104 protein-coding genes, 2 tRNA genes, 3 rRNA genes, 1 pseudogene and 1 riboswitch (2 of these 111 running past the window's edge) are annotated in these 115,343 nt (G+C 43.1%); of the genes and pseudogenes, 74 read left to right on the top strand and 36 right to left on the bottom strand.

Annotated features, from left to right (window positions below; all coding sequences use genetic code 11):
• The 4 genes from moaB to AC0L46_RS12980 all read right to left on the bottom strand — a co-directional run.
• A protein-coding gene (moaB, locus tag AC0L46_RS12965; RefSeq protein ID WP_473504132.1) for a molybdenum cofactor biosynthesis protein B crosses the window boundary here: on the bottom strand, positions 1-74 show its beginning. 466 nt of this gene lie to the left of the window's left edge; only the first 74 of its 540 coding nucleotides appear in the window; its start codon is at positions 72-74; its stop codon lies off the left edge, out of view.
• 12 nt (positions 75-86) lie between these two features.
• Positions 87-1,097 carry a GTP 3',8-cyclase MoaA gene (gene moaA / locus AC0L46_RS12970; protein WP_473504134.1) on the bottom strand — a complete coding sequence of 337 codons (1,011 nt, stop codon included), beginning with the start codon at positions 1,095-1,097 and terminating at the stop codon, positions 87-89.
• 102 nt (positions 1,098-1,199) lie between these two features.
• On the bottom strand, positions 1,200-2,279 hold the full coding sequence (gene queG, locus AC0L46_RS12975; RefSeq protein ID WP_473504136.1) for a tRNA epoxyqueuosine(34) reductase QueG: 1,080 nt from the start codon (positions 2,277-2,279) through the stop codon (positions 1,200-1,202).
• A gap of 59 nt (positions 2,280-2,338) precedes the next feature.
• Positions 2,339-2,599 (bottom strand): hypothetical protein, encoded by a 261-nt coding sequence (locus tag AC0L46_RS12980; RefSeq protein WP_024025190.1) that lies wholly within the window; start codon positions 2,597-2,599, stop codon positions 2,339-2,341.
• Between the two features lie 428 nt (positions 2,600-3,027).
• On the opposite strand from AC0L46_RS12980, the gene AC0L46_RS12985 reads away from it, so the two are divergent.
• Together AC0L46_RS12985 and ilvN are read left to right on the top strand one after the other, a co-directional pair.
• Positions 3,028-4,740: an acetolactate synthase 3 large subunit gene (locus tag AC0L46_RS12985; RefSeq protein ID WP_414680777.1), complete on the top strand. Its 1,713-nt coding sequence runs from the start codon at positions 3,028-3,030 to the stop codon at positions 4,738-4,740.
• Position 4,741: 1 nt separating this feature from the next.
• The gene (gene ilvN, locus AC0L46_RS12990; protein ID WP_414680332.1) at positions 4,742-5,233 is read left to right on the top strand and encodes an acetolactate synthase small subunit; all 492 of its coding nucleotides are present in this window, start codon (positions 4,742-4,744) and stop codon (positions 5,231-5,233) included.
• An 86-nt stretch (positions 5,234-5,319) separates the two neighbouring features.
• On the opposite strand, the gene AC0L46_RS12995 is transcribed toward ilvN, so the two are convergent.
• Positions 5,320-6,522, bottom strand: a complete 1,203-nt coding sequence (locus tag AC0L46_RS12995; RefSeq protein WP_473504138.1) for a bifunctional alpha/beta hydrolase/OsmC family protein — start codon at positions 6,520-6,522, stop codon at positions 5,320-5,322.
• A gap of 791 nt (positions 6,523-7,313) precedes the next feature.
• On the opposite strand from AC0L46_RS12995, the gene AC0L46_RS13000 reads away from it, so the two are divergent.
• Positions 7,314-8,414 carry a hypothetical protein gene (locus tag AC0L46_RS13000; protein ID WP_473504140.1) on the top strand — a complete coding sequence of 367 codons (1,101 nt, stop codon included), beginning with the start codon at positions 7,314-7,316 and terminating at the stop codon, positions 8,412-8,414.
• 655 nt (positions 8,415-9,069) lie between these two features.
• Positions 9,070-9,384: an antibiotic biosynthesis monooxygenase gene (locus AC0L46_RS13005; protein WP_473504142.1), complete on the top strand. Its 315-nt coding sequence runs from the start codon at positions 9,070-9,072 to the stop codon at positions 9,382-9,384.
• 163 nt (positions 9,385-9,547) lie between these two features.
• Here AC0L46_RS13005 and AC0L46_RS13010 read toward each other — a convergent pair whose 3' ends face one another.
• A complete protein-coding gene (locus AC0L46_RS13010) occupies positions 9,548-10,969 on the bottom strand; it encodes an aldehyde dehydrogenase family protein (protein ID WP_473504144.1) in 1,422 nt (473 codons plus the stop codon).
• Between the two features lie 125 nt (positions 10,970-11,094).
• Complete coding sequence (locus tag AC0L46_RS13015) at positions 11,095-12,231, bottom strand: MFS transporter (protein ID WP_473504146.1); 1,137 nt, start codon at positions 12,229-12,231, stop codon at positions 11,095-11,097.
• 111 nt (positions 12,232-12,342) lie between these two features.
• Between AC0L46_RS13015 and AC0L46_RS13020 the strand changes: the two genes are divergently transcribed.
• A complete protein-coding gene (locus AC0L46_RS13020; RefSeq protein ID WP_473504148.1) occupies positions 12,343-13,269 on the top strand; it encodes a LysR family transcriptional regulator in 927 nt (308 codons plus the stop codon).
• On the opposite strand, the gene AC0L46_RS13025 is transcribed toward AC0L46_RS13020, so the two are convergent.
• From AC0L46_RS13025 to yjeH, 5 genes are all read right to left on the bottom strand, one after another.
• Positions 13,266-14,966: a SulP family inorganic anion transporter gene (locus AC0L46_RS13025; RefSeq protein WP_473504150.1), complete on the bottom strand. Its 1,701-nt coding sequence runs from the start codon at positions 14,964-14,966 to the stop codon at positions 13,266-13,268. The two genes, AC0L46_RS13020 and AC0L46_RS13025, sit on opposite strands and share 4 nt — an antisense overlap.
• A gap of 48 nt (positions 14,967-15,014) precedes the next feature.
• Positions 15,015-15,893: an MBL fold metallo-hydrolase gene (locus tag AC0L46_RS13030; protein WP_473504152.1), complete on the bottom strand. Its 879-nt coding sequence runs from the start codon at positions 15,891-15,893 to the stop codon at positions 15,015-15,017.
• Between the two features lie 222 nt (positions 15,894-16,115).
• Positions 16,116-16,628: an S-ribosylhomocysteine lyase gene (gene luxS, locus AC0L46_RS13035; RefSeq protein ID WP_473504154.1), complete on the bottom strand. Its 513-nt coding sequence runs from the start codon at positions 16,626-16,628 to the stop codon at positions 16,116-16,118.
• A 173-nt stretch (positions 16,629-16,801) separates the two neighbouring features.
• Entirely contained in the window at positions 16,802-18,976 is a 2,175-nt protein-coding gene (locus AC0L46_RS13040; RefSeq protein ID WP_473504156.1) for an esterase-like activity of phytase family protein, read from the bottom strand.
• A 173-nt stretch (positions 18,977-19,149) separates the two neighbouring features.
• Positions 19,150-20,424 carry an L-methionine/branched-chain amino acid transporter gene (yjeH, locus tag AC0L46_RS13045; RefSeq protein WP_473504158.1) on the bottom strand — a complete coding sequence of 425 codons (1,275 nt, stop codon included), beginning with the start codon at positions 20,422-20,424 and terminating at the stop codon, positions 19,150-19,152.
• Positions 20,425-20,597: 173 nt separating this feature from the next.
• On the opposite strand from yjeH, the gene AC0L46_RS13050 reads away from it, so the two are divergent.
• Positions 20,598-21,026 carry an Lrp/AsnC family transcriptional regulator gene (locus AC0L46_RS13050; protein WP_317002965.1) on the top strand — a complete coding sequence of 143 codons (429 nt, stop codon included), beginning with the start codon at positions 20,598-20,600 and terminating at the stop codon, positions 21,024-21,026.
• 105 nt (positions 21,027-21,131) lie between these two features.
• Here the strand turns inward: AC0L46_RS13050 and argC are convergent, their stop codons facing one another.
• A complete protein-coding gene (argC, locus tag AC0L46_RS13055) occupies positions 21,132-22,163 on the bottom strand; it encodes an N-acetyl-gamma-glutamyl-phosphate reductase (RefSeq protein ID WP_473504160.1) in 1,032 nt (343 codons plus the stop codon).
• Positions 22,164-22,284: 121 nt separating this feature from the next.
• Between argC and AC0L46_RS13060 the strand changes: the two genes are divergently transcribed.
• From AC0L46_RS13060 to rrf, 10 genes are all read left to right on the top strand, one after another.
• Complete coding sequence (locus AC0L46_RS13060) at positions 22,285-23,997, top strand: chloride channel protein (RefSeq protein WP_473504162.1); 1,713 nt, start codon at positions 22,285-22,287, stop codon at positions 23,995-23,997.
• An 85-nt stretch (positions 23,998-24,082) separates the two neighbouring features.
• Positions 24,083-25,366 (top strand): glutamate-1-semialdehyde 2,1-aminomutase, encoded by a 1,284-nt coding sequence (gene hemL / locus AC0L46_RS13065; protein WP_473504164.1) that lies wholly within the window; start codon positions 24,083-24,085, stop codon positions 25,364-25,366.
• A gap of 24 nt (positions 25,367-25,390) precedes the next feature.
• Positions 25,391-26,161, top strand: a complete 771-nt coding sequence (gene pssA / locus AC0L46_RS13070; RefSeq protein WP_473504166.1) for a CDP-diacylglycerol--serine O-phosphatidyltransferase — start codon at positions 25,391-25,393, stop codon at positions 26,159-26,161.
• 99 nt (positions 26,162-26,260) lie between these two features.
• On the top strand, positions 26,261-27,253 hold the full coding sequence (msrP, locus tag AC0L46_RS13075; RefSeq protein ID WP_473504168.1) for a protein-methionine-sulfoxide reductase catalytic subunit MsrP: 993 nt from the start codon (positions 26,261-26,263) through the stop codon (positions 27,251-27,253).
• 40 nt (positions 27,254-27,293) lie between these two features.
• Positions 27,294-27,863, top strand: coding sequence for a protein-methionine-sulfoxide reductase heme-binding subunit MsrQ (locus AC0L46_RS13080; RefSeq protein WP_473504170.1), 570 nt, complete (start codon positions 27,294-27,296; stop codon positions 27,861-27,863).
• A gap of 293 nt (positions 27,864-28,156) precedes the next feature.
• Positions 28,157-29,695, top strand: a 16S ribosomal RNA gene (locus tag AC0L46_RS13085).
• A 77-nt stretch (positions 29,696-29,772) separates the two neighbouring features.
• Positions 29,773-29,849 (top strand) — tRNA-Ile (locus AC0L46_RS13090).
• A 20-nt stretch (positions 29,850-29,869) separates the two neighbouring features.
• Positions 29,870-29,945 (top strand) — tRNA-Ala (locus AC0L46_RS13095).
• A 277-nt stretch (positions 29,946-30,222) separates the two neighbouring features.
• Positions 30,223-33,106: ribosomal RNA gene (locus AC0L46_RS13100) — 23S ribosomal RNA — on the top strand.
• A 175-nt stretch (positions 33,107-33,281) separates the two neighbouring features.
• A 5S ribosomal RNA gene (gene rrf / locus AC0L46_RS13105) occupies positions 33,282-33,396 on the top strand.
• Together the 16S, 23S and 5S rRNA genes with 2 tRNA genes alongside form the textbook arrangement of a ribosomal RNA operon.
• A 642-nt stretch (positions 33,397-34,038) precedes the next feature.
• Here the strand turns inward: rrf and AC0L46_RS13110 are convergent.
• On the bottom strand, positions 34,039-34,971 hold the full coding sequence (locus AC0L46_RS13110) for a LysR substrate-binding domain-containing protein (RefSeq protein WP_473504172.1): 933 nt from the start codon (positions 34,969-34,971) through the stop codon (positions 34,039-34,041).
• 105 nt (positions 34,972-35,076) lie between these two features.
• Between AC0L46_RS13110 and AC0L46_RS13115 the strand changes: the two genes are divergently transcribed.
• On the top strand, positions 35,077-35,985 hold the full coding sequence (locus AC0L46_RS13115; RefSeq protein ID WP_473504174.1) for a DMT family transporter: 909 nt from the start codon (positions 35,077-35,079) through the stop codon (positions 35,983-35,985).
• Here AC0L46_RS13115 and AC0L46_RS13120 read toward each other — a convergent pair.
• On the bottom strand, positions 35,971-36,582 hold the full coding sequence (locus tag AC0L46_RS13120) for a TetR/AcrR family transcriptional regulator (RefSeq protein WP_473504176.1): 612 nt from the start codon (positions 36,580-36,582) through the stop codon (positions 35,971-35,973). The two genes, AC0L46_RS13115 and AC0L46_RS13120, sit on opposite strands and share 15 nt — an antisense overlap.
• A 97-nt stretch (positions 36,583-36,679) precedes the next feature.
• On the opposite strand from AC0L46_RS13120, the gene AC0L46_RS13125 reads away from it, so the two are divergent.
• Positions 36,680-38,701, top strand: a complete 2,022-nt coding sequence (locus tag AC0L46_RS13125; RefSeq protein WP_473504178.1) for an oxidoreductase — start codon at positions 36,680-36,682, stop codon at positions 38,699-38,701.
• A gap of 92 nt (positions 38,702-38,793) precedes the next feature.
• Here AC0L46_RS13125 and AC0L46_RS13130 read toward each other — a convergent pair whose 3' ends face one another.
• Entirely contained in the window at positions 38,794-39,285 is a 492-nt protein-coding gene (locus AC0L46_RS13130) for a hypothetical protein (RefSeq protein WP_414681128.1), read from the bottom strand.
• A 293-nt stretch (positions 39,286-39,578) separates the two neighbouring features.
• On the opposite strand from AC0L46_RS13130, the gene iscR reads away from it, so the two are divergent.
• From iscR to AC0L46_RS13225, 19 genes are all read left to right on the top strand, one after another.
• Entirely contained in the window at positions 39,579-40,067 is a 489-nt protein-coding gene (iscR, locus tag AC0L46_RS13135; protein ID WP_414681127.1) for a Fe-S cluster assembly transcriptional regulator IscR, read from the top strand.
• 74 nt (positions 40,068-40,141) lie between these two features.
• A complete protein-coding gene (gene sufB, locus AC0L46_RS13140) occupies positions 40,142-41,578 on the top strand; it encodes a Fe-S cluster assembly protein SufB (protein WP_473504181.1) in 1,437 nt (478 codons plus the stop codon).
• Between the two features lie 13 nt (positions 41,579-41,591).
• Positions 41,592-42,377 carry a Fe-S cluster assembly ATPase SufC gene (gene sufC, locus AC0L46_RS13145; RefSeq protein ID WP_414681125.1) on the top strand — a complete coding sequence of 262 codons (786 nt, stop codon included), beginning with the start codon at positions 41,592-41,594 and terminating at the stop codon, positions 42,375-42,377.
• 3 nt (positions 42,378-42,380) lie between these two features.
• A complete protein-coding gene (gene sufD / locus AC0L46_RS13150) occupies positions 42,381-43,640 on the top strand; it encodes a Fe-S cluster assembly protein SufD (protein ID WP_473504183.1) in 1,260 nt (419 codons plus the stop codon).
• 11 nt (positions 43,641-43,651) lie between these two features.
• The gene (locus AC0L46_RS13155; RefSeq protein WP_473504185.1) at positions 43,652-44,869 is read left to right on the top strand and encodes an aminotransferase class V-fold PLP-dependent enzyme; all 1,218 of its coding nucleotides are present in this window, start codon (positions 43,652-43,654) and stop codon (positions 44,867-44,869) included.
• A 9-nt stretch (positions 44,870-44,878) separates the two neighbouring features.
• Positions 44,879-45,229 carry a HesB/IscA family protein gene (locus AC0L46_RS13160; RefSeq protein WP_414681121.1) on the top strand — a complete coding sequence of 117 codons (351 nt, stop codon included), beginning with the start codon at positions 44,879-44,881 and terminating at the stop codon, positions 45,227-45,229.
• A gap of 6 nt (positions 45,230-45,235) precedes the next feature.
• Positions 45,236-45,766 (top strand): putative Fe-S cluster assembly protein SufT, encoded by a 531-nt coding sequence (gene sufT / locus AC0L46_RS13165; RefSeq protein WP_414681120.1) that lies wholly within the window; start codon positions 45,236-45,238, stop codon positions 45,764-45,766.
• Positions 45,767-45,884: 118 nt separating this feature from the next.
• A complete protein-coding gene (locus tag AC0L46_RS13170) occupies positions 45,885-46,310 on the top strand; it encodes a SufE family protein (protein ID WP_473504188.1) in 426 nt (141 codons plus the stop codon).
• A 64-nt stretch (positions 46,311-46,374) separates the two neighbouring features.
• Positions 46,375-47,529: an IscS subfamily cysteine desulfurase gene (locus tag AC0L46_RS13175; RefSeq protein WP_473504190.1), complete on the top strand. Its 1,155-nt coding sequence runs from the start codon at positions 46,375-46,377 to the stop codon at positions 47,527-47,529.
• Positions 47,530-47,705: 176 nt separating this feature from the next.
• Positions 47,706-48,113, top strand: coding sequence for a nucleoside-diphosphate kinase (gene ndk / locus AC0L46_RS13180; RefSeq protein WP_414681117.1), 408 nt, complete (start codon positions 47,706-47,708; stop codon positions 48,111-48,113).
• Positions 48,114-48,258: 145 nt separating this feature from the next.
• The gene (gene rlmN / locus AC0L46_RS13185) at positions 48,259-49,374 is read left to right on the top strand and encodes a dual-specificity RNA methyltransferase RlmN (protein WP_473504192.1); all 1,116 of its coding nucleotides are present in this window, start codon (positions 48,259-48,261) and stop codon (positions 49,372-49,374) included.
• A gap of 42 nt (positions 49,375-49,416) precedes the next feature.
• A complete protein-coding gene (locus AC0L46_RS13190; RefSeq protein ID WP_414681115.1) occupies positions 49,417-50,142 on the top strand; it encodes a tetratricopeptide repeat protein in 726 nt (241 codons plus the stop codon).
• A gap of 1 nt (position 50,143) precedes the next feature.
• Positions 50,144-51,262, top strand: coding sequence for a RodZ domain-containing protein (locus AC0L46_RS13195; protein WP_473504193.1), 1,119 nt, complete (start codon positions 50,144-50,146; stop codon positions 51,260-51,262).
• An 8-nt stretch (positions 51,263-51,270) separates the two neighbouring features.
• Positions 51,271-52,383: a flavodoxin-dependent (E)-4-hydroxy-3-methylbut-2-enyl-diphosphate synthase gene (gene ispG, locus AC0L46_RS13200; protein ID WP_473504195.1), complete on the top strand. Its 1,113-nt coding sequence runs from the start codon at positions 51,271-51,273 to the stop codon at positions 52,381-52,383.
• Positions 52,384-52,392: 9 nt separating this feature from the next.
• Positions 52,393-53,667, top strand: coding sequence for a histidine--tRNA ligase (gene hisS / locus AC0L46_RS13205; protein WP_473504197.1), 1,275 nt, complete (start codon positions 52,393-52,395; stop codon positions 53,665-53,667).
• 59 nt (positions 53,668-53,726) lie between these two features.
• The gene (locus AC0L46_RS13210) at positions 53,727-54,368 is read left to right on the top strand and encodes a YfgM family protein (protein ID WP_473504199.1); all 642 of its coding nucleotides are present in this window, start codon (positions 53,727-53,729) and stop codon (positions 54,366-54,368) included.
• 2 nt (positions 54,369-54,370) lie between these two features.
• Complete coding sequence (gene bamB / locus AC0L46_RS13215) at positions 54,371-55,504, top strand: outer membrane protein assembly factor BamB (protein ID WP_473504200.1); 1,134 nt, start codon at positions 54,371-54,373, stop codon at positions 55,502-55,504.
• A gap of 87 nt (positions 55,505-55,591) precedes the next feature.
• Positions 55,592-56,929: a ribosome biogenesis GTPase Der gene (der, locus tag AC0L46_RS13220; protein WP_414681109.1), complete on the top strand. Its 1,338-nt coding sequence runs from the start codon at positions 55,592-55,594 to the stop codon at positions 56,927-56,929.
• A gap of 267 nt (positions 56,930-57,196) precedes the next feature.
• Positions 57,197-57,853 (top strand): hypothetical protein, encoded by a 657-nt coding sequence (locus tag AC0L46_RS13225; RefSeq protein WP_473504203.1) that lies wholly within the window; start codon positions 57,197-57,199, stop codon positions 57,851-57,853.
• A gap of 34 nt (positions 57,854-57,887) precedes the next feature.
• On the opposite strand, the gene AC0L46_RS13230 is transcribed toward AC0L46_RS13225, so the two are convergent.
• The gene (locus AC0L46_RS13230; RefSeq protein WP_473507150.1) at positions 57,888-60,152 is read right to left on the bottom strand and encodes a YgiQ family radical SAM protein; all 2,265 of its coding nucleotides are present in this window, start codon (positions 60,150-60,152) and stop codon (positions 57,888-57,890) included.
• Positions 60,153-60,274: 122 nt separating this feature from the next.
• A complete protein-coding gene (locus AC0L46_RS13235) occupies positions 60,275-60,913 on the bottom strand; it encodes a class I SAM-dependent methyltransferase (protein ID WP_473504205.1) in 639 nt (212 codons plus the stop codon).
• Positions 60,914-61,055: 142 nt separating this feature from the next.
• On the opposite strand from AC0L46_RS13235, the gene AC0L46_RS13240 reads away from it, so the two are divergent.
• The gene (locus AC0L46_RS13240; RefSeq protein ID WP_414681106.1) at positions 61,056-61,211 is read left to right on the top strand and encodes a DUF2496 domain-containing protein; all 156 of its coding nucleotides are present in this window, start codon (positions 61,056-61,058) and stop codon (positions 61,209-61,211) included.
• Positions 61,212-61,268: 57 nt separating this feature from the next.
• Here the strand turns inward: AC0L46_RS13240 and AC0L46_RS13245 are convergent, their stop codons facing one another.
• Complete coding sequence (locus AC0L46_RS13245) at positions 61,269-62,765, bottom strand: methyl-accepting chemotaxis protein (RefSeq protein ID WP_473504207.1); 1,497 nt, start codon at positions 62,763-62,765, stop codon at positions 61,269-61,271.
• A 359-nt stretch (positions 62,766-63,124) separates the two neighbouring features.
• Between AC0L46_RS13245 and AC0L46_RS13250 the strand changes: the two genes are divergently transcribed.
• The gene (locus tag AC0L46_RS13250) at positions 63,125-64,366 is read left to right on the top strand and encodes a leucine-rich repeat domain-containing protein (RefSeq protein ID WP_473504209.1); all 1,242 of its coding nucleotides are present in this window, start codon (positions 63,125-63,127) and stop codon (positions 64,364-64,366) included.
• Between the two features lie 154 nt (positions 64,367-64,520).
• Here the strand turns inward: AC0L46_RS13250 and AC0L46_RS13255 are convergent, their stop codons facing one another.
• Positions 64,521-66,014 carry a methyl-accepting chemotaxis protein gene (locus tag AC0L46_RS13255; RefSeq protein ID WP_473504211.1) on the bottom strand — a complete coding sequence of 498 codons (1,494 nt, stop codon included), beginning with the start codon at positions 66,012-66,014 and terminating at the stop codon, positions 64,521-64,523.
• 316 nt (positions 66,015-66,330) lie between these two features.
• Complete coding sequence (locus tag AC0L46_RS13260; RefSeq protein WP_473504213.1) at positions 66,331-66,822, bottom strand: 6,7-dimethyl-8-ribityllumazine synthase; 492 nt, start codon at positions 66,820-66,822, stop codon at positions 66,331-66,333.
• 117 nt (positions 66,823-66,939) lie between these two features.
• Positions 66,940-67,112: riboswitch (FMN riboswitch) on the bottom strand.
• Positions 67,113-67,360: 248 nt separating this feature from the next.
• Between AC0L46_RS13260 and AC0L46_RS13265 the strand changes: the two genes are divergently transcribed.
• The 10 genes from AC0L46_RS13265 to AC0L46_RS13310 all read left to right on the top strand — a co-directional run bounded on the left by AC0L46_RS13265 (position 67,361) and on the right by AC0L46_RS13310 (position 79,516).
• Positions 67,361-67,726: an MliC family protein gene (locus tag AC0L46_RS13265; protein WP_473504215.1), complete on the top strand. Its 366-nt coding sequence runs from the start codon at positions 67,361-67,363 to the stop codon at positions 67,724-67,726.
• Positions 67,727-67,845: 119 nt separating this feature from the next.
• Positions 67,846-68,622, top strand: coding sequence for a precorrin-3B C(17)-methyltransferase (gene cobJ, locus AC0L46_RS13270; RefSeq protein ID WP_473504217.1), 777 nt, complete (start codon positions 67,846-67,848; stop codon positions 68,620-68,622).
• A gap of 33 nt (positions 68,623-68,655) precedes the next feature.
• Positions 68,656-69,447, top strand: coding sequence for a precorrin-4 C(11)-methyltransferase (cobM, locus tag AC0L46_RS13275; protein ID WP_473504219.1), 792 nt, complete (start codon positions 68,656-68,658; stop codon positions 69,445-69,447).
• 2 nt (positions 69,448-69,449) lie between these two features.
• Positions 69,450-70,529: a cobalamin biosynthesis protein CobW gene (gene cobW, locus AC0L46_RS13280; protein WP_414681097.1), complete on the top strand. Its 1,080-nt coding sequence runs from the start codon at positions 69,450-69,452 to the stop codon at positions 70,527-70,529.
• A 14-nt stretch (positions 70,530-70,543) separates the two neighbouring features.
• Positions 70,544-74,416, top strand: a complete 3,873-nt coding sequence (gene cobN, locus AC0L46_RS13285) for a cobaltochelatase subunit CobN (protein WP_473504221.1) — start codon at positions 70,544-70,546, stop codon at positions 74,414-74,416.
• Positions 74,417-74,494: 78 nt separating this feature from the next.
• Entirely contained in the window at positions 74,495-75,709 is a 1,215-nt protein-coding gene (locus tag AC0L46_RS13290; protein ID WP_473504223.1) for a sirohydrochlorin chelatase, read from the top strand.
• Positions 75,710-76,085: 376 nt separating this feature from the next.
• Entirely contained in the window at positions 76,086-77,120 is a 1,035-nt protein-coding gene (gene metN, locus AC0L46_RS13295; protein WP_414681094.1) for a methionine ABC transporter ATP-binding protein MetN, read from the top strand.
• A complete protein-coding gene (locus AC0L46_RS13300) occupies positions 77,110-77,796 on the top strand; it encodes a methionine ABC transporter permease (protein ID WP_414681093.1) in 687 nt (228 codons plus the stop codon). Before metN ends, AC0L46_RS13300 begins: the two co-directional genes overlap by 11 nt.
• A gap of 54 nt (positions 77,797-77,850) precedes the next feature.
• Positions 77,851-78,666 carry a methionine ABC transporter substrate-binding lipoprotein MetQ gene (gene metQ / locus AC0L46_RS13305; protein ID WP_473504226.1) on the top strand — a complete coding sequence of 272 codons (816 nt, stop codon included), beginning with the start codon at positions 77,851-77,853 and terminating at the stop codon, positions 78,664-78,666.
• Positions 78,667-78,715: 49 nt separating this feature from the next.
• A complete protein-coding gene (locus tag AC0L46_RS13310; RefSeq protein WP_473504228.1) occupies positions 78,716-79,516 on the top strand; it encodes a MetQ/NlpA family ABC transporter substrate-binding protein in 801 nt (266 codons plus the stop codon).
• A gap of 70 nt (positions 79,517-79,586) precedes the next feature.
• On the opposite strand, the gene AC0L46_RS13315 is transcribed toward AC0L46_RS13310, so the two are convergent.
• The 4 genes from AC0L46_RS13315 to AC0L46_RS13330 all read right to left on the bottom strand — a co-directional run bounded on the left by AC0L46_RS13315 (position 79,587) and on the right by AC0L46_RS13330 (position 82,608).
• Positions 79,587-80,240, bottom strand: a complete 654-nt coding sequence (locus AC0L46_RS13315) for a DedA family protein (protein WP_473504230.1) — start codon at positions 80,238-80,240, stop codon at positions 79,587-79,589.
• Positions 80,237-80,590, bottom strand: a complete 354-nt coding sequence (locus tag AC0L46_RS13320) for a hypothetical protein (RefSeq protein ID WP_473504232.1) — start codon at positions 80,588-80,590, stop codon at positions 80,237-80,239. Before AC0L46_RS13320 ends, AC0L46_RS13315 begins: the two co-directional genes overlap by 4 nt.
• A 2-nt stretch (positions 80,591-80,592) precedes the next feature.
• Positions 80,593-81,954 (bottom strand): multicopper oxidase family protein, encoded by a 1,362-nt coding sequence (locus AC0L46_RS13325; RefSeq protein WP_473504234.1) that lies wholly within the window; start codon positions 81,952-81,954, stop codon positions 80,593-80,595.
• 129 nt (positions 81,955-82,083) lie between these two features.
• On the bottom strand, positions 82,084-82,608 hold the full coding sequence (locus AC0L46_RS13330) for a ricin-type beta-trefoil lectin domain protein (protein ID WP_473504236.1): 525 nt from the start codon (positions 82,606-82,608) through the stop codon (positions 82,084-82,086).
• Between the two features lie 205 nt (positions 82,609-82,813).
• Between AC0L46_RS13330 and AC0L46_RS13335 the strand changes: the two genes are divergently transcribed.
• The 11 genes and pseudogenes from AC0L46_RS13335 (at position 82,814) to AC0L46_RS13385 (ending at position 93,500) form a co-directional block, all read left to right on the top strand.
• Positions 82,814-83,311 (top strand): P-loop nucleotide/nucleoside kinase family protein, encoded by a 498-nt coding sequence (locus AC0L46_RS13335; protein WP_473504238.1) that lies wholly within the window; start codon positions 82,814-82,816, stop codon positions 83,309-83,311.
• 74 nt (positions 83,312-83,385) lie between these two features.
• Positions 83,386-83,925, top strand: coding sequence for a hypothetical protein (locus tag AC0L46_RS13340; protein ID WP_414681081.1), 540 nt, complete (start codon positions 83,386-83,388; stop codon positions 83,923-83,925).
• A gap of 13 nt (positions 83,926-83,938) precedes the next feature.
• A complete protein-coding gene (locus AC0L46_RS13345; protein WP_473504240.1) occupies positions 83,939-85,405 on the top strand; it encodes an FAD-dependent oxidoreductase in 1,467 nt (488 codons plus the stop codon).
• 68 nt (positions 85,406-85,473) lie between these two features.
• Entirely contained in the window at positions 85,474-86,370 is an 897-nt protein-coding gene (locus AC0L46_RS13350; protein ID WP_473504242.1) for a DMT family transporter, read from the top strand.
• Between the two features lie 240 nt (positions 86,371-86,610).
• Positions 86,611-87,647, top strand: a pseudogene (rluF, locus tag AC0L46_RS13355) (23S rRNA pseudouridine(2604) synthase RluF).
• A gap of 138 nt (positions 87,648-87,785) precedes the next feature.
• Positions 87,786-87,926, top strand: coding sequence for a hypothetical protein (locus AC0L46_RS13360; RefSeq protein WP_473504244.1), 141 nt, complete (start codon positions 87,786-87,788; stop codon positions 87,924-87,926).
• A 74-nt stretch (positions 87,927-88,000) separates the two neighbouring features.
• On the top strand, positions 88,001-89,002 hold the full coding sequence (locus tag AC0L46_RS13365; RefSeq protein ID WP_473504246.1) for a hypothetical protein: 1,002 nt from the start codon (positions 88,001-88,003) through the stop codon (positions 89,000-89,002).
• A gap of 34 nt (positions 89,003-89,036) precedes the next feature.
• Positions 89,037-89,900, top strand: coding sequence for an LEA/WHy family protein (locus tag AC0L46_RS13370; protein ID WP_473504248.1), 864 nt, complete (start codon positions 89,037-89,039; stop codon positions 89,898-89,900).
• A gap of 69 nt (positions 89,901-89,969) precedes the next feature.
• A complete protein-coding gene (locus AC0L46_RS13375) occupies positions 89,970-91,244 on the top strand; it encodes a PqiA/YebS family transporter subunit (RefSeq protein ID WP_473504250.1) in 1,275 nt (424 codons plus the stop codon).
• On the top strand, positions 91,241-92,887 hold the full coding sequence (gene pqiB / locus AC0L46_RS13380; protein WP_473504252.1) for an intermembrane transport protein PqiB: 1,647 nt from the start codon (positions 91,241-91,243) through the stop codon (positions 92,885-92,887). The genes AC0L46_RS13375 and pqiB overlap by 4 nt, the downstream gene beginning before the upstream one ends.
• Before the next feature lie 16 nt (positions 92,888-92,903).
• Positions 92,904-93,500, top strand: a complete 597-nt coding sequence (locus AC0L46_RS13385; protein ID WP_473504254.1) for a PqiC family protein — start codon at positions 92,904-92,906, stop codon at positions 93,498-93,500.
• Positions 93,501-93,626: 126 nt separating this feature from the next.
• On the opposite strand, the gene AC0L46_RS13390 is transcribed toward AC0L46_RS13385, so the two are convergent.
• The 3 genes from AC0L46_RS13390 to AC0L46_RS13400 all read right to left on the bottom strand — a co-directional run bounded on the left by AC0L46_RS13390 (position 93,627) and on the right by AC0L46_RS13400 (position 98,126).
• Positions 93,627-94,865: a saccharopine dehydrogenase family protein gene (locus tag AC0L46_RS13390; protein ID WP_473504256.1), complete on the bottom strand. Its 1,239-nt coding sequence runs from the start codon at positions 94,863-94,865 to the stop codon at positions 93,627-93,629.
• Positions 94,866-94,898: 33 nt separating this feature from the next.
• Positions 94,899-95,996, bottom strand: a complete 1,098-nt coding sequence (gene nspC, locus AC0L46_RS13395; RefSeq protein ID WP_414681071.1) for a carboxynorspermidine decarboxylase — start codon at positions 95,994-95,996, stop codon at positions 94,899-94,901.
• Positions 95,997-96,233: 237 nt separating this feature from the next.
• Positions 96,234-98,126, bottom strand: a complete 1,893-nt coding sequence (locus AC0L46_RS13400) for a methyl-accepting chemotaxis protein (protein ID WP_473504259.1) — start codon at positions 98,124-98,126, stop codon at positions 96,234-96,236.
• Positions 98,127-98,841: 715 nt separating this feature from the next.
• Between AC0L46_RS13400 and AC0L46_RS13405 the strand changes: the two genes are divergently transcribed.
• The 7 genes from AC0L46_RS13405 to alaE all read left to right on the top strand — a co-directional run bounded on the left by AC0L46_RS13405 (position 98,842) and on the right by alaE (position 102,478).
• On the top strand, positions 98,842-99,966 hold the full coding sequence (locus AC0L46_RS13405) for an HNH endonuclease signature motif containing protein (RefSeq protein ID WP_473504261.1): 1,125 nt from the start codon (positions 98,842-98,844) through the stop codon (positions 99,964-99,966).
• Positions 99,967-100,121: 155 nt separating this feature from the next.
• Positions 100,122-100,376 (top strand): type II toxin-antitoxin system Phd/YefM family antitoxin, encoded by a 255-nt coding sequence (locus tag AC0L46_RS13410; protein WP_473504263.1) that lies wholly within the window; start codon positions 100,122-100,124, stop codon positions 100,374-100,376.
• Positions 100,369-100,638, top strand: coding sequence for a Txe/YoeB family addiction module toxin (locus tag AC0L46_RS13415; RefSeq protein WP_473504265.1), 270 nt, complete (start codon positions 100,369-100,371; stop codon positions 100,636-100,638). Before AC0L46_RS13410 ends, AC0L46_RS13415 begins: the two co-directional genes overlap by 8 nt.
• A gap of 71 nt (positions 100,639-100,709) precedes the next feature.
• On the top strand, positions 100,710-101,243 hold the full coding sequence (locus AC0L46_RS13420; protein WP_473504267.1) for a DinB family protein: 534 nt from the start codon (positions 100,710-100,712) through the stop codon (positions 101,241-101,243).
• Positions 101,244-101,311: 68 nt separating this feature from the next.
• Positions 101,312-101,605, top strand: coding sequence for a HigA family addiction module antitoxin (locus AC0L46_RS13425; RefSeq protein ID WP_473504269.1), 294 nt, complete (start codon positions 101,312-101,314; stop codon positions 101,603-101,605).
• Between the two features lie 37 nt (positions 101,606-101,642).
• Positions 101,643-102,008, top strand: coding sequence for a nuclear transport factor 2 family protein (locus tag AC0L46_RS13430; protein ID WP_473504271.1), 366 nt, complete (start codon positions 101,643-101,645; stop codon positions 102,006-102,008).
• A gap of 56 nt (positions 102,009-102,064) precedes the next feature.
• Positions 102,065-102,478: an L-alanine exporter AlaE gene (gene alaE / locus AC0L46_RS13435; RefSeq protein WP_473504273.1), complete on the top strand. Its 414-nt coding sequence runs from the start codon at positions 102,065-102,067 to the stop codon at positions 102,476-102,478.
• 15 nt (positions 102,479-102,493) lie between these two features.
• Here the strand turns inward: alaE and AC0L46_RS13440 are convergent, their stop codons facing one another.
• Positions 102,494-103,387, bottom strand: a complete 894-nt coding sequence (locus tag AC0L46_RS13440; RefSeq protein ID WP_473504275.1) for an AraC family transcriptional regulator — start codon at positions 103,385-103,387, stop codon at positions 102,494-102,496.
• Between the two features lie 161 nt (positions 103,388-103,548).
• Between AC0L46_RS13440 and AC0L46_RS13445 the strand changes: the two genes are divergently transcribed.
• From AC0L46_RS13445 to AC0L46_RS13455, 3 genes are read left to right on the top strand one after another with little or no spacing between them, the layout of a single operon-like run.
• Complete coding sequence (locus AC0L46_RS13445) at positions 103,549-104,499, top strand: SDR family oxidoreductase (protein WP_473504277.1); 951 nt, start codon at positions 103,549-103,551, stop codon at positions 104,497-104,499.
• Between the two features lie 42 nt (positions 104,500-104,541).
• Positions 104,542-105,249, top strand: coding sequence for a fibrobacter succinogenes major paralogous domain-containing protein (locus tag AC0L46_RS13450; RefSeq protein ID WP_317003244.1), 708 nt, complete (start codon positions 104,542-104,544; stop codon positions 105,247-105,249).
• Complete coding sequence (locus tag AC0L46_RS13455) at positions 105,242-105,982, top strand: alpha/beta fold hydrolase (RefSeq protein WP_473504279.1); 741 nt, start codon at positions 105,242-105,244, stop codon at positions 105,980-105,982. The genes AC0L46_RS13450 and AC0L46_RS13455 overlap by 8 nt, the downstream gene beginning before the upstream one ends.
• A gap of 74 nt (positions 105,983-106,056) precedes the next feature.
• Here the strand turns inward: AC0L46_RS13455 and AC0L46_RS13460 are convergent, their stop codons facing one another.
• Together AC0L46_RS13460 and AC0L46_RS13465 are read right to left on the bottom strand one after the other, a co-directional pair.
• Positions 106,057-106,860: a DODA-type extradiol aromatic ring-opening family dioxygenase gene (locus AC0L46_RS13460; RefSeq protein WP_473504281.1), complete on the bottom strand. Its 804-nt coding sequence runs from the start codon at positions 106,858-106,860 to the stop codon at positions 106,057-106,059.
• 64 nt (positions 106,861-106,924) lie between these two features.
• On the bottom strand, positions 106,925-107,362 hold the full coding sequence (locus AC0L46_RS13465) for a DoxX family protein (protein ID WP_473504283.1): 438 nt from the start codon (positions 107,360-107,362) through the stop codon (positions 106,925-106,927).
• 190 nt (positions 107,363-107,552) lie between these two features.
• On the opposite strand from AC0L46_RS13465, the gene AC0L46_RS13470 reads away from it, so the two are divergent.
• A complete protein-coding gene (locus AC0L46_RS13470; RefSeq protein WP_473504285.1) occupies positions 107,553-108,464 on the top strand; it encodes a LysR family transcriptional regulator in 912 nt (303 codons plus the stop codon).
• Between the two features lie 106 nt (positions 108,465-108,570).
• Here the strand turns inward: AC0L46_RS13470 and AC0L46_RS13475 are convergent, their stop codons facing one another.
• The 4 genes from AC0L46_RS13475 to AC0L46_RS13490 all read right to left on the bottom strand — a co-directional run bounded on the left by AC0L46_RS13475 (position 108,571) and on the right by AC0L46_RS13490 (position 112,348).
• Positions 108,571-109,407, bottom strand: coding sequence for an aspartate dehydrogenase (locus AC0L46_RS13475; RefSeq protein WP_414681063.1), 837 nt, complete (start codon positions 109,405-109,407; stop codon positions 108,571-108,573).
• A 68-nt stretch (positions 109,408-109,475) separates the two neighbouring features.
• Positions 109,476-110,750: a TRAP transporter large permease gene (locus tag AC0L46_RS13480; RefSeq protein ID WP_414681062.1), complete on the bottom strand. Its 1,275-nt coding sequence runs from the start codon at positions 110,748-110,750 to the stop codon at positions 109,476-109,478.
• A 38-nt stretch (positions 110,751-110,788) separates the two neighbouring features.
• On the bottom strand, positions 110,789-111,286 hold the full coding sequence (locus tag AC0L46_RS13485; RefSeq protein ID WP_347982487.1) for a TRAP transporter small permease: 498 nt from the start codon (positions 111,284-111,286) through the stop codon (positions 110,789-110,791).
• Between the two features lie 81 nt (positions 111,287-111,367).
• On the bottom strand, positions 111,368-112,348 hold the full coding sequence (locus AC0L46_RS13490) for a TRAP transporter substrate-binding protein (RefSeq protein ID WP_414681060.1): 981 nt from the start codon (positions 112,346-112,348) through the stop codon (positions 111,368-111,370).
• A gap of 414 nt (positions 112,349-112,762) precedes the next feature.
• On the opposite strand from AC0L46_RS13490, the gene AC0L46_RS13495 reads away from it, so the two are divergent.
• The 3 genes from AC0L46_RS13495 (at position 112,763) to AC0L46_RS13505 (ending at position 114,818) form a co-directional block, all read left to right on the top strand.
• Entirely contained in the window at positions 112,763-113,692 is a 930-nt protein-coding gene (locus AC0L46_RS13495) for a LysR family transcriptional regulator (RefSeq protein WP_473504288.1), read from the top strand.
• A gap of 165 nt (positions 113,693-113,857) precedes the next feature.
• On the top strand, positions 113,858-114,436 hold the full coding sequence (locus AC0L46_RS13500; protein WP_473504290.1) for an NnrU family protein: 579 nt from the start codon (positions 113,858-113,860) through the stop codon (positions 114,434-114,436).
• 46 nt (positions 114,437-114,482) lie between these two features.
• On the top strand, positions 114,483-114,818 hold the full coding sequence (locus AC0L46_RS13505) for a zinc ribbon domain-containing protein YjdM (protein WP_414681057.1): 336 nt from the start codon (positions 114,483-114,485) through the stop codon (positions 114,816-114,818).
• A gap of 76 nt (positions 114,819-114,894) precedes the next feature.
• On the opposite strand, the gene AC0L46_RS13510 is transcribed toward AC0L46_RS13505, so the two are convergent.
• Positions 114,895-115,343, bottom strand: partial view of a 3'-5' exonuclease gene (locus AC0L46_RS13510; protein WP_414681056.1) — the 3' portion only. 268 nt of this gene lie beyond the right edge of the window; only the last 449 of its 717 coding nucleotides appear in the window; its start codon lies beyond the right edge, outside the window; the stop codon is at positions 114,895-114,897.

Below are 115,343 nucleotides of genomic sequence, written 5' to 3' on the forward strand. Positions count from 1 at the left end.
GCAATGGTTCGAGTGTCAGATACGGTTAACACGCTGATGTTTAACGGACGAAATGGAGTGGGTGTCTTAGCCATGAGATTCCTTCTTTAGCCTCCTGTTGCGCTCATAAAACGCAATATTTGAGGGGCTTCATCTAGATTAAAATGATGTTGTTGGGGTTTGAGCGCCAATGCTTCAATAATGGCGTTCTCTAATTCTTTTGAGCTGTCTAATGCGTCATTTTGCATGCTGCTGCGAATGACGCTTTTTAAATCTTTTGAATGTTCGTTGCCTAAGCAAAGTAATAAACGGCCTTCAACAGTGAGTCGAACGCGATTACAGGTATCGCAGAAGTTATGACTGTGAGGTGAAATTACGCCGACTTTGTGGCTTGATCCAGCAACGTGATAGTAGCGAGTAGGGCCGCCTGTTTTGATATCGCTTGGCGTTAATCTGTAATGCTTGCTTAATGCGTCGATAACATCATCACTGGATAAATAGGTTTCGGCACGATTGTGATCAGTAATAACACCAAGCGGCATTTCTTCAATGAAGCTGATGTCCATGTTGTGGTCTAGTGCAAACTTGGTGAGATCATACAGCTCATCATCATTATGATTCTTCATCATGACGCTGTTGATTTTTAACCGTTTAAAAGGGAGTTTGCTGGCCGCTTCGATTCCTTTGATAACCTGTTGGAATTTGTCTTTTCTGGTTAAGGCGAAAAAGCGGTCTGCTTTTAAGGTATCCAAACTAATATTGATACGGGAAATGCCAATGTCGTAAAGGCTCTGCGCCATTTTATAAAGCTGAGAGCCGTTGGTTGTGATGGTTAGCTCTTCGAGACCTTCGGTGTTGGCAATTTGTTCTAACGCCCAAAGTACATTCTTACGAACTAAAGGTTCACCGCCAGTAATACGAATGTGTTTGGTGCCCATACGAATAAAGGTTTTCGCCACATGCACGATTTCTTCCAAAGATAAAACCTGTTCTCTAGAGAGAAAAGTCACGTCTTCGTCCATGCAGTAGGTACAGCGAAAATCACATTTATCGGTGACCGAAATGCGTAAGTAATCGATTTTTCGACCAAAGGGATCGATAAGGGCGTCCGTTATCAAAAAAATACCTCACAATATAAGCCTCTATCAAAGCAAAAAACGGCTAATTAAGCAAAGCAGTAGAAGGATATAGGCGTTATTTTTTGTCGTTATTTCAAAAGATTAAAGCGAGTTTTGATGTTGCTGAAGTGCCCAGATGACATGCTCTTTTACCAGTTCAGATGAAGTGGAAAGAGCGTTTTGTAATGTAGTAATCGTTAGCTCGCTGGTGGGCGCATTGCCTAAAGCAACGGCGATATTGCGTCGCCAGTTTTCATAACCCGTGCGTCGAATAGGAGAGCCTTCAGTATTCTTTAGAAAAGTTGCTTCGTCCCACTCAAATAAAGTAACAAGATCCGCTGAGTCCAAATCGTGTCTTGGCTGAAAGTCGTCTTCTTCTGTGTATTTGGCGAATTTCGTCCAAGGGCAAACCAGTTGGCAATCATCACAGCCGAAAATACGATTCCCCATTTTGCTGCGTAAGTCTTCAGGAATCGGACCTTTGTGTTCAATGGTTAAATAGGAAATGCATTTGCCAGCATCTAAAACCCAAGGTTCAACAAAAGCATCGGTAGGGCACTGAGTTAAGCAAGCAGTGCAACTTCCGCAATGTCGATCTTTTGTTGGCTTATCAACAGGAAGAGGGAGGTTGGTAAAAATCTCACCTAATAAAAACCAGCTGCCTGCTTTTGGTGTTAACAACAATGTGTTTTTGCCAATCCAACCCATTCCCGCTTGCTCGGCAATTTGTCTTTCCAAAACGGGAGCGCTGTCAACAAAAGCACGGTAACCATGATCGCCTACTTGTTGTTCAATCTTTTTCGCTAATTGAGTGAGGCGCTTGCGTATCAGCTTATGGTAATCACGACCTAAGGCGTATCGAGCAATATAGGCTTTGTCTTTGGTTTTTAAACGGCTTACAGTTTCTACGGACTGAGGCAAGTAATGCATGCGTAGGGAAATAATACGTCTTGTACCGGGGTGAAGTTGTTCAGGGTAGAAGCGCATATCACCATGATTGGCGAGATAATCCATTCCGGCGTGATATTCTTGATCGAGCCATTGCTTGAATTCGTCTTTATACTGGGCGAGGTCAGGTTCGACAATGCGAGCTTCCGCAAAGCCAAATTCTATTGCCCATGATTTAATATCATCAGCAAGAGTTTGTAGTTCTTCTGGGCTGGATAAAAACGAAGGAAGCAAGTGAATACCGAAATAACTGACACTAGGCCGGAAACGAGCCTAGTGTGAAAGAGCAAAAATTAGTAAAGCAAAGAGTCACCTTTAACAACGTCCATCAACAATTTGATAAACATACGATCCGCTTCTGTATGATCTTCTTGGATCTTCAAAGTCGTCTGATTAGAGACTTCTTCAGCGATGCGTTGGTAAGCATTTGGCTCGTTGATGTTTTCCTTAGCGATACGGACTAATTCACCAGCAAGTTCTGGATCCATCAACATTTTACGAAAACAGCGTAAAAATTCATCAATAACTCGTTGTTTGTTGAGCTCATTAGCCATGGTAAAACTCCTAATAAAATAATCTCGCTATGACACCACGAAGTGCCTGTTAGAGCAAGTTTTTCTGCGCGTTTTACTTGCTTTGTGTTGACAAAAAATAGACGCGAAGCCAGAATAGAGCCCATATAATTCGACGACACCCAGTCGATGTTTTTCTTTTTGGGCCACTAGCCTATCTCAGTCAGATTCGTTCTGATAAGCACAAGTATAATTTGGCGCAATACTGTCATTTTGTACTTCTCCTCGCGAAAAGACGCGGGCAGTGTAAAAACTGCGATTTCTTGCGTTTGAGTACTTCTATTTTAGTCGTTACCTCAGTTAGTTTTGCAAACTTCGTTCTATCAACTTTAATCTGCTTGTCTTATGCGGTTACAATAGCCGCACTTAAAAAAATTAAAAGACAGATGAATACTATAGAGGGTAACAAGGTGGAGTTATTATCCGGTGGTGAAATGATCGCCCGCTTCCTCAAAGATGAGGGAGTAGAATACATTTATGGCTACCCAGGTGGTGCCGCACTTCATATTTACGATGCTTTACATCGTCAATCTGATGTAAAGCATGTTCTGGTTAGACATGAGCAAGCAGCAACGCACATGGCAGATGGTTATGCGCGAGCTACGGGTAAAGCAGGTACCGTTCTAGTTACCTCTGGCCCAGGTGCAACCAATACGGTAACAGGCATCGCGACGGCTTATATGGATTCTATCCCTATGGTTGTAATCTGCGGTCAGGTAATGAGTTATCTGATTGGTGAAGACGCGTTCCAAGAAACCGATATGGTAGGTGTTTCCCGTCCTATCGTGAAACACAGCTTTACCGTCAAGCATGCATCAGAAATTCCAATGATCTTGAAAAAGGCATATCACATTGCAAGCACTGGCCGACCAGGTCCTGTGGTTGTCGATGTACCAAAAGATATGACCATGCCAAGTGAAAAGTTTGAATACAAATACCCAGAGTCTGTTTCACTGCGCTCTTATACACCTCCAACCAAAGGCCACAGCGGTCAAATTAAGAAAGCGGTTGATTTGTTGTTAGCGGCAAAGCGTCCAATTATCTACGCTGGCGGTGGTGTTATCATGGGCGGCGCTTCTGATTTGCTGGTTAAACTAGCGAAATCATTGAACGTACCGGTAACGAATACCTTGATGGGCTTAGGCGGATTCCCTGGAACGGATAAGCAATTCGTTGGCATGTTAGGCATGCACGGCAGTTACGAAGCAAACATGACCATGCATCATAGTGATGTCATTTTGGCGGTTGGCGCACGTTTCGATGACCGCGTAACAAACGACCCAGATAAATTCTGCCCAGGCGCGAAGATCGTTCATATCGATATCGACCCAGCGGCGATTTCTAAAACGATTCGTGCAGATGTGCCAATTGTTGGCCCTGTGACGCAAGTTTTAGAAGAAATGTTGTCTTTGATCGAAGGTCAAACGTCTAACACTGAAGCCTTGGTTAACTGGTGGAAGCAAATTAATGAATGGCGTGCTGTCCACGGCGGTCGCTACGACACAACGAGCGAAAAGATCAAGCCTCAAGCTGCAATCGAAGCTTGTTGGAGAGCAACCAAAGGGGATGCCTTTGTTGCCTCTGATGTTGGTCAGCACCAAATGTTTGCTGCTCAATACTACAAATTCGATAAACCAAATCGCTGGGTAAACTCTGGTGGTTTAGGAACAATGGGTTTTGGTTTACCTGCTGCCATGGGCGTTAAAATGAGTTTCCCTGAGGAAACCGTTGTTTGTGTAACAGGTGAAGGCAGTATTCAAATGAATATCCAAGAGCTTTCAACCTGTTTGCAGTATGGTTTGCCAGTCAAAATCCTATGTTTGAATAACGGTTACTTGGGCATGGTTCGCCAGTGGCAAGACATGAACTACGAAGGTCGTTACTCGAATTCGTATTTGGATTCACTGCCAGACTTCAAAGTATTGATGGACGCATACCGTCACAAATACGTTGAGATCAGAAGCAAAGACGAACTTGATGCCAAGATGGAAGAAGCGTTTGCCATGACAGACCAACTTGTTTTCATCAACTGTTATGTAGATCCAGAAGAGCATGTATATCCAATGCAAGTACCTCGTGGTGCGATGCGCGATATGTTCTTGAGCAAGACGGAGCGAACCTAATATGCGACACATTATTTCTGTATTAATGGAAAACGAGCCTGGTGCTTTGTCGCGCGTTGTTGGTTTGTTTTCTCAGCGTAACTTTAACATCGAGTCATTGAACGTAGCGGCAACAGACGATGCAACCTTGTCTCGTTTAACACTGACAACCTACGGTTCTGACCAAGTCGTCGAGCAAATTACGAAACAGCTAAATAAGCTGATTGATGTTATTAAGCTGGTGGACTTAACTGAAGGTCAGCACATCGAACGTGAGATGATGTTAGTAAAAGTACGTGCTACGGGCGCTCAACGAGCAGAAGTGAAACGTACGGTAGACATCTTCCGTGGCAACATTGTTGATATGACACCGTCAATCTACACGGTTCAAATCGTTGGTGAATCAGACAAACTAGATGGCTTCCTACAAGCTTTAGGTGGTGCACATCTGCTTGAAGTGGTTCGTACTGGTGTTTCTGGTATCGCACGCGGTGAAAAGACACTGTCTTTATAATCACTTTGTTACGATAATTGATATTAAAAAGCCGCTCACATGAGCGGCTTTTTTTGTTTCGAGTCTTTATTTAAACCGTATTCTGTTTAGACAACAAGTTTGCTGATCACGGCAACTTGACTGTGGAGCGTTTTATGAACCGGGCATTTATCGGCGATTTCTAAAAAACGAGCCGCTTGTTGTTCGTCTAAATCACCTTTAAAACTGATGTTTCTCACAATAGCTTCAATGCCGTTTTGTTCTTCGCAATTATCACAATCCTCCTTGTAGTTTCGGGTATGAGTCAGTTCTACCTTTATGTGCTCGACAGGTAATTTTTTTCGCTCTGCGTACATTCTGAGTGTCATTGCAGTGCAAGCACCCAAGCCAGCTAAAACATGTTCGTAAGGATCTGGTCCGGAGTTTTTACCACCCACCTTGACTGGCTCATCCGCTATCCAATAATGGCTTGACGTACTCACATGTTGAGCGAACTTGTGATCTTTTTCTTCCACCAGTACATGACCTTTTGTCACCTTGCTTTGATAAGTTGTTTCTTCGCTTGGAACGTATCGACTTGCCCAAGCGGCGATCACATCAGCGGCGTATTCCGAATCCTTTTTGTCACTGAGCAAATGGTCTGCATTATCTAAACTGACAAAGCTCTTTGGATGCAAAGCGGCTTGGTATATTTTCTCCGCTTCGGTGATGTTCACTATGCTGTCGATAGGGGAATGCATGACCAACAAGGCTTTTTTCAACTTACTGATATGCTGATTGCCATAGCTATTAATGTCATCTAAAAACTGCTTTTGAATCTTAAAATGACGACCAGCAAGGCTCACTTCCGCCTCGCCATGGACTTCTATATCGTCAAGGTGAGCGGAAAAATTATGGGCGACATGAGCTGCGTCTGACGGCGAACCAATGGTGACCAGCGCCATGGACTCTGGCACTTTTTGCGCCACGCCTAATACCGCAGCGCCACCAAGACTGTGACCAATTAACAGTTTGGGTGCGGCGTATTCATCACGTAGAAAATCCGCTGCCGCTACCAAATCTTGAACATTCGACGAAAAGTTAGTATTAGAAAAGTCGCCGTCACTGTTGCCTAACCCTGTAAAGTCAAAGCGCAATACCGCAATGCCTTTTTCCATTAACGCACGACTGATCCGAGAAGCCGCTGCCACATCTTTACCGCACGTAAAGCAATGAGCGAAGAGGGCGTAAAACTTGATATCGGATTCAGGTGTTTCTAACAAGCCACTGAGCCTGTTATCACCACTGGTAAATTCTACTTTCTGACGCATTAAGACATTCCTTCAACCAAAAAATAAATAGAGAGCACACAGTCATGCTCAAAGTTACTCCCAGTATGGCTGAAAAGCGGAAAGACAACTTAAGAAACTGAGCAAGAAAATAGACATCTACAAGGAAGGTTAATTAGCACGTCAAACTTAAAGCAACCACACGTAGGTCGAACTTTAGTTCGACACTCACGACTAAATCAACACCTTAAGGGTCGAACCCCTTTTCTATCTGCAAAACGTTTAATGAATAAAGAGCCAATTGAAAAGGGCTTTTACCCTGACTATTTTTACCAAGCCGCCATTTGAAAATGACATTCCTCCTCGAAGCTTTCCTCAATAAAAGAGCCGCCTACCTCGATGGAATGTCATCTTTCAAACGCCTCACAACGTAGGTCACGATGAGGGAAGAACGACCGTAATCTGATACTGAAAACGCAGTTTTCATTTTCCACAATATCTCAAAGTCGAACTCCTTTGCTACAAAAGGGTTTTAACCCCACTTATCAAAATGCATACTGGAAATCCTAATTCACTCGCGCTACATTAATGCCATAATGGAGTAGAAAAACAGTGACTAGCGGATGGTTAACCCTCGTAAAATTCCTCTTTTTTCTTCCTTGAAACACAGCGCGCATGCTCACTTTACCAGTTTTAATTTTGTGAATAGCTTTATAAAACACTGAATATTCAGTTAGCTGTAGAGATATTTAGAGCGTTTTTAAAATGTGTAAACGCGCATGCGCACTATTAAAAATGTTATGTACACGAAAATATTCAAAAAAGGAGTTTATATGAATGAAACTTATATTATTGGAGCTGGCTTTTCAAAAGAAGTAAATGTTAAATATCCAATACTTTCTGAATTAACAGCTCAAGTTTTTACAATATTTCAGGATAAATATTCAAATTCTTCAATCTTAAAGCATTATAATACTTTGCCAGATGAATGCAAGTCTGATATAGAAAAACTATTATCATTTTTAAGTGTTAATTGGCCATGGAAAACGGAAATAGATAAGTATCTTGATTTAGCCTTATATAAAGCAATTGAGGAATTATTGATAATTGTTATTAGTAATGTAAAAAACGAAGATATTGATGAAGAATATATAGATTTTATCAAGCAAATTTCTTATGAGAAATGTAATATAATCACTTTAAATTACGATACCCTAATAGAGGAAATTGCTGGAAATAACAATCAAGATAAAATTCTTGAATATTGTGGGTATGAAATATATATTGAGGACAAAAATGATAAAAATAAAATTCTCGAAAAAAATGAAAATATTATAAAAGTTAAAATCCCTACTAAAGTTATCGGTAACAGAAAAATTGATGAGCAAATCCGTGTTCGGAGAAGTTTTTATGATGATTCAGATGAAAAAATAGTTAACAACGCGTTTGAAGAATTAATTGGTCACCCATGGACATATACTTCTCCAAAAGATCACTATAAAAAAATAAAAAATTCTAAAAAAAATAGAATTCCAAAAGTGATTAAACTACATGGTTCAATAAATAATGAATATTCAGAATCAAGTGGTAAAATCATTCCTCCAACACTAGATAAATCCGTTTACTATTCAAATGAACAAGTTCGTATGGGGTGGACGCTGGCATTAGACCAGCTATCTTCATCTAATAAGGTAATTATTGTTGGTTTTTCATTTCCTCAAACAGATCTTTCAATGATTTATTTGCTTCAAACAGCCATTCAGAATAATAAAGGATTGGAAATACAAGTAATTAATATTGAAGAAAAGGAAAAAGTTTTAGAAAAGTATAAAACGATGATCAACGATATAGAAAATAGAATAAATGTAGAATATTGTGGTATTGAATATCCTTTAAAGAAATATATTAAAGATAACATTTGTAGTGAGACTTAATAGTCTTAGTTACCAAGACACCCACTTTAGGGAGATAGTTTGGCTGATTCGGCTAAGACTAAATCAGGACAGGCATCTTAAGAACCCAGTTTTTTCAAGGTTTCCAGTTTTTCTTGACCATATCAAAAAAGACCAATTAGGACACAGAGGCGTTAAGTGCTATATGAATATTAAACTACAAACCAATACCGAAGATCCAAGATTAGAATACTCTCAATATTGAGAAGTATGATGATGAATCTGGTTTTGGAGTAACGATTAATGTCGTGTCGAATAGTTTCGCTGCCAAAGTATTTTTTACTTTTGGGGAGTGGTCCATGCAAGAATTTATTAACCAGCTTCAAAGCTGTAATTAAACTCTTTTAGGGTAAGCCAAATTAAAACCTGAGTGGGATAATTGGTTTACTACATTTACTGTCAAGCACAGTGGGCAAGTAACAGTAAGTGGTATGCTTTACACGCTAGACCAAGAGTTGAAACTTTAGTTCTCTACCGACCAGACATATTTAGGCACGCTTATTAAAGACTTGAATGCATGGAAAAAGAGGTAAAGCACTTAACAAAAGTATCTTGAGTGACCTTTTTTGCGCCGCTTGAAAAAGACTAAGCAACACAAAAAAGGCGCCAAATACTGGCGTTACCCCCAGAGAAATATATGTACCACAGAGAATGGAAGTGTCGCTGCCCCAAAGAAACTGCTGATGGTTTTGTTGGATACCTAGCAGAAACGGGGATTAAAGATACTCAGAGCATAGAAGGCTGTACTGGATATCAAGTGTTAAAAAGAGAAGTCGGAGATGAGATAGAAATAACTTTTGTCTCCTTCTGGCAAGAGTTTGAATTGATGAAGGAATACGCTGGAGACAATCTTTATAAAGCTGTGCTTTACCCAGAGGATCACAAATATCGAATTGTTCCTGATACTGAAGTAAAGGTGTATGAAGTGATTGAGGCTTTAACTGCTAACTAAAGCCTCAATTAGCCTCTGATTGAGGCGCTAAATATTAAAATATCTAAATCAGTAAAAATGATATATAGATTGATTCTCTGGAATGAAAAAAAAGGCCATCTTAGTTTCCTAAGATGGCCTTTTTAATGAGCTAAATTTTTACGAGTTCAACCCAGTGATGGATTTAACAAATAATCGCTTTGGTTTCTATGTATTCGTGCAGTGCTTCTTCGCCCCATTCGCGGCCGTTGCCGGATTGTTTCACTCCGCCGAAGGGTGCGTACATGCTGAAGTAGCTGCCTTGGATGTAGCATTGGCCCGCTTCTAAGCGTGCGGCGATTGGAAGCGCTGCGGCTTTGTCTTTGGCGTAAACACCAGAAGAGAGGCCGTATTCGCTGTCGTTGGCGATGTCGATGGCTTGTTCAATGTCGTCGTATTCCATGATGCATAGAACAGGGCCGAAAATCTCTTCTTTGGCGATGCGCATGTCACGGGTTACTTTGGTGAAAACAGTCGGTTTGACGTAAAACCCTTTGTTGACAGATTCTGGTTTTTCCCCATCGCCGATGAGCAGTTCTGCGCCTTCTTGTAGCCCGATCTCAATGTATTCTTTTACTTTTTTATACTGTTGTTCTGACGCCAATGGCCCCATGGTCACGTCTTCACGGGTTGGGTCGCCAACGACTTGTTCTTGAGCAACGGCTTTGGCTACCTTGATGATGTCTTCATAGCGGCTTTTTGGTACCAGCATACGAGTAAGTGCGTTGCAGGTTTGGCCTGTATTGCCCATGACATCTTCGATACCGTAACGAACGGCGGCGTCTATGTCAGCGTCTTCTGTGATGATGTAAGCGGATTTTCCACCTAGCTCTTGGCACACACGTTTTACGGTGGACGCGGCGTTTTTCGCCACTTCGATTCCGGCGTGGGTGGAGCCTGTGAAGGAGATCATGTTCACTTTCGGGTGTTCGGCCATTATTGGGCCAATCTCATAACCTTGTCCGAAAACCAGGTTGAACACGCCCGCAGGTAAGCCAACTTTGTGAATGATTTCCGCCATGATGTAATCCGCCAATGGTGTTTGTTCAGCGGGTTTTTCAATCACGGTACAGCCAGAAGCTAAGGCGGGAGCGAGTTTCCCGACAAGCTGATGAAGTGGGTAGTTCCAAGGGTTGATTAGAGCACAAACACCAATCGGTTGTTTGGTCAGTAAAATGTTGTCTCTTTCTTCTACCTTGTCCATGCTGGCAATCGCCAGTTCGCCATAATAACGCATGGCGTCAATGGCGCAGTCCACATGGAAAGCACCCGCGATGCTAACAGGGCAACCCATGCTGATAACGTGTGCTTGAACTAGGTCGTCGTAGCGAGCTTGCATTTCGTCGGCAATGGCATTGAGGTATTTTGCTCGTTCCGCAACCGGTGTGTTTGACCAGATTGGGAAGGCTTTTTTGGCCGCATCGACAGCGAGATTAACGTCTTCAGCAGTCGCCATTGTGACTTCGGCGGCGCATTCTTCTGTCGCTGGGTTGATCACTGAAAAGCGCTCTTGGCCCTTTGTCAGTGTCCAATCACCATTGATGTAGGCGTGAGTTATCTGTTTCATAACGATAAATTCCTTAACGAAATAGATGTATTGATTAACTCAGACTAATACGCGATGAGTGATTGGACAATTGATTTTTTTCTCCTTAATTGGTAAATAAAATTAACCAAATAATGTGTTTTACGCTAAGCGTTCGATTTCCCTTTAAAGAGCGTCACGATATAGAGAAAGTAGATTCCAGCCGCCACAGAAACAAAGGCGAACACAGCTTGAGCGCTTCCCGGAATAAATTCCATAAAGGAGGTGAGAAATTGCCCTAGAAATACGGCCATGGCGAAATAGGATAGGTTTTTTCCTCTTTGGCTAGGGAGACTTCTTTCGACAGTAATATGGTTCAGTAAGGGAATGGATAAGCCAAATCCTACGCCTGAAAAAATGCCGCCAAGAATAAGTATGTAAGGGTTTTCGCCAAAGTAATAGGCCGCGTGAGATAGGGCGTAAAAACAAAAAGCAAAACTCAGTGACCCCTTGTCTTTAAAGCGTGTGTATATTTTCGGCAAAAAGTGCGCTGTGATGACGGCCATCAAGGATACAAAGGCTAGGAATAAGCCGATTTTGTCTTCTGTGTACCCTGAATGTTCCATGGTAATTGGCAGTACCACAAAACCAGAAAAGAAGAAGGTCATCGCAATACAGGAAGTAATGAAAATTGGCTTTAAAGAGGCTTGTTTGGTGTTTGCTGATTCGTGGGTATCTGTGTCTGGATCAGCAGGGTATGTATTCGGCACTAATAACAGCATCATGCCTAAGAAAATCCACGCCATAGCATACAACAAGAAAGGCTGGTTCCAGCTGTTAAGGGCGAGTAAACCACCGATGAACAAAAACACCACGCCACCGAGCTCTATTGCCATGCCTTGTTTTGCCATCATGGCGAGGCGCTTATGACCAAAATAGAATTGGGAAATTAAAGTCGTACTGCCCGCCATGGTTAAGGCGGTGACGGCACCCAATAAAATACGATTGACGAATACGCTTTCTGGGCCGTACAACCATTGTCCTGAAAGACCCAATGCGCCATATAGAAATAACGCGATGGCGGTGCAGTAATAAGCCCCATATTTGTCGATCAGTCGTCCTGCGAAGGGAGCAAAAAGCACGACGCCTAAAGACGGTAGCGTGATGAGTAAGCTGGCGTAATCTTCCATGCCGAGATTTTGAGCAATGCTGGGTAACGCAGGTGCAACGATAGAGCCAACCATAATGGTCAGGCTGGAAATGCACAGTAAAGTGAGGCTTCCTAATCTGGAAAGGTAACTCATGATGACTCCTAATAATCTGGTCTTTGGGTAAGTTGGGGCTATTTTAAGTGGCTGGCTTTTATATTAAAAATGATTTAATTTGATAGAATCTATACATTCTTGGTATGAGTTATGGACGTTAAATCGTTAAAAAGCTTTGTGGCAGTGGCCACATTAAGAAGCTTCTCCGCTGCAGCACGAGAATTGCATACGGTTCAGCCTGCCATTAGTCGACATATTGCAGGCCTTGAAGAAGAGTTAGGCACGAGTTTGTTTATTCGCAATACCCGTGAGGTGCAAATCACCGCGGCTGGCTTGCAACTATTGAGTGATGCTAAAGCGCTATTAAAGCAATTTGATGAGGCGAAGAGCCGAACTCAAAAAGCCGCGAAAGGTGAGTTAGGGCATTTACGAGTTGGGTATTTGCCGTCGGCTTGTTTGACCTTGATTCCTTATTTGGTGAAGCGCTTTCATACGGCATTTCCTCATGTAGACATTAGTCTGTATGAAATGACAGCGGCAGAACAACTGACTGCCTTTAAGAATGAGGACATTGATGTGGGCGTGTCTCGCCCATTGCCAGCCGATGGGATTGCTGGGTTAAACAGCGCGCTTTTATACCGAGATCATCTGTGTGTTATCGTCCCAGAAGAACATGTGATGGCAGACAATGACAAAATTAAGCTCAATGATTTACAGGAAGAAAATATCATTTTGTTTCATCGGGAAGAAGCGGTGGGCTTGTTCGATACCATTATCCATTTGTGTCAGGTAAACGGTTTTTCACCAAATTTATCGGCTCAGCCAAAGCATATGCAGACGTTATTGACTATGGTTGCGTCTGGTTTGGGCGTGGCGATTGCCCCTTATTGTGTCGCCAAACTCTATACGAAAGGGTGTCGCTTTATTCGCATAGAAAAGGACGAGACTGAAATACTGACGCAAATTCATTATCAAGAAAAAGGTCTAACGCCAACGGCCAAGGCTTTTGTCGAATTGGCAAAAACCTCGGCTGGTGTGATCCAAGAGCAAATGAAAGTTCTATCATTTGACGCTTAAGATAAGGCCTCAAAAGCTTGATAATGGGAAAGGTAAACTTTTCCAGATAAGTGCGTCATAAAATCACTCGCTTTTAATTGGTCCATAACTGGGCCTTTTACTTCAGATAACGAAAGCTTGATGCCTTTATCCAAAAGCTGCCTGTTGAGGGATTCCAGCATTTCAAGTGCACTAAAATCAATCTCACTGATCGAGTTACATTGAATAATAATGTGCTCGATTTCCGCTCTGTTCTGAATCATGTTTAATATGGTTTCTTCGAGAAAGGCTGAGTTGGCAAAGAACATACTTTCATCCAATCGCAGGCTTAATAAATGCGGTAGGGTTTTTACGTCATGTCTTTGTATGTTTCTAAAATGTTCAGTGCCTTCGATTAATCCCACTTCGGCAATGTGCGGCTCAGAGGACTGAGACAGATGCAGCATAATCGATAAGATCACGCCTGACGCAACGCCAATTTCTACACCAAGCAATAAAGTGATGGCGATCGTGGAAAACGCAGCGTAAAAATCATTGCGCGAAAAACACCATGTCTTTTTCAAAATAGAGAAATCAATCAATCCAGAAACAGCCACAATAATGGTGGCTGCCAAGGTGGCTTTTGGCAGAAAGAAAAGTACAGGTGTTAAGAAGAGGGACGCAATCAATATTCCGAATGCCGTCATGACGCCAGCCATTTGGGTCACGGCACCTGCGTCAAAGTTCACAACCGAGCGTGAAAACCCACCTGTTACAGGGAAGCCTCCAGAAACGCCAGACGCCAAGTTTGCTGCCCCTAAGCCAATCAATTCTTGATTTGGTTTTACTTTTTCACCGCGTTTTGCGCCGAGTGTTTTTCCCACTGAAATGGATTCCACATAACCTATGATAGAAATCATCAGTGCTGGCAGCATGAGTTCTTGAATCAAACTCAAAGAAGGTATCGATAGACTGAAATGAGGCAAGCCCGCTGGAATAGCACCCGTGATAGCCACACCGTGAGATCCTAGGTCGAAAAAGTACACAACGAGAATGCTGGCGAAAACACCGATAATAGGCGCTGTTTTGGCTAAAGGTGCGGCGTATTTTTCCGGAAAGGTTAGCAGCAAGAAAAAGGTTTTAGCGTAGCGTTTTGCTAACAATAAAAAGGCAATAACGGATAATCCCATTATCAAAGTTGGCATGTGAAGGCCCGAAACATTCTCCGACATGCTGATGATTTGAGTGGCAAGATTATCTCCGTGGGCCTTGATGCCGAAAATGTGTTTTAGCTGACTAACGGCAATGATTATCCCAGAAGCGGAGATAAAGCCCGAAATCACTGGATGAGATAGGAAGTTGGTTATCTTGCCTAGCTTCATGAATCCCATTGCAATTAATAGCAGGCCAGATAAAAGGGCGAGAGTAATGGCGCCTGTTAAATAGCTTGCGCTGCCTTGTTCAGCAATGTTGGCCAAAGATGAGGCGGTCATTAATGAGGCAACCGCCACAGGCCCAACAGACAATGACGAGCTGGTTCCAAAAATAGCGTAAACAATCAAAGGTAAGATGCTGGAATACAAGCCAACTTCAGGCGGTACACCTGCGACCAGTGCATAAGCTAAAGATTGCGGAATCAATAGCATGGTGACGATTAATGCCGCTGTTGCATCTTGGCCGAACTGAATTCGGTTATAGCTCTTTAGCCAAGATGCCATTGGAAACAAACTTAGAAGCATTCTCGGTTCTCCGTTCTGTACGCGTTTCAACTTTAGGTAAGAGGCTTTTTATTGAAACGCGTTGATTGGAACTTTGAGATACACCAAGCCGTTTTCTTCTTTCTCCGGCATGTTTCCTGCTCGCATATTGATTTGCAATGAAGGCAAAATGAGACGAGGCATAGACAAGGTTTTATCACGGTTTTCACGAAGTTCAACAAAGGTGGCTTTTTCAATGTCTGTTTTTACGTGAATGTTGTCGTTTTTCTGAGACTTAATGGTGGTTTCGAATTTCAATTCTCGACCATTAGGGCAGTAGTCGTGACACATAAACACGCGATGGCCTTCAGGCAACGCCAATATTTTTTGAATGGAATCGTATAAGACGCCAGCGTCGCCGCCTGGGAAATCGGCTCTTGCTGTTCCCCCGTCTGGCATAAATAAGGTGTCGCCAACAAAGACAGCATCGCCCAAAATATGAGTAAAGCAGGCTGGCGTATGTCCTGGAGTATGGATGGCAGAACATTCTAATTCGCCTATTTTATATTGCTCGCCATCGTGAAAGAGATGATCGAATTGAGAGCCGTCTAGCTCAAATTCTGTGCCTTCGTTAAACACCTTACCAAATGTTTCTTGGACGATTGTGATTTGTTCGCCAATGCCTATTTTTCCACCGAGTTTTGACTTTAAGTAAGGTGCCGCTGAAATATGGTCTGCGTGAACATGAGTTTCAATAATCCACTCTACTTTCAATTTGTGTTCCGTCACGAAGTTGATGATGTCGTCTGCGCTGCTGTTTGATGTCCCGCCTGAGGCGTAATCAAAGTTCAGTACGCTGTCGATAATGGCGCAACGGTTGGATTTAGGGTCTTGTACCACGTAGGAAAAAGTACTGGAGTCTTCTTCGAAGAAGGCGGTGACATTGGGTTTGCTTGCGTTATCAATCATGGTTTTCTCCTTTTGATTAGAGAATAAATATTAGACTTTTCTAATATAGTGTATTTTCTAAACTTCAGCAATGAAAATTGTTAGGACAGATTGATTATTGAGAAGAGGCGTTGCTGGTGCTTTTCTTTAGCAGTGAGGTGATTTGAGCCTGAATAAAATAAAAAAGGTGGTCATATAGACCACCTTTTTAGGATTCGCTTTAGAGCTGTAAGCTGTGCTCTCTTAGCTGTGTTCTTTTAAGAATTCTTCGCTTAAGTACAGCTCTTCGTTGCTGTTTACTTTTACGTCACGGTCTAGAATCATTTGTGCGATTTTCTTCGCTTCTTCTAGGGAGTGCATTTCGTATGTTCCGCATTGGTATTCATTAAGCTCTGGAATGTCTTCTTTTGCTTTTACGGTTAGTACGTCAGCCATGGCTGCTTTCCAAGAAGCAGCAACTTTATCTTCGCTTGGCGTACCGATTAAGCTCATGTAAAAACCCGTGCGACAGCCCATTGGGGAAATGTCGATGATTTCTACGCTGTCACTGTTTAGGTGATCTCGCATGAATCCAGCAAACAAGTGTTCCAAAGTGTGGATGCCTGTTTCAGAAAGAATCTCTTCATTTGGAATACAAAAACGTAAATCGAATACTGTGATGTCGTCGCCCTTTGGCGTTGACATGGATTTAGCAACACGAACGGCTGGTGCGTCCATACGCGTGTGGTCTACGCGAAAGCTGTCTAATAAAGGCATGGTTTTCTCCAAGAATATATATGAGTTCAATTTTAGTGTCATTGTACAGCAATCTTGAAGATCTGTAAGGCAATGATGAAGGCAATAGTTTCACTGATTGAATGATTTATTCAACAAAGAAAAACGGCCTCAATATTGAGGCCGTTTGTGGTTTGTGCGAATGAGAAACTGATTTATCGAAGCGTGCCAAGTTTCATGAAGTAAGTTTCACCAGTACTGTCATCGACGCCGTCGTTATCTGTTACGGCATATCCTTGTCCTAGGCTATCAAGAGTGAAGCCTTCAATCTTATCAACCACTATGCCATTACCCGCTTTTAGTTCTGGTAAGAAATCGTGTACTAGTGTCTTTTTCGCCAAAGGCAGTTGAGAACCAATAGCGGCAGGCTTCAACGAGCTTAGATCCACTTTGTACAAACGCTTCACTTTCGCTGCTTGTGCTAGTTGATTGTCTCTTTCTAAAATATACAGCATGCCATCGCGTGCCGTAATTTCAGATAGCCCCATCCAGCCTTTTTGAGCCGGCTCTAGTGGGTAGTAAACTGCTTGCCATGATTGGTTGGCTAGGTCGTAGCGTAATAACTTGGTACGATCTTTAGCATCGTCTTTCCAAGGGCGTTGAATCGCCACCCATAGGGCATCGTCCGCTAACGTGATGCCTTCTGCCCCAAAACGTAGCTGATGTTCCAGCAGCTCATCAGGGAACGGAATCGTTTGGTCGATCTCACCGTATTCCGTGACATGGTAAACTCCATGGGGAACTTCTTTATCAGGGTGGCCTTCAGAGGCTAGCCAAAAGCCGCCTTTAGGATCTACAGCAATGCCTTCTAAATCTAATTTCTCAGCAGGCATTCCTTGGCGTGTTACGGTTAATTTATGGATGATACGAGCCGGAGTTTGGTTCGCATCAATGGTGAAAATAGCTGGCTGTGCAGAATAGAAGCTATCGTTAACCCCATAAAGTTTGCCCGGTGTTTTCAAGTCAGCGGCTAAACCTGATAGCGCCCCCCAACCTATAGGTTGTCCAGAGGCATTGTTTTGCGACACTATGCTCGGATAGTTGGCATTTTGTTCCTGCCATTGGTAGAGCATCACGTGAGAGCGTGGCCCACCATCTTCCACTAGGTCTGCTTCATTGGCTGTAGCAATGATATTTCGTTGCGGTATCGCAATGGCAGATTCTGGTGCGATACCGGAAGGCATCATTTGAACAAGCTCTGGCGCTGCGCCTGTGTCACGATAAACCCCGACAATGGAGCCGCGCTCTGACATGACAAAAATATATGTATCATTGCCGAACTTAGCGACTTCTAAACCTTCAGGTTCAGCACCTTTTTTATTGGAGCGCTTTTCTGGGTAATGACCCGTTTTAATCACTTCATGCTCGAAGCTTTCCGCACTTTCGAACAAGACATCACCTTGTTTGTTGAAAATGGTGAAGCCGCGAGCGCCGCCTTTATAATCACCTTCATTTGCTATTACAAAGCGCTCATTGTCGAGCCACTTGACTGCATCGGGTTCACGTCGAACGTTTTCTAAGCTCTCATTGAAGACCAAAGCGCCATCGCGTTTGGTGTCAATGTTAGAAAGATTGACCGTGCCTGCAGAGAAGTCATTAACAACCTTTTTGCTGTTAGCGTTGATAATGATCAGATGGTTGTTTTCCTGCAAAGTGAGCACAATTTCATTAAGATCGTTAAATGCGACAAATTCTGGCTCAGGATCATTCGGCGCAATCTCAGCAAGCCCGTTAAGGTCTATTTTATGAACACTTTTGCAAATGCCAGTGTCGACGTCGAAGTCAATGATCGATAGATAACCAGCAGGCTGTTGTGGTATTTCACCATCATTTAGGTCTTCATCTCGCTCATTCTCAATCGCCACTGCGATGTACTTGCCATCTTTTGAAACCGCTACAGAATCAGGCTGCCCACCAAGATCGCAACGCTGCACAACCTGTTGGCTACTAAGGTCTACCACAGCTAAATAACCGCTAGGTTTTACATAGCTTTCAGAAGTGTTTACGCCGGCAACTACCCAGTTTGCAATACCAGCTACTGAAGTGGGTTCTCCATCTAAGGATAAGAATCCAGCAGCTTGAGGGTTACGAGGGTCTTTGATGTTAACAAAGCCGACGCCACCCAATGGGCTATCAGAGTAAATGAGTGTATTACCATCTTCCGACGCTGTGATGATCTCCGCTGATGTTTCGCTAGCAATAGGATTGCTGCCTAGATTTTGAGTAACAGGGAAACTAGCAACACGCTGAAAAGAATTGGCCGAGGCGGTTAGGGCAACACCTGCTAGGCAAGTGGCGACTAGAGTACGACGAAAGTGGTTTATTAGCATTTTTATCTCCGAAGTTGATGAGCTATGGAGACTAACGCTAAGGTATTTTAATGACATTCTTATGTCGCTAGTGTGCCAGTTTTGTGACTGTCTATAGAAGGAGAGCGTCCAATTGTTGCTAACAAGAGAGATATTGGACGCTTAATGGTTCACCTAATGATTTAGAGTTGAAGCTATGAAAGAGCGTTATTTTTTTCACTCATGTGATTGGCTTTACGCCATTGCTCATAACACAACGCCATTATCATAATAGTGATAGCAAAGAGTATATTTATGCCGATAAAGAACGCCATGCCAAGGCAACTTCCTAGCGCTAGCACCGCGAGCACTTTAAGTCTGTTGTTCACCAATCTAAAAGCCGCAATGCAGGTAAGGGCATAGATTAATAAAAAATTGCTGTTGGTCATTTCGATAAACCAAGCCATTTCCCAACCAGACAATTCAGAAAAAACAATCGATAAGAGTACGATGGAACACACTAGAAGCACGGCATTAATTGGGGTGCCTTGCGAAGATAGCAGTGCAAATTTATGAGGCAGCGCGTTTTGTTTAGCAAGGGACTGCACCATACGAGCGAAACCTAAAATGTAGATGGCAACATTGGCGAAAGCGATAATGTAGGCGCCTACTGCAAAAAGCTTGCTGCCGGTATCCCCGACTAATTTATTGACCAGTAAGGCGAGAGACTGGCTATTGGTCACTTCATCACCATAGGTTTGGTGGTAAGCGATTAATAAGACCAAGCTAAGATAAGCCAGAATGACCAATGTAATACCGCCTAATAGTGCGATAGGAAAATCTCGTGTAGGGTTCTTAAATTCCGCGCCCATGTGTGCCATGACTTCTATGCCGAGAAAACACCAGAATATGACCCCTGTTGCATATAATGTTGTTTGCCAATCTGAAGAGCTTTCAGGTGTGGCGATCACGCTCACGCTACTGCTAATGTCGGCAATAATACACAGCCAGATAATGGTCAGTATCATGACTATGACGACACCTGTTTGGAAACGTGCTGAAGCTTGAATGCCCGCCACGGAAAATAGTGTCAACGCAATAATGGTTATCAGGCTTAGTACCAATAGGCTAATCTCTGGAATATCTATGATTATGCCTAGGTAGGCCGCTGCGACCTTTACGGCGACTGCAGGACCGAACAGCAAAATGCTGAGGAATAACCAGCCAACGGCTTTTTCATAATGTTGTCCAAATGCCTTACCAATATAGTGTGAGGCGCCTCCTGCAGAGGGGTACTTTGAGCCGAGTAGGGCAAAGATGAAAGCAATCGGAATCACCATTACGGCGGTAATTAACCAAGCGTAAAAAGCAAAAGAGCCTGCTTCTGCCACAGACATGGCCGGTAAAATCATCAAGCCAGTACCGATAAAAGTGGTGACTGTCATGGCGATACCTTGGATTGGACCGAGGGTTCTTTGGTATTCAGACATGATTACCTTCTTAGTGAATAGGGTGTAATTGGTGTGAGTTAATAGCTGTTTTTTGATACGGCTAAGGATAAAATGCAGTGCATTAAAAAGCCCTAAGCAAGTTGCCGTCATTTGACGGCATTTTGTCTGAATGGCCGTCAAAGTGGCGGAGTTTGAAGTTAAGAGGAAATAAAGTGGCTGATCAGTACGATCAAAAGATATTAGGCTTATTGGTGAATGATGCCAGGTTGTCCGTATCGGATATTAGTCGTCAGGTGAATTTATCTCGTTCAGCGGTAACAGAGCGCATTAAACGCATGGAAGATAATGGCACTATTACTGGCTATCATGCCCATACAGCGGTTTCAAAAGAAGAAGGTGTGACCGCGTATTTGGCGTTAACCTTTCGTCCCTTGTCTTGTGATTTGGTGCAGCCTTTGGTCGAAGCCATACCTGAAGTTAAATTGTCCCATTCTATCAGTGGTGATTTGGATCTCTTGTTGTTGGTTCAAGCGTCTTCCATGTCGCGGTTAAATGATATTCGCAGTGAAATGGATAGCTGGCCCAATCTTGATAAAATTGTCACCCACATGTGCTTGTCGAAACGGATTGATCGATGGTAGTCGAGATATATGAAAGTACGTCTGTGGCGGTAAAGAAGAGATAAAAAAAACGGGCTCTTAAATTGCAACTAAGAAGCCCGTTTTAATGTCATCTATAAAAGAATATTAAGGCATCATACCTAAGGCGGTTAAGCCTAGGTTTTCTGGTAATCCCAACATGATGTTCATGTTTTGAATGGCTTGGCCTGATGCGCCTTTTACCAGATTATCAATCACAGACAGGACAACGACCTTGTTGCTGTTTTGTGGGCGATAAACAGCTATGCGGCAGAAGTTTGCGCCTTTTGTGCTGCGAGTTTCTGGTGTGCTGCCTGCTGGCATAACATCGACAAAGAATTCATCTTTATAGCGTTCTTCAAATAAAGCTTGTAGATCAACCGATGTGTCGGTCAATGTGGCGTACATTGTGGAGTGTATACCACGAATCATAGGCACTAAATGCGGTACAAACGTCAGGCCAACTGGTGAGTTACTTACCGCTTGTAAGCCTTGTTTGATCTCGGGAAGGTGACGGTGTCCTGCTACGCCATAAGCTTTGAAACTTTCACTGGCTTCACACAATAGTGAGCCAACGTTTGTGCCTCGACCTGCACCACTGACACCTGATTTTGCATCGGCGATTAAATCAGATGGATCTATGATGCCAGCTTCTAATAATGGAATAAGTCCAAGTTGTGTTGCCGTTGGGTAACAACCAGGGTTTGCAACAAGTTGAGCGCCCTTGATGGCTTCACGGTTCATTTCCGGCAAACCGTATACGGCTTTGGCTACATAATCTGGTGTGCGGTGATCCATGCCGTACCATTTTGCCCACTCCACTGTGTTTTTAATACGGAAATCGGCACCTAAATCCACAACCTTGATTCCACGGTCGATCAGCTCTGGTACTTGATCCATGGCGACGCCATGTGGTGTTGCATAGAAAACGAGATCGCATTTGGCGAGTTCTTCAATGTCTGGGTTTGAAAAGCGAAGGTCATAGTGACCGCGTAAGCTAGGATATATATCGGAAATGAGTTTGCCTTCTTCGCTACGTGATGTAATCGCAGCAACTTCCACTTCTGGGTGATTGGCTAAAAGTCTTAATAATTCGGCTCCGGTATAACCCGTTCCACCTACGATGCCTATTTTATACACTGTTTCTTCCTAATAAATGATGCCTTGATAGAGGCAATTGCGAATTTGTTATATAACTGCTTGAATAGTGCACGAAATTCGCTCCCGTTTAAAGAGAGGTGGGAATCTGAAAGGGTTAAATTTGAGGGAAAAGTGGTCGCGTAAGGCGAGAGCTTATGACGACTTATCCATATTAGCCGCTTTAGGCGCTTTGTGTGGCTTGCTCAGCGGTCTGTTAATGGCGTTGTTTTATGCTGTGATTTATCTGCCCGCACGTTATTTTATTGGTGCGGATGTTGATGCTTTTGAAACCTTATCTGTTGAGTGGCGTGTCGGTTTATCGGTTTCCGCTTGTTTCCTTCTTGCGTTGGTTTTTACTGGCTTACCCAAAAAGCTACATAAGGTCGGAGTGCCTTATGTGGTGGAAAGGTTGAATTATTACAATGGTAATTTGCCTATCTGGAATGGCGTTGTGCAGTTCTTTACGGCTGCAGTGGGTTTAATTGGTGGACTTTCCATTGGTAAAGAAGGTCCAGCTGTTCATTTAGGCGCTACTTTGGGTGGCTATTTGGCTGGAAAAGCTAAGTTGCCTCAATACGGTGTTGAAACATTGCTAGCATGCGGTGTAGCTGGCGCTATTTCGGCAATTTTCCAAACACCATTGGCGGGTGTTTTGTTCGCTTTTGAAGTGATTTTTTTAGAGTATCGACAGCGTTATGTGTTGCCTGTTCTTTTATCTTCGGTCATTGCGACGCTCGTTAGTCATTTCTTGATTGGCCCTTTGCATATTTTCAGTATTGACAGTATTTCTTCCGTGGTTCTGTCGTTGGATATGTTTCTTGCTTGTTTTGTATTGGTCGTTTTTATTGTGCTTTTGTCTGCACTTTTTCTGCATACGCAAAAGGTACTTTGGCGCTTTAGTGGGCTTTCTGTTTGGATTCGCTTCACGGTAGTGGCGGCGCTTACGGCGTTAGTTGCGATCTACTTTCCTCAAACGTTGGGAAGTGGTTATGCTTCTTTATCAAATGTGCTTTCTGGTGAACTGGTTGTTTATTCCTTGCTTTTGTTGGTTATCGTTAAAACATTATTGACGGCGTTTACGGTTGGTTTAGGTGTTCCCGGCGGCATGATTGGCCCAACTTTTATTATTGGTGGTTTGGCTGGCGCGCAAGTCGCTCAGATGTTTGAAAGTGAATTTATTTATATCGCTTTATTTGCTTTGCTTGGCATGGCAGCGATGATGGCGGCGAGCTTTCAGGCACCTTTGACGGCGCTGGTAGCCATCGTGGAGATGACGCATTCATCTGAAGTGATTGTGCCTGCATTGTTTGTGATTGTTTTATCGTGTTTGCTAACAAGAGTCTTTTTTCATCAGGAGTCTGTATTCACGGAGAGATTGAGCTACATCGGAATGGTCTCTTCTATCAATCCACTTCAACGTTATTTGCGACAACATACGGTTAAGCCTGTGGCAGAAGATGTGTTATTGATTTCTGCTCAGCGTCCTCTTGAACGAGTAAAAGATTTGGCGTTAAGTGTGGTAGACTACGCCGCATTCGAGCAGTCTGGAAAATGGTATTTTGTTCGACGAAATTCGCTGTTAGAGGCTTTGCAATCATTGGACTTCGGGCCTCAGCCTTGGTTGCTTACTGATGGCGAAAAGGTGTTGATGGATTTAACTAAAGCCGTTGAACCTTTGCCTATTCAGAAAATAGACGAGCCTGCTTCATTGGAAATTATTTTGAATTGGTTTCAAACCACAGGGTTGTCTGAAGTGTTGGTTTCTTTATCAGATAACTCTTTGTGTCTTGTCACTCGACAGCGCCTTGACCAATTTTTGTTAAAAAGTGAATGATCGAGAAAGCGATTGTTTGCGTTTAGTCTTTACTTGCTTTGTTATAAAGCGAAATACATTACTAGTTTATGGAACTTAAGAAATTATGAGTCGATCAAGTGATTTATATGCACGAGCACAACACCGTATTCCTGGCGGCGTAAATTCCCCAGTACGAGCTTTTAATGGTGTGGGCGGAACGCCTGTGTTTTTCCAAAAGGGAGAAGGCGCTTATGTTTATGATGAAGATAAGAAACGCTATATCGACTATGTTGGATCTTGGGGGCCGATGATTTTAGGTCACTCTCATTCAGATGTGTTGGATGCAGTAAGGCAGCAACTTGATTTTGGCTTGAGCTTTGGTGCGCCAACAGAAGTCGAAATCACCATGGCAGAAAAAGTGTGTGAGCTCGTTCCTTCTATGGATATGGTTCGCATGGTGAATTCTGGTACGGAAGCGACCATGAGTGCGATTCGTCTTGCCCGTGGTTATACCGGACGAGACAAAATCGTGAAGTTCGAGGGCTGCTATCACGGACATTCTGATTCATTGTTGGTGAAGGCGGGATCGGGGGCGTTGACTTTGGGTGTGCCAAACTCTCCTGGTGTTCCGGCTGATTTAGCTAAGCATACAATTACATTGCAATATAACGATATTGATGAAGTGAAGCGTTGTTTTGCTGAAATAGGTGATCAAGTCGCTTGTATTATTGTTGAGCCAGTTGCGGGCAATATGAACTGTATTTTGCCTGTTGACGGTTTCCTTCAAACACTTAGGGAAGTATGTGATGAATCTGGTGCGGTGTTAATTTTTGATGAAGTAATGACTGGGTTCCGAGTTGCACTTGGTGGTGCACAAGAACATTTCGGTGTTGTGCCAGATTTAACAACGCTTGGTAAAGTGATTGGCGCTGGAATGCCTGTTGGTGCTTTTGGTGGCAAGCGTGAAGTCATGGAATGTATTTCACCGTTAGGGCCTGTTTATCAAGCGGGTACTTTATCGGGCAATCCTGTTGCTATGGTCGCTGGCTTGGCTGTGTTGAATAAAATCAGTGAGCCTGACTTTCATAAAACATTAGGCGCTAAAGCAGCTCGTCTTGTGTCTGGATTGAAAGCAGCGGCGGATGAAGCGGGTGTTCCATTTTGTGTTGTTAGTGTGGGTGGCATGTTTGGCTTCTTCTTCTCTGAAGCAGATGTTGTGAGTAGTTTTGCCGAAGTTCAGAACTGTGACCTCGCTCGATTTAAAGCATTCTTCCACTATATGTTGGAAGAAGGGGTGTATCTTGCTCCTGCTGCTTTTGAAGCTGGCTTTATTTCTCAGGCACACACAGATGAAGATATTGATTTTACAATTGCAGCGGCTAAACGCGCTTTTGCAAAGCTCCTATAAAGTGAGCAAGGTGAGGATGTTTGTATGTCGATAGACGATATAAAGAAAGCGCCAGTGGATGATATTGAAGATATTGATCTTGGTGATGAGAAAAAGCAGCCGCGAAAAGGGGTATATTTACTGCCTAACCTTTTTACAACGGCGGCGTTGTTTTCCGGTTTTTATGCAATTATTGCGGCGATGGACGGTAATTTTTCAAATGCTGCTGTGGCAATTTTTATCTCTATGGTGTGCGATGGATTAGACGGGCGAGTAGCGCGGTTAACTCATACACAAAGTGCTTTTGGCGCAGAATACGATTCGCTCGCTGATATGGTGTCATTTGGTATTGCGCCAGCATTGATTGTTTTTACTTGGTCATTAGAACCGCTTGGTAAGATAGGTTGGATTGCGGCATTTGTTTATGCAGTAGGTGCGGCACTTCGCTTGGCTCGCTTTAACACCATGTTGGCAGTCGAGGAAAAACGTTATTTTACTGGATTACCAAGCCCTGCGGCGGCGGCTATTTTAGCTGGCGTAATTTGGGCTGCCAGCGAAAAAGGTGTTTCAGGTGATAGTTTGTCGATTTTGATGGCTTTACTTGTGCCTGTTGTTGGTTTGTTGATGGTAAGTAATGTTAAATATCGCAGTTTTAAAGATCTCAACTTAAAAGGGCGAGTGCCTTTTGTTGTGTTCTTGATTGCTATTTTAGTGTTTGTATTGATTGCGCTTGAGCCGTCATTGGTCTTGATGGCAGTGTTTTGCGTGTATGGTCTTTGGGGACCTTTAGGGCTCATATTCAAAGGATTGCGTTAGCTCTTAGTTCAAAAACAGAATGGATTGCTTGTTAGTTGAAGCTTTTTGAACTAGCGGGGATAACCTTTGTCTATAGTTCAACTATGAGGGAGGTTGCTTATGCTAATTCGTGTAAAAAAAGCGTCTGATTGTTCTGAATCAGAAGTTACAGATGAGTCCGTTTATTTGAATCGCCGCCAGTTTATGAAGGTGACTGGTGGTGCTGTTTTAGGTGCTGGAACGATTGGTTCTGTTTCAGCTGCCTTGCAAGGTGGAAATCCTCTCGTGCCTTCCTCTTCTTTGGCTCCCGCATTTAAAAATATCATTGAGACACCTTACGGTGCGGATGAAAAGGCAGCTCCGTTCGATGTTGCTACCTCTTACAATAATTTTTACGAATTTGGTTACGGTAAAAACGATCCAAAAGAAAGAGCGACACAATTCCAAACTTCGCCTTGGACAATTACGGTAGAAGGCGAAGCTGAAAAAACAGGCGTTTTTAATCTCGAAGACATTATAAAAGAGTCGATGCTGGAAGAGCGAATCTATCGCCTTCGTTGTGTTGAGGCTTGGTCAATGGTGATTCCTTGGGTTGGTGTTTCTTTGGGGGATGTTTTAAAGCGTTTTGCGCCGACGTCTAAAGCAAAATATGTTTATTTTGAGACTTTGTACGATCCTAAGCAGATGCCAGGTCAAAATGGCAATGGCTTGGATTGGCCTTATCGCGAAGGCTTGCGTATAGATGAGGCAATGAATCCGTTAGCCCTATTGGCTGTTGGAATGTATGGCAGTGTCCTTCCTAATCAAAATGGTGCGCCTGTACGTCTAGTCTTGCCTTGGAAATATGGCTTTAAAAGTATTAAGTCGATCGTGAAGATACGTTTCGTTGAAACTATGCCAGAAACAACTTGGAGTATGTTGGCTCCGAGCGAATATGGTTTTTACGCTAATGTGAATCCAAATGTTGATCACCCTCGTTGGACTCAAAAGCAAGAAAGGCGTCTGCCTAGCGGTGTGCTCTTTCCGAATGTTATCGAAACCAAAATGTTTAATGGTTATGAAGACGAAGTTGCTTCTTTATATTCTGGTATGGATCTAGGTAGGTTCTATTAATATGGCGTCGTTCTGGGATAGGAAGGAGAAGCCTTATATAGTGCTTTTGTTTCTTTTGCCGTTGTGTTGGATGGTTGTTTCACTTTTTCTGGGGCGCTATTTTCCTGATCCTGGAAAAGCCCTGATGAATTTGAGTGGTATTTGGGCGAGCGTCTTCATTGTTGTTGTTTTGTCTTTAACGCCAATAGCTAAGGTAAAGACGTTTCGCGTTATTTCTCGGTATCGTCGTTTTGTGGGATTGGCGGCCTTCTTCTATTCATTGTTTCATTTGCTTGTTTATTTAATTTTGTTTGCAGGGTTAAGTGTTTCATGGATTTTGTCGGATCTTGTGCAGAAACCTTACATCTATGCCGGAGTGGCAGCGACCGTTATTCTTTTTTTGTTAGCGATTACCAGCACTAAGAAAATGATGAGAAGGTTAGGTAAGAAATGGAAGAAGCTTCATCAATTAGTGTATTTTGCTGCAGTTTGTGTTGTCGCTCATTTATGGTTGCAAGTGAAGAGTGATATTGAACTTGCTGTTTGGGTAACCGTCTTTATTGCTCCTTTGCTATTCCTTCGTATCTATCAAAATCCGCGTTATAAAAAATATTTCAAGAAAATCTCATAAAACACTTGCACAAAATCTGTAGATCCTTAATATACGCCCTCGCTGACACGGACAGGGCTTAGCATCTTAATTAGGTTTAAGAGGTTGAGTGGCTTAAGTGTAACGGCAACGCTCTTTAAAATAGATAATCAGATAATTTGTGTGGGCGCTCGCTGGAGACTTCAGAAGATTGGCTACTGACTTTTGGTTAGTAAGTTGATCAAAAAAATTGAAGTCTTACGAGACGTCAAACACGTCAATTCGCTTTATAAGTAAATTGTTAGTGTTTCGATACTTGAGTAAGCAAACTTTTTTAACTGAAGAGTTTGATCATGGCTCAGATTGAACGCTGGCGGCAGGCTTAACACATGCAAGTCGAGCGGAAACGATGATAGCTTGCTATCAGGCGTCGAGCGGCGGACGGGTGAGTAACGCGTAGGAATCTGCCTAGTAGAGGGGGACAACATGTGGAAACGCATGCTAATACCGCATACGCCCTTAGGGGGAAAGGAGGGGATCTTAGGACCTTTCGCTATTAGATGAGCCTGCGTGAGATTAGCTAGTTGGTGGGGTAAAGGCTCACCAAGGCGACGATCTCTAACTGGTCTGAGAGGATGACCAGTCACACTGGGACTGAGACACGGCCCAGACTCCTACGGGAGGCAGCAGTGGGGAATATTGGACAATGGGCGCAAGCCTGATCCAGCCATGCCGCGTGTGTGAAGAAGGCCTTAGGGTTGTAAAGCACTTTCAGGAGTGAGGAAGGGCATTTGGTTAATACCCAAATGTTTTGACGTTAGCTCCAGAAGAAGCACCGGCTAACTCTGTGCCAGCAGCCGCGGTAATACAGAGGGTGCAAGCGTTAATCGGAATTACTGGGCGTAAAGCGCGCGTAGGTGGTTTGTTAAGTCTGATGTGAAATCCCAGGGCTCAACCTTGGAATGGCACCGGATACTGGCAGGCTAGAGTACGGTAGAGGAGTGTGGAATTTCCTGTGTAGCGGTGAAATGCGTAGATATAGGAAGGAACATCAGTGGCGAAGGCGACACTCTGGACTGATACTGACACTGAGGTGCGAAAGCGTGGGGAGCAAACAGGATTAGATACCCTGGTAGTCCACGCCGTAAACGATGTCTACTAGCCGTTGGGTTGTAATGACTTAGTGGCGCAGCTAACGCAATAAGTAGACCGCCTGGGGAGTACGGCCGCAAGGTTAAAACTCAAATGAATTGACGGGGGCCCGCACAAGCGGTGGAGCATGTGGTTTAATTCGAAGCAACGCGAAGAACCTTACCTACTCTTGACATCCATAGAACTTAGCAGAGATGCTTTGGTGCCTTCGGGAACTATGAGACAGGTGCTGCATGGCTGTCGTCAGCTCGTGTTGTGAAATGTTGGGTTAAGTCCCGTAACGAGCGCAACCCTTATCCTTACTTGCTAGCAGGTTATGCTGAGAACTTTAAGGAGACTGCCGGTGACAAACCGGAGGAAGGTGGGGACGACGTCAAGTCATCATGGCCCTTACGAGTAGGGCTACACACGTGCTACAATGGCGTATACAAAGGGCTGCGAGCTAGCGATAGTGAGCGAATCCCATAAAGTACGTCGTAGTCCGGATTGGAGTCTGCAACTCGACTCCATGAAGTCGGAATCGCTAGTAATCGTAGATCAGAATGCTACGGTGAATACGTTCCCGGGCCTTGTACACACCGCCCGTCACACCATGGGAGTTGATTGCTCCAGAAGTAGCTAGCTTAACCTTCGGGATGGCGGTTACCACGGAGTGGTCAATGACTGGGGTGAAGTCGTAACAAGGTAGCCCTAGGGGAACCTGGGGCTGGATCACCTCCTTAAACGATAGAAGCTCTGGTGAGCGTTCACACAAATTATCTGATGTATATCTACTTTATAAGACGCACAGAAAGTGTTTGGGTCTGTAGCTCAGTTGGTTAGAGCGCACCCCTGATAAGGGTGAGGTCGGCCGTTCAAATCGGCCCAGACCCACCAAATACTAGACAGTGAATAATGGGGCTATAGCTCAGCTGGGAGAGCGCCTGCTTTGCACGCAGGAGGTCTGCGGTTCGATCCCGCATAGCTCCACCATTTATTAACTTCTTCTGTGTTTAAGATTAGCGAGAGTTCTAAGCAAGACACTAAACAGAATCGATTCAAAGCGTGCTTTGAATATGTTCTGACGTTTTAGTCTCTGACTTAGTGCTTTGCACTAAACTTGCTCTTTAATAATTCAAATTTTGAAATAACGATGAATCAAGCGTTAAACCGGTGGAAGTTCACTTTAACCTAGTGGCTTCTATTATCGTAAATCCTAAGAGGTACAAAAGCTCTTAGGTATGTGATCCGAAACTATTTTGGGTTATATGGTCAAGTGACCAAGCGTGCACGGTGGATGCCTTGGCAGTCAGAGGCGATGAAGGACGTGGTAATCTGCGATAAGGTTCGGGGAGTTGATAAACAAACTTTGATCCGAACATTTCCGAATGGGGAAACCCACCCGCTTGCGGGTATCGTTAAGTGAATACATAGCTTAACGAGGCGAACCCGGGGAACTGAAACATCTAAGTACCCGGAGGAAAAGAAATCAACCGAGATTCCCTAAGTAGCGGCGAGCGAAAGGGGATTAGCCCTTAAGTTGATTTGGTGTTAGTAGAAGACTCTGGAAAGGGTCGCCATAGTGGGTGATAGCCCCGTATACGAAAACGCCATTTCAATGAAAACGAGTAGGACGGGACACGTGTTATCCTGTCTGAATATGGGGGGACCATCCTCCAAGGCTAAATACTCCTGACTGACCGATAGTGAACCAGTACCGTGAGGGAAAGGCGAAAAGAACCCCTGTGAGGGGAGTGAAATAGATCCTGAAACCGTGTACGTACAAGCAGTGGGAGCGGACTTGTTCCGTGACTGCGTACCTTTTGTATAATGGGTCAACGACTTATTTTCAGTAGCAAGGTTAAGCGATTAGCGGAGCCGTAGGGAAACCGAGTCTTAATAGGGCGTTTAGTTGCTGGGAATAGACCCGAAACCGGGCGATCTATCCATGAGCAGGTTGAAGGTTGGGTAACACTAACTGGAGGACCGAACCCACGTACGTTGAAAAGTCCGGGGATGACTTGTGGATAGGAGTGAAAGGCTAATCAAGCTCGGAGATAGCTGGTTCTCCTCGAAAGCTATTTAGGTAGCGCCTCGTATCTCACCATTGGGGGTAGAGCACTGTTTGGGCTAGGGGGTCATCCCGACTTACCAACCCCATGCAAACTCCGAATACCAATGAGTGCAATTACGGGAGACACACGGCGGGTGCTAACGTCCGTCGTGGAAAGGGAAACAACCCAGACCGTCAGCTAAGGTCCCAAAGTTACAGTTAAGTGGGAAACGATGTGGGAAGGCTTAGACAGCTAGGAGGTTGGCTTAGAAGCAGCCATCCTTTAAAGAAAGCGTAATAGCTCACTAGTCGAGTCGGCCTGCGCGGAAGATATAACGGGGCTAAACTGTACACCGAAGCTACGGATGCGTATTTATACGCATGGTAGAGGAGCGTTCTGTAAGCCGTTGAAGGTCAAGCTGTAAGGCAGGCTGGAGGTATCAGAAGTGCGAATGTTGACATGAGTAACGATAAGGGGAGTGAAAAACTCCCCCGCCGGAAGACCAAGGTTTCCTGTCCCATGTTAATCAGGGCAGGGTGAGTCGGCCCCTAAGGCGAGGCAGAAATGCGTAGTCGATGGGAAACAGGTTAATATTCCTGTACTCGTACATATTGCGATGGAGAGACGGAGAAGGCTAGGCCAGCACAGCGATGGTTGTCTGTGTTTAAGGCGGTAGGTTTGGGACTTAGGCAAATCCGGGTCCCTTTAAGACCGAGAACTGACGACGAGCCCTCTTTTGGGCGAAGTGGTTGATGCCATGCTTCCAGGAAAAACTTCTAAGCTTCAGATATGATCGAACCGTACCCCAAACCGACACAGGTGGTCAGGTAGAGAATACCAAGGCGCTTGAGAGAACTCGGGTGAAGGAACTAGGCAAAATGGTACCGTAACTTCGGGAGAAGGTACGCCGGTTAGTGTGAAGGACTTGCTCCGTAAGCATTGATCGGTCGAAGATACCAGGTGGCTGCGACTGTTTATTAAAAACACAGCACTCTGCAAACACGAAAGTGGACGTATAGGGTGTGACGCCTGCCCGGTGCTTGAAGGTTAATTGATGGGGTTAGCTTCGGCGAAGCTCTTGATCGAAGCCCAAGTAAACGGCGGCCGTAACTATAACGGTCCTAAGGTAGCGAAATTCCTTGTCGGGTAAGTTCCGACCTGCACGAATGGCGTAACGATGGCCACACTGTCTCCACCCGAGACTCAGTGAAATTGAAATCGCAGTGAAGATGCTGTGTATCCGCGGCTAGACGGAAAGACCCCGTGAACCTTTACTATAGCTTCACAGTGAACTTTGAACCTACTTGTGTAGGATAGGTGGGAGGCTTTGAAGATAGGACGCCAGTTCTATTGGAGCCAATCTTGAAATACCACCCTGGTATGTTTGAGGTTCTAACTCAGGTCCATTATCTGGATCGAGGACACTGTGTGGTGGGTAGTTTGACTGGGGCGGTCTCCTCCCAAAGAGTAACGGAGGAGCACGAAGGTGTGCTCAGCATGGTCGGAAATCATGCATAGAGTGTAAAGGCAAAAGCACGCTTAACTGCGAGACAGACACGTCGAGCAGGTACGAAAGTAGGTCTTAGTGATCCGGTGGTTCTGTATGGAAGGGCCATCGCTCAACGGATAAAAGGTACTCCGGGGATAACAGGCTGATACCGCCCAAGAGTTCACATCGACGGCGGTGTTTGGCACCTCGATGTCGGCTCATCACATCCTGGGGCTGAAGCCGGTCCCAAGGGTATGGCTGTTCGCCATTTAAAGTGGTACGCGAGCTGGGTTTAGAACGTCGTGAGACAGTTCGGTCCCTATCTGCCGTGGACGTTTGAGATTTGAGAGGAGCTGCTCCTAGTACGAGAGGACCGGAGTGGACGAACCTCTGGTGTTCCGGTTGTCACGCCAGTGGCATTGCCGGGTAGCTATGTTCGGACGGGATAACCGCTGAAAGCATCTAAGCGGGAAGCCTCCCTCAAGATAAGATCTCACTGGGACATAAGTCCCCTAAAGAGCCGTTCGAGACTAGGACGTTGATAGGTTGGGTGTGTAAGTGCTGTGAGGCATTGAGCTAACCAATACTAATTGCTCGTGAGGCTTGACCATATAACACCAAAGTGGTTTTACATATATTACGATAAAGAGTACTGAAATTGTTCCAGACAATTTTCAGCATTTCCTCCATCCATGGAGGTCGCTGGTTTAACCTTGATACACGTTATTTCAAAATGAATTGTTAAAGATCCAAGCAACGTATTCGCGTGAAAACGCAGCCGAATTGCTTGACGATCATAGAGGCGTTGAACCACCTGATCCCATCCCGAACTCAGAAGTGAAAAGCGCCATCGCCGATGGTAGTGTGGGAGATCCCATGTGAGAGTAGGTCGTCGTCAAGCTTATAATACTAAGAGCCCCACATAGCCAACGCTGTGTGGGGTTTTTTATTGCAGATATGCATGTGAGAGCAGTAAGTCGTTAAGCTTATAATTAAGAAAGCCCTGATAGCTAAGCTGTCGGGGCTTTTTTTCGTCTGTAGGAAATGGAAGATCTGATTTGGAAACAATGAGATAGGAACAGATCAGATTAGAAACAAGAGCGTCTTAGTGGTCATTTACTTGCGCCTGTTTCGTACCTCAACGCGTCTGTGTAAATGACCACGAAGACACTCTACTACCACGCTGGCCTTGTGACCTGATGCGTCTGTGTAAATGGTAACTAAGGCGCTCTATTGCCTTGCTTATCTCATGCCTTGTTTGATGCGTTAGTGTAAATGTTTAGAGTCTGTATTAAGGTGGCTTCCTTAATAGAAAATTAATTTACAAGAAAAAGTGTATTTTTTTCTTGCACAATATATTCACTGTTTGGTAGTGTTATTTACAGACAGGGGGCAATGGATTGCCCAAGCCTCCAGGGTGGAGGCCCTGTCTCCTTTTCATGATGATTCAGAGCTGCATGGATGCAGCAGAAAATCCCTCTCTATATTGGTTATTCCTCAGTTTTATTTTTTCGATTCTCTATTCGACTTTAGATATTGTGGCTTAGGCTAATGTCTTAGCTTCCTCAAGTAGCCATTTTCTTAAATATCGAATTATATCTTCATTCTTACGGCTTTCTTTATAAGCCAAATAAAAATTATCACCTGTCTCGAAGCCACTGCAAGGCAGTTTAACCAGTGCTTGTTCGTCGTTTTTTTCGTTCATCATATAGTCATTAACAAGTGCGATGCCAAGAGAGTGCTTCGCAGCTTCATAGGCTAGCATTAGATGACTAAATCGATGGAATTGTATGGTATTTGGTAGTGGCTGTTTAAGGTTTGAAAACCAGCGTTTCCAATCTTCTGTATGGCGATCGTAGATGCTATAGGAGGTGATAAGTGAAAACTGGGCTAAAGGGCTAGGTGTTTCGTTCAGTTTATCGGTGAGTTCTTTATCTGAAGTGACGTTTAACCTGTTTTTAATTGCCTCAAGGCAATGTTGGCTGCAAACAGGAAATAGTTCTTCCTGATAAAGTGATTCAAAGAAAAATCCTCTTTTTTCATTTTCAGTAGTAATAAAAAGATCAGCTGTGCGGTCAGATAAGTCAGGAGAGCCATGACTCATTTCAATGCTCAACTCTAAATTTGGGTATAAGCGTTTTAGTTCGGGTAATCGTGGAATGAGCCAATAAACAGCAAACGAGCTATACACAGCCAATCTTATATGGGTTTCTTGCTCACCTTTAATTTGATTCGTAGCTTGAGCTATTTGTAGAAGAGAGTTACTTATAACATCGAGATAACGCTTTCCTTCCGTTGTTAATTCTAAATTACGCCCTTGGCGATTAAAAAGAGTCTCTCCAAGGTGATTCTCCAATATTCTTATCTGGTGGGATACTGCACTCTGACTAACATTCAACTCAGCGGCTGCCAATGAGAAGCTATTTAGTCTAGCGACGGCTTCAAATACCGGAAGTGATTTGAGGGGTGGTAGCATATTTTATTATCCAAATAACTAATATTTAGTCTAAATATATCATTTTATCTAATAAATATAAGCCTTTAAAATTCAGCGATTAATGCAATTTAAGGGGGAGGTGTTATGTCTGGACGCACCGTTGCTAGCGCTATTTTTGTTCTAATCTTGGGAAGCTTTTTTGCTACTTTATGCGATGTATTTATTAAGTTAGCAGGGCCTGATGTCGCTATCTTTCAATTTACCTTTTTTCGCGCTGTTTTTATGTTTTTGATGCTATTACCAATTGTATTGATTCGGCAGATATATCGTCCTAAGTCGTCTATTTTAATCGGGTTGAGACTGCATTTTTTACGTGGAAATATGTGGGTTTTAGCCGCTGTCCTGCTTGTTGTCTCTTTGTCTGAGCTTTCGTTGGCAACGGCCAATTCGGTCTTTTACACTGCGCCGATTTTTATCATGTTATTTGGCGCTATTTTCTTTAAAGAGCGCTTAACTTTTGAAGTGGTTGGTGCTGCTTTATTAGGTTTTATTGGGATTTTAATTATTCTAAGGCCGACTGAAATAAGTTTGGGAATGGTCAGCGCTATTCTTTTTGCGATTGTGTTGGCTGCGAACAGTTTGTTAATTAAAAAGCTGCCACAGAATCAAGATATGCTTTGTGGTTTGTGCATTACTCAATTTTCAGCTTTGCCATTAGCGGCAATATTGGCTTTTATGGAAGGTGAGGCTCTGCAATTAGACTTGTTGATTTACGCCGCTCTGGCGTCTATCTGTTCCATTTTATACAGTGTGTCTTGTTTGATTGGGTATCGCTATGTGGCGTCCAGTAAAGTGACAAGTGCGGAATATTCAGGCCTTATTTTTGCTTTTCTGATGGGATGGTTCGCTTTTGGTGATAAGCCAGACCTTGGTTTATTGATTGGTTCGCTCTTTGTGGTTTTACCTTTACTGTATTTGAGTCATCAAGATATTAAGAGGTTACGTAAGGAGCAATTATTATCTAATGTGCGATCCAACTTAGGCGCTGGTTGATTCATCGACACATAAGTTTTTTACCATTTGTTCTATCATATCGGATAAGTCTGATTGCTCTAGATATATTCCGTCTATAAAGAGCCTAGCGAGCCCATGTAGGCTCGCCCATGTTGTTTGGCCAATCCTTAATGGTGTATTGCTGTCGGTTAGCACTTTTTGGGCTTGTAACACTTCTACCCATTCAATCCATGTTTTAAATGTTCGTTTAGAGGCTAATTTTAACGCTTCATTTGGCTTGCCTGCTTTCCAGATTGTTCTGCCATACATCAAGTCATAAGTTTCACTGTGTAGCTGAGCGTATTCCAAATAGAAATAAACGTACTTAGTAAAGCGTTCTCTTGCTGAGTGTTCTTGCTTCATTAGGTTACTTAGGATTTGCTCTTGCTCGTAGAAACCTTGTTCGGCTAAGGCACAAAGTAGCGTATTTTTATCTTTGAAATGATGATAAGGCGCTGTTCTTGAAACGCCAACTAGGTCGGCCAGTTTACGCATGCTAAGACTTTCTACGCCTTGCTCTTTGATAATCAAGGCTGCAGCTTCTAGTAGTGATTTGGTTAAGTCGCCATGATGATATTGTTTTTTTGATGTTGTCATCTTTTTATTAAAACCTCTTATCTTGACACTGTCAAAATTTAAAACTATCTTGACGGTGTCAAAATCAAAAAAATAATAAATAAAGAGAGCAGTCATTATGAGTCATTCAACCTATCCCCACTTATTTGAGCCATTAGACCTAGGTTTTACAAAGCTAAAAAACCGAGTCTTAATGGGGTCTATGCATTTAGGCTTAGAGGAAATGAAAGGTGGAATTGAGCGTATGGCAGCTTTCTATGCTGAACGGGCACGAGGTGGTGTTGCGCTCATTGTGACAGGCGGTATTGCCCCTAATGCTGAAGGTGCTGTTTATGCTGGTGCGGCGGCAATGACATCCGAACAAGATGCTGAAAAACATCGTGTGATAACGGAGGCTGTTCACAAAGAAGGTGGGAAAATCTGCATGCAGATTTTGCACACAGGGCGTTATGCATATAACCCAAAATCGGTTGCGCCATCTGCGATTAAAGCGCCGATAAACCCTTTTGAGCCAGAAGCATTAACTGAAGAAGGGATTGAAAAGCAAATATCAGATTTTATAAAAACGGCTATTCTGGCTCAAAAAGCTGGATATGATGGCGTTGAGGTAATGGGGTCTGAAGGTTATTTTCTGAATCAATTTATTACCTCAAAAACGAATCATCGTGAAGACGATTGGGGAGGAGAATACGCCAATCGAATTCGATTGCCCATTGAGATCATTAAGCGAATTCGAGCTGCTGTAGGTGAGCAATTTATTATTATTTATCGATTATCCATGTTGGATCTAGTCGAAGGCGGTAGCAGTCTTGATGAAGTGGTCGAGCTTGGGTTAGAAATTGAAAAAGCAGGCGTAAATATCATAAGTACAGGTATTGGCTGGCATGAAGCGAGAGTGCCAACTATTGCAACCAAGGTGCCCAGAGCGGCATTTACTTGGGTTACCGCTGCGTTGCGCAAATCGTTAACGGTTCCATTAGTAACGTCAAACCGAATTAATACGCCAGATGTGGCAGAGCAAATTCTGGTTCGTGGCGATGCTGATATTGTATCCATGGCTAGACCTTTTCTTGCTGATCCTGAGTTTGTTTTAAAAGCCGAACAAAATCGTGCAGATGAAATTAATACATGTATTGGCTGTAACCAAGCTTGTTTAGATCATGCCTTTGCCAACAAGCTGACGTCTTGTCTTGTAAATCCTAGAGCTTGTCATGAGACAGAGATAATCATCAGCCCTGCTGATAAATCAAAGCGCATTGCTGTTATTGGGGCAGGTCCAGCAGGATTGGCGTTTGCTACAACTGCCGCCAAGCGAGGTCATTCGGTAACCTTGTATGATGCGTCAAGTGAAATTGGTGGGCAGTTTAATATTGCCAAGCGTATTCCCGGAAAAGGCGAGTTTTTTGAAACCTTACGTTATTTTCAAAAACAAATTGAGATTACGGGAGTGGATCTGCAGCTAAACACTCGCGTAGATGGAAAACTTCTCAATGAGGCTCAATATGATGAAGTGGTTTTAGCCACAGGAATTTTGCCAAGAACACCAGAAATAGAAGGCATTGAGCATAAAAAAGTATTGAGCTATTTGGATGTCATGAATGGTGCTCATGTCGGTCAACGTGTTGCAGTCATTGGCGCTGGCGGGATTGGTTTTGATGTGTCGGAATACCTAATACATAAAAAGGCACATAAGCAGCAAGATATTAAAAGCTTTATGGAGCAGTGGGGCGTTGATATGACTCTAGCGGCCAGAGGCGGCGTTGAAGGTATGAAGCCTGTCTTTGAAAAAGCGGAAAGAGAAGTATTTTTGCTGCAGCGTAAAAAAAGCAAAGTTGGATCTCAGTTAGGTAAAACAACAGGTTGGATACATAGGGCTGAGTTACTCGCGAAAGGTGTGGTATTTCATTCTAAATGTGAATACCAACGTATTGATGATGAAGGGCTCCATCTTTCTATTGATGGTGTAGATCAATGTCTGGAAGTGGATACCGTGGTGGTTTGTGCAGGACAAGAGCCGAATAGGTTATTGGAAAGTGAAATCAATCAAAAGGTACATCTGATTGGCGGTGCCGATGTAGCGTCTGAACTGGATGCGAAGCGTGCAATTAAACAAGGAACGCTTTTAGCGGTTGATATTTAGGTTGCTTTCCTGAAGAAAGTTCTGGACAGTATTCTCAGATAAGGCAGTCGTGTTCTCGCCTTACCTGAGAATATGCTTTAGAAGTCGTGCTTTTACTCTGTGTCGTTCGGCTCGCCCGTTTTTAATAGCTTTAATAAGTCTTCTCTTTCAATACTGCGCTTTTGGGCAATATCTAACTGGTACTGATATTTGTTATCCCAGTCCGAAGCACCTTGAACAATATTGGACAAGTCTCCCATCGCCGATTTCATCAAGACTAAATAAGCTTGTATGTTTTGTTCTTGATTAATGAGAATGTTCTTCAGTGCGGTTGAGCTGCTGTGTCTCAAATATAGCTTTAATACGTCATTCTGAGCTTTCAATTCAGCTAACTGGCTATTTTGCTGGGCAATGGATGACTTCAAATTGAGTAATAAAGCATCTTGTTCTGTATCTTTTGCTGAGGTGACGGGTTCTGCTTCTTTCGGTTGAGTTAAAAAGAAGGTGACGCCAGCGGATGCCCCCACACTGAGAATGAAACATAGGATAAATCCAACCCAGATTAATTTAGAGCTTTTTTTCGGAGTGTCTTCGTTATTAGCCATGAGATATTCACATTTATTGGTTACTTCATATATTAGTTTGCTTGTTTATGGGAAAAGGGCAAGAGATAGAAGTGCTTTTATTTGAGAGATCTGTCTTAAACCCGAAGTGCCGTCTCCTTATTCACCATAATGACACATTCTATAGTTTAGTTTTTCTACTGTAACACGTAAAATACGCCACGATTATTAACTGATGTAATAACCTACTAAATTAGTCGGGTAAATACTTGATAAAAACAGTAGGTTTTGTGTACTATTTACGTCCTCAAAGAATCGTCTTAATTGGATAGCTTATGCGCCTGACAACAAAAGGTCGTTATGCGGTAACCGCCATGCTGGATTTGGCATTGCATTCGGATCAAGGGCCAGTGTCTTTATCTGATATTTCTAACCGGCAGGGGATTTCACTTTCTTATCTTGAACAGTTGTTTTCCAAGCTTCGCAAAAAGCTATTGGTGACAAGTGTGAGAGGTCCGGGTGGAGGATATCGCCTTAGTCGTTCAAATGAAGATATTTTTGTTGCTCAAATAGTTGATGCGGTAAATGAATCAGTTGATGCAACAGGATGCAAAGGGCGCAGTGATTGCCAGAGTGGCAACACGTGTCTAACACATCATTTATGGTGTGATTTAAGTGACCAGATACATGATTTTTTGAGCCAAATTAGTTTGGCTCAGTTGGTCCGTAGAAATGATGTTAGGCAAGTTGCCGACCGACAGAACATAGAAAGCCGACAAGGTGGCGCTGATAGCCACATGATTAGCGCGGCAATTATTGATTAAGTGAAGAATAATTTTAGTAGAACTTAGCCCACTGATGTTCGGTGTGTTTGTTCCTATAATGAGTGAGTTTTTATATGACTGAGCAGATAGATAAGGCGCTGGCAAGGGAATACGAAGCTGGTTTTGTGTCTGATGTAGAATCAGAAACGTTTGAGCCTGGTTTGGATGAGAGTGTCATCCGACGTATTTCCGAAATGAAAGGCGAACCTGAATGGATGCTTGAATGGCGTTTAAGCGCATTTCGTGAATGGCTTAAAATGGAAGAGCCGGATTGGGCTTTGGTTGATTACCCAAAAATAGATTTTCAGGCGATCTCCTATTATTCAGCGCCAAAAAGTATGAAAGACAAGCCTAAGTCTTTGGACGAGGTTGATCCAGAATTACTGCGTACTTATGAGAAGCTTGGTATTCCTCTTATAGAACAACAAATGCTAGCAGGTGTGGCAGTTGATGCTGTATTTGATTCGGTGTCAGTTGTAACGACTTTTAGAGAGAAGCTGGAAGAAGCTGGCGTTATTTTCTGTCCAATTTCTGAAGCCATTCAAAAATACCCAGAACTTGTCAAAAAATACATCGGCAGCGTTGTTCCTAAAAAAGACAACTACTACGCGGCATTAAACTGCGCAGTATTCACTGATGGTTCTTTTGTTTACATTCCTAAAGGCACTCGCTGCCCAATGGAATTGTCTACTTACTTCCGAATCAATGAACAAAATACAGGCCAATTCGAGCGAACTCTGATTGTTGCTGATGAAGGCAGTCATGTGAGTTACCTTGAAGGTTGTACCGCGCCTCAACGTGATGAAAACCAATTGCACGCGGCAGTTGTTGAATTGGTTGCAATGGATAACGCAGAGATTAAATACTCAACGGTTCAGAACTGGTACCCAGGTGATGAAGACGGCAAAGGTGGTATTTATAACTTTGTAACCAAACGTGGTATTTGCCACACCAATGCCAAAATTTCTTGGACACAAGTGGAAACAGGTTCTGCTGTCACTTGGAAATACCCAAGCTGTATTTTGAAAGGCGATAACAGTGTCGGTGAGTTTTACTCTGTTGCCCTAACGCGTGGGCGTCAACAAGCGGATACTGGTACAAAAATGATTCACCTTGGAAAAAATACCAAGTCGACCATTATTGCCAAAGGTATTTCAGCTGGTAAGAGTAACGGCAGCTACCGTGGCCTTGTACGAATGAATCCAGGAGCGGAAGGCGCACGTAACTTTACTCAGTGTGATTCATTGCTGATTGGCGATCAGTGTGGTGCCCACACATTCCCTTACGTGGAGAGTCGTAACCCGACAGCCATTGTTGAGCATGAAGCTACTACCTCCAAGGTGAGTGATGAGCAAATGTTTTTGTGCCGTCAAAGAGGTCTAGATCCTGAAAAAGCTGTCTCTATTATCGTTAATGGCTTTTGTAAGGAAGTATTTAAAGAATTACCAATGGAATTTGCCGTAGAAGCTGGCAAGTTACTAGAAATTAGCCTTGAAGGCTCTGTAGGTTAAGGAATTGTTGAAGATGTCGAATAGCAAAAGTTTACTGACGATAAAAGATTTACACGCCAGTGTAGAAGAAAAGCAGATTATTAAAGGTTTAAATCTAGACATTAAACCAGGCGAAGTGCATGCCATCATGGGGCCAAACGGTGCCGGTAAAAGTACGTTAGGTTATGTGTTGTCTGGACGTGATGGTTACAGCGTAGAAGGCGGTAGCGTTGAATTAAACGGCGAAGATCTACTTGAAATGGAAACAGAAGAGCGCGCTCGTGCTGGGTTGTTTCTTGCTTTTCAGTATCCAGTAGAAATTCCAGGCGTTAGTAACTTAGAATTTTTGAAAGCATCTGTAGATGCTCAACGCGAAGCGCGTGGCGAAGAAGCTATTACATCTGCTGACTTCTTGAAAGAAGCAAAAGCAGCCTGTAAGCAAGTTAACTTGCCAATTTCATTCCTTAAGCGTGGCGTGAATGAAGGCTTCTCTGGTGGTGAGAAAAAGCGTAACGAGCTTATGCAAATGTTACTGCTGAAACCGAAGCTTTGTATTCTTGATGAAACCGATTCTGGTTTGGATATTGATGCGCTACAAGTGGTCGCAGAAGGTGTAAATAGCCAGCGCTCTGCTGATCGTAGCTTCATTGTTGTTACCCATTACCAGCGTTTGCTTGACTACATTAAGCCAGATTTTGTTCATGTTTTGTCTGACGGCAAAATTGTGAAGAGCGGTGATGCTTCTCTTGCTCATGAATTAGAAGCGCAAGGTTATGCTTGGTTACAAAGCGGACCTGCTGAAGATGAACTTGAGGGGTAATGCATGAGTGAATGGTTAGAAAGCGCCATTACTCGAGCGCAAGATATTAATGATTGGCTCGCGCCTAAACGAGCGAATGCCGTTGAATTATTATCGAATACAAAATGGCCAACCCGTAAAACGGAAGCTTGGCGTTATACGCCGCTGCGTCCTGTTGAGCGTTCAACGGCGCAAGCTGTAGCGGGTTCTAGTGAACTGTCTCCTGTTGAAGTGGCTGGCTTGTCGGCAATTGAACTGGTCTTTGTGAATGGCAAGTTTGATGTTTCTCAATTAGCAGAAACATTACCAGAAGGCTTGTTCATCACTCTTGGTCAAAATCTTGATGATGCTCAAAAGACTCAAGCACTAGATGCATTTTCAAGCATTAAGCCTGAGCGTCATATGTTTGGTTTAGTCAATGATGCGCTTGCTCAAGACGTGGTTGTCGTTTCGGTTGCTGAAGGCGCTGAAATTACTCAACCTATCCGAATCAGTTCTTTATTAAGCCAAGGTGCAGAATCACATACTCGTGTTCAAGTTAGTTTGGCTGAAGGGGCTCGCTTAACGGTTATTGAAGATGTGCAAGCTGCTGGTGAAACGCTAAACACAGCTTTTGTTGAATATGACATTGCTAAAAAAGCACACCTTGAACATTATCGCTTTGCTTTGCAAACGGGTTCAAATGTTGCGATTGGCGGTAGTCACTTTAATCTACTGGATCATGCAACCATGCACAGTACGATCGTTGCTTTTGGCAGTGATTTGTCTCGTCTTGATACAGATATTATTCATGCTGGCGAATTTGCAGATGCCAAGTTGAATGCCATGTATTTGTTGGATGGTAAAGAGCTTTTCGATCTTCATGCAACGGTTGAGCATGCTATGCCAAATGGTACAACGGAAGAAAACGTTCGTTGTATCGCTGCAGATTCTGCTCGTGCTGTTTTTAATGGTCGTATTCACATTCATCGTGATGCTCAAAAAACATTGGCAGAGTTAAATAACCGCAATTTGTTAATGTCGAACACAGCGGAAATTAACACTAAACCTGAGCTTGAAATTTACGCCGATGATGTGCGTTGTGCTCATGGAGCAACGGTAGCTCAAATTGATAAGCAAGCTTTGTATTACTTGCAAACTCGCGGTGTGAGTCGCTCAAAAGCACAAGTGATGCTCAACTTTGGTTTCATTAATGAGTTGATTGATTTAATGCCAAATGCAGCGTTAGCGGAATGGGTTCGTCCTATTATCCGTGAACGTTTTTCGCAGATGGAAGTGAAGTAAGCGAGAGTTGAATGAGTTTTGATGTAGCAGCTATCCGTGATCAATTTCCTATTCTTAAGCGTGAAATTGATGGTAAGCCTTTGGTTTATTTAGACAACGCAGCCACGACACAAAAACCACAATGCGTTATTGATGCTTTGGTTGAGTACTATACAACGTGTAATTCTAACGTTCACCGTGGTGCGCATCGTCTTGCGGATGAAGCCACTCGTCGATTTGAAGCGGCTCGTGACATTGTTAAAGACTTTATTAATGCGCCAAAACGCGAAGAAGTGATTTGGACAAGCGGTACAACAGAAAGCATTAATATTGTTGCTAACGGTCTTGGCTCATTGTTGTCACCTGGTGATGAAGTGATTGCAACAGGCATGGATCATCATGCGAACTTGGTAACATGGCAACAAGCGTGTAAAGCTTCTGGCGCAACCTTAAAAACAGTTCCTGTAACAGATGAAGGTGAACTCGACCAAGGCGCCTATGATGCGATGTTGAGTGATAAAACCAAATTTGTGGCTTTTCCTCATGTATCCAATGCATTAGGCACGATTAACCCAATTAAAGAAATGACCGCCAAAGCAAAACAGTTTGGTGCTTGGGTGTTGGTTGATGGCGCACAAGGTGCGGCTCATGGTTGGGCTGATGTACAAGATATTGGTTGTGATTTTTATGTCTTCTCAGCGCATAAACTTTATGGGCCGATGGGTATTGGTGTCCTTTGGGGACGAGAATCCGTTCTTGAAAATTGGCCTGTATGGCGTACCGGTGGCGAGATGATTTCCACGGTAACCTTGGAAGAAGCAACTTGGAACGTATTGCCGTATCGCTTTGAAGCGGGAACGCCCAATGTGGGCGATGCTATCGCGACAGGTGAAGCGATTCGTTGGTTTAGTGCATTAGATCAAGAGGCCGTAGCGGCTCACGAGAAAGCTCTGCTAGACCGTGCGACTGAATTAGCAGAAGCATTTGAAGGTTTGACCATTGTTGGTACTGCAAAGAATAAAATTGGCGTTTTGAGTTTTGTGATGGATCAAGGCCATCCAGCGGATATTGGCTTTTTATTGGATCGCCAAGGCATTGCCATCCGTACCGGAGATCATTGTGCACAGCCTTTAATGGCGCGTTTTAATGTGCCTGGCACTGCGCGTGCGTCTTTCTCAATTTACAATACATTAGAAGAAGTCGATGCTTTGTTTGTTGCGCTGAAAAAAGTGCGCACAATGTTGGCTTAGGAGGTTTCAATGACAGCAACAACGTTTGATCCTGCCTCTAGCGTGTCTTTAACCGCTTCTGCGCAGAAATATTTTGCCTCTAAACTGGTTAAGCAGCCGGGTAAATTGATTCGTTTAAGTACTAAAGAAAGTGGTTGTACTGGCTTTTCTTATGTTTTGGACATAGTGAGTGAACCCTTTGGTGAAGATACGGTTTTGTCTTTTGATGGCGTCACACTGGCTGTCGATTCAAAATCTGTTGGTATGCTAAATGGCACAGAGATTGACTTGGTGCGCGAAGGCGTTAACGAAGTTGTGAAGTTTAACAATCCTAACGTTGTGGCTGAATGCGGCTGTGGCGAAAGCTTTAGTGTGAGTTAATCTTTCATGCAGAAAATGGTCGTAACACAGCGTGCTTGTCCTGCGCGTCGAGTGCCAAGCGGTGAACCGGTTAGTATTCCAGAAGGTCAGTTTATTACTATTAACCAAAGCCTTGGCGGTAATTACACAGTAACCTGGCAAGGTAATATGCTGCGTATTGATGGCACTGATGCAGAAGCAATTGGTCAGCAGCCAGAGGTTTTAGAGTTTGCAGACTTGGGCACCAGTGATATCAATGAAGAGCAAGTTTGGCAGGCAATAGACACGGTTTTTGATCCGGAAATTCCGATTAGTTTAGTGTCTCTTGGTTTGGTTTATAAAGTTGAATTGGACCAGGCAAGCAAAACCGTTTTGATTGATATGACGTTAACTGCGCCAGGTTGCGGTATGGGACCAGTGTTAGTTGGCGACGTAAAATACCGAGTTGCGAAAGTGCCGAATGTTCAAGACGTCAAAGTTGAGTTGGTATTTGATCCGCCTTGGTCACGAGAAATGATGAGCGAAGAAGCGCAGTTAGAAGCAGGGCTTTTCTTCTAATGCTTCTTGGCCAAGCCTTATGTAGATAAGTGAAGTCGAATATAATACGAAACGGCCTTAGTAATAAACTAAGTGCCGTTTTTCTATTTTTGTGGTGTTAATCCAAAAGAGGGGAGTCATGTCCTTACCTAGTACAGAAGATATCGTAGATGACCTATTGTTTTTTGATGATTGGGAAGATAAGTACAAGTACATAATTGATCTAGGTAAATCTTTGCCTGCCTTTGATGGAGACTGGCGTACATCTGAGCGTTTAGTGAAAGGTTGTCAGAGCAGTGTTTGGATTCAACCTGGTACAGAGCAAGATGCAGCTAAAGGCGAAGTTTTGGTTTTCTCTGTGGACAGTGATGCCATTATTGTTCGTGGTTTATTGGGTCTTGTATTGGCGGCTTTGAACCATAAAACACCAGCAGAGATTATAGAGTTTGATATCTCAAGTTATTTTGCAGAATTGGATCTTGAACGTCATTTGAGTCCAACCCGAGGCAACGGGCTGCGTTCTATTGTTAGCCGAATTAAAAGTATTGCACAGGCGGCGGTGTAGTTAGTCCGCGCTTTGTATTTTGTTAGATGTTTTTGTTACTTGATAGAGTTTTGGAGCGTTTTAAATGAAGACCCCGGTTTACCTAGACAATTCTGCCACAACACCGGTGGATCCAAGAGTCGCTGAAAAAATGATGGCTTGCTTAACGCAAGATGGTAATTTTGGTAATCCAGCGTCCCGCTCTCATCTTTTTGGTTGGCGTGCGGAAGAAGCGGTAGAAGAAGCTAGGTTGCAAGTGGCGAATCTTATTAATGCTGACTCTCGTGAAATCGTTTGGACATCAGGTGCGACTGAGGCAAACAATCTGGCGCTAAAAGGCATTGCTTATGCTTATCGTCAAAAAGGCCGTCATATCATTACTTCTATGATTGAGCATAAAGCCGTACTTGATCCTTGCAAGCAATTGGAAAAAGAAGGTTTTGAAGTGACTTATCTTCAGCCAGATGAACATGGTGTCATTTCTCCGGCTCAAGTGGCTGAGGCTCTGCGAGAAGATACAATTCTTGTGTCTTTGATGCACGGTAATAACGAATTGGGTGTTTTGACGGACATTGCTGCCATTGGTGAAATGACATCTTCTCGTCGTATTTTTTTACATGTTGATGCTGCACAAACAACAGGTAAGGTTGCGATTGATGTTAATGCCATGAAAGTCGATTTAATGTCTCTTACTGCACACAAAACTTATGGGCCAAAAGGCATTGGTGCTTTGTATGTTCGACGTTCGCCAAAAATCAAATTAGAAGCACAGATTCATGGTGGTGGGCACGAGCGTGGTATGCGTTCAGGTACATTGGCGACACACCAAATTGTTGGCATGGGAGAGGCGTATCGCATCGCAGCGGAAGATATGCAAGAAGATTGCGTCCGTATTAAAGCATTGCGTGAGCGTTTATGGTCTTCTTTAAATGAGTTGCCTGGTGTTCACTTAAATGGCGATTCAGAAAATCGCGTTGCTGGTGTGATTAATGTTGGCTTCGCTGATGTAGATGGTGAAGTGCTTTTGATGTCATTAAGTGATGTGGCGGTTTCTTCTGGTTCTGCTTGTACATCGGCGAGCTTAGAGCCGTCTTATGTATTGCGTGCGATCGGCTTAAATGATGAATTGGCTCATAGCTCTTTACGTCTTTCTGTTGGGCGTTTTACTTCAGAAGAAGAGATAGATTTTGCCGCTGAGACAATTAAAACTGCTGTCACCAAGTTGAGATCTCTAAGGTAAAAAGGATAAAAGAAGTTTTTATGTTGTAAGACGTAAATAATCTTGTTTTGAGCATACAATTTTCATCAATTGGTGCGTATAATCCACGCGCTAAACTTTTATGTCCTGGGCCATGGCTTTTTATGGTTATCGCTATGCTAGTCATCGCCCTTTAAAATCTAATTTGGAGTTATATCATGGCGTTAGAACGCACTCTATCAATCATCAAGCCTGATGCTGTTGCAAAAAACGTAATCGGTGAAATCTACACTCGTTTTGAGCGTGCTGGTTTTAAAATCGTTGAAGCAAAAATGATTCAATTGGATGACGAATTGGCTGGCGGTTTTTACGCTGAGCACAAAGAGCGTCCATTCTACAAAGATTTAGTTGCTTTCATGACGTCTGGTCCTGTTGTTGTTTCTGTTCTTGAAGGTGAAGGCGCTGTTCTTCGCCACCGTGAACTAATGGGTGCTACTAACCCTAAAGAAGCGGCCGCTGGTACTTTGCGTGCAGATTACGCAGCATCTATCGATGCCAATGCTGTTCACGGTTCTGATTCTCTTGAATCTGCAGCTCGTGAAATTGCTTACTTCTTCGGTAAGTAATTGATCGGTAGGGTTTATCGCCCATCCGAAATAGAGAAGGCGGACGTTAGTCCGCCTTTTTGCAGAGGCTTCTGAAAAGACATTCTCTTTTCAGAGGCTTTTTTCGTTTAAACTTAATGCTAAAACATAGCAAGCGATCCTGATTATGACTGACACAAAAAAAGTAAACCTATTGGGTTTATCTCCAGATAAATTGATTGAATTCTTTGAGTCGATCGGTGAAAAGAAATTCAGAGCGACTCAAGTGCTCAAATGGATTCACCAAAAAGGCGCAGAGAGCTTTGATGAGATGACGGATGTCAGCAAGGCGTTGCGTGCCAAATTAGAGACAATTTGTGAGATTCGTGGCCCTGAAGTGGTTTCTCAAAATATCTCCAAAGATGGAACTCGTAAATGGATTATTCGTACGGATGGCGGAAAGAACGACTGTGTTGAAACGGTTTTGATTCCAGATGGCGACCGTGCGACTTTGTGTGTGTCTTCTCAGGTTGGTTGTTCACTAGATTGCAGCTTTTGTTCGACAGGGAAGCAGGGTTTTAACCGTAACCTAACTCCTGCTGAAATTATTGGTCAAGTTTGGATTGCTATTAAGTCCTTTGGTCCTATGGATCCTAATGGCCCTCGCCGAGTGACGAATGTCGTTATGATGGGGATGGGTGAACCTTTGATGAACTTCGAGCCAGTTGTTGATTCAATGATCTTGATGATGCATGACCACGCTTATGGATTGTCTAAGCGCCGAGTGACGTTAAGTACCTCTGGTGTTGTTCCTAAAATCTATGAATTAGTGAAACGCACAGATGTGTCTTTGGCTATTTCTCTGCATGCTCCAACCGATGAGTTACGTAACGTATTGGTGCCAATCAATAAGAAATACCCAATCGTTGAATTACTTGAATCTTGTCAACATTATTTGGCTAACTTGCCAGATAAGCGACACATTACTATTGAATATACAATGATGTCTGGCGTGAATGACAATGAAGAGCAAGCTCACCAATTGGCCGAATTACTCAAAGATCTAGAGTGTAAAATTAACCTTATACCGTTCAATCCATTCCCGCATTCTGGTTATGAAAAGCCGTCGAATAATCGTGTTCGTCGCTTCCAGAAAATATTGGCTGATGCTGGTTACACTGTCACGGTTCGGACGACACGTGGTGATGATATTGATGCCGCTTGTGGTCAATTGGTTGGCGATTTTCATGACAAAACACGTCGTAGCCAAAAATACATTGAGTTACGAGAGATAAATAGCTAATTTATAAAGCTAAATTATTGAATACATGACAAGGATGTCAGTATGCGTATATTTCGATTGCCTTTTTTATTGTGCTGTTTCTTTAGTGCTTCCTGTGCCTACCAACCTGTTTTATCTGATTCTCCTCCTGTATCTGTAGAAAAAAGACTGTCACTTGCTCAAGCGCATTTGCTATTAGGGCAAGTTGGAATGGCCAAAAACCAATTAGATCAGATTGATGAGCTTGATCAAGGTCGGGATTATTGGCGGTTGGTTAGTTTGTATTGGTTAAGTTCTGGTGAGTATGAAGTGGCTTTTTCTACACATCAAAATGCTTTGGAAAAATACCCAAACGATAGTTTTATTTTGAATAATTATGGTGTGTTGTTGGGGCAGCAGAGAAACTGGACAGAAGCATGTAAGGTGTTTTTGAAAGCCAGTGAAAATGCTTTCATAGCGCGCCAATCTGTGCAAATTAACCTTTCTCGATGTGCATTACGTCAAAATCACGTAAATTTGGCTGAGACCTACTTAAAACAAGCAAAAGAAATTGAGGATTTGCCACTTATTGGTTTGATGACAGAGCTCAATCTTGTTTTAATACAGGGTAATATTATCGAAGCTCGAACAATCCTTAACAATATCCAATCTGGTGATGGAATTACCAGCGGATCGGTTCATTTTGATGAGTACAACTGTCTGTCGTGGCAATTAAGTGCACACGAGTCTGACCCTACAAAGTACCCATCGACGAGTATTTATACATGCCTGCATGGCTCAAGGTATTAAAATGACAACTGATGTTCCTGAAAGTAAAAAAAATTTAGAAGCGACAAATAATCCAGAGAATACCAATAGCATTGAAACAACAAATAATATGGATGTCATAGGTGCAAATGACAACATTACAACAGATGAGAAAACGGATACTTTGAACGATATAACTGCAACAGACACAACAGAAAACAACCTTACTATTGGTCAAACCTTAAAAGCAAAAAGAACAGAGTTAGGGCTTACTGAACAAGATATAGCGACAAGTTTAAAAATCTCCCTTGATCAAGTAAAAGCACTTGAAACTGATAATTTTGACCACTTCCTTTCCGTTGCTTTTGCTCGCGGCTTCCTAAAAAGCTATTGTCGAGTTGTTGGCCTTAATCAAATGGAAATTCTAGGCATTTTTGATAGTAATCGAGACAGTAAAGAGTCAACTATCAAACCTGTCGATAAGGTAAACAAGCAAACCCATTTGGGTGACCCTATCGTTATCTTCATTTCGGTTGTTATCGTCGCGGTTTTGATGTTCCTCGTTTTCTGGTGGCCGTCAGAGACTACACAATCGGTTATTACAGATGAAAACCCTGTGAATGAAACTGCTGAAATAGCGCAAGCAGAAGAGCCTGTTCTTACTCCTGATCCTTCTTTGTCTAGTGTACAAAATGAAGATGAGGTGGCAGAGGCTGATGATGCTAACCCTGTACTTAGTACGCCTGTGGAAGAAGCTGCTGTCGTAACAAATGAACCTGAGAGTAATGTGGTTACCGGTTTGTCTCCTGAAACGGTTGCTATTCTTAAAGAAGCAGGTGTTAGCCCAGATGAAGTGGTTAAGGCGACTCAAGTTGTTCCTGCTCCAGAGCCTATAGAAGAGAAACCATCAACACCAACTTATACTCATGATATTGATATTGCATTTGCGGAAGATTGCTGGACAGAAATACGTGACGCAAGTGGTAGAATTTTGTTCTCTGGTGTGAAAACAGCAGGTCAAACTTTGAAATTATCAGGCAATGCTCCGTATCGTGTCGTGCTAGGCTATGCAAGAGGCGTTTCATCTTTGAAGTATAAAGGTGAGGAGTTCGCATTTTCTTCTTTTATTCGTCAAGATTTGGCTCGTTTTGAGCTCAAGTAGAGATTCTTATGCATTTTGAGTCACCTATAAAACGTCGTCATTCCCGTCAGATTATGGTCGGGAATGTGCCGGTTGGCGGTGGTGCGCCAATCAGTGTTCAAAGTATGACAAACACGGAAACCTGTGATGTGGATGCAACTGTGGCACAAATACGTGCCATTGCAGACGCAGGGGCAGACATAGTTCGTGTTTCGGTTCCATCAATGGATGCCGCGGAAGCTTTTAAGAAAATACGTGAATCGGTTTCCATTCCTTTGGTTGCAGATATCCATTTCGATTATAAAATTGCTCTGAAAGTAGCAGAGTACGGAGTGGATTGCTTACGTATTAACCCAGGTAACATTGGTAATAAAGATCGAGTGCGCTCTGTTGTTGATTGCGCTCGTGATAAGAATATTCCTATTCGGATTGGCGTAAATGCTGGCTCTTTGGAAAAAGACTTGCAGAAGAAGTACGGCGAACCGACTCCTGATGCATTGGTTGAATCGGCTTTTCGTCAAATTCAGTATTTTGATGAATTGGATTTTCATGAATACAAATTAAGTCTAAAAGCCTCTGATATTTTCATGACGGTTGAAGCGTACCGTAAAATCGCTAGCCAAATAGATAACCCATTGCATTTGGGGATCACGGAAGCGGGTGGTTTACGCTCAGGAACAGTGAAATCTTCTATTGGACTTGGCTTGTTGCTAATGGATGGTATCGGTGACACGTTAAGGGTTTCACTTGCTGCTGATCCGGTTCAAGAAATAAAAGTTGGGTGGGATATGTTACGTAGCTTGAAGTTGCGTAATCGCGGTATTAACTTTATTGCTTGCCCAAGCTGCTCTCGCCAAAACTTTGATGTGATTAAAACCATGAATCAATTAGAAGAGCGTCTGGAGGATGTTGTGATCCCGATGGACGTTGCTGTTATTGGTTGTGTCGTTAATGGCCCTGGCGAAGCAAAAGAGGCTGATATCGGTCTGGCTGGTGGCTCTCCCAATAATCTCATTTATCAAGATGGTAAGCCGAATAGCAAAACCAAAAATGAAACCTTGGTTGATGATTTAGAAAAAATGATTCGTGATAAGGCGGCCCTAAAAGAGCGGGAACTAGCCAACATCATTGTAAAAAATTAAGGATCCATAGTGGCTCGAAAAATTCAAGCGATTAGAGGAATGAACGACATTCTTCCTGATCAATCTTCTGTCTGGCTATATTTAGAAAAAACGGTAGCCGACGTTGTTAAATCTTATGGTTATCAACAAATTCGCTTCCCTATTGTTGAAAGTACCGATTTATTCAAACGTGGTGTGGGTGAGACAACCGACATTGTAGAAAAAGAGATGTATACCTTCGAAGATCGTAATGGCGAGTCTTTAACCTTACGACCAGAAGGTACGGCCAGCTGTGTACGTGCAGCTGATCAAGCTGGATTATTATTTAATCAAGTGCAGCGTTTATGGTATACGGGGCCAATGTTCCGTTATGAGCGCCCACAAAAAGGTCGTTACCGCCAATTTCATCAGATCGGTGTGGAAGCTTTTGGTATAAGCTCTGCTGATATCGATGCAGAGCTGATTATCTTGTCTGCTCGTTTATGGCAGAAATTAGGGCTTCTTGAGCATGTTGAATTGCAGTTGAACACCATTGGCTTGGCTTCTGAACGTGAAGCTTTTAAGGCTGCATTGGTTGAATATTTAACTGAGTTCAAAGATCAATTAGATGAAGATAGCCAACGTCGTTTGACCACCAATCCATTGCGAATTTTGGACTCTAAAGATGAGTCAACGCAATCCGTTTTACAAGGTGCACCAAACCTTGAAGACTTTATTGGTGACGAATCTCAAGCACATTTTGAACGCCTACAAGCGATTCTAAAAGCCAATGATATTCCTTATGTTATTAATCACCGACTTGTTCGTGGTTTGGACTATTACGGTAAGACAGTATTTGAATGGGTGACAACTCACCTTGGTGCGCAAGCGACTGTGTGTGCTGGTGGTCGTTATGATGGTCTTGTTGAACAGTTGGGCGGTAAGGCGACACCAGGTGTTGGTTTTGCGATGGGAATTGAGCGATTGATTCTATTGCTCGAAACGCTGGACTTGGTTCCGGCTGCAGCAAAATTCTCAACAGATGCCTTTATTGTCAGTATGGGAGAAGCTGCTGAACTAGTTTCTTTTGTATTGGCTGAGAAACTACGCGAAACGGATTCAGGTTATGTTGTTTTACGCCATTGTGGTGGTGGAAACTTTAAGAATCAGATGAAAAAAGCGGATCGATCAGAAGCTCGATTGACCTTAATTATTGGGCAAGATGAAGTAGACCAAGGTGTTTGCCAAGTTAAAGATATGTTAACTGGTGAGCAAGAAACTTGTGCGTTTGATGATGTGGTTTCATACATCAGCAACAAATTATAATTTGATTTAACAGAGTGTCGCTTTGTTGAATCGGCGACACCTTGAATGAGGAAGTAGATGTGTCTGAATTAAAGACTGAAGAAGAACAAATTGAAGCCTTTAAAGCATGGTGGAAGAAAAACGGCGTTATGCTGATTGCCGCTGTTGCTGTTATTGCAGGTGGTTATTTTGGTTTTCAGGCTTGGAAAAATAACCAAGCGAATTACACAAGCGAAGCATCGGCTCTATATCAGAATTTGGTGCAAGCAGCCGCTGATTTAAGTGATGAAGACAATAAGCAAACAGTTACTTTTATTGCGAAACAGCTTACTGAAGATTACGGCGACACTGGCTATGCTACATTTAGTCATTTGTTTTTGGCACGAGTGGCTGCTGAAAATGGTCAATATGATGAAGCGATTGCTGCATTAGATAATGCAATTGCTAGCACAGATGATGCTTCTTTTATCGCGATTGCAAATCTCCGCGCAGCTCGTCTACTGCTTCAGAAAGAAGATTACACAAGTGCTATGGCGAGAGCAGATAAAGTATCGGAAGAAGAGTTTGTTGCTCAACAGCAAGAACTTGTTGGGGATATTTACTTGGCTCAAGATAAGCGTGATGATGCTCGAATCGCTTATGAAAAAGCAAGTGAAGCATTGGCTGCAGGTGTAAATCATCCTTTGCTTGATATTAAACTTCAGGACTTGGTGAAAGGCTAAATATGAATAAGTCTCTTTTGTTTGTCCTTCTATCTGCTGTTTTAGTGATTCAAGGTTGCTCTAATGCGCGCCCAGCATTAGAAAAGCTTCCTAAAATGGAAAATAAAGTTGGTTTCAAAAAAGCTTGGCGAACTGGTGTTGACGGTAACTTCGGTGAGTCTAGCGAGCGCTTTAATCTTATTGCTGAAGATGGTTCATTGTACTTCGCAACGGATGAAGGAAGCCTTTATGAGTTAGGGCAAGCAAAAGGAAACAAAATACGCGTTATTCCTACAGAGTACACACCAAGTGCTGGTGTTACACGTAATGGCGATGTTTTGTATTTTGGTACTTACGATGCTCAATTGGTCGCTGTTTCTCTAGAAAGCCGCTCTGTATTATGGGAAAAGAAACTAAGCTCTGAAGTGTTGTCGGAAGTAGCCTATGCCGCTGGAAAACTTGCAGTACAAACGTCGGATGGCTGGTTAAGCGTTTTAGACGCTGGGACAGGTGATATACTCTGGCGCGCTAAAGAAGATTTGCCGTCTTTAACTGTGCGTGGTACAAGTGCTCCCATTATTGAGGAAGGTAAAGTAATAGCTGGCTTTGCTGATGGTAAGCTAAACGCCTATTCTTTACAGAGTGGCGCCTTGATTTGGTCTTATGAAGTTGGCAAACCTGAAGGCCGTTATGAAATTGAGCGATTGAGCGACTTAGATGGACGTTTGGTTGTAAAAGATGGAGTTGTCTATGCTATTGCTTATAATGGCACCTTGGCGGCTTTATCTATTGATACTGGTCGTCCTTTATGGCAAAGAAGCATTGCGAGCTCTGTAGGTCTTGCTTTGAAAGATGAGTTGCTTGCCGTAGTCGATATGAAAAGTAATGTTTTTCTTTTAAATGCCAAAAATGGTTCAGAAATTTGGGAAAACACAACACTTCTCGACCGAGACTTAATTTCTCCAGAATTTTATCGTGACTATGTTGCTGTAATGGATCGAGCTGGTTATGTGCACTTGCTTGATTTAGTAACTGGTGACGTTGTTGCATATAAGTTAGCAGATGATGATGTTCCACCAGGTAGTCGTATGGTGGCAGATGGTAAACTGTTATTTATTCTTACGCCGGACTCTAATGTGACGGCACTGAGCTATTGAGATTGTCTTAATCTTTTTTAGCGACTTTTTAAGAGGCTACCATTCCAAAAGGGATGGTGGCCGCTTTGTATTTTTATAGGTAAAAAAATGATTCCAGTAATTGCATTGGTAGGTAGACCCAATGTTGGCAAATCTACGCTTTTTAATCAATTAACTCGATCTCGTGATGCTTTGGTAGCTGATTACCCAGGACTTACGAGAGACCGTAAATACGGTGACGGGAAGATTGGAGAGCACGAGTTTATTGTTATTGATACTGGTGGTATCAGTGGTGATGAGCAAGGTATTGATGAAAAAATGGCGCGTCAGTCATTGTTAGCCATTGAAGAAGCCGATGCCGTTTTGTTCTTAGTTGATGGTCGACACGGTTTGAATCCTGCAGATGAAATGATTGCAAATCATCTACGTCGATCTAATAAACCTGTTTCTCTGGTTGTGAATAAAACTGACGGTATTAATGAAGATATTGCCTTGGCCGATTTTTATTCATTAGGTCTTGGTGAATTGCACCCAATTGCAGCCTCTCATGGTAAGGGGGTTCATATCCTAATTGATAAGGTTATGTTGCCATTTGCTGAAAAGGTTGCAGAAGCAAAAAATCAGATTAACCTAGAATCTCGTGGCATTCGCATCGGGGTGGTTGGACGACCAAATGTAGGTAAATCTACTTTGGTGAATCGCATGCTAGGCGAAGACCGTGTTGTTGTGTATGACATGCCTGGAACAACTCGTGATAGCGTTTACATTCCTTATGTACGTCATGATCAAGAGTACACTTTAATTGATACGGCGGGTGTACGTCGTCGTAAGCATGTGAAAGAAGCGGTTGAGAAATTCTCGATTGTTAAAACGCTTCAAGCTATTCAAGATGCCAATGTTGTAATTGTGGTTATTGATTCCCATGAAGACTTGGTTGAACAAGATTTGCATATGATCGGCTATGTATTGGATGCTGGTCGAGGCGTGATTCTGGCGATTAATAAGTGGGATGGCTTACAAAAAGATGAGCGTGAGCACATTAAGAGCGAAGTTGAGCGCCGTTTAGGTTTTGTGCCTTATGCAAAAGTACATTACATCTCAGCTTTGCACGGAACGGGTGTTGGTGACTTGTATGACACAATTCAAAGTACTTACGAGTCTTGCTATTCTAAGTGGTCGACCAACCGTTTAACGCGCATATTGGAAGACTCGGTTTCTGAGCATCAGCCACCAATGGTAAATGGTCGTCGAATCAAACTAAGATACGCACACCAAGGTGGATCTAACCCGCCACGTATTGTTGTTCATGGTAACCAAACGAATTCATTGCCTGGTAGTTATAAACGTTATCTCGAAAATAAATTTAGAACCGTACTGAATATCACAGGTACGCCTATTATTTTTGAGTTTAAGTCTTCTGAAAACCCATTTGCTCCGAAGAAATAATATTTCTTTTTGCAATTAGGTTCATGATACTAAGTCCCTGAGCACTTTCTACAATAGAAAGTTCTTGGGGATTTTTTTATTCTGAATATCATCACTTTTATATCTTAAATAAGGTGAAGGAATAGTGGTATTGCAATGTTTGACACTTTGACAAGATGTAGGATTGTTTCAGGATAAAGACAGTAACAATCATGTTATTACACTTTATAGCGTCGTATTTTTTGAGTCCTTTCAATAGAATCTCGACTTCATCAGTTGAGGTTTTTTATGTTTATTTTCCGTAGTCTTTTTTATCTTTTTGCTATTGCTGGTATTGCTCAGCTTGTTTCTTTAGAGGGCTATCGTGCATTGGCTCTTGCTCAATACAGTGAGCATTCATTGACAGAATACATGCAAGACGTGATGGCGCTTCTGAGCTGTATCTTGTTTTTTTATGCGTCACGCTTAGACGATAAACTTCACATTGTTTCTGTGCTCCTTGCGGCTTTGTTGGGCATGATGTTTGTCCGTGAATCAGATGCTTTATTAGATCAATATGTCTTTGATGGTGCTTGGCAGGTGATTGTTGTATTGATTCTTGCCTGTGTGGCTGTTTTTTTGCGAGGCAAGCTTTCTAAGGCTTATGCTTCATTAACTGAATATTCGTTACAGGCAAGCGCGGGGATTTTCCTAGCAGGCTTTGTTACTTTATTAGCTTTTTCAAGACTAATGGGGCGCTCATCTTTTTGGCAATCCGTAATGGGGGATTCCTATATACGAGTTGTTAAAAATATAGTGGAAGAGGGGATTGAGACCTTTGGGTATAGTTTGGTTTTGATATCAGCTGTTGAGCTAGTGCTGATTTGTTTGAAGCGCAGAAAATATTCACTTGCCGTTACGCCTCGTTTCTTTTCTTCAGAGCAAAAAAATACTTCATGCTGCTAAAGCATGAAGTATTTTAATTTCATTAAGTACTTATTTAACGTGATTTGGTTTTTGGCTTACGGCGTTTAGCTGTATTGCCATTTGTTGGTGTCCCTGATGCTCTACCTGTCGCCGTATTGTTATTTCTTTTTGCTCGTGCTTTTTCGTTAGCCGCATTTTTCGCCATTGTTGGGCGATTAGATGTATGAGAAGCACCTGTTGTTTGTCCCGGTTTAGCGTTTTTAGGACGACGAGGTGTTTGAATGTCTTTATCCGCTGATGGTACCAACTTATTAGCACCATTACCGATTAAGTCTGCACGTCCCATTTGAATGAGAGTATTACGCAAATCCTTCCAGTTGTTTGCGTCGTGATAACGTAAGAAGCCTTTTTGCACTGTGCGCTGTTTTGCATCCTTTGGCGTATAAACATCTTCACTCTTATAAGTTACCGGCTTAAGCGGGTTTTTACCGGAATGATACATAGCGGTCGCAAGAGACATTGGAGAAGGGTAGAAGGTTTGTACCTGATCAGGCTTAAAGTCGTTAGTTTTTAACCAAAGAGCAAGGTTCATCATGTCTTCATCTGAGCTGCCTGGATGCGCTGCTATGAAGTAAGGAATCAAATGCTGCTTTTTGCCAGCTTCTTTAGAATACTTATCAAACATACGTTTAAAACGATCGTATGTTCCCATTCCTGGCTTCATCATTTTTGACAACGTGCCTTGCTCTGAGTGCTCAGGTGCGATTTTCAGCAAGCCGCCAACGTGGTGGGTTACAAGCTCACGAACGTATTCTGGGTCTTCAACTGCAAGGTCGTAACGCAAGCCAGATGCGATTGAAACAGTATGAATGCCTTCTACTGCACGAGTTTTGCGATACAGCTGAGTTGTTGGGCTGTGATCCGTATTTAGATTTGAGCAAATAGTTGGGTAGACACAGGATAGCTTACGGCATGAGGCTTGAACCTTGTCATCGTTACAATTCAATGTGTACATGTTAGATGTTGGTCCACCAAGGTCAGAAATATGACCTGTGAACCCTGGTACTTTTGCTTTGATGTCTTCGATTTCACTCAAGATAGACTCGTGTGAGCGAGATTGAATAACCCGGCCTTCGTGTTCTGTGATTGAGCAAAAAGTACAGCCACCAAAACAACCACGCATGATATTGATCGATGTCTTGATCATGTCATAAGCGGGAATACGTGCTTTTTTGTATTTCGGGTGAGGCACTCGAGCATAAGGCAAATCGAACACACCATCCATTTCTGGTGTTTCCAGCGGAATTGGTGGTGGATTGACCCAGATTTCTTTTTTGCCATGTTTTTGAATCAAGGCGCGGGCGTTATGTGGGTTTGATTCAAGGTGCAAAATACGTGAAGTATGGGCGTATAAAACTGGGTCTTTTGAGACTTTTTCAAAAGACGGAAGACGGATGTAAGTTTTATCTGGATCGAGCTTTTCCCCGCGTCGTAAAGGCGCAGGAATGACTCGAATCGGCATAACATCCGAGTCTTCATGATCATCTTTAGTTTGGCACTTCCCTTCAGGAATGTACTCATAAGGGCTGTAAATTTTATCTATTTTGCCTGGCCAATCGACTCGTGTTGAGTCGATTTCGGTATAACCACCAGGTGGCGTGTCTCTGACAATAGTGGTGCCACGAATATTAGTTAATTCGTTTAGGGTTTTGCCCATGGCCATTTCGTGGGTGACTTCCATGATGGCACGCTCAGCGTTGCCATAAAGCAGGATGTCAGCGGTTGAATCAATCAACACTGAGCGTCGAACTTCATCACTCCAGTAATCATATTGAGCAATACGGCGTAAGCTGGCTTCAATCCCACCAACCATAACTGGCACATCTTGAAAGGCTTCTTTACAGCGTTGAGAATAAACAATCACTGCTCGATCAGGTCGCTTTCCGCCAACACCGTAAGGTGTGTAAGCATCGTCGTTACGAACTTTTAAATCTGCAGTGTAGCGATTGATAAGCGAGTCCATGTTGCCAGCTGTCACACCAAAATATAAATTCGGGCGGCCGAGGCGCATAAAGTCATCAGTATTTCGCCAATCCGGTTGGTCAATAATACCGACGCGATAACCTTGAGCTTCCAATAAACGACCTAGTACAGCCATACCAAAACTAGGGTGATCTACGTACGCATCGCCTGTCACTATGATGACGTCACAACTGTCCCAACCAAGAGCATCCATCTCTTCACGTGTTGTAGGAAGAAAAGGGGAGACACCATAGCACTCTGCCCAATAAAGGGGATAAGAGAAGAGTTGTTTGGCTGTTTTATGTCGTTTAATCATCATTCGCTCTTGGTATTGGCATAAGTTTCAGCAAAAGGCGCTGTAATTATGAGAATACATGGTTTATCGGTAAAAAATCGTGCTGCATTATCCCAGAAAAGTATCTTGGTAGACAGTCTAATCTAGGGTTTGATACGCCAGACACTTTCTTCAAATAATGCGTGACCACGTTCTTTATATCTGGGTATGGTTTGTACTAAATTCTCAGAAGCCAGCTTCTGAATATTCTTTCCCCACAAGGAAATGACGGACGCTTCTTCAACGGAAAAAGGCGGAGTTTGATTATCACCATCATGATGTAGAGAGATTAAAAGTACATTGGCGGATGCGGCTAAACGCTCAAGTGTATGAGTGACATAATCTGCTCGCTTGGAATCAGACATTGCTACCATAGCCGCTCTATCGTAGCAGGCATCAAAACCTGTCTCGGTAAACTGAAAGTAATCCCCTTCGATAATGCGAAGTGGTAAGCCTTGAACAGTATGGATTTTTAGTTCGCCATCTTGATGAGTGTCGTACGTTAGGTCGTTATCTCCTAAAAACTGGATAACGGCCAAAGGTGATAGCTCAACTCCTGTTACTTGATAGCCTTGTTCAGCTAGCCAAATCATATCATTTGATTTACCGCATAATGGCACAAGTACTCGGCTGTCTTTGGGTAATGTAGGCCAAAACTCGATCAACTTAGGGTCAACGCCTTCTTGATGAAAGCCGATCCTTCCCGTTTGCCATCTATCTAACCAAAAATCATTTGTAATCACAGTGACCTCATATAAGAAAATAGGTGATGGAGCAAAGGGCCTTTTGATAAGACTCATCCCAGTATAGACTTAGACAATACTTTTAAGTCATTTGTTGACTATTTTTACACATCAATTACTTCATTTTAAGTGTGGTTTTATTATGTCTTTAGACGATGCGCCAGCCCATGTTCAATTAGCTGTGGATCTTATTGAATTGCTTGAAATAAATAACGTAGACAGTGCGGTTGCTGTTAAAGCATTGGAATTAGTTTTGGCTGATTGCAAGGCAAAGTTAGAGACGGAAGTACAAAAATAAATGCACAGAAGAATCGACCATATCAAATACAATATGGTCGATTGGTTTTATCTTCGATTAAATTTTAAAGGTAGAAGCTTTCACTTCGTATTCTTTGGTTACTTTATGGATATCTTCACTGCTGTGAGCAAGGCTAACCATATTTTCAGCAAGTAACTGAATGTCTTGAGCATTTTCGTTAATTGTTTCACTTATAGCGGTCATTACATGATCTTGTTCAAGGGTTTCTTTCGCTACCTCTTGGCTTATTTGTGCTATTTCACTTACGTTAGTTGCTCTTCTTGTTAGGCCTTCTGAGATCTCAAGCGTGTGCTTAACACTGATGACTGTTCTTTCTTTGCTAGATTCCATTGAGCTGACGGTCTTATTAACGCTTGTGTTTAGGTTGGTGAGTACTTTTTCGATTTCATCTGTCGATTCACTTGAGCGCTGCGCCAATGTTCTGACTTCATCTGCAACAACAGCGAACCCTCGTCCGGTTTCACCTGCGCGTGCTGCTTCAATGGCTGCGTTTAAAGCAAGTAGGTTAGTTTGTTCAGAGATGCTTCTTATCGATTGCAGCAGCTGTGTAATAGCTTCAACATCTTTGGTTAATGCTTGCAGTGAATTTGAGCTAGCTGTTGTATCTTCTTCCAGTAGCTTCATGTCTTCCATTATCGTCATCGCATGCTGGCTGTCTTTGATTGTATCTTGTTCAAGAATACGAACAATGTCTGATGAATGAGTACTGCTTTGTGCCACTGTTTTCATAGACTGAGAAACTTGATCAGAGGCTGTGGCCACTTCTTGCGAACGATGTTTGCTGGACTCTACACTCATGCTGGCATTTTTGCTGATGTCATGAATTTTATTGCTAGAGCTAACTAGAATCTTAGCAATTTCTTGGTAGTCAGCGAATAAGCTAGAGAGTTTATCTAGTAACGTATTTAATGAAATTTCAGCAGGAGATTTCGCGCCTTTTATACGAACGGATAAGTCATTATTGCTTGATATTTCTTCAACGGCAGACGCAATTTTGATGTTTGCGGAAGACTCTTTAGACATTAGATAAGCCATGTAAATCAAAACCGCAGCCTCTACAATTGCAAAAGCGCAATGTACTATCATAATCGCCATGTCATGATGACCAGAGAAAACCATAATAGGCATATCACCTATTTGCACTCCGGCCATTTGTACATACATAAAGCCAATGTGATAAGCCGCAGTTGTTAACAGCGCAGCAACAATAGGCTGCCATTTTTGGTAAATCAGAAAGAATGCCATTGTCGCGAAGATGTGAAAATGCATTTCAACTAGGCCAAGTTGGCTTTGGATCATTGCCGATGAAACAAGCATCATTAAAATGCCTGCCACAATAGAAAACCCTAGTTGGCCTTTCAGTAAGCTGTAAGCAACCTGAGTTACAACCACTAAAATGACGGAAGCGATTAGAGTGAAAGAAAATAATTGTTCGCCAATTAATCCACTCAATAGCAGCACTGGCACTTGTGCTAGCAGGGCTCCATATATAAATAAATCATTTTTTAAGGTGCGCTGTCTTGATGATGTCATTTAGTTATCCGTAGTTTTCTGTGTTAGTTAAGAGATAATCTCTCTGCGATAATTCTGCCGGAACAAAAAATTAGGCATTCGCTGTATTTAGAGTGTAGTTCCAATCTGCGAGGATTATATTTATGTTACGAAAAATAACTAGCGGATGTATCAAGTGGTTTTTTGTAAAATGGATATTTTATAAGGCATATTTGTATCTTTATGTAATAGATTGTGGGTTGTGTAAAATGGATCTTTGTTTTGTGCAAACAAAAAGATAATGAAGTGAGAATGTATATCAATTCACTCGATACAGTTTTTTATTATACTGCTGCTTATCACTTAAAATTTAAAATAAAACGATTTAATAGGATGGTCTTTTGCAAACTCTTGCTCAGTTAAATAATGGTGATTTGAAAGGTATTGTTCGGCTTCAAATCAGTGAAAATTTAACCTCTTTTCCTAATGCTATTTTTGACCTTGCGGATAGCTTAGAAGTGTTGGATTTATCCAATAATTGTCTGAGTCAGCTGCCGGATGATCTTTATAGACTAAAAAAGCTGCGTATTATATTTTGCTCAAATAATCGTTTTACAGAATTGCCGAGTGTGTTAGGTGAATGTGAAAGCCTAGAAATGATAGGCTTTAAAACCAATCAAATTTCACATCTGTCATCGGCATCCTTGCCAGATCAAACTCGCTGGTTGATTTTGACGGATAATCAGATCGAAGCATTGCCAGAGGATTGTGGTCGTTTAACTCGTTTGCAAAAATTAGCATTAGCTGGAAATCGTCTAACCTCGCTTCCTACATCTCTCGTTAACTGCCAGAAATTGGAGTTAATTCGACTTTCAGCGAATCAGCTTAAAGCTTTTCCTGATCAGCTTTTAAGTCTTCCACGCTTGGCTTGGTTGGCCTTTTCTGGAAACCCTTTTTGTAGTCAGCGAGATGCTCATGAAGAGTTTAAAACAGTTCAGTTCTGCGACCTCAACTTACATCAAGTATTGGGGCAAGGCGCTTCAGGAGTAATCTCTATAGCGACTTGGGAGCGTAATGAGTTTGCTTTTCCTGATAAGGTTGCGGTCAAAGTTTTTAAAGGAGAAGTGACAAGCGATGGTTATCCAGAAGATGAGTTGGATGCTTGCCTAGCTGTTGGCAATCATCACAATTTAGTAAAACCATTAGCAAAAGTGTCAGACGAGGGGCGAGCTTCTTTAGTAATGGAACTCATTCCCGAAGATTATTTTAATTTAGGCATGCCGCCTAGTTTGGTCTCTTGTACACGAGATACATTTGCTGACGATCTCTCTTTTTCAATTGAAAAGATTGCTCATATCATTGAACAAGTTGATGATTTAGTACTGCATTTTAATAAATGCAAGGTCAGTCATGGCGACTTGTATGCTCACAATATATTAATCAATGAAAAGGGACACGTATTATTCGGTGACTTTGGCGCTGCTTCTAAATATGGCAATTTGTCGCTAGATCAGCAAAAAGGGATTGAGGTAATAGAGCAGCGAGCGTTTGGCTTTTTTATTGATGATATGCTGAGTTTGTGTGTCGAAAGTGATAAAACGAGTGCTAAATATAAAGAGTTGAGTTTGCGTCGTTTGAATTAATAAGATTAAACGGAAAAGAGCTATATTGAGTTCTGAAGTGAAACACCAAAAAAATTAAGCCTGCGGTATCGTTTTTTAACGACGGCCGCAGGCTTAATAACACTTTAAATGTTTTTGCTGTTAAACAGTTTTTTCTATTTTTTTAGTTAACCCGTTAGACTTTAAAAAGCGTGGCTTTGTCTTGGTATTCTGCTGTGACTTGGAAAATCTCTTCACTGCTTTTCGTTAGACGCTCCATTAAATCAACCAATTGAAGAATTGCTTGGGCGTTTTGGTGAACCTTGTTATTAATGGATTGAATAACCTGTTCTTGCTCCAACGTACTGTGCGCAATGTCTTGGCTGGATTGAGCAATTTGGCTGACATCCTGAGCTCTTTTATTAAGTCCTTCTGAAATACTTAACGTATGCTCCATATTTACGTGGGTTTTTTCTTGTCCAGAGGTCATGGAGCTAACGGTTTTGCTCACGCTGTTATTAAGGTTTTCAAGGACTTTTTCGATCTCATCCGTAGAATCACTAGAGCGCTGAGCAAGTGCTCGTACTTCATCTGCTACAACGGCAAAGCCTCGTCCGGTTTCTCCCGCTCTTGCAGCTTCAATGGCGGCGTTCAGAGCCAATAGGTTAGTTTGCTCTGAGATGCTTCTAATGGACTCAAGGAGTTGAGTAATGGAGTCAACATCAGAGTTCAATGCCTGTAAGGATTCAGCAATAGAAGCCGTGTCTTTAGCCAGCAATTCCATATCATTTACAATTGTGAGTGCTTGTTCGCTGTCTTTCAGCGTGTCCTTTTCTAAGTAACTAACAATTTCAGCGGAATCAGAGCTCTTTTGAGAAATATGTTGCATAGATTGGGCAACCGCCTCAGAAGCAGTAACTGTGTCGTCCGAGCGTTGCTTACTGGTATCGACACTTGAGTTAACTTCAGTTGTGATTTGGCTGATGTGCTTACTTGACTGAACTAAAGACAAAGCGATGCGTTGGTAATCTGAAAACAGATTAGATAGCTTTTCTAATAAGTTGTTAAGTGCGATCTCTCCATCCGAAGTCGGTTTATCGATTCTTAAAGAAAGATCATTCTTTTTGGAAATCTGCTCAATTGTATTGGCAATTTTGACGTTGGCAGCGGATTGCTTTGTCATAAGATGTGCCATGTACATAAGTAAGCTTGCTTCTGCGATAGCGAAAATACAGTGGACGATCATTAAGCCTAAACTGTGGTGACCTGAAAACACCATAATCGGCATGTCTCCAATATGAACCTCTGCCATTTGTACAAACATGAAACCAATGTGGTAGAGAGCCGTTGTGACTAATGCAGCAAGAATAGGTTGCCACTTCTGATAAATGAGCAGCATGACCATAGAGTTAAAGATATGAAAGTGCATCTCAATTAAGCCTAATTGGCTTTGAATGAGGAAGGATGACACCAACATAATGATGACACCGGCCGCAATGGAGAAGCCGATAGTGCCTTTAAATAAGCTATAAAAAAGTTGAGTTGCAACCACGATAATGGCGGCAGCCACAAGCGTAAAAGAGAAAAGCTTTTCTCCTAGCATCCCGCTGATAAGCAAAATTGGAGCCTGGCTCATCAATAGTCGATATATAAAGAGGTCGTTCTTCAAGGTTTTTTGTGTTGCGTTCATGGACAAGTTGCCTTTCTGTCTATTTGGTCAGATCAATCATGCATGATTGTAATAAAATGTATACTTGTATTTTATGACAACCTTTCTATGCAGCTGCTTTCGTACTTTATTTTATAGAAGTGTGTTTTAAACTTTTGATTAAAACAATAAGTATTACAATAATTTTTTTAATCAAGTGAGTCTATGACACTCAGATGTTCTGTCGGTAATATCGCTTAGAGTATTTAATGGAAGGGCGCATAAGAAGAGAATAAGAAAATAAAAAAGCCCTGAGCATAGGCTATGCACAGAGCTTTAATTTAGGGCTAAGTTGGCTTTAGCCTAAGGCTTTTGCACTTTCTGTTAAGCGAATCGCTTGATCGCATGCATTAGCAAGCTCGGCCCCTTTTTTCACAAAATGACGACTAAAGTAATCTTTATGCTCATCATGTTCATGGAAATTATGAGGCGTCAGTACAGCGGTTAAAACCGGTACTTCAGTTTCTAACTGCACTTGCATAAGAGCATTACAAACTGTTTGCGCGACAAAATCATGTCGATATATTCCGCCATCGACAACCAATGCGCTGCCAGCAATGGCGGCATATTGACCGCTTTTTGCTAATAGCTTTGCTTGTAGAGGAATTTCATAAGCACCGGGTACAGGAATGACATCAATAAGTGATGCATCGTATCCGCGAGAAATTAACTCATCTTTGAAACTGTTAACGCAATTCAATACGATCTCTTCATGCCAAGCGGCGTGAAGTATCGCAATACGTTTTGTTGCTGGTGTGAAATCAATGTGATTCGTTGAGCTCTGATTCATTTTAAAATCCTATAAATATAAGGTGAATCAGGGCGAACGGGCAGGCAAAAACACCATGTAAATGGCATACCTTAATACAGTGACGTAAGAATACGACTCTGCTAGAGGTTTTGTCTGACACGCTCTCTATCATCCGGACTATAACCGTCGGCTCTGGAGTCTCACCAGATCTGCTGACCCTAAAAGCACTTCTATATAAAAATGCTAAAAGGCGCTCGCGGGCTTAGATGCTACGTTTACGTATTATCTTTACCGCCGGTGGGGAGTTTCACCCCGCCCCGAGAACGAAATCGGAATTTTTCCGATGGGCTGAATATACTTTTATTTGTTGTCTTGTGTCAAAGCAAGATAAGGAGTAAATGTGATGAAATTTAGGAAGCGTTTGAGATAGGCTAAGGCTGCAACAAAAAGTTACTCATTCCTACTGATACAATACACATTTCAAAAGTATCGTCGATGTAAGATAGATAAAGCAGCCATTTATGCTTAAATGTATTATATGGAATAAAGGGTTAATGCCAGCAAGGAGTACTACATTATGACGTCGCTTATTTTATTTTTGCGCAGCACACTGATTACCTTTATGGCGCTTGCTGTAGTAGCTTGTTCTTCCGTTAATAACGAGAAGGTTATTGAGGAGGAAGTTTATGAGATTGAAGATGTGGTGCAAACAAACGCTGCTGTTTATTCCTGTGATGATAAGCTGCTGAATGTCTACTTTCATGGTGATCAAGCAGAATTAACATGGAAAAATGAAACACACTTACTGAATCATGCTGTGAGTGCGTCAGGATCTTCTTTCCTAGGAGAGTCTTTGTCCTTTGTCATTCAAAGTGAAAAAACCGTGTTAAGCACAAAAAGCGCAAAAGAGATTCAATGCCTTTTGCTGCATGTTGATTCTTAATCTGCTTTTACCTGAACATCTCTCACTTTAAATTCCAGCCTTTTCATCTCGTTAAGCCTCCATTCCGTGTACAATAACGCCATTCGCGCAGGTTGCGCTCTGTTATATGTAGAGAATGAATGAGCAAGTTATTTGTAATGGGCATGGGGCCCGGTGATCTAGGTTTGGTTGCGCCGAATGCAACAAAAGCATTAACGGCCTGCAGTGACTGGGTCGCTTATGGTTACTATTTAGAGTTGCTGGGTGAATTAAGTGACGGAAAAACCTTCCACGATTTGCCGTTAGGCGAAGAAATCGGTCGAGCGCGTTTAGCACTTACGCTTGCAGCACAAGGTAAAAATACGGCGCTTATTTCTAGTGGCGATATTGGCATTTATGCTATGGCGACCTTGGTGTTTGAACTCTTAGATTTACAACTTCAAGGCAAAGAAAGTCACCCAGAATGGCTCGATGTCGAGATTGAAGTGATCCCAGGTATTTCCGCGATGCAAGCGGGCGCAAGCCGAGTCGGTGCTATGTTGGGCCACGATTTCTGTACGATCTCTCTATCGGATTTATTAACCCCTTGGGAAACCATAGACAAACGCCTTCATGCTTGTGGTATGGGCGATTTTGTTGTGTCTTTTTATAATCCTGTTTCTAAAAAGCGCGACTGGCAATTGAATCACGCCCGTGATGTCTTGTTGCAATATCGTCCTGCAAGCACGCCTGTGATGATTGGCCGTCAATTAACCAGACCAGAAGAAGACATTACTTTCACGACGCTGGGAGAATTAGACGCCAAAGACGTGGACATGTTTACCATGGTAAGCGTGGGGAATTCTGATACCAAACACATAGTAAACGGCGAGAAAGAATGGATTTACACACCTCGCGGCTATTCGAAAAAACTCTAGGAAATCCATCGCACACTGAATGAGTAATAATACATGACAGTCTATTTTATTGGCGCAGGGCCGGGTGATCCTGACTTAATGACAGTGAAAGCCGTGAAAACCATCGAACGTTGCGCGGTCATTTTATACGCGGGTTCTTTGATTCCAACGCAAGTGATTGACAGTGTTCGTGGCTCGGCGGAAGCCATTTACGATACGGCTGAAATGAATCTAGAGGAAACCACCGCTGTCATCGAACAAGCCGCGAAAGAAGGCAAAGACATTGCGCGTTTACAGTCTGGCGATCCGGCTTTATATGGTGCTATTGGCGAACAGATTCGTCGCTTGGAAGCACTCGATATCGACTATGAAGTAATTCCAGGAGTCAGCGCCGTGGCAGCGTCCGCGGCCTTATTGAAAAAAGAACTGACATTGTCGGGCGTATCACAAACCGTCATTATGACGCGCTATGAAGGCAAAACTCCGTTTCCAGAACGAGAGTGTTTGCCCGCGTTGGCACAAAGTGGCGCGACGCTGGCCATTCATTTAGGCATCACACGTATTCATAAAATCGTTGAAGAACTGATTCCTCATTATGGCGAAGATTGCCCTGTGGCAGTGTGTTATCGAACCAGCTGGCCAGATCAAGATTATGTGGTTGGCACCTTGGCGGACATCGTTGCCAAAGTCCGTGAGAAAAAATTCACTCGCACCAGCTTGATTCTGGTCGGGAAAGTACTGGATACCGACGATTTCGCCGACTCTTATTTATACGATAAAGGGCAAGCGCATATCTTCAGAAAAATACATAAACCTAAAAACAAAAACTCCAAAGAGCAGGGTTAATCATGCAACTTAATAAAATTCCAACAACGATTGTCACTGGCTTTTTAGGAAGCGGTAAAACCACCTTATTGTCGAATGTGCTAAAGCAAGCCGCAGGCAAACGCATTGCGGTCATTGTGAATGAATTTGGTGAACTGGACATAGATTCAGAATTGCTTCGTTCTTGTCCTTTGGATTGTGATGACGAGCAAGAAAGCGGCCAACGCAGTGACGATGGCTTTTATGAGCTGGCGAACGGTTGTATTTGTTGCACGGTAGAAGAAGAGTTTTTACCTGTGATGGAACAGCTGGTGGCGCGTCGTGACGACATTGACCACATCTTAATTGAAACCAGCGGTTTGGCCTTGCCTAAGCCTTTGGTGCAAGCCTTTAATTGGCCGGGCATTAAAGAACATTGCACAGTGGATGCGGTGATCACGGTTGTTGATGGCGCAGCCGTTGCCGCAGGTCGTTTCGCTCACGATGAAAATAAAGTACAAGCTCAGCGAGAAGCAGACGACAGCCTTGATCATGACCCAAGCTTGCAAGAGTTATTGGATGATCAGCTAAGCGCCGCGGATCTTGTGGTGGTGACGAAAAACGATTTATTGGATGACGAAGCTCGTACTCGTGTACAAAGCATCATTCGTCATGAAGTGCCAAAAAGCGTGAAGACTGCCTACATCGAAAATGGCGAAGTGGCGCTGGACGCTTTATTAGGTATTGATGCCGCGACAGAAAGTCGAATCGACGAAGTGCACAATCATCATGATCATCATCACGCGCACGGCGAACATCACGATCACGCCCACGACCATTTTGATTCTTTTGTGGTGAGCCTTGGTGAAGTGCAATCTGACTTATTGCAAGAAACCCTTTCCCAGTTGTTGGAAGAGCATAATATCTTTCGTATTAAAGGGTTTGCCGCCGTTCATGGCAAACCAATGCGACAGGTGTTTCAAGCGGTTGGCAAACGTTTAGACCGTTATTTCGATCGTTTATGGCAAGCCGATGAAATCCGCCAAACGCAATTGGTGTTCATTGGTAAAGGCATCACAAAAGAGAGCATCGAAAGTGCTCTGCATAATGCTCTTACTTCTTAGGAAATAGTCGAAGTATGCATTTACTGGCAGCCAAACCGGGCGGATTTGTAGACGATGAAGGCATTGTCGATTTAGGACAAAGCCCTGCGGATCTGGTGATCTTGGCTGCGGCGGATTCTGTGCTTGGTGCGCTTGGAAACGCCTTGGATGCGTTGCATTCAATAGATGAATTTACCGCAATCTTGCCCAGCGTTCGCCTTGCCAATTGGATGCAATTAGCCAAGCCAGCCGCGTATGACCTTTATGAAGACAAAGTATTAGAAAAAGCCAAAGTAGTGGTCGTTTCCCTGTTGGGTGGCGAACATTATTGGCCTTATGGTTTTCAGCGTTTACAGGCTTGGGCGAATGCCAAACCGAATCGTACCTTGATCTTGGTGCCCGGAGACGACACGCCTGATGTTGAGTTGATGAAGGCGTCAACGTGCTCAATGGAAAACGCCCATCGTGTATGGCGATATTTACGGGAGAGTGGTCAGGCGAATAACGAACAATGTCTGCGCTTTCTGACACAAGAATTTTTTAACCAAACGTCTTCTCATGAACCGCTTACTTGGCTTGAGCCGGCGCCTTTGCCTTCTGCTCTGATTTACCATAACGGCAAAGCCTCCAGCTTGGCGAAATGGCAAGGCCATTACGAAGCATCTTTAACAAACAAGCCCGTAACGCTAGTGGTGTTTTATCGCTCCCATTTGCAATCGGGAAATACCGCCATGTTCGATGCGCTGCTGAGCATTATAGAGCAAGAAGGTTTGGTGCCGTTGGCGATTGCGGTTAGTTCCTTAAAAGATCCTGTGTCGGTGGGTTTGGTCGAAAGCCTCGCTGAACAAACTCAAGCAAAAGTGATTTTAAACACCACAGGTTTTGCCGCAAATCGAGTGGGCAGCCCAGATTTAGCGTCTGAACCAACCGATTTTCAATCCGCTTTTGATTCTCCTATTCCTGTTTTACAGCTCATTTTATCTGGCAGTACGCAAGAAGATTGGCAAGCACAAACACAAGGTTTACGAAGCCGTGATGTGGCGATGCAAATTGTATTGCCAGAAATGGACGGCCGTATTGTGACTCGCGCGGTGAGCTTCAAAGCCTTAAGCCATTACAATGAAACCGCTCAAGTTGATTTGGTGCGTTATGAATTACACGAAGAGCGAGCGCGCTTTGTGGCGCAACTGGCGAAGCGATATGCGAACTTAGCGAGCAAACCGAACAAAGAAAAACGCATTGCCTTTGTGTTGGCGAATTATCCGACTAAAGATGGGCGAATTGGTAATGGTGTCGGTCTTGATACGCCTCATTCTACCGTAAATTTATTGTCGGCTTTGCAAGAAGCTGGCTACCCAATCGAAGAGATTCCAGAAAACGGCAACGCCCTAATTGAAGCATTATTAGGCGCGGTGACGAACAATCCAAATACACTTCATGAGCGTGGTTGTTGGCAAAGTTTGTCTTTAGAAGACTACTTAACTTACTTTTATCAGTTGCCGCTAGAAAGCCAAAATGCGGTTTGGGATCGTTGGGGGCCGCCAGAAGACGACCACAAATGCCGAGAGCAAAATGGCCAACGGCGCATCATGTTGGCTGGCATTCGATTAGGCGAAACCTTTGTTGGCATTCAACCTGCGCGCGGTTTCAATCTCGACTTGGTGGCTAACTATCATGATCCAGATTTGATTCCGCCACACAGTTACTTGGCGTTTTATTTTTGGTTACGCCATGTTTATAAAGTGGATGCCTTTGTTCATGTGGGCAAACATGGCAACCTCGAATGGCTACCGGGAAAAGGCACGGCCTTGTCTGACATGTGTTGGCCTGACATTGCCCTTGGGCCAATGCCGAATTTTTACCCTTTTATTGTCAATGATCCGGGCGAAGGCGCGCAGGCGAAACGCCGTACACAAGCGACCATTATTGATCACCTGATGCCGCCAATGACACGCGCCGAAACTTACGGCGACATGGCGGAATTAGAAAACTTGGTGGACGAATATTACCAAGCCATGGGAATGGATGCTCGACGGGAAACTTGGTTAAAAGAGCAGATTCTTAAAAAAGTCCAAAGCAGCCATTTGTTAGAAGAACTTACTGACACAGATGCAGAAGACGAAACCTCGGTTTTAGAAGGTTTAGACGCTTATTTGTGTGAGATAAAAGAAGCGCAAATTCGCCATGGTTTGCATCGCCTTGGTGAATTACCAGCAGACGACAAGTTGGCCGACACGCTGGTGGCGTTATTGCGTTTGCCTCGTGGCAGCGACTTGACCAGCCAAGGCATTCTTCATGCCTTAGCCAAAGACTTGAATTTGGAGAGCGACGGCTTTGATCCTATGCAAAGCCTTCGTACGCCTTGGCGTGGGAAACAGCCAGAAGTACTTTTATCGGTTGCAAATACTCAATGGCGAACGCATGCAGACACCAAAGAACGTTTGGAATTACTCGCACAAAGCTTGGTGATGACACACCTTATTCAAGGGGAACCTTTGAATGAGATCGAAGTCTTGTTGCCTGAAACGGCCGTGCTTTTAGCTCACAGTAAAAAGACCTTGATGGCGGCATTAGAGCAAAGTGCAAAAGATGAAATATCAGCGCTCATCACAGGTTTGTCTGGCGGCTTTATTCCTCCTGGGCCAAGCGGTGCGCCAACTCGAGGTCGATTAGACACCTTGCCAACAGGGCGCAACTTTTTCTCGGTAGACAATCGTTCCATTCCATCGCCAGCGGCGTGGGCGATTGGCAAAGAGTCCGCAGAAGCCTTGGTTCAACGACACCTTCAAGAGCACGGCGATTATCCAAAAGACCTAGGTTTGTCTGTGTGGGGAACCGCCACCATGCGAACCGGCGGAGACGATATTGCGCAAGCGTTTGCGCTCATGGGTGTTCGTCCTATTTGGGCGCCAGGATCAAATCGCGTGACGGATTTTGAAGTCATGTCGAGTATGCAATTGGGTCGCCCGCGAGTCGATGTGACGTTACGAGTGTCTGGCTTTTTTCGTGATGCGTTTGCCAATGTGATGCGACTTTATGACGCGGCGGTTCAGGCTATCGCTGAGTATGAGGAGCCGGGCACAAGCAATACCATTCGCGCCAACGTACAAGCCAGAAAGCAAACCTTGCTTGATCAAGGCATGGACGAAGAACTTGCCAACCGCCAAGCAACGTATCGCGTTTTTGGCAGCAAACCGGGCGCTTATGGCGCAGGTTTACAAGGTTTGATTGACGAACGTTGTTGGGACACCAAGGCAGACCTTGCGGAAGCCTATGTGAATTGGGGCGGTTACGCTTACGATGGCAATACTTATAACGGCGAGCAAGATGGCGTCGAGGCGAAATCTGCTTTTGTCGAGCGCTTGTCTCAGCTCGATGCTGTGGTGCAAAACCAAGACAACCGCGAGCACGATATTCTGGATTCGGACGATTATTACCAGTTCCAAGGCGGCATGACTAACGCGGTGACGGAGTTCAGCGGGCAAGCGCCAAGCGTTTATCACAGCGATCATTCTAATCCGAGTTCACCGAAAATTCGTACCTTAAAAGAAGAGTTAAACCGAGTCGTACGCTCGCGGGTTTTGAATCCTAAATGGATTGAAGCCATGCAAACTCACGGCTACAAAGGCGCATTTGAAATGACCGCCACGGTGGATTACCTATTCGCCTATGACGCCACAACGGATTTGGTCGCCGATTATCAATACGAACAAGTGACCGATCGTTTGTTGCTCGACCCACAAAACCAAGCTTTTATGCGTGATAATAATCCTCATGCATTGGAAGAAATGGGGGAGCGCTTATTGGAAGCAATCCAGCGCGGCATGTGGCAAAATGCCGATGATTATGAAGGCAAAATTCAGTCTCTGTTGCTTGATTTAGATCAGCAGCAGGAGCAAGCAAGATAAACTATCATGACGGGCTTTAGTCCCTAATCGATGAAAATAGTAGGCTTGGGCAGAAGCCAAACAACAAAGAGAGAGAGAATGAGTAATACAAAGACAGTCAAAAAAGGCATTATGATTTGTGGTCACGGAAGCCGTGATAAAGATGCGGAGCGCGAGTTTGGTCTAGTGGCAAAAGGCCTAAAAGAACGCTTTCCTGATTTGCCTGTTGAATACGGTTTTCTTGAATTTTCTGCACCCAATATTCACATGGGATTAAACAGTTTGCTTGACCAAGGTGTGGAAGAAATCTACGCCGTTCCGGGCATGCTTTTCGCTGCGACACACGCGAAAAACGACATTCCGTCTGTACTCACAACCTACGAAGGAAAGAACTCAGGCCTTCAAGTGACTTATGGCCGTGAGCTGGGCTTGCAGGACGACATGATTGACGCCTTCCAAGCGCGTATTTATGAGTCGTTAGGATTGGACCCAGAAAACCCACCTCAAAATTTATACGACACCATGTTAGTTGTGGTTGGCCGCGGAACGTCAGACACCTCTGCGAATGCGGAAGCCGCGAAATTGACTCGTATCGTCAATGAAAACATGGGCTTTGGCTGGGCCGATACCGTTTACTCTGGTGTCACTTATCCATCCGTTGGTGTTGGGTTAGAAAAGCTCATGAAGCTAGGTTATAAGCGCATCGTGGTTGCGCCTTACTTCTTATTCACTGGTCGATTGATCAAGCGTATTCAAGGCTACGTGAACAAAGTCGCCCAAGCAAATCCAGAGATCGAATTTATTAATACGCCTTATCTGAGCGACCACCCGAAAGTCATTGATGCTTTCCAGCATCGCGTGGAAGAAATCATGCAAGGTGCATTGGATTCTGGTGAAGAAACCCTGATGAACTCCTTCAAGCGTCGCTTAGCTGCTGGTGAAGTGGATGTTCATCACCATCATGCAGAATACGTTGACCCAGAAGACGACACCCAAGGCATTGCAGCAACAGATAAAGCGCATGGTCATTCGCATTCTCATGACCACAGCCACGGTCATTCACATAGCCACGACCACGGACATTCTCACGATCACTCTCATAGTCATGATCATTCACATGGCCATTCTCACAGCCATGGGCACGGGCATTCTCACGGAGTGTACAAACACATCGGACACCCAATGGGGCCAAGAACCATGATAGGAGAAGGAATCTGCTGCTGCTTCATGGGGCAATTTACGGAAGAAATCTTGGAAGAAGAAAAACACCGTATCGACGGCGACTGCACCAAAACAGCCTTGGCTCATAAATAAATTATACGCCTAAATTGCGCTTCGTTTTTTTGCTCTAGTAAGAGTGATGAGCGAAGCGTAATCTATTTTCCTTAACTTACATACTTGTTTAATTCTCTGCTTTCTTACCTTGAAATCATTCATCTGATCATGAAATTAATTGCCTATATTGGCATTAAAAAACCGTCATACTTAGTTTTCTCTCATAGGCTTTTGAAGAAGATATAGCGAAGCAATATAAGCATTCTCTTATTAGGTATTACCTGTTAATTGACTAAATGGCCGAGACACTTTAAGGTCGCGCTATTATTTATGGGAGCATGAAAAATACATCTATATTTTCCATGCTCAAGACAAGCTGTTTAAGTATAAAAGCTTATAAGTTTCGGGATTTTTGATGATACAGATAAAAAATGTAAATAAGGTTTTTTATCAAGGTGGCCGTGCGATCAAGGCACTTGATGACATTAATCTTACGATTTCTGAAGGCACTATCTATGGTGTTATTGGCTCTTCAGGAGCGGGGAAAAGTACACTCATTCGCTGTGTTAACTTATTAGAACGGCCAACCGAAGGTAGTGTGTGGGTTGATGGTGTTGAGCTGAATACTCTTTCTAGCAATGAATTAACACTCACTCGCCGTAAAATCGGTATGATTTTTCAACACTTTAACCTTCTGTCATCTCGGAATGTATTTGATAACGTAGGTTTTCCACTTGAATTGGCCGGCATTAGTAAGCAAGCCATTAAAGAAAAAGTTGATAGCTTATTAGAGTTGGTGGGGTTAGCTGATAAAAAAGACAGCTATCCTGCTAATTTGAGTGGCGGTCAAAAACAGCGTGTGGCTATTGCTCGTGCGTTAGCATCGGATCCTAAAGTTTTATTATGTGATGAGGCAACCAGTGCATTAGATCCTGCGACAACGCAATCTATTCTGGAATTACTACGTAAAATCAATAAAGAATTCAATCTGACCATTTTATTGATTACCCATGAAATGGCAGTGGTGAAAAGTATTTGTTCTGATGTCGCTATTATTGGTGCTGGTAAATTGGTTGAGCAGGGGGCGGTAGGGGATATTTTTGCCCATCCGAAAACAGAATTGGCCCGCCAATTTATACGTTCGACATTAGATCTCTCTATCCCTGTTGATTATTCCGAACGCTTGTCTGCAATTCCAGAAGAGAATAGCCATCCACTTGTACGTTTAGAGTTTACAGGTGCATCTGTTGATGCGCCTATTATCAGTCAGGTGGCGAGAGAGTTTAATCTGGATATCAGTATTTTGAGCTCCAATATGGATTATGTGGGCGGGATTAAGTTTGGTTTGATGTTGGCAGAGTTTTTTGGCACACCAGAAGCAACGGAACAAGCGATCACTTTTCTAAAAGAGAATAAAATTGAAGTAGAGGTATTAGGTTATGTCGCTTGATATTGTGTTGGACTGGTGGGTAAATAATGATCGATTAATTGACCTATTAGTAACGGCTTTATGGCAAACCATAGTAATGGTTTTTTCTGCAGGCTTTATTGGGTTGATATTTGGTATTCCGTTGGGGGTGCTACTTCACCTGAGTAAAGAGTCCGGTTTATTAGCGAATAAAAGCTTAAATAAAACGCTAGGTATCATGGTGAATATTGGGCGCTCCATTCCTTTTATTATTCTATTGGTGGCCATTATCCCTTTTACTCGTTTTGTTGTGGGCAGCTCTATTGGTACAGCTGCGGCAGTCGTGCCTCTTTCTATTGCGGCGATTCCTTTTATTGCTCGATTGATTGAAGGAGCTTTGTTAGAAGTGCCAGCTGGATTAGTAGAAGCGGCGCAAGCAATGGGCGCCAAACCTAGGCAGATTATATTAAAGGTTCTTCTTCCAGAAGCATTACCTGGCATTATCCATGCGATCACTATTCTGTTGGTTACTCTAGTTGGTTACTCCGCTATGGCTGGCACAGTTGGCGGTGGTGGTTTAGGTGATGTGGGAATTCGCTATGGTTATCAGCGCTTTGATGCGGCAGTTATGATGATGACCATTGTTATGCTTGTTGTGCTTGTCCAAATCATTCAATCGGTCGGTGATTATTTAGTAAAGCGTGTCGACCACCGTTAATAGTTTAATTTATTTTTTAGTCATAAATTGTTCTCGATATAAGGAGAAAAGATAATGCGTTTCACTGTTAAAGGCCTTTTTACTCTTGTTGGTCTTGCGTTAACACTATTATTTGTTGGTTGTAGTGATAAAGAATCCACTGGGGATATGAGCAAAATTAAGATTGGTGTGATTGCGGGTGCTGAGGCTCAAGTGGCAGAAGAAGCCGCTAAAGTGGCAAGAGAAAAATACAATTTAGAGGTAGAGTTGGTTATTTTTTCTGATTACATCACACCGAATGCGGCCTTAGATGAAGGCTCTATTGATATCAATGCATTCCAACATAAGCCTTATCTTGATCAGCAAATGAAAGACAGAGGTTATGAGTTTGCTATCGCGGGTAATTCTTTTGTTTATCCTATCGCAGGATATTCCAATAAGATAAAAGCACTTGATGAAATCAAAGATGGTGACCAGATTGCTATACCAAGTGATCCAACAAACCTTGCTCGTTCTTTGATCTTGCTTGAAAAGCAAAATCTTATTGAGCTAAAAGAGGGTGTTGGTTTAAGTGCTACTGTGCTGGATATTGTTAATAATCCAAAGAACCTAAAGATTATTGAATTAGAAGCCGCGCAACTTCCTCGTTCTTTAGGGGATGTTGCTCTTGCGATTATCAATACAACTTATGCAAGTAGCATTGATCTATCTCCTGAGAAAGATGGCCTTTTTGTAGAAGATAAAGACTCTCCTTATGTGAACTTAATTGTGGCTCGTAAAAACAACGTGGCTGCTGAAAATGTTAAGAACTTTGTTAAGGCCTATCAGTCTGAAGCGGTTTATCAAGCTGCAATGAAAATTTTCAAAAACGGTGTTGTTAAAGGTTGGTAATTGGAACCCACTTTAGATGCCGTATCTATTATTTTAAAAGGAAGCAGTAATGTTTAGTAAGAAAGTTGTTAAATTGTTAAGTGTTTTGCCCTTCGTTGTTGCGTTGGCCGCTTGTAGTGATGAAGACACTAAATCAATCAAAGTGGGTGCGACGGTTGGTCCACATGCAGAAGTAGTTGAAGCTGTAGCAGCGGAAGCTGAAAAACAGGGTTTGAATGTGGAAGTAGTTATCTTCTCTGACTACATTACGCCGAATGCAGCATTGGCTGATGGTAGCTTGGATCTAAACAGTTACCAACACCAGCCATTCTTAAATAACTTTAATAACAATAGTGAGCAAAAGCTGACGTCAATTGGTCGTTCTATCTTGATGCGAATGGGGGTTTATTCTTCTAAATATAACACTATTGAAGAGTTACCTGATAACGCTCGTATTTCAATTCCAAATGATCCAACCAATGGTAGCCGAGCATTAATCTTATTGGCTGATGCTGATTTAATTACTTTAAAAGCGGATGCCGATTCAAAAACAACGATATACGACATTGTTGAAAACCCAAAGAACTTTGAATTTGTTGAAGTAGAAGCAGCGCAATTGCCACGTACACTTGATGATGTTGATGCATCTGTTATTACGATGAACTATGTAATGTCTTCAGGCTTAAACCCTGCGGAACAAGGTATTTATCTTGAATCCAAAGATGCTGAGTTCGCGGTAATGCAGATAGCTTCTCGTGCAGAAGATAAAGACAACGAAACTTATAAAAAGTTTGTTGAGATTTTCCAGTCACAAGCTGTTCGTGACTTTATCGATACAACCTACAAAGGCACAATAGAAGCCGCTTTTTAATGCTTCATTAAATGCTTTTTGAACCTTATATAAGCCTCCTTTGGGAGGCTTTTTTATGACAGTTTCCTTTTTATGGTGTGTTTCTTTCTGATTGAGTTTGCGTTGTGTCGGGTGTTTCCGCTGTGTCGGTTTCTCTATAAGATCGCCAGCGATTTCGTAGAATGACCAAAAGGACAACAGCAACGGCGCAAGCCAGTACGACACCAAAGAAGTTTGCAATTAAAGAGGCCACCGCTTCTAATTGCGATGACAGCGCATAGCCAATGCCTACGAAGCCTAGCGTCCATAGAAGAGCACCAATGCCAGCAACGGTCGCGTACTTTTTCCAAGGTAATCCACCCGCGCCACTTAGATAGGTGACATAAGGGCAGGTTGGACTGAGAATGGTGTGACTCAGGAACACGGCCGTTGCCCCGCGTTTTTCCAGCATGTTTTCACTACGCTCAATGACAGGTGCCAGTCGTTCTGATTGTTTGCCTTTGGCAATTAACTTGGTGCCAAATTTAGAGGCTATGAAAAAGGCAATTTGATCACCAATGACAAAGGCTGAAAACCCTGTTGCGATCACCCAAGGCAGAGACAAATCACCGACGGCAGCAAAGCTACCAGCAGTGAGTGCCAGTACAGAAGCGGGCAGTGGCACGGCCAAACTGGCCAACATTATTACGACGAAAACCAGAATGAGTCCGTAATCTGGTACGAGAGCAAGAACGGTTTCTGTCATTGTTGCTGCGCTCGGTATTGCGCGGCGCCCTCCCTGACTTTCTCCGTCAATTCTTCCATTGTGACTCCATCGCGCTGAGCGATGCGTCCCAATCTACGACCACGATCCGCTTCCAGATCTATTTGTAGAATTTCAAACACTTTTGGGCGCGGAAGATCGTATGTCTCAACAATGTACAGTGGCGTCATCCAGCGTTTCAAATCAACGTCGACATTTTTTGGGTCGTTAAAATACAGAAATTCCACAATGACCTGCGTAGAAAACCAAATGGCTACAATCACGGCGGCTATAAGCCCTGAAAGCAGCATCCAGTTTTTGCGTAAAAAGGTCTTGTTTTTATTAGATATCATTCTTAAATAACCTCAACTGTTTGCATCATGCCTAAGTCTTCATGACGTAAAACATGGCAATGAATAACAAACTTACCTTTAAAGGTTTCAAACCGAGTTTTGTAAGTGACGGAACCATCTCGGCCACCGTCACGAAAGGGTAAGCCAATAGTATCTTGCCAGCGCCGCAAGGGACTATCCTTTGGCAATTCTACACCATTGATGTGGGTGATAAAAAATGGATTCACATGGATGTGAAAGGCATGAACACCGGGCGTAGAGTTGGTCACGGTCCATTCTTCTTCTGTTCCAAGTTTCATTTGATGGGCGATGGTGTCGTTGTGTTTTTGACCATCTATTGAAAAGTTTGGAGTGAAATCGATAACTCGTTTTGGCAGCGCTTTGTCGTCAAAGCCTGGTAATGCTGGGCCAGGACCGGGTAGGGCATCGTCATCAGACCAAGCCGCGTCGATTGGATCGCCAGCGATTTTAATTGTCAGTGTTACGTTCTCAGTCGCACTATTGAAGTTGAGCAAATCTTTAATGCCAGTGGTAATGCCAACTGGAATAAGACGTTCTCTTGAATCTTTTGGTGCACGCACAATAATATCCATACGGTTGCCCGGTGCTAAGGCAGAAGGATTGAACCATGGCTCGCGATTGTCTGAAAACTCAACGGGTATTCGCTTTGGTAAAGTAATGCCGTCAAAGGCAATTTGATAGGCGTCTAGATTGGTGAGGTTAGAGGAAAAATAGGCAAAGGTTTCGCCTGCTGCCTGTGCATTAATGATACGCCAACGCTGCACCTCACCCGGGCGCATGGTGATAGTGGGCGATGACTGGCCGCCGCCCTCAGGTTCGGCCAGTACCAATCCACGATTCATGATCATGAGGATTTTCTCAGGCGCTTGCGCAATGTAATCCGGCATGGTGCCTGGTTTGTCACGAATGATCAACGGGCCGGCCAAGCCTCTGCCAACCTGCCGCGAAGTGGCACCATGTTTATGAGCGTGATACCAGAATGTACCTGACGGATGATCGTCGGCGGTTTCAAAGCGGTAATTTGTTCGATGCTGACGTAATGTCTCTTTACCTGATAAACAGGGCGCGACTTGCTCTTTTGGCACCACGCTGACAAAAACATTGTCTGCGTCAAACTGACCAGAGGAATCTGTCGTTGGTGAAACATGCAGGCCATGTGTGTGCAAATTGGTTGTATTAATCCCGTGGAAGCTGTTCATATTGGTCGTGCAGTCGTCGTTTAACGCGGGTAAATCGTTAACGAGTTCAACATCTAAAGTGTCACCCGGATCTAAAAAGAAACTCGGCCCTGGCGAAACACCGTTATAGGTTGGTCGTCCATTCACTTCCTGAACGCGCAACACAGTAGGGTTGGTTTGTGCTCGCGCAAGAGTGCTGGTTAAAAGAGCTGGGACAGATGTTGAGAGAAGGCTAAAAAGCCCTGTGCCTGCTCCGAGTTTAAGAATGTTTCTGCGAGAAATAGAATTATTTTTTTAATCATGAGCGACGACCCATTTACGGTATAACGGGTCTGTCTCTGCGCAAGTGGTTAGCTCTAAAGTACGAGACATAAACGGGCCAGCTGACTTACTGGCTTGTCCGACACTAACACATTGCTTTGCATCATTTGCAGGTGAGATTGTCATGGTTTCACTGTTGTAGCTGAAAGCTTGGGTGCTTTTGCTTGCTTCGCAAGTGACAAGGCCAAAAACTGGATTAGAACCGCTGTTATATTGCATACAATAATCAGGATAGGCGACAGAACGTATTAGTCTGGTGTCTTCTTCAAATGAAAACTGAACATCTCCACCTGTTGGTTTGCAAGAATGGGTTTGCAGATTTTCACTAAAACCGCGTCCCAGTGTGTCGATGCACCATCCTAGATTGTCTTTTTCATCGAGATTATCGGCGAGATAAATTACGGGGTTTGGTGTTTTCAGGTTGGGCGCTCCCGCTGTCGCGATTCCTGAAACAAGTATAAGTATTCCGATAAGTCCAAATCGCATCTGTCTCATCATATCTTCCTTTCTGGCTTTGGTTAGAGGGGATCTGTTGGCTGTGAAGCACCGAGAAAACTTGGAATGACCTTTAAGCACGAAAATAGACTACAAAAAAAGCATCTTGGCTACAAGTTACCTAAACTGTTGGGTTTTCCGTCAGCAAAACTGGTTGTTTTTCTGTGTCGCATTTATTATCTACATTCAGGTTTTAAAGGGAGTGGATATGAAATCGCAAATAGGTACTTTGGTATTTTTCAGTGGCAAGATGGGAGCAGGGAAGACAACCTATTCCAAGTTGGTAACAGAAGAGTTAAATGCCATTTTATTGTCCGAAGATGAATGGTTAGCTTCCTTGTATCCTCAGAAAATCTTGTCTTTGCAGGATTATGTTTACTATTCCAATTTACTTAAACCACAGATGAAAAAGTTGGTGCAGTCCATTCTGTTATCAGGAAAGGATGTGGTGATGGATTTTCCTGCGAATACGCCGAATCAACGAGCTTGGTTTAACGAAATTTTCTCTGAAATCGATGGCTCGCATCGTCTTTTCTTCATTGATGTGGCGAATGAGGTTTGTTTGGAGCGAATAGAAAAACGACGTCAGGAACAACCTGAACGAGCGGCAACCGATACAGTTGAGATGTTTGAAAAGATGACGGCATATTTTTCTCCACCTTCGAGAGAAGAAGGGTTTAATATAGAGCGAGTGTCGTCCTTGTAAGACGAAATGAAGAGATTGAACGTTTTATCTTGTCGAATATGACATAACCTGTTTGCAGTAAAGAGGTCTTTAGTTTGCCAAAAGTCAGTAATAGCGATGCTCAACTCATCGAGCAGCTTCATGCTCTTGTGTTTCAAAATGCAGAGACTCAAGCGTTAATCGAAGACGGATTCAATCGTGCTTTAGCTCAGTTTGATGAGCCAGATTATGCCTTGCCTTATGTTTCATACAATTTGCCGATTACGCATTTTGAAGCGTCTTTGTCTTCTGAAGAAAAAGGGCGAGTGGGGCTGTGCCGAGTCTTCATTTTGAAGGCGGGTTGTCAGATGCCAAAGGCGGAAATCCATCGCAATAGTATTCAGCGTTTGGTGTCTTATAAAGGCAAGGGAGCGATTCATTCTGCTCAACCAGGTGGAATTGATAAAAGCTTTTCTCCTTGTGCGATTCATAGTCCAGTTGACAGCACGACGCCCTATACAGATTGCTGGGATGTGGTGCCAAAAAATACTTGGCATTTCCCTTGTGCAGGTGAACAAGAAGATTGGTTTACCGTGACTTTTCACAGTGCCAATGAAGCAGACATCATTGATGAACACGCGGAATTCGATTCCTAATGAGTTGTAAAAAGTGAATAAAGAAGCGAGCTGGGAAGCGTGTTCTGATTGTCAGGGGCAGGGGAAACGCAGTCGACGACTCCGTAAAAAAGTGCGTTTGCTTTACCTAAAACAGCTGGCCGAATATGAAAAGTCGGGCGGTGAAGGCGTTGAGCCAGTACGTCCTAAAGGTCACCTTGAGTCTTGCTCAAAGTGTGCGGGAACGGGTGTGTTACCTGCGCCAAACCCGCCGTCTTCCAAGAGTGACAACTATCCTCATATTGCCATTATTGGCGGTGGCATTGGTGGCGTGGCTTTGGCTGTAGCCTGCTTACACCGTGGTATTCCTTTTACTCTTTATGAACGAGACAGTGGTTTTGATGCTCGCTCTCAGGGTTATGGGCTGACCTTGCAGCAAGCAACAAGAGCGGTTGAAGGTTTGGGTATTACGTCATTAAAAGATGGTGTTGTGTCCACAAGACACTTGGTTCATACCCCAGAAGGAAAGGTCGTAGGCGAATGGGGTATGCGTAAATGGATGCAGTCCGATGACGCTACAAACCCACAATCATCAAGACAAACATCGCCAAAACGAACCAATATGCACATTGCTCGACAGTCTTTGCGTTTGGCCATACTTGGGCAGTTGGAAGGTCATGCTAGCGTGCAATGGAATCATCAGCTGCTTGATTTTACGGATAACAAAGACGGCGTCGAGTTGACGTTTCTTGTTCATGGTGAAAAGAAGCAAGCCAAGGCGGATTTGGTGGTCGGAGCAGACGGCATTCGCAGTGTGGTGCGTAAGCAGTTGATTGGCGAAGAGACAACGCCTTTGCGTTATTTAGGTTGCATTGTCATCTTAGGGATTTGTCCTTTGAGTGCGCTTGAAGACGTTGAAAGTGATTTATTGGATTCAGCGACTGTCTTCCAAACAGCCAATGGCAACGAGCGAATCTACATGATGCCGTATTCTGCGGATTCGGTTATGTGGCAGCTGAGTTTTCCTATGTCAGAAGAGGATGCCAAAGCATTGAGTGCAAAAGGCCCTGAAGCGCTGAAAGAAGAAGCTTGTCGACGAACCCAATGGCATGCTCCTATTCCTCAAATCTTATCTGCAACAAAAGCTGCGCAAGTATCGGGTTATCCTGTTTATGATCGTGAGTTACTCACATCGGAACGGTTAGAAAAAGGCAATAACGTCACCTTGATTGGAGACGCTGCGCACCCAATGAGTCCATTCAAAGGACAAGGCGCGAACCAAGCCTTGTTAGACGCATTAGCCTTAGCAAGAAGTATTACCAAGGGGTGCTGGTCTTTATCTCAATGGCGAGAAGCCGGTTTGAGAAAAAGCGTCTTAACTGAATTTGAAGCTGAGATGCTAGAACGAAGTGCGGTGAAAGTAGAAGGTTCAGCCGAAGCTGCTGAGTTTTTGCATTCGGATCTTGTGTTGCACGAAGGGGACGAACCGAGAGGCCGTTGCTTAAAAAGAGACAATGTATAGGAAAGGTGACACAGAGTTCTTTGTTAGATAGATTCTTTATCAATTATAAAAATAAGTAAGGATACATTTTGAATCAAAATTTTGCGTTTAAAGCAGAACTGCTTCTTATATTGGTGACTATTTTTGCGGCACTTGGTTGGGTGTTTTCAAAAGAGTCCCTCGCCGGAATGCCGCCTTTATTTTTCATCGCTATGCGCTTTTTAATTGGGGGCGGTGCTTTATTGCTTATCGGGAAAAAGTATTTCCACGGTGTGCAATGGCGTGAAGTATTTCCTGTTATCTTAATTGGCGCGGTTATGGCGATGGCCATGCTATTTTGGATTATGGGTCTCAAACAAAGCTCGAATCTGGGTGTTGGGGCTTTTATAGCCTGCCTTGGTGTTGTCTTCGTTCCCTTTATTGGTCGGTTACTGTTTGGTGATCGCCCAACATTAAGTATTTGGTTATCGCTACCTATTGCTGTTTTTGGGCTCGCTTTTTTAGCACTCAGCGATGGCTTAGAGCTGGAAATTTCTCACCTGTATTTTTTAGGAACGGCGATTTGTGTCGCTTTTCAGCTTAACCTGTTATCTCGCTTTCTGATTAGTATGCACGCTTTGGTGTTAACGAGTATTCAGCTGACAACAACGGGTGTTTTGCTGTTAATCGTGTCTTTATTTGTGGAAGGTACACCGTCGGGTATTAGTATCAATATTATGGGTTGGCTTTTATGCAGCGCATTAATTTCCACCAGTTTGAGATACTTATTACAAATGTATGCCATGAGTTTAGCGCCCGTGAGTCATGGTGCGGTGATTCTGAATTTAGAGCCGGTTTGGGCGGCGATTTTTGCCATGCTTTGGTTCAATGAAATAATGACGATAGGGCAGACGATTGGCTGCTTTTTGGTCTTTATTGCTATGTTAACTAGCCGTTGGCCTCAGGTTAGATCGATATTTATCCGTTCTAAACGTAAAGCCTTATAAGCATTTATGGCTTTGCTCATGAATGTCATTCCATGCCAAAGAACAGCCAAGTGAATGTCTGTGTTCCTTGGCTTTTCAAATGTAGACACGTCCTATTATTGAACTCATCAATAAAGAACAGAAATATTCGTGGATTAGTTTTCTTCTCTTCTAAAATGTCGTCATGGTTTCCTATATAATACGGCCATTCTCGTTTTTGGCTTTTTAAACGATTTTCTAACAGATAAAAGACGACACTCTATGTTTAACGCTTCCTCCACCCGTTTAAATAAATACATCAGTGAAAGCGGTATTTGCTCTCGCCGAGATGCCGATCGCTTTATTGAGCAAGGCAATGTTTTTATCAATGGCAAACGCGCCAAAGTTGGCGACCAAGTCATGGCGGGCGATACGGTAAGAGTAAACGGTCAATTGATTGAGCCACAAGATGCAGATGACTTTGTGTTTATCGCCTTGAATAAACCGGTTGGGATTGTCAGTACCACAGAAAGCTCTGAGCGAAATAACATTGTTGATTTTGTTAGCCACGGCGTGAGGATTTTTCCTATTGGCCGCTTGGATAAAGATTCCCAAGGTTTGATCTTTTTGACCAACAATGGCGACCTTGTAAATAAGGTACTGCGTGCGGGTAACAATCACGAAAAAGAATATTTAGTCACGGTGAATAAACCGATCACAGACGACTTTATCCAAGGTTTAGCTGGCGGCGTTCCTATTCTTGGCACCATGACCAAGAAATGCCCAGTGAAAAAAGTGGCGGCCAACGTCTTTAATATCACCTTGGTACAAGGCTTAAACCGTCAGATTCGTCGTATGTGTGAACATTTTGGCTACGAAGTTATGAAGCTAGAGCGTACACGTATTATGAACGTGAACCTCAAAGGTTTACCCGTTGGCGAATGGCGAGACTTAACTCAAAAAGAGCTAGCGGTTTTATTAAAAGCTGTAGAAGACTCTTCGTCAGAAAGTACAGCGCCAGCAAAAAGTCTCGCAATGCGCCACGTAAAAACAATCCATCCAAAAACAATCCCGCTAAAACGTCTGGCGATGGGAGAAAGCCCAAAGCCTCAAGAGGCAATACCAAGCATCCTAGACCCGATGATCGAAAGCCTTCGGGATCTTCCAAAGGAAAAGACAAACGCCCATTTGGTGATTCAAAAAAGCCAGCGGGAAATGGCAAGTTTCCTAGCGGTGGTAAGCCAAATGGCGGCAAGCCTTCTGGAAGAGGCAAGCCAGCAGGCAAAGGGCAGCGTCCACCAAAGGGCAGAAAAGCTTAGGCTTGAGCTAAATTATGTAAGTTTTATGGGGCTTTTGTTCCGTACTAAGGATATTTGAAGGTATTTAAAAGTCTGGATTTGTATCCCTATTCTTAGGCTTTTATTATTGGTTTTTGAATCTTTATAAGGAGGTTTTTTATGAAAATGATTAAGTTTTTAGCACGACCTGTATTTTTTGTTGTCTTATCTTTTAGTGTAACTGCTTGCGTACTTATGCCGGGTGGACCGCATAGTCATGGTGGAAATCATGGTGACGGTGCGGCTGCAGGCCATAAATAAGTGAAAAAGGAATGCTTCGGTGTTCCTTTTTTATATTGGATTGAACCTGTCTTATTTCAGTTCTAAAGGATGTTATGTACACAGATGAAGATTTAAATCGGGCGATTGAGAAAAAGGTTTTCTCGCCTGAGTCCGTAGAGGCATTTCGTAACATGGTGTCATCATCCAATGGTTCGCCTGCAGTGGATGAAGAGAACTTTCGTTTGGTTGGTGGTTTCAATGATATTTTTATCGTGATTGCCTGCGCTTTATTACTCTTTTCATCTCTTTGGGTGGTGGGCTCCGTAAGTGACGTTTTAGGCTACTTGGTGTTTGCTGGCTTATCTTGGGGATTGGCGGAAGTCTTCATCTTAAAACGTAAAATGGCACTGCCTGCGATTGTGTTGCTGCTGGCGTTTGTCGGCGGCGTATTCGCCTTTTCACAAGCCTTGTTTGGCAGTGTGTTGACGTCAACACCGGTTATTTCAACGGCGTTATCTACTCTTGCGGCGTATTTACATTGGCGACGTTTCAAGGTGCCTGTCACGATTGCTGTGGGAACAGGAGCCGCTTTGGCCTTGTTGGCTTCTGTCGTTGTGAGCATTTTTCCAGCAAGTACAGGCATTTTAATGGCGACAGTTTTCTTCTGCGGTTGCATCGCTTTCGTATGCGCCATGTATTGGGATTCGTCCGATAGAACCCGCACAACCAGAAAATCCGATGTGGCATTTTGGCTGCACCTTTTATCGGCTCCTTTGATTATTCATCCTATCTTTTCAAGTCTTGGCGTATTAGAAGGGAATGACAGCTTCGCGAATATGCTCATGATTGTGTTGCTGTATGTGTTTATGACCTTGGTGTCGATTTCCATTGATCGTCGTGCTTTTATGGTGTCGTCATTGGTGTATGTGATTTATGCATTGTCGAGCTTGATCGAAGGCTATGGTGGTATTGGTTACAGCTTTGCCGTGACGGGCGTGGTAATGGGCGCTTGTTTGTTATTACTGTCTATTTATTGGCAGAAAATGAGAGCGAAACTGGTGCTTGCTCTGCCGGAATTTATTCAAGCTTCTGTGCCAGAAGTTGTCAAAAAATAAACAATTAGAAATGTTTTAAAGTGAAGGATTGAGTATGTCTTTTCAGAAGGGTTTGGGGTTGAGTCGATTATTTTTCATTGCTTTGGTGGTGTTTCTATCGGGCTGTTCCGCGTTACAAAAAACATTGGATGTGAAAAAGCCAGAAGCTTCCGTGACAGGCGTGTCTATTAAAGATTTATCCACTGACGCAGTAACCTTGCTGGTGGATGTAAATGTCGCTAACCCAAACTCGTTCAAACTGAATACCGCTGGGTTTGATCTGGATTTAATGATTAACAAGAGCAAGATAGCAACCATTGCTCAGCCTGATGCAAGCTTGTCTTTACCAGCAAAAGGCAGCAATAACATGACGTTGCCAGTGACTTTAACCTTTGACCAAGTGCTCGCTAGTGTCAGTGGATTGGGTGATAAAGCCGAAGTTGATTATGGCATTGAAGGTAAGGTCGCGATTAACTTACCTGTTCTAGGCGATATTGATATACCTGTCGATTATGCAGGTGTTTTACCTGTGCCTAAGCAACCAGAAGTGGAAGTGAAAAACTTCAATCTGGATTCAATTGGCCTAAGTGGCGCTCAAGTGAGTGTCGATTTGGAGGTCACCAATCCGAATGTGTTTGATCTTAATTTAAACAACTTGAACTATGCGTTGGCGATAGAAGGCAAGCCAATCGGGCAAGGCAATATAAAAGCCATCGACTTACCACAAGGTGAAAAACGCGGACTCACCATTCCTTTGTCTATTGGCATGAGTGACATGGGAATGAGCCTATATCGTTTGATGACCAGTTCTGATCCAATTAATGTGGATGTGAGTATTGGTGCAGATGTTGATACCAGTATCGATGGTTGGAAGTCCACGCCGCTGCAATACCAAACTCAACAAACGTTAAATCGTTAGAGTGAGATTATTTGTCATATTTTTATGTTACCTATAGAAGTGGTTGTTTAGAAAGCATGTTGGGAAGGTATGCGTTATTCGTCATTCTATGAAACAGTGACTGCTTGTGAAGAGTGTGATTTGCTGCACCGCATTCCGCCGTTAAAAGGGGGAGAGCGTTTTAAGTGTGAGCGTTGCCAGCATGTTCTGTTGAATGTACACGAACATGCTTATGGGCGAATTTTAGGCACCGCCGGATCGGCACTTCTTATGTTGGCACTGGCGCTGATTTTCCCTTTTCTGGGCTTTTCCACCAATGGTGCTGAACGCAGTGTTACCTTGTTTAATGTCGTAACCGTATTGATTCAGCAAGATTATTTAATCTTGAGTGCGATTGTTTGTCTGGCGCTGTTTGTCTTTCCTGCCGCGTACTTATTCGCTATTTCCTGTTTAATTTGGTCCTTTATACATAACAATATTAATAGTGCCTTAAAGCGTTACTTTACTCGTTGGGTGATTAGTATTCAGCCATGGCTAATGGTGGATGTATTTCTCGTTGGGGCTTTGGTGGCTCTAGTAAAAATGAACAGCCTTGCCGATATTGAATTGGGCTTATCTTTTTGGGCTTTTTGCGGTTATGTGGTTTTGTTGGTCAAAACCATCAGTTTGGTAGATCGGCGTTGGTTGTGGAATAAAGTCGCAGGGCCGGGGCCAGAGCAGGCTATCAGCGCTGAAAATACCACAGCAGTGGAAGAAGATTTAATAGGCTGTCATTTCTGTGGGGCAACGCAACAAGGTCATGCCAAGCATTGCAGTCGTTGTGGCCATTCGATTCATAGTCGCCGCCCTAATAGTTTGGCAGGCACCATCGCTTTTTTGATTGCCGCTATTATCATGTTTGTTCCGGCGAATGTTTTTCCTATTATGCAGACGACGTTTTTAGGCGGCTCTGAACCATCTACGATTATGGGTGGTGTCTTTTTACTTTGGTCTTTGGGATCTTATCCTGTCGCCTTGGTGATTTTTCTCGCCAGTGTTGTCATACCTCTTGCAAAGATATTTTCACTCAGTTGGTTGTGTTGGCAGTCATACAAGCCGACAGAGCGTGAAACCCAGCAGAAAATTAAGTTATACCGAATGACGGAAGTAGTTGGGCGCTGGTCAATGATAGATATTTTTGTCGTTGCCGTTTTGACTGGCTTAGTACAAATGGGGAACTTGATCTCAATTTTACCCGGCCCTGCCGTATTGTCTTTTGCCGCTGTGGTCATTTTGACCATGTTAGCCGCGATGATGTTTGATCCACGATTATTATGGGACAAAGACAGAGAAGTGAAGTCGTCTTTGTCAGAGGAAGTAGAATGATGGAAGAGCGCAAAAATATCGAAAGCCTGAGACGAGTGCATTTTAACTCTATTTGGCTGGTTCCTATTGTGGCGATTCTGGTTGCCAGTTGGATGCTGTATCAGAATTGGTCGAGCCAAGGCCCGATTATTACCTTGGTCGCGTCAAACGCAGACGGTTTAGAAGCAGGCCAGACAAAGTTGAAAGCCCGAAATGTCGATGTGGGGCGAGTGATTGATATTCGTTTGAGCGATGACTATGACAACGCCATTATTAAAGTCCGAATGAATCAAGGCACTCAAGGCATGTTAAGGGAAGACGCTAAGTTTTGGGTGGTGAAACCGCGCATCGGAAAAGATGGCGTCAGTGGTTTGGGGACTTTATTGTCTGGTGCTTATATTGATATGTCGCCAGGTGAGCAAGGGCGAGAAAGCGAGAGTTTTACTTTATTGAGTCAACCGCCTTTATCGAATAACGAAGAAGGCATTCGTATCTTATTGCACAGTATGGACAGCGCAAAGCTGGACGTTGGAACCTTGGTGCATTTTCGCGGTTATGAAGTGGGTTACGTGGAAGAAATCGGCTTTGATACCAACACCGGAGCCATTACTTACCGTATTGTTGTACAGCCTCCTTACGATGCGTTAGTGAACAGCTCGGTGCAGTTTTGGATAACGCCAGGTTTGTCTTTTAGAAGTTCAGTACAAGGGTTTGAAGTGAAGTTGGATTCCTTGGAAACCTTCTTATCTGGTGGTATTTCGTTTGGTTTAGGCAAAGGGAAAACATCTGGAACACCGGTAGAAGACTTAACAGCTTTCACCTTGTTCGCTTCCAAAACCGATGCGGATAACCATTTTTACGAGCAAGCAGCAGAGTATGTCTTCTTGTTCGACTCTAACGTGAGTGGTTTGGCCGCGGGTGCTGATGTTGAGTTCCGAGGCGTAAGAGTAGGAAGTGTATTAGAAGTGCCGTTTAATGGTTTATCTGTCGATGCGTTAGTGTCTCAAGATCGCCCAGTGATTCCTGTGCTTGCTCGTATTGAGCCACAACGTCTGAACGCTTTTAGTGTGCCGGAAGGGCAGTCAGTAGAACAATGGAAAGCCTTGCTGGAAGAGCGAATCGAAAAAGGTCTTAGAGCAAGATTGGAAATCGGTAACTATTTGAATGCAGCCAAAGTGATTAGCCTTGATTTCATGGATAACCCGCCAGCAGCGGAGCTTCAAGAATTAGAAGGGTATCAGGTCTTTCCAACAGGGCCAGACTCTTTTGCCAATCTTGAAAGTAAGGTGTCTAATTTATTGGATAACCTAGCAGAAGTGCCGCTAAAAGACGCGTTTGAGCAGCTTGGACAAACTATGGGCGAAGCAAACCAAACATTGCGTCAGCTTCAAGAAATGAGTGAAACCGTGACCTTGTTGCTTGAAAAGTCGGAAACTCAGCAATTGCCTGAAGACATTTCTGCGGTGATGGCAGAACTCAATCTGACCTTAGAAACTTACCAAGCCAATGGACAAATCGGCCGACCATTAAGAGAAAATATGGTGTCGTTAGGTCGAGCATTGAATGAGCTTCAACCTTTGTTACGTCAATTGAGAGAGAACCCAAGTACCTTGATCTTTGATAGTCAGACACGATCGGACATTGAGCCGAAAGCAGCGAAATAGAAAAGAGACAAAAATTATGATGATGAAATGGCGACTTTTTTTAACACTAACGCTTGCAGGCTTGGTGACAGCTTGTGCGAGTACAACACCGCCAAGCAACGAATACTTGCTGATAGATGCCGACATTATGAAGGTGGAAACAAGAGCCACAGAAGATATGTTTGTACAGATAATGCCTGTTTCCGTGGCGAATTATTTGGCAGGCAATGAAATCGTATTAGTCACTGAAGAAGGCCAAGTACACAGATCAGCGAATAATTTATGGGCGGAAACCTTGTCGCCGCAATTGACGCGATTGACTCAACAGCGCCTAGAAAAAGCCCTGCCAAATGTGACTTGGTTTGGTGGTCAAAGATTACCAGCGGAGGCTATTGCGCTTTTGAACATAGAAGTGGATGACTTCTATGCTGATCTAAAAGGCATGGTTCATATTTCTGGACGTTGGCAGTTGATGTCGGCATCAGGTGTGCTGTCTGCCTCTGAAACTTTTTATGTGACAGAGAGCCTAACATCGGACGGTTATGCTGCTATGGTGCAGGCTTTATCAGAGAGTTGGTTTAATGATGTGATAGACCCAATGGCGAACAACATTGCGCAGACCTTGAACCAATAGTTTTATCATTGCGCAAAGTAGAATTTGAATAGATAAAGTTAAGCATTGAATAGATAAAAAATAACCCCGTCACTCTAAGAATGACGGGGTTATTTTTTGTTTCAACGTAACGTTAGACGTTCGTTTTTAAAGAGTGAAAGGGCGGTCGCCGTCTTCATCTTTAATGCGAGTTGGTAGCCCCATCTCGTTCAACAAACCTAGGAAAGGTTTTGGATCAAGCTGTTCTACGTTGCGCATTTCTTTTGCATCCCAAGTGCCGTTAGCAACAAGGATAGCCGCTGCAACTGGTGGAACACCCGCAGTGTAAGAAATACCTTGGCTGCCTACTTCGTTGTACGCATCTTTGTGATCCGCTACGTTGTAGATGAATACTTCTTTTTCTTTACCGTCTTTGATGCCTTTCACAACATCACCGATGCAGGTTTTACCTGTGTAATCTGGAGCCAAAGAAGACGGATCAGGAAGAACCGCTTTTACCACTTTAAGAGGCACAACTTCCAAACCTTCAGCGGTTTTTACTGGTTGCTCAGAAAGCAAACCTAGGCTTTTCAATACAGTGAAAACATTGATGTAATGCTCACCAAAGCCCATCCAGAAACGTACGTTTGGCACGTCTAGGTTTTGAGACAAAGAGTGAACTTCGTCGTGGCCTGTCATGTAAGCAGTTTGTTTACCAACGACTGGTAAGTCGTCTGTTCGGCTGATTTCAAACATTTTGTTTTCTTGCCAGGCGCGATTCTGCCAAGAGTAAACACGACCGGTAAATTCACGGAAGTTAATCTCTGGGTCAAAGTTGGTCGCGAAGTATTTGCCGTGGCTGCCTGCGTTGATGTCGATAATATCGATATCGCTAACTGTGTCGAAATAATCATTGTACGCAAGTGCCGCGTACGCGTTTACCACACCTGGATCAAAACCTACGCCAAGAATTGCGGTTACGCCTTTGTCTTTACATAAATCGCGGCGTTTCCATTCGTAGTTTGCGTACCAAGGTGGTGTTTCACAAATTTTTGCTGGGTCTTCGTGGATCGCTGTGTCTAGGTAAGCAGCACCCGTTTCGATACATGCTTCCAATACAGACATATTGATAAAAGCAGAACCCACATTGATCACGATTTCAGATTCAGTTTCTTTGATCAATTTTACAGTGGCTGGGACATCAAGAGCGTCTAGGGCGAATGCTTGAATGCGGCCCTCAACTTTCATGCTGCCTTTGTCGAGGACACTGGATACAATATCGTCGCATTTCGTAACGCTGCGCGAAGCAATTGCGATATTGCCCAGTGTGTCATTGTGTTGGGCGCATTTGTGGGCTACAACACGAGCCACGCCTCCGCCGCCAATAATTAGGACATTCTTTTTCATTAAACTATTCTCCAAGGTTTGAGTCGGACAGAATTAAGATAAATTCTGTTCAAAGTCGCTGTAATCAAATTCTCTAACGAGTTCAATGCTACCGTCCAATTGACGTATGGCAATAGAAGGCATTTTTACGCCGTTAAACCAGTTTTTCTTTACCATGGTGTAACCCGCAGCGTCTTCAAAAGACAAACGGTCACCCACTTTTAATGCTTGCTTAAATTTGAATTCACCGAAAATATCTCCTGCTAAGCAGGACTTTCCGCAAATCATGTATTCGTGTTCGCCATCGCAAGGCGCCATTTTAGCATTTTCACGGTAGATCAATAAGTCCAGCATGTGGGCTTCAATGGAACTGTCTACCACAGCTAAGTTTTTACCGTTAAACAAGGTATCTAAAACAGTCACTTCCAGCGTTGTACTCTTAGTGATCGAGGCTTCGCCTGGTTCCAAATAGACTTGAATGTCGTATTTTTCTGAAAAGGCTTTCAAGCGTTGGCAGAATTGGTCAATTGGGTAACCTTCGCCTGTAAAGTGAATACCGCCACCTAAACTGACCCATTTCACTTTTTGGATAAGATGGCCAAAACGCTCTTCGATCAGAGTAAGCATTTCATCGAAACGGTCGAAGTTATCGTTCTCACAATTGTTGTGGAACATAAAACCAGAAATGTCATTGATCACGGTTTCGATTTTTTCTGGGTCCCATTCGCCAAGACGACTAAATGGACGCGCTGGATCGGCGATTAAAAACTCAGATGTACTCACTTGAGGGTTTACTCGAAGACCGCGTGTTTTGCCTTCACTGGCGTCTTTAAAGCGAGTGAACTGACCAATGGAGTTGAAGATAATTTTATCGGAATGCTCTAACACTTCGGCGATTTCATCATCCGCATAGGCCACGCTGTAGGCATGGGTTTCCCCTTGGAACTTGGTTTTACCCAGCTTCACTTCATACAAAGAAGAAGACGTCGTGCCGTCCATGTATTCCTGCATAAGGTCAAAAACAGACCAAGTTGCAAAACATTTCAAAGCGAGTAGAGACTTCGCGCCAGATTGCTGACGAACATAAGCAATTTTCTCAAGATTCTTGAGAAGTGCGGCTTTGTCGATAAGGTAATAAGGAGTCTTAATCATGGCAATCTGCCCACAAGTTAAAGCGCTGTATTTTAGAGAAAGGAGGGGGCTTTTTCTAGCTAAAATCAAAGTATCGGAAAGAAATTAATCATCCAAAGTCCAAGTAATATGTGCCTTCGTTAAAAGAATTTATCGTGAATGAAATAACTCAATCTTAAGTCTCTTTTATCACTCGTTATTAGACAGTAAAAAGCCCAGCTGGCTTTCACCAACTGGGCTTGTTTTTACTCGGTGACTTTAGATTTTAAAGCCAGCAACGAGTTTATCCAATGTAGAGGATAAGCTGCTCAATGTTTTGCTGTTGCCAGACAAATTGTTTGCGGTTGTCACACTGGTTTCTACCGCGTTTTGAATGCCTGTTACGTTTTTCGCAACATCTTCAATTGCCAACAATTGCTGCTCGGTCGCCAAGGCAACTTGTTGGTTTGTTTTGTTCATAGCGTTAACTTGCAAAGAAATGCTGTTCAGAGACTGTTCTGCAATCTTCATAGAACCAACACCTTCTCCCGCAATTTCTTGACCAGATTGAGACGCGGTTAAGGCCTTGCGAGACTCGGCTTGCAGTTGGTCAATCATCACTTGGATTTCATCTGTTGATTGCGCCGTACGCTTCGCAAGATTACGAACTTCATCAGCAACCACCGCAAACCCACGACCTTGCTCACCTGCTCGCGCAGACTCAATGGCCGCGTTCAATGCAAGCAAGTTTGTTTGCTCTGAGATATTGCGAATGACTTCTAAAATACCGCCTATTTGCTCTGAGTTTTTCGCCAACTCTTCGATGATTTTCGCGGTTTTCTTACTTTCTTCCGCTAAGTTTTCTACTGTGTTTTTCGCAGTAGAAACGACGTTCAAGCCTTCTTTTACTTCACGCTCGACTTCATTTGCTGTATTGGCTGCATCCGCAGCGTTTGCAGAAACTTCTCTTACAGAGGCTTCAACTTCATGGATTGCGGAGGCAACCATAGAAGTACGTTCACTTTGCTGTCTCGCATCGTTCAACATATCGTCAGCTGAATTCAGCATTTGGCCAGAAGCGTCGCTTAATTGGCGGCTAGTCTGGCTAACTTGCTTCACCAAGTTGTGAATGATGCTAACAAACTTGTTAAAGCCGTTACCGATATTTGCCAACTCTACTGGACCTTCATCGTCCAAGCGTTGGTTCAAATCGCCTTCACCTTCACCAATTTCTTTAAGGTTGTTGGCAACCACGCTTAACTGTTTAACTAATCTTGAGCCAATAAGGAAAGCCGCAACAATGGTAATGATGCTTAGCAAAATACCCATTATTAACAGAGAGTGTCCCATTGATGAAACACCACCAAATATGGCTTCATTAGGAATTTCTGCCACCAATATCCAGCCCATAGATGGAATGTACTGACTGGCTAAAACAGAATTTTCTGCCATAACAATATTTAAGCCATCTCGCTTTAATAGCGTGTCGCTGACTTTTTTACCGTACAGGTCTACAACTTTAGTTGTTTCCAACAGCTTTTCATTTCTGTGGATTTTTAATGTGCCGTCTTGGTCAATTAAATAAACAAAGCCGCTGCCATTAAAAGAGAAGTTATTTAGATAATTCGTCATCTTATCTAAATCCATACCAAAACCAGCTAAACCACGGCCGCTCGTATTTTGGTAGTTCACAAATAATCGTACTTCACCGCTGGTTTTGCTGCGGTAAACACTGACATTCTTAGTATCAGAAGACGCCACGAAATCGTAGAACCATGTATCGCGACCGGGTTGCATGACACGCAAAAAGCCATCTTGGTTCCAGTATTTAGCAGTTTCTCTGTCTGCCCAAGAAGCAGCATCAAGCCCTAAGCGATCTTTAATGTTGTTTAACAATTCAACAAGATTTTTCTCGCCAGACTCAGGATAGCCATTTCGTGCCCAATCTAAAATAATTGGGTTGTTTGCCAATATTTCAGCATTCACAGCCAATGTTTCGATTTGGTTCTCAACTTCGTTTTTTACTTGAGTAAGTTGAGCTGGCAGTTCTGTCGTAGTCGTCCGTTCTAACATAACGGATCTAGCTTGATAGAAACTTAACAAACCCATAGAAATGGTTGTTACCAACACCACTATGACAAACGCATAGATAAGACGCAGTTTTAAAGACACTTTATTTGGACCTTTTTGAGATGACTAAATGGCTAATTTAGGGGAAGCTTATATGCTGACCTACTGGTCAGATTGGGCGATTCTAACAGAAAAATAAAATAAATAAACATAAGTGATTTATTAGTTTTAAACATCTGGCAGCGCTTTAAATATAGGGCTATACACAGCACTCTGCAAAAAATATTACGGATATTTTTACTTAATTTTAAAAGAGAAAAACAGAAGAATTTATGTGATTGATATATAAAGAAACTTTAATAAACTAACCAAAAAACTAGGTCACGATAAAGGGTGGAAAAACCGCAATCTGACGCTGAGAACGTAGTTTTTACTTATTCAACATCATCTCAATAGTAGGTCGCGCCTTTAGGCCGACAAACAAAAAGCTATAGGGGAAATATATTAATCAGTCGACTATTTTTTAAATTTCTCTATACCTTTCTTATTTTACCATTTTAAATAACTCGATTTTGCGCGTTTATACTGGCCGATAAACAAAAAGTCTTTTAGTATCAATCAACAAGGTTTGCAGCGTCGAAATAACATGCTGTGAATAAAAGGAATAATTCGTACGCTCGTTTTGCCAGTTTTTGGTTTTGTTAATATATCTATTAAGGTCTTTAAAATCAGTAGCTTGTAGGGATATTTAGAAAATGTTGAAAATGTGTAAACGCGCATGCGCATTAATAAAGTGTTACATAGCAAGGAGTGTTTCGTGACCTCTAAAAGAACATTTGAAGCTTTAGTCGCGAGAGAAATTGATACTCAAAAGGCACAAGAATTAGTTGATAGAGGATACACACTCTCTAAATTAAAAGAGATGAAGAAAAATAAGCTCAAAGAGATTGGGCTCGAAGAAAACTCTATATCAATAATATCTAAAGAGGCTCGGCCTCCAATACCCCCTGAAACTGTGAGTAAACTACTTCATGAGTCTAAACGGATATGCTGTGTTTGTAGGGAGCCAAATAGATCTGTAGTTATTCACCACATAAATCAGTGGAGTGAATCGAAAGATCATTCTGAAAGTAACTTAGTAGTTCTATGCCTTGAGCATCATAACGACGCTCACACGACCCGAGATCTATCCTTATCATTAACTAAAAGGCAACTAAAAGATCATAAAAAAGCATGGATTGAAGCAGTCAAAAGAAAAGACTCTCGAGCGATTCTAGGGTTAATGGATACAAATGGTTCTATGTGGGACTACATAAATCATAACCGCATGTTTCAATTGGCAAAGAAATCTAAGATTAATTTAACTCAATCACCATATTTTTATGCTGTAAAAGAAAATGGGATGGTTAATTCTCTGGGGCTTATTCAAGATACTAGTAAATGGGAGATTGATTCTAAACCTACATATAGGCTTTACGATTGTGGAGAAGGTACAACATTGTATTACTATACCTCCAGTATATTAGAGCAGCTCATTAGGAAAATACCAGTAGTTGATATAACTCACAGGTGGTCAATTGGTGAGTTAAAGACATTGTTGTCTCCCGGGAGGTTTATATGCTTGCGTGGTGCTTATTATTACAAGTCTATTTCAGACGTAGACAGAGGAAGGAATCGTATTAAGCATGGTTACAGGCGAAAATCCAAGATAAGAGTGGACTTTCAATTTGATGCTTGGGAGGCTACTAGCTGCACTTCAGATACATGTCACTTGTCTGGCCGTAAATCCTCTATGGCTATATTGCTAGTGAAGTCAGTTTCAGTTAAAAATGAATGGCTAAATATCACTGCAAGTTGTCTTGCTATTGGAAGCGGGTTTAGTGATGAAGACTCAAGCGTCTCTTGGTATATTGACGATGACGAGTTTGAATATTCTATGTAACAAAGCGCTGCTGTCGGACAATTTTTCCGCTGCGCTTCAAAATTTCCGCAGAGCGCGACGTTATTTGCTTAGCTGAGTAAATATGTTCAACTAACTGTACAAGTCAAATCTACGTGTCCATACTTGTTCAATAAAATGTACAAGTAGAGATTGTTATGAGAATTGTATCTTTTACTGAGGCTAGGAATGGTCTTAAAGCTGTTTTAGATGGTGTCGTGAATGACGCAGATACGACAGTAATTACTCGCCGTGACTCTGAAGATGCTGTTGTAATGTCTTTAGACTACTACAACAGCCTTATGGAGACAGTTCACCTGTTGCGTTCTCCAGAAAATGCAGAGCATTTAAATCGGTCAATTGCGCAGTCTCGTGCTGGAAAGACATCAGCACGAGAGCTAATTGATGAGTAGTAGTCAACGTTTGCTCTCGTGGACTGATGATGCATGGGCTGATTACGAGTATTGGCAAACTCAAAACAAGAAGACCCTAAAACGTACCAATAAACTTATCAACGATGCAAAGTGTTCTCCATTTGATGGTATAGGTAAGCCTGAGCCATTAAAGGAAAACCTATCTAGTTTTTGGTCTCGCCGTATTGATGACACTAATAGGTTGGTTTATGCGGTTGACAGTCAGGCAATAACGATAATCTCATGTCGCTATCACTATTAAATGGAGTTTCAAGGTCAGGAAACTAACAAGGTTTTGGTGCGCTAACTTAGTGTTATACCTAAAGGAAAGTCATGTCTTTAAAGTCAAATTTTGAATTAATGGCGGATTACAATCAGTGGATGAATAGAAGTATCTATCTGGCAGCATCTCAATTGAACGCCAATGATCTATTTGAGAACCGAGGAGCATTCTTTGGCTCAGTTATCGGCACACTCAATCACGTTCTGGTTGGAGATATAATCTGGCTCAAACGATTCGCTGACTCCCCGTTAGAATTGAAAACACTTGATTACGTTCGTGCTCTAGAAAAGCCAAAATCTCTAAATGACATTTTGTATCATGAGTTTAGGAGCCTCGAGAGCGCCCGAATCAAGCTGGACAGGGTTATTAAAGATTTTGTATGTGAGCTTAATGACGAAGTGTTATCGTCGAATTTATTGTATAACAACACCAAAGGGGAGCCATTTAGTAAAAATTTTGGGCATCTCATTCAGCACTTCTTTAATCACCAAACTCATCATCGGGGCCAAGTTTCTACTCTTTTATATCAGCTAGGCATAGATGTTGGGGTAACAGATTTACTGGTTAGCATTCCAAATGAATAAAAGGATATAACAAGGCGCAGCGCAATCAGTGCTTCGCTGGACTATTTAAACTACGAGGATTATCACTAATGACTATGCATAATCCACCGCATCCGGGTGAATTCATTTCCGATGTCTATATGGAACCTTTTGGTTATAGCTGTAGATTTGTCGCGAAACAGCTGGATGTCTCTGCTTCAACGCTTAACAGAGTTCTTAAAGGACAAAGTTCCATTACTCCTGAAATGGCCTTAAGGTTGTCTAAGGCGTTGGGGAGAAGTCCAGAGAGTTGGTTAGCAATGCAAGATAACTATAATCTTTGGCAAGCCAAACAAAATATTAATCTAACCAAAGTGCATCCGATAAATTTCGCAGTAGCCTAGTGGAATGCAACAAATCCCCCAAAACGAGAAGAGAAATATGTCAGGCAGCATCACAACTTTTTTTGAAGCTTGGCAGGTTGCAGAAGCTGAGTCTCGGTTGGCTAAGATCACAAGCGCGGTCACAGACAATATTCGTTACGACGATCCTCGTACGCCTGACACTCTAGAAGGTATTGAAGCCTTAAATGACTATGTCGGTATGTTCAGTGCTAATGCGCCCGGTTGGACAGCGAAAGTGGTGAAAAGCAATACCGTAGCCAGCGTCACTCGTGTCACTGTCGCGTTTGGCGGTATGGGGCCAGATGGTTTGCAGCAAGTTCAATTAGGTCAATATTTTGTTGAAAAGGAAGGAGAGCGAGTGTCTCGCATGATCGGTTTTGTTGGTACGGGTGAGGGAAATTAACAAAACACTCATACCCCTAACCAACACATGATTCTTTAAATGGATATAGACTGAGTATGCGAGCATTTGTTGTTGATTCACTTGCCACGGTGGTGTTCTTTACCGCTTTGGCGGCGTCTACTGAGATCTTTATTGCGGGTATGGAATTGAAAGAAGTTTTAATCACTCGCCTTATTATGATTCCCATGATGCTTTTGACTGGCCGGCCGTATGGAATGTGGCGAGACTGGTTATTTCAAACCCTGAAACCAACAAAAGTATGGCGCGTTATGGTTACAGACAGCGTTGCTTTTATGTCGTTTCAACTGCCTATTTATATCCTGACTTTGATTATCGCTGGCGCTAGCTGGGACGAAATCGTCACGCTTATCTCGACAACAGCAGGCATCATATTAATCATCAGTCGCCCATTTGGGCTTTACCTTGATTATGTTCGAGCTTGGGCGGGTGTGGTGAATGTTCCGAAATGATAGGCGCTACACGATTTAATGTTGTGTTTGGCTCCATTGCTTCGGCGATAGCCCATACATTCGTTTAAATTCTCGACTGAACTGGGATGAGCTGACGTAACCAACTTCCATGGCGGCGATGTTTACATTTGTGCCTTCGGCTATTTTGGTGGCGGCACTGTTTAGCCTCATGGATTTAACAAATTGGATGGGTGACATGTTGGTGGCTTGTTTGAATTTACGATGAAATACGGCTCGACTCATGCCAATTTGGTCTGCCATCTCTTCTATTGTCACTGGTTGATCTAAGCTTGATGATAAAAACTCAATCGAGCGGGCGATCTCATTCCCTACACCAAAGGCACTTCTAAACGCGTTTCCTGCTTCACCTTTCAGTATCGTGTAGTAAAGCTCACGTAGACGGCCCTTCTCAAGAATCGCTAAATCAAGGTTTTTTTTATCTAATTGTAAAAGACGATATAGGGCATCGGTAAAGTCATCGTCCCAAAGGGCTGTTGATAAGCCTTGAGAATGTGACGTGTTTTTTGGCGTGCGAAACGATCCAGCCGAGCTGGTTAATTCTAAGGTCAGTTCGGTCATCAGGCTGGTATCGAGTGAGATATACACTCCAATCAATGGATCGTCTGGTGAGCAATTGGGCGCGCCAGTTTCAATAGGCATGGACATGGTGCAACTGATATATCGACTGTTGTCATAGACATGCTTTTTTCCATTCACAATGGCTTCTTTGCTACCACGAACAATTGCGGTGACGGACGGTTCGTAAACCGCTGGCGAGCAGCGAACAGAGTTCGTTATTTTAAATAATTGGACGCCTTTTATGCTTGTGTCTATCAAGCTGCTTTCATTCATTTTGCTGTGAATGAGTTGTTCGATTCGTTCTTTGCTCATAGCTCTGTATTCGTTCATGGGGGTAGATTCTAATTTAGCACTTAGTTTTTTAGGAATCAAAGATCGGATACAAATAGGCAATTTTTAGAGAGTATTTCGCCTATTTATATGATGTCTGTGAGTCTATAGTGCACATATATTAATTCAAACCATTTAGCGAATAGAGCAGGCATAACGTTATGAAAATTGAAAAGCAATTTGGCCCTAAGGGCTGGACACCTAAAAATCTAAATTCATTAATTTGTAAAACCTACCTAATTACGGGAGCCAATACTGGCGCAGGGTTTCAGGCAAGCCGGATTTTACTGTCAAAAGGAGCGAATGTTGTGATGTTGAATCGCAACCCGAGTAAATCTGAAGCGGCGGTTAAAGCGTTAAAAAGTGAATTTGGTGACACGGCGCAGGTGAGTTATATCACCATAGATTTGGCAGAATTGGCTTCTGTTCGACAAGCGGCAAAAGAAATATTGGAAAAAGTTCGTAGCATTGATGCTCTGATATGCAATGGTGCTATTGCGCAAATCGCACAACAACAGCTGACTGTCGACGGTTTTGAGAGTCAACTTGGGGTGAATCACTACGGTCATTTTTTATTATGCGGATTGCTCTTTGACCGAATAGATCAATCACAAGGAAGAATTGTGGTGGTCTCTAGTGAAGGTCACAAAATGGGCCTAAGAAGGATCCAGTTTGAGGATATGAATTGGGATAAGAACTACCATCCAAATAAAGTGTATAGCCAAAGTAAGTTAGCACAAACCATGTTCGCTTATGGTCTGCAGGACAAAATCCAAGCGGCGGGTAAAACAGTAAAGGTATATGTCTGCCATCCTGGTGCATCAAATACTTCTTTGATCAGAGAAAGCGCCAGTTATATGACTCGAATGTCTTGGGCATTTATGGTGAAAATTGGCGTTGCTCAAACAGCTGAGAAAGGCGCGTACCCAGAAGTTATGTGTGCTACGGAAGATCACTTGGAAGAGCGAGCTTATTACGGGCCAACAGGTTTTATGAACTTTGGTGGACCAGTCGATGGCAGCAAGATAGGCGAATTTGTATTAAATAAAACAGAACAAACCAAGCTATGGACACTTTCCGAGAAAGAAACATCATTTAGATGGTCTATTTAATTCGGCTTATTTGACCAATGGAAGCTCGATTGGGACGGATTTATGAAAGCGCTTATTTATATTTTAGGAAGTTTTATGTTGCAGACGGCTGTAGTGGCAAGTGATATCAACAGTGTAAAAGGTGAATTGCAGGGCAATGTTCAGGATTCGGACGGTAATATCTATCGAACAGTGAAAATTGGCGGTCAAACTTGGTTAGCAGAGAATTTACGAACAACGACTTTCCAAGATGGCAGTAACGTCAGTACAGGTTTTATCCCAGATGTCGATGAAAGTAATTTATTGAAGTATGGTCGGCTTTACGATTGGAATGATGTGTCTGATGAGCGCAACATTTGCCCTGAAGGTTGGCGAGTTGCTTCTGACGAGGATTGGATGGCTCTGGAAAGAGCCATTGGTATTGAGGAGTCTCAGTTGCACAACGAAGGGTGGCGCGGTGAAAACGACATCGCCATTACTCTGAAAGCTCAGCAGCCGAATACGTTGTTTAAGCGTTTTGATCAATCTCAGGTAAACAAATACCAATTTTCAGCTACACCTGCAGGCGTAAAGCTAGGTAAACATTATCTTACACAAGGCATGTATACGGAGTTTTGGACAAGTAGCTCAGCGACAGCAAAAAATGCTTATGCGAGAACCTTAGCCTACTCTTGGTGGAATACACATAAAGGAGAAATCCGCAGAACTCAATTGAAAAAGAATTATATGCTTACGGTTCGATGTGTGAAGATCGAGGCTAATAATGAGTAGAAAGTTTGTTTCTTTGATCACTTTTTGGACTCTTATGACATTGGCTGGTTGTGCCAGTTTTGAAAAAGCGGTGCCAGTTTATAAACCAAGTGATGAGTTGGTGGTTCTTGCTCATGGCTTGGGGCGAAGTGACTGGTCGATGCGAAAACTGGAAGAACAGTTAGAGACCGCAGGCTATAAAGTGTGCAGTTTGGATTATCCAACGATCGGTGAAAGTGTGGACAGTGTGTTGAGCGAAACACGTTATCAAATCGATGCTTGTATTGTGTCTGCACCTAAAGTGCACTTTGTTGGTCATTCCCTTGGCGGCTTGGTGATTAGAGCTTATTTGCAAGAGCACAAAACTACGATAGAACCAGCAAGAATGGGGAAGGTCGTGTTAATGGGGACGCCAAATAAAGGCAGTGAGTTGGCGGATCATTTTAGTGATTCTTGGTTGATGAAAGTCGGTGGTGGCATCAGCCATGCTCTGATGACAGGCAATAATAGTTTAGGGAATACGCTTGAAGAGATTAATTTGAGTATCGGGGTTATCGCAGGAACTAAGTCTTCAAGTTTGACCAGCGAAAGATTTGATGGATTAAATGATGGCTTGGTGTCGGTTGAATCTGCGAAGCTAAAGAATATGAGTGATTTCGTCATGATTGACGTTAACCATACTCAAATGCGATCAAGCCCAGAAGTCATTGAGCAAACAATTCATTTCTTACAAAACGGACGTTTTCGTCATTGAGTTCTGTTCACGTTAAATGCTTTAAGTGCCGTTAAGCCTTTTTATGACGGCTATTTTTCATTGCTTAATTGATCTTAGCACCGCCAAGTAAACATAGAAGCCTGTTTGTTTAGTATCTTTGCTTTGTAGGTGTGGTCGCTGGCTTTATTCGCTGCGCCATAGCATACATGAAGCGGGATTAAATGTTCTTCGCGAGGGTGACAAAATCTCGCAGAAGGCGCAGATGACCAATTAACCAGAGCCTGTTTTCGGTTTTCTTCAGAGACGTTTTTGCCTTCCATTGTGGCGGTTAGCCAATGATCAAATTCGATGTTTTTCACGTCGGCTTGGTTTGAGTTTTTCGAGAAAAACGCTTTCATATTGTGAAATGAAAAGCCTGAACCAATGATTAATAAATTGTCCCAATCCAATGTTTGTAATGCTGCGCCGATTTGAATGTGTAATGCCGCATCGAGGCTTTTTGCCAATGAAAGCTGAACACATGGAATGTCGGCGTCTGGGTACATGATTTTAAGCGGCACAAACAAACCATGATCGAAGCCACGGTGTTCATCTTGCGTGGCATCAATGCCTTGTTTGTGTAAGCTGTTTAGAATCTCATGTGCCAATTCAGGCGAGCCCGCGCATGGGTATTGTATTTGATAGGATTCTTCAGGAAAGCCGTAATAATCGTAGATTAATTCAGGAGAGCGCGCCGATGTGACGGTAGGGATTTGAGTTTCCCAATGGGCGCTTATTACTAAGATGGCGCTTGGTTTTCCAACGTCTTTGCCAATTGTTTTCAGAGTCTGGATCATCTCGTCATGGCTTGGCTCGTTCAGCAAAGGCATTGGGCCGCCGCCATGGGAAAGGTAAACAATGTTGCGATTCGAGGTCATGTTACTTCCTAGTTGATGACATCATCTCTTCTTTGTTCTGGGAAGAGATGATGTGAATGCGGTTTTATGTATTTTTGCTCACAAGTGCGTTGTCTACTGAGTAGCGGCCAGCGCCTTGAATTGCTAATGTGAGTGTTGCTGCAAACAAGACCAGCGCATATTCGTAGCCATTGTTCGACATGAATAATCCGTTACTGATGTGGACGCTAAAGATGGCAACCAACATGGTAAACGCGCTTACAGCAGCCGCTGGGCGAGTCAGCAAACCAAGCACCAATGCTAAGCCGCCAAAGAATTCTGCACTGCCAGCCAATAATGCCATAAAGTACCCCGGTTCAAGTCCAATGCTTGCCATCCATTGTCCTGTTCCTTCTAGGCCATAACCGCCAAACCAACCGAAGAGTTTTTGTGCGCCGTGTGCCGCTAACACAATACCAACAGGGATTCTTAAGATAAAAGCGCTTAAGCCTGCGTTTGATTGTAGTAGCTTCTGTTTGTTCATTGGGTGACTCCTTTAAAGTTTTTCACGAATAAGAAAAGACGGAGCAGAGTGTCTGGCTCAATCTGATTGAGATGTATATTATTGGTTATAATTTAATTGATAAATTGAGTGTTTGTTGAATTATTATCAATGTTTTATTTGTAATTGGGTTTGCAATTAAACTGGTTATTTCAGACGCAGAATGGGAGCCATGATGGATCGTATTGAAACAATGAAGGCGTTTGTCACGGTGGCAGAAGAGGGCAGCTTTACCAAGGCAGCGGAAAAATTACAGCTCTCGAACCAATTAGTGAGCAAGTACGTTTCTCAGTTTGAAGCGCAATTGGGCGTGAGGTTGTTTAACCGAACCACTCGGCGTGTTCATTTGACGGAAGAAGGCGAGCAATGTTTGCAGCATGCGGTGAGTATTTTAGAAAGCATTCACGATATGGACAGTTACTTTGGTGAGTTGCAAAGCACGGTTTCTGGTCAGCTCTCCATTAGTGCGCCTGTGTCTTTTTCCACGCTTCACCTTTCGCCTTTGATACGGGATTTTAAAAAGCAGTTTCCTTTGGTTAGCGTTCATTTGGAATTGAGTGATCGCAAGGTCGACGTGATCGAAGAAGGCGTCGATGTGGCACTAAGAATTGGTCATTTAAAGGATTCTTCTTTGATCGCCAAAAGAATCGCGCCGATCAAACTGGCTTTGTGTGCCGCGCCTTCGTATTTGGAGAAAAACGGTTACCCAAATCATCCATATGACTTGATCGCTGGGGATTTCCTGCGCTACAGCTATATGAACCTTGCGCCATCAGAGCAGCCATTAGTGGAAACTTTACGGGCTCACGCGCAGAACAATCAATCTGGTTTGGTGGCGAATAACGGCGAAATATTGATGACGGCGGCCATCGCAGGAGAAGGTTATATATTGCAGCCTACGTTTATTGTGGGAAAGGCGTTGAAAGAAGGCCGCCTGATTTCAATCTTGGAAGATTACGCCTTCGATTCCATGGGCTTGTATGCGGTTTACCCACACCGTAAATTGCTGCCGCCGAAGCTTCGCGCCTTTCTTGATTTCATCGGCTCTTATTATGGCGAACCGCCTTATTGGGATGATTATTGATGTACTTTGGATGAAAGGCAGGCATTCGCTCATGTATTGGCGAATGCCTGCCTTTGTTTTTATGGAAGCTCGTTTGCTGTCTGTGGAAATGTGTTCCTATAAAACACTAGATTCCATAATGAATCGACGAAGATAAATTGCGTATGGATTTCACGATAGACAAAGGAACGCCTGTGCTTGTGCTTGGGTTTTCTGGAGAAGGTATGCCTTGGCAGTTCAGTTGCAGTTGACCCACTTCACTATCAAATTCAATAAGCGTGTTCATGATTGGGCTAATAGGATCTGCGACCAATCGGACTTTGGTATTGTCTAGACCAACGGTAGCAAGAGCCAACATGGCGCTGATGTTGCTGCTTTTTGGGAAAATATTGGCGGCTTCGCGAGCCGTTCCTTCAAAGAAGCAGGTTGGTTCAGTAATAGAATCTAAATCGATTAACTCTTCGGCGCGTGTGCCTTTCCAAGAGATAACAGGTTTTTCTTGAGTAATCGCGGCATTGCTTACTTCAGATAAAGAAGAGGCAGACATCCAATCCAAAGCGGGTAATGCGCCTGCGGACAATAACATTTGAGCGCCAGATTGCTCTGCGGTCTGTGTGAAGGCAGCAAGTATATCGTCGTTGGTAAATAGGCCGATGCTTGATACTAAAAGGTCGATGCCTTTTTCTAGTATGGCAATGCCGTATTGGCTGAGAGATTCTTGGCCTGCGGCTTCAATAACAATATCTGGCTTTGCGGCAAAAAGTGTTTCGATATCATCTGTGATTAATGATTTGAAATGACTGGATTGATCCTTGTTAATGGTTAGGTACTTTTCTTTGTCGCGGCAAACTAAAGCAACGAGTTCCGCGTTGCCTGCTTCGCCTTTTTCGATGCAATTGGCTACATGACCACCAATTGCGCCTAAACCAATAATGCCAACTTTTAATCGAGTTTGTGATTTCATTTTAATCCTTGAGTTGATGTAAAGAGCACCTCATGTGGAATAAGGTGCTGTTTAAAATGTGATGACGGCTAAAAAAGGTAGCTAGGGATTGCCAAGCTAAGCCAAGGTACATAAGTAATGATCATTAGGCCGACGAGTAAGATGAGTAAGAAAGGGATACAGCCTTTGAATATTTCAAAAAGTCCCATTTTAGAAATGCTGACAGCAACAAATAAGTTCAGTCCGACGGGTGGCGTAATCATGCCGACGGAGTAGTTCACTAAATTGATAATCCCGAAATGCACAGGGTCAATTCCCACTTGGGAAGCGATTGGCGTCATTAATGGCGCTAAAACGATGATCGCGGAAGCACTATCAAGGAAGAAGCCAGCAATCAGCATGATAAGGTTGAGCAACGCGGTAATCGCAAAAGAAGAATCGCTTAAAGACAGCACAGCATTGGCTAATGCTGATGGCGTTCCTGTAATAGTTAGCAACCATGAGAAAGCAGACGCGCCGGCTGTGATCAGCAATAAAGAGCCAGAAATTAAGCCTGTGCTTTGCAGTATTTCCCATAAGTCTTTCGCACTGACTTGTTTGTAAATCACCATGCCAACAAACAATCCATAAAGACAAGCGACTGCCGCGGATTCTGTCGCAGTGAAAATGCCGCTGTAAATCCCGCCAAGTAGAATGACTGGAAGTCCTAAGCCCCAAGCCGAGCCTTTAAAAGCCGCTGAAATTTCTTTGAAAGTAGGAAACGGTGTTCTGGCGTATTGCTTCTTTTTTGAATAAATCATGCAGTAGATGATTAATAATCCGCCAAGCAAAAGAGCCGGTAATATGCCCGCAGCGAAAAGCTGACCAATACTGGTTGCGGTGACGGAACCATAAATGATTAAAGCGATACTAGGAGGAACAATTGGCCCTAAAGTGCCAGCGGTTGTTAGTAGTCCAATGGCAAAGCGTTTGCTGTAACCTGCTTCAACCAAAGCGGGAAACATGATGCTGCCAATGGCAACCACGGTTGCTGGGCTTGAGCCAGAAATAGAACCAAAGAATAGGCAGGACAAAACAGCGGCAGAAGCCAGACCACCTGGCGCCCAACCTATTAATACTTGAGCCAGTTTAATGAGTCGAGTAGACAAGCCACCAACTCGCATTAATTCAGCCGCTAAGATGAAAAAAGGAATGGCCATTAATGAGAAGTTGTTGATGCCTGAGAACATTCTCATAGGAACGATGGTTGGGTTGATAGAACCAGCCAATTCCATTGAGCCGATGACGGAAAAAGCCAATGAGCCATAAATTGGCAAGCCAAGTAACAGCAGAATTAAAAACAGCGGAAGTAATATTGTAATCATGAAAGCCTCGGCTTTGGTGTGCGTGATAAATGTTTAAATCAATTCTGTGGCTGGTTTTGTTCAGGCACTTTTTTAAATACGGAATAGATGATTCCTGAATAACGAAACATCTGAAGCAAAGCTGTAATTGGGATAAAGGCGTAAATCGCTGCAATTGGTACTCGCAACGCTGGAGAAAGCTGTCCACGCGCTAAGGTTGTTAAAAATAAGCTGCCACCAAAGTAGAGAAGGGAAGCGGCGAAAATAATGCCTAAAATGGCTGCGACTAGGTTGAATGTTGGTTTTAAGCTCTTTGGAATACAGGACTTTAAAACGTCTACTGTGATGTGAGAGCCTTTACGAATACCAAGACTTGTACATAGAAAGCTCATCGTAATAATCAAATAAAGAATGGCTTCTTCTGCCCAGAAGATTGAGTCATTCAGGACATATCTGAAAAAAACTTGGGTAATCGTAAGTATCGATGCAGTGGCAAGAATACTGGCGATTAAAAAGCCTTCGATGGTGTCTAAATAGGTATTAATTTTTTCGAACATATTTTTCTCGGTGTGTATTTATTAGCCTTTGGAAGGCTGAATACGCTGCCTTGCTTAAGATTGCCAAGGCAGCGTTGGTCATTATTTCGACTCTATTTCAGCGTACACAACATCAAGTAGATCGGATGTGATGGTTTCGCGGAACTCTTCGTGAACAGGTTGGCTGGCTTTCACGAAGGCGGCCATTTGCTCATCTGTTAATTCAGTTACTTTCGTGTATTTCTTGATGTTCTCAAGAGCGGAAGCTTCCAGTTCATTAGTCAATTTACGAGACAGGTCTCGGGCGTTGTTGAAGGCGGTTGTCATAACGGCTTGCAGGTCTTCTGGCAAAGAATCCCAAGCTTGTTTGTTCACAATAGCGGCGTAACCGTGGTAAGCGTTAGACGTCAGCGTCATGTACTTTTGTACTTCATAAAACTTCTTACTGGTGATGTTCGCGATAGGGTTTTCTTGCCCTTCGATAACGCTTTGCTGTAGGCCGTTATAAACCTCGGTGTAAGCCATGGCTGTTGGGTTTGCATCAAAGTTGCGGTAAGTACTCAAAAGGATTGGCGACTGCATCGTTCTCATTTTGATGCCTTTAAGATCTTCTGGCGTCTCAATTGGACGAACGTTGTTTGTCATGTGACGGAAACCTGCACCCCAGAAGTTTACGGCATGCATTTCATGGCCTTCTAACGTGTCTAGGATCTTACGACCTGCTGGGCCATCTAATACTTTCATCATTAATTCTTGTGAAGGTAATAGGAAAGGTAAGTCTAGAATTTGTACTCTTGGCTCAAAGTTACCCAGTGTTGCGGTTGGTGGAATGGCAATTTGTACCAAGTTCATTTGTAGCTGTTCGATGATTTCTACATCACCACCTAATTGTGCGGCTGGTAGGACATTGATGTTGATACGACCATCGGACTTTTCTTCAACCTCTTTTTCAAATGCTAAGGCAGCTTGTCCGTTAGGCGTTTCGTCGATTAGGACGTGAGCAAACGTGAAATTGTAATCTGCCGCGAAAGCGGATGATCCTAGTAATAGTGCCAATGTGGTGAGTAATGGTTTTTTCATCATGAGTTACCTATTTCAAAAAATATGATTGTGTATAGATTCTGATGAATGCTCAGAGGTTCTATGTCGAAGTTAAAAATTAGGCTTGCGAGGGTTTAAAAACAATAGCATTTTGATTACATGGGTTGTAAAAAAAATTACAATAGAGTTGGCCTGATAAAAGCCTTTCGCTAGGAAGGTTTTGAGTAATCAAAGTGAATGCACCTGTTTTGTGCCTTTTGAAAGGCTTTGCCCTATTTTAGATAGGTTGGTTTTTGCTCTAAACTATAGGCTAATGCTTGTTTTATGAAATAAAATTTACACCTTGGCTTGTTTGCTAAGACATTGTTGCACCAAAAATGTGCTTTGTGCGAGTGCGTCAGAGGATGAGTGATCTGTCATGGCATCGTGTTTTTCGTTTTTTGTGGGGAACGAATCGTGAATGAAAATTTAGATTTACTGGAAATTAATTGGAACGATCTAAAATATTTTTTAGCACTGTGGCGATATGGGCGCTTGTCTTTGGCGGCAACTAAGCTTGGTTGTACTCATGTCACCATTGCAAATCGTATTGAGCAATTAGAAAAGGCCATCGATACTCGACTGTTTTATCAGAACAGCAAAGGGTTCCATTTAACGAAAGCAGGGGAGAATTTAATTCCTTATGCGGAAAAGTGTGAGCGTACTTTACGTTTGGCGAATGAGAACTATCGTAGCGGTAAAGAAATTCGCTCGAAAATTCGTATTGGTGTGACAGAAGGTTTTAGTAATTATTATTTGTCTGACCGGCTGCCAATGTGGGTGAAAGGCAAAGACATTGATATCGAGCTTATTTCATTGGCTGGCGCCACTTTGATTACCAGTGGTGAAGTGGACATCAGTATTACAATTGGGCCGCAGAAAGGCTCAAATATTATTCAGAAAAAGCTGACGGATTATACCTTAGGCTTATTTGCGGCCACTGAATACTTGTCGATGAATAAAAGCATTCGGGCTCAGTCCGACCTTGAGAATCACTCTTTTATTGGTTACATCGAAGACCAAGTGTTTTCGGATTTGTTGAAGTATCAGAATGAAATCGCGCCAGATTTGCAGTTTATTTATAAGTCGACAACGATTCATACTCAGCGAAAAGCGGTTCGATCTGGATTAGGTGTTGGGATTTTGCCGCACTTTGTGGCTTATGGTGATCCTGTCTTGTCGCCGGTTTTGCCTGACTTTTTGTTGCATCGGGAATTGTGGATATCCACCAGTAAAGACTTGCATCAGTTTAAAGATTTAAAGCTGACTTGGGACTTTATTTTGAACGCTTGTGCGGAAGAGAAATACCGCTTTATTGACCGAAAGGTGCTGTCAGAAAGAGAGTGACGCCAAGACTTCCGTGATGAGCGGAAGCATCCGAGTGGCGATAAGTCGCTTAACCATGTTATTTATAAGGATAGTGATAGCCAATGCATTGATTGTGTTGGCTGTTTTTGTTTTAGTGAGCGCCTCAGTTTTATCTGTTTTATAAGATTTAAGGAACATCCTTGTATGTTGATTTTAATAGTTGGGTTAGTGATATTTTTTGCAGTACACAGTGTGCGTCTGTTTGTTCCTGATTGGCGAAACATGGCCGTGACGAAAGCCGGTCTGATGAGTTGGCGATTGCGCTTTGGCATGTTGTCTTTATTGTCTCTTGGTTTTATTGCCATGGGTTATGGCCAAGCTCGTTTAGCGCCCGTTTGGTTGTGGTTTCCGCCAGTACACATGGCGCACGTTACGAGCTTGTTGATGCTGGTGGCGTTGTTTTTATTGTTTGCTTCCATCGTCCCGAAAACCATGATGAAAAAGGTAACAGGTTATCCGATTTACCTTGCTGTTAAAGTTTGGGCGTTTGCGCATTTGTTGAGCAACGGTAATTTAGCGGATGTGTTGTTATTTGGTAGTTTCTTGGTGTGGGCGATTGCAAGTTACGCGGTTTTCCGTCGTCGTGATCGTAAAGCAGGTGTGAAAATAGAAGAAGCCAGTCTTCGATTCGACCTTATTGCGCTGACTTTTTCCGTTGCTTCTTGGTTTACCATTGTTATTTTCCTTCATGAAGCTGTGATTGGCGTTGCGCCTTTCCACTAAATGCGATTTGTTAATTAAAAAATATATTGTTAGATAGAGTGTGATTATGTCTTTACCGCCTTGTATGAGCTGCCAATCTGAATACGTTTATCAAGATCAGGAGCTTTTGGTTTGCCCTGAATGTGGCTTTGAATGGAACCCTGTTGCGTTGGCAGAAGAGGAAGTTGTTAAAGTTCAAGACGCTAACGGCGCGTTGTTAGCCGAAGGGGACAAGGTTACGCTGATTAAAGACTTGAAAGTAAAAGGCAGTTCTCAAGGGCTAAAAATAGGCACTAAGGCCGTGATCAAGAGAATCCATGATAAGAAAGATCATCAGTTGGATTGTAAGCTAGATGGTGCAGGCGACATGATGATCACAGCTAAGTATGTGAAGAAAGCGTAAGCCTAATAAAGAATCCAGTGTTGTTTAAAATAAGGATTAAAGTCTGAGTGGCTTCAATCCTTATTTTTTATGTTATTCAGTAAATGCGCTTGTAGACGTTACTCAGCAGAGGAACGGATTTACCGTAGATTATCTTCACTAGAACCAAGAAGAGTTCGCCTGTGGCGATGGAATCCGCTAACGCATTGTGAGCTAAGTAAGGTGGTAAGTTGTGACGCTCACGAACGGCAGCAAGCTGATAATCGCCAGTGCCTGTGTCGTTTTTGTTCCGCAATAAAGACTTTTCTAAGATGAGCGTGTCTAGCCAAAGTAGCGGTAAAGAATCCAATCCATAGCGCAGTTTCACATAAGCATCGATAAAGCTTTTTTCCACAACCGTACCGTGAGCGATTAAGATTTTTCCCTTCATGGCGCGAAATAAATCGTGCATGGCTTCATCAAACAATTGTCCTTCGCTGAGCATTTCAGGAACGATGTGGTTGATCACAGCGGCTTCTGGCTTAACGTATTTTTCCGCTTTGATGT

Source organism: Marinomonas sp. 15G6-16, from assembly GCF_055809555.1.

Bases quoted from the DNA above. Each gene is read 5' to 3' on its own strand.
- AC0L46_RS13290 (WP_473504223.1), top strand. From the start codon at position 74,495: ATGAGTAATACAAAGACAGTCAAAAAAGGCATTATGATTTGTGGTCAC.
- AC0L46_RS13195 (WP_473504193.1), top strand. From the start codon at position 50,144: ATGACAACTGATGTTCCTGAAAGTAAAAAAAATTTAGAAGCGACAAAT.
- AC0L46_RS13155 (WP_473504185.1), top strand. From the start codon at position 43,652: ATGAGTTTTGATGTAGCAGCTATCCGTGATCAATTTCCTATTCTTAAG.
- AC0L46_RS13485 (WP_347982487.1), bottom strand. From the start codon at position 111,286: ATGTTCGAAAAAATTAATACCTATTTAGACACCATCGAAGGCTTTTTA.
- AC0L46_RS13390 (WP_473504256.1), bottom strand. From the start codon at position 94,865: ATGAAAAAGAATGTCCTAATTATTGGCGGCGGAGGCGTGGCTCGTGTT.
- AC0L46_RS13330 (WP_473504236.1), bottom strand. From the start codon at position 82,608: ATGATGAGACAGATGCGATTTGGACTTATCGGAATACTTATACTTGTT.
- alaE (WP_473504273.1), top strand. From the start codon at position 102,065: ATGCGAGCATTTGTTGTTGATTCACTTGCCACGGTGGTGTTCTTTACC.
- AC0L46_RS13465 (WP_473504283.1), bottom strand. From the start codon at position 107,362: ATGAACAAACAGAAGCTACTACAATCAAACGCAGGCTTAAGCGCTTTT.
- AC0L46_RS13190 (WP_414681115.1), top strand. From the start codon at position 49,417: ATGCGTATATTTCGATTGCCTTTTTTATTGTGCTGTTTCTTTAGTGCT.
- AC0L46_RS13455 (WP_473504279.1), top strand. From the start codon at position 105,242: ATGAGTAGAAAGTTTGTTTCTTTGATCACTTTTTGGACTCTTATGACA.
- AC0L46_RS13160 (WP_414681121.1), top strand. From the start codon at position 44,879: ATGACAGCAACAACGTTTGATCCTGCCTCTAGCGTGTCTTTAACCGCT.
- AC0L46_RS12995 (WP_473504138.1), bottom strand. From the start codon at position 6,522: ATGCGTCAGAAAGTAGAATTTACCAGTGGTGATAACAGGCTCAGTGGC.
- luxS (WP_473504154.1), bottom strand. From the start codon at position 16,628: ATGCCTTTATTAGACAGCTTTCGCGTAGACCACACGCGTATGGACGCA.
- pqiB (WP_473504252.1), top strand. From the start codon at position 91,241: ATGATGGAAGAGCGCAAAAATATCGAAAGCCTGAGACGAGTGCATTTT.
- AC0L46_RS13470 (WP_473504285.1), top strand. From the start codon at position 107,553: ATGATGGATCGTATTGAAACAATGAAGGCGTTTGTCACGGTGGCAGAA.
- AC0L46_RS13335 (WP_473504238.1), top strand. From the start codon at position 82,814: ATGAAATCGCAAATAGGTACTTTGGTATTTTTCAGTGGCAAGATGGGA.
- AC0L46_RS13245 (WP_473504207.1), bottom strand. From the start codon at position 62,765: ATGACATCATCAAGACAGCGCACCTTAAAAAATGATTTATTTATATAT.
- AC0L46_RS13385 (WP_473504254.1), top strand. From the start codon at position 92,904: ATGATGATGAAATGGCGACTTTTTTTAACACTAACGCTTGCAGGCTTG.
- AC0L46_RS13375 (WP_473504250.1), top strand. From the start codon at position 89,970: ATGCGTTATTCGTCATTCTATGAAACAGTGACTGCTTGTGAAGAGTGT.
- cobJ (WP_473504217.1), top strand. From the start codon at position 67,846: ATGAGCAAGTTATTTGTAATGGGCATGGGGCCCGGTGATCTAGGTTTG.
- ilvN (WP_414680332.1), top strand. From the start codon at position 4,742: ATGCGACACATTATTTCTGTATTAATGGAAAACGAGCCTGGTGCTTTG.
- AC0L46_RS13370 (WP_473504248.1), top strand. From the start codon at position 89,037: ATGTCTTTTCAGAAGGGTTTGGGGTTGAGTCGATTATTTTTCATTGCT.
- AC0L46_RS13490 (WP_414681060.1), bottom strand. From the start codon at position 112,348: ATGATGAAAAAACCATTACTCACCACATTGGCACTATTACTAGGATCA.
- AC0L46_RS13445 (WP_473504277.1), top strand. From the start codon at position 103,549: ATGAAAATTGAAAAGCAATTTGGCCCTAAGGGCTGGACACCTAAAAAT.
- AC0L46_RS13430 (WP_473504271.1), top strand. From the start codon at position 101,643: ATGTCAGGCAGCATCACAACTTTTTTTGAAGCTTGGCAGGTTGCAGAA.
- AC0L46_RS13310 (WP_473504228.1), top strand. From the start codon at position 78,716: ATGTTTAGTAAGAAAGTTGTTAAATTGTTAAGTGTTTTGCCCTTCGTT.
- AC0L46_RS13005 (WP_473504142.1), top strand. From the start codon at position 9,070: ATGTACCACAGAGAATGGAAGTGTCGCTGCCCCAAAGAAACTGCTGAT.
- AC0L46_RS13120 (WP_473504176.1), bottom strand. From the start codon at position 36,582: ATGACAACATCAAAAAAACAATATCATCATGGCGACTTAACCAAATCA.
- AC0L46_RS13320 (WP_473504232.1), bottom strand. From the start codon at position 80,590: ATGATATCTAATAAAAACAAGACCTTTTTACGCAAAAACTGGATGCTG.
- metQ (WP_473504226.1), top strand. From the start codon at position 77,851: ATGCGTTTCACTGTTAAAGGCCTTTTTACTCTTGTTGGTCTTGCGTTA.
- AC0L46_RS13040 (WP_473504156.1), bottom strand. From the start codon at position 18,976: ATGCTAATAAACCACTTTCGTCGTACTCTAGTCGCCACTTGCCTAGCA.
- sufB (WP_473504181.1), top strand. From the start codon at position 40,142: ATGACTGAGCAGATAGATAAGGCGCTGGCAAGGGAATACGAAGCTGGT.
- metN (WP_414681094.1), top strand. From the start codon at position 76,086: ATGATACAGATAAAAAATGTAAATAAGGTTTTTTATCAAGGTGGCCGT.
- yjeH (WP_473504158.1), bottom strand. From the start codon at position 20,424: ATGTCTGAATACCAAAGAACCCTCGGTCCAATCCAAGGTATCGCCATG.
- sufD (WP_473504183.1), top strand. From the start codon at position 42,381: ATGAGTGAATGGTTAGAAAGCGCCATTACTCGAGCGCAAGATATTAAT.
- AC0L46_RS13240 (WP_414681106.1), top strand. From the start codon at position 61,056: ATGTCTTTAGACGATGCGCCAGCCCATGTTCAATTAGCTGTGGATCTT.
- AC0L46_RS13260 (WP_473504213.1), bottom strand. From the start codon at position 66,822: ATGAATCAGAGCTCAACGAATCACATTGATTTCACACCAGCAACAAAA.
- AC0L46_RS13130 (WP_414681128.1), bottom strand. From the start codon at position 39,285: ATGGCTAATAACGAAGACACTCCGAAAAAAAGCTCTAAATTAATCTGG.
- rlmN (WP_473504192.1), top strand. From the start codon at position 48,259: ATGACTGACACAAAAAAAGTAAACCTATTGGGTTTATCTCCAGATAAA.
- AC0L46_RS13420 (WP_473504267.1), top strand. From the start codon at position 100,710: ATGTCTTTAAAGTCAAATTTTGAATTAATGGCGGATTACAATCAGTGG.
- cobN (WP_473504221.1), top strand. From the start codon at position 70,544: ATGCATTTACTGGCAGCCAAACCGGGCGGATTTGTAGACGATGAAGGC.
- der (WP_414681109.1), top strand. From the start codon at position 55,592: ATGATTCCAGTAATTGCATTGGTAGGTAGACCCAATGTTGGCAAATCT.
- AC0L46_RS13365 (WP_473504246.1), top strand. From the start codon at position 88,001: ATGTACACAGATGAAGATTTAAATCGGGCGATTGAGAAAAAGGTTTTC.
- ispG (WP_473504195.1), top strand. From the start codon at position 51,271: ATGCATTTTGAGTCACCTATAAAACGTCGTCATTCCCGTCAGATTATG.
- AC0L46_RS13265 (WP_473504215.1), top strand. From the start codon at position 67,361: ATGACGTCGCTTATTTTATTTTTGCGCAGCACACTGATTACCTTTATG.
- AC0L46_RS13110 (WP_473504172.1), bottom strand. From the start codon at position 34,971: ATGCTACCACCCCTCAAATCACTTCCGGTATTTGAAGCCGTCGCTAGA.
- AC0L46_RS13450 (WP_317003244.1), top strand. From the start codon at position 104,542: ATGAAAGCGCTTATTTATATTTTAGGAAGTTTTATGTTGCAGACGGCT.
- cobM (WP_473504219.1), top strand. From the start codon at position 68,656: ATGACAGTCTATTTTATTGGCGCAGGGCCGGGTGATCCTGACTTAATG.
- AC0L46_RS13225 (WP_473504203.1), top strand. From the start codon at position 57,197: ATGTTTATTTTCCGTAGTCTTTTTTATCTTTTTGCTATTGCTGGTATT.
- AC0L46_RS13175 (WP_473504190.1), top strand. From the start codon at position 46,375: ATGAAGACCCCGGTTTACCTAGACAATTCTGCCACAACACCGGTGGAT.
- sufC (WP_414681125.1), top strand. From the start codon at position 41,592: ATGTCGAATAGCAAAAGTTTACTGACGATAAAAGATTTACACGCCAGT.
- AC0L46_RS13505 (WP_414681057.1), top strand. From the start codon at position 114,483: ATGTCTTTACCGCCTTGTATGAGCTGCCAATCTGAATACGTTTATCAA.
- AC0L46_RS13115 (WP_473504174.1), top strand. From the start codon at position 35,077: ATGTCTGGACGCACCGTTGCTAGCGCTATTTTTGTTCTAATCTTGGGA.
- pssA (WP_473504166.1), top strand. From the start codon at position 25,391: ATGTCGATAGACGATATAAAGAAAGCGCCAGTGGATGATATTGAAGAT.
- msrP (WP_473504168.1), top strand. From the start codon at position 26,261: ATGCTAATTCGTGTAAAAAAAGCGTCTGATTGTTCTGAATCAGAAGTT.
- AC0L46_RS13230 (WP_473507150.1), bottom strand. From the start codon at position 60,152: ATGATTAAACGACATAAAACAGCCAAACAACTCTTCTCTTATCCCCTT.
- hemL (WP_473504164.1), top strand. From the start codon at position 24,083: ATGAGTCGATCAAGTGATTTATATGCACGAGCACAACACCGTATTCCT.
- AC0L46_RS13170 (WP_473504188.1), top strand. From the start codon at position 45,885: ATGTCCTTACCTAGTACAGAAGATATCGTAGATGACCTATTGTTTTTT.
- AC0L46_RS13425 (WP_473504269.1), top strand. From the start codon at position 101,312: ATGACTATGCATAATCCACCGCATCCGGGTGAATTCATTTCCGATGTC.
- AC0L46_RS13015 (WP_473504146.1), bottom strand. From the start codon at position 12,231: ATGAGTTACCTTTCCAGATTAGGAAGCCTCACTTTACTGTGCATTTCC.
- AC0L46_RS13360 (WP_473504244.1), top strand. From the start codon at position 87,786: ATGAAAATGATTAAGTTTTTAGCACGACCTGTATTTTTTGTTGTCTTA.
- iscR (WP_414681127.1), top strand. From the start codon at position 39,579: ATGCGCCTGACAACAAAAGGTCGTTATGCGGTAACCGCCATGCTGGAT.
- AC0L46_RS13030 (WP_473504152.1), bottom strand. From the start codon at position 15,893: ATGATTGATAACGCAAGCAAACCCAATGTCACCGCCTTCTTCGAAGAA.
- AC0L46_RS13415 (WP_473504265.1), top strand. From the start codon at position 100,369: ATGAGTAGTAGTCAACGTTTGCTCTCGTGGACTGATGATGCATGGGCT.
- sufT (WP_414681120.1), top strand. From the start codon at position 45,236: ATGCAGAAAATGGTCGTAACACAGCGTGCTTGTCCTGCGCGTCGAGTG.
- ndk (WP_414681117.1), top strand. From the start codon at position 47,706: ATGGCGTTAGAACGCACTCTATCAATCATCAAGCCTGATGCTGTTGCA.
- AC0L46_RS13440 (WP_473504275.1), bottom strand. From the start codon at position 103,387: ATGAACGAATACAGAGCTATGAGCAAAGAACGAATCGAACAACTCATT.
- AC0L46_RS13020 (WP_473504148.1), top strand. From the start codon at position 12,343: ATGGACGTTAAATCGTTAAAAAGCTTTGTGGCAGTGGCCACATTAAGA.
- AC0L46_RS13000 (WP_473504140.1), top strand. From the start codon at position 7,314: ATGAATGAAACTTATATTATTGGAGCTGGCTTTTCAAAAGAAGTAAAT.
- cobW (WP_414681097.1), top strand. From the start codon at position 69,450: ATGCAACTTAATAAAATTCCAACAACGATTGTCACTGGCTTTTTAGGA.
- AC0L46_RS12980 (WP_024025190.1), bottom strand. From the start codon at position 2,599: ATGGCTAATGAGCTCAACAAACAACGAGTTATTGATGAATTTTTACGC.
- AC0L46_RS13480 (WP_414681062.1), bottom strand. From the start codon at position 110,750: ATGATTACAATATTACTTCCGCTGTTTTTAATTCTGCTGTTACTTGGC.
- AC0L46_RS13460 (WP_473504281.1), bottom strand. From the start codon at position 106,860: ATGACCTCGAATCGCAACATTGTTTACCTTTCCCATGGCGGCGGCCCA.
- AC0L46_RS13300 (WP_414681093.1), top strand. From the start codon at position 77,110: ATGTCGCTTGATATTGTGTTGGACTGGTGGGTAAATAATGATCGATTA.
- AC0L46_RS13010 (WP_473504144.1), bottom strand. From the start codon at position 10,969: ATGAAACAGATAACTCACGCCTACATCAATGGTGATTGGACACTGACA.
- bamB (WP_473504200.1), top strand. From the start codon at position 54,371: ATGAATAAGTCTCTTTTGTTTGTCCTTCTATCTGCTGTTTTAGTGATT.
- AC0L46_RS13255 (WP_473504211.1), bottom strand. From the start codon at position 66,014: ATGAACGCAACACAAAAAACCTTGAAGAACGACCTCTTTATATATCGA.
- AC0L46_RS13025 (WP_473504150.1), bottom strand. From the start codon at position 14,966: ATGCTTCTAAGTTTGTTTCCAATGGCATCTTGGCTAAAGAGCTATAAC.
- AC0L46_RS13315 (WP_473504230.1), bottom strand. From the start codon at position 80,240: ATGACAGAAACCGTTCTTGCTCTCGTACCAGATTACGGACTCATTCTG.
- AC0L46_RS13500 (WP_473504290.1), top strand. From the start codon at position 113,858: ATGTTGATTTTAATAGTTGGGTTAGTGATATTTTTTGCAGTACACAGT.
- AC0L46_RS13410 (WP_473504263.1), top strand. From the start codon at position 100,122: ATGAGAATTGTATCTTTTACTGAGGCTAGGAATGGTCTTAAAGCTGTT.
- nspC (WP_414681071.1), bottom strand. From the start codon at position 95,996: ATGATTAAGACTCCTTATTACCTTATCGACAAAGCCGCACTTCTCAAG.
- AC0L46_RS13475 (WP_414681063.1), bottom strand. From the start codon at position 109,407: ATGAAATCACAAACTCGATTAAAAGTTGGCATTATTGGTTTAGGCGCA.
- AC0L46_RS13125 (WP_473504178.1), top strand. From the start codon at position 36,680: ATGAGTCATTCAACCTATCCCCACTTATTTGAGCCATTAGACCTAGGT.